Here is a 115,343-nt window from a genome sequence, read left to right as displayed (position 1 = left end):
CAGTGCCGATGTATGGAGCCATCAGGAGCTTTTCATGCTGGATTCAAAGGGATACCCAACAGAGGTTGCCGGTGTACCACCTGATTATTTCTCAGAGACCGGACAGTTGTGGGGCAACCCACTGTATAACTGGTCAAAGCATACCGCTACCGGTTATGAATGGTGGATTGAGCGAATCAAATACCAGCTCACTCTGACAGATTTCTTAAGGATTGACCATTTCAGAGGATTTGACCGGTACTGGGCTGTACCTTATGGCGAAGAAACCGCCATCAACGGAGAATGGAAGCCCGCTCCCGGTATCAACTTCTTCACACAGTTACAGGCAAATCTTGGCTATGACCTTCCGATCATCGCAGAGGATCTGGGTGAGATTGACGATTCTGTTATCGAATTGCGTGACAAATTCAATCTGCCGGGCATGAAGATCTTACAGTTTGCATTTGAAAATCCGGAAGAAAATGATTTCCTTCCGCATAATTATACAAGAAACTGCGTATGCTACACAGGAACACATGACAACGACACAACACTTGGCTGGTATCAGAAAGCATACGAAGCATCCAAGGACAAGCTTCGCCGCTATTTCAGCACAGATGCCAGTGATATCTGCTGGGTTATGATCCGTGCATGTTTCTCATCTGTCGCAAATATGGCTGTTGTTCCTATGCAGGATGTTCTGAAATTAGATTCATGGGCTCGTCTGAATACTCCGGGTGTAGGAGAAGGCAACTGGGCTTGGCGCTTTGAGGATAAAGACATGGATACTAAATTAGAAGAACGTCTATTTGAGACAGCAAAACTCTACGGCAGATAGAACAGGAGGATATATTTGAGAACCATTATTACTGTACTGTTTGCAGTACTTGGAATCATATTTTGTTTTCCATATCATCTGTATCTGAAGCAGCTTGCAAAAAAGGATCAGGACAAAGCTTACATCAAGGCTCAGAAGCTGGTAAAAGGATTTTTCGGAGCAGTTATGTTCTTAACCGGATGTAAACGAACAGTTATCGGCAAGGAAAACATTCCTGCCGACCAACCAGTCATGTTCGTTGGTAATCATCGAAGCTATTTTGATATTTTATCCTGTCACAATGCAATCGATATGCCGCTTGGCTTCATGTCCAAGGACAATATCAAGGATATACCTCTGCTTTACAAATACATGGATGATATCGGATGCACCTATCTGGATCGTACCGATCTGAAAAAGGGTCTGGAAACGATTTTACAGACTGCTGATATCATCAAATCCGGTCACTCCATGATGATCTTCCCGGAGGGAACAAGAAATAAAGGCGACGAACTGCTGCCATTTAAAGACGGTGCATTCAAGATCGCTCAGAAAGCCGGATGTCTGATCATTCCGGTTGCTATCTGCGGAACAGACAAATGTATGGAAGCAAATAAACATAATTTCCTTCACAGCAGCAAGGTTGTGATCGAATTCTTAGAGCCGGTTGATATCCGTGGATTGAAGCCGAAGGAACGTAAAGAGGTTCTGGATGCAATCCCAGGTAAGATTCAGGCAGCCCGGTTAAAAAATCTGCCTATGATTGAAAAATAATATAATTGCAAATTGTATATATATTTGATTACTTTGACTTGCCAATACAGGGACATTTGAGTCCGCCGGTCCTTAGATGGCGCAGAGGCGGCATCTTAGTACCGCTGCAGGACGAAACGAGCGGAAGCGTTCCCTGATTGGTAAGGTCAAAAGTAATCATAATATATACAATTTGCAATCACAGACAAATAATGAAATATAAGGAGGAACTTATTATGCCTTGGTGGGGATGGATGTTAATCGTCATCGCAATATTAGTTGTAATCTTAGTAGTACTTTACATAGTAGGAAACCGCCTGCAGAAGAAGCAGAGCGCACAGAAAGAAGCTATGCTTCAGGCCGCACAGCCTGTCACGATGCTGGTCATCGATAAAAAGATGCTGCCTATGAAAGATGCAAATCTTCCGAAACAGGTATTGGAATCAACTCCAAAGCGTTACCAGAAAGCCAAGCTTCCTATCGTTAAAGCCAAGATTGGCCCACAGATCATCAATCTGATCTGCGACGATGGAATCTTTGATGTTATGCCTGTCCGTGGCGAAGTTAAAGCTATGGTCAGCGGTATCTACATCACAAGCGTTAAGAATGTTCGTGGTAAGAAAGCACCGGAGCCTGCAAAGAAATCATTCAGCCAGAAGCTTCGTGCAAAACAGAAGAAATACGAGCAGACTTATGAGCAGGAAACTGCCAGCATGAAACTCAGCAAAGAAGAAAAAGCCGCAAGAAAAGCAAAGGCAAAGGAAGAAAAAGAAAGGGCAAAGAAGATCCAGTAATCATGATAAATACTCGTGTCGACCTCAGAAAATTAGTTATTACCTGTCTGGTTCCGGTTACCGCATTACTGATACATAATATTGTCTATCTTGCAGGCACCCGGATCTGTGATCTTACAGGCAGTCAGACTGATTCTGTCGGCAGTATCACATCATGTATTTCATATATTCTTTGTATCTGTATTTTCGGATATTTTTATCTGTCCGATCATTCAAAAACAAAGCACGCAGGAAAGAAAAATCCTTTCCTGCGTGCTTTTGTTATCTTTATTTTACTGCTGATCCTTGGTATCAGTCTTCAGCTCTTAACAACCTGTATTCTTCGTCTGATCGACACTTATAGGCCGGAGCTCCTAACCTCATACCATGAACGGGTACAGCGGTCATTTTCCATCAACAATGGAATCATCCGTATCTGTACAGTCACACTTCTCGCACCGATCGCAGAAGAATTCGCCTTCCGGGGAGTGGCACTGAAGCTGTCTGTCTCTGCATTTCACACGAAGCATGCCGCCCTCTGTGCGATCCTGTTCACAGCATTCTGTTTCGGCTGTTATCATGGAAATGTCGTTCAGTTCTGCTACAGCGTTCCGGCCGGAATCATTCTGGGCTGTCTTGCCGTATGGTCAGGCTCCCTGATCCCAGGCATGATCCTTCATATGATCTTAAACGCTTCTTCCTATGTGATCGGAAGTATAGCAATCTCCGCCTCTATACTGTGGGAAATCATCGGAATCACCTGTATCCTGATTATGATTTGTATGAAATTAATAAGGCGGTCTATCTGACGGACTAGCTTTATATTGACATTAGCGAAGATTCCGTAATGAAATGCACATTGTCAGTAAATACGGGTGCCTGTTTGAGTCCGAAGGACGAGTTGGCACAGGAGTATTTACGAATCAGACATGTGCATTGAATAGGAATCGCAGCAAGTCAATATAAAGCTAGTCCGCCAGATAGACCGCCTTATTTATTCTACGCTACAAAATATCGTGACAAATGATATACCAGAACCTTCTCATCCGGGTCTTCTTCATAACCGGATAATTTGATCATCTTCTTTAAAACGAACAGGTTGCAGTCACGGATTGCTTTCTGATATTCAAATGTCGGATAATAGATCAGAAGTTCAATATCTCTCGGCTGTCTCCGCACCGATGCGATGATATTATCCAGCACCTTTTTGAAGGTCGCGCCGGAAAATGGATTGAAGAAATAGAAATAATTGTCTTCATCTCCGATCTCATATGCCTCCGCTTCCACATTCAGGAACTGCATCCGTTCCTCCTGATCAAGGAATTTGCTCTGATAGCTTGCGGCATTTGTCAGAAGTCTGTCATAGACCCTGGCATTGTTCTCGATTCCAACCGTCCGGCAGTAATGTCTGGAATTACAGTAAAAAAGCACTCTGCCAAGTCCGCAACCAAAATCCACAAGCGTATCTTCCGGCTCCATGCTGATCTCGTCGAACATCGTCACCAGATCATTATAATATGTAACCTCATAATTATTATCTTCTTCGTTCACCGGAAGACATACATCCATATCTCCAAATGCTGTCTCCGCGATCGTTTCAATCCCCAGAAAGCTGTCGAAGGATTTCTCACTACCCATATATATTTATACCCCTTCGTAGTCCGCAGTCACATTCAGACTGCAATCCGTAATATAATCATTGTTAAAGTCAATACAGTAACGAATATCAATCCGGATTCCCTTCTCTGACTGCTCCATATGATATTCCTCCGTACAGATATTCATACAGATCGGTCCAACCGGAGTTGCATAATGCACCGAGCTGTTCTTCTCCCGGTCAAATAACATAACCGTGTTCACGCTGCCACGTTTCGTAAGCTGTAATGCATGCTCATCGAACCGCAGAAGATTCTTCACCGGTTCTTCCACATCTTCAATAAATTCGTCATATTTGATATAGCGGTTTCCGTTTTTCTCAGAGTATGTTCCCCGCGTCTCAAGCTCCAGAACCTCCGGTTCATCATCCGCTCCGGCAACACTCTGCACACCCGTTACTTTTATCTTTATATCTCTCGTCGTCATAAATTATCTTTCAAATGCCATCTCAATTAAGGTATTTACAAGGGTCTTGATATCATATCCCTCTGCATCCCACAGCATCGGATACATACTGATCGATGTAAATCCCGGCAATGTGTTTACTTCATTAAATATTACACGATTGGTGTCTTTCTCAAGGAAGAAATCCACACGGGCAAGTCCAAAGCCGTCAATCGCATTAAAGATACGGATTGCTTCTGCACGGATCTCGTCCTCAGCTTCTTCCGGTATATCTGCCCCGATGATCGTCTTGGAATCTGCATTGTTGTATTTTGCATCAAAATCATAGAAATCTGCATTTGCGGCAGCAAGGATCTCTCCAACACCGGATGCCTTTGTATGATTGCCATATCCAAGTACACCACATTCCAACTCTCTGCCAACGATCGTTTCCTCGACAAGGATCTTGGAATCATGGTTGAGTGCCTCATGCAGACCAGCTTCTAACTCGGCTCTGTCATGTGCCTTTGTAACACCCTTTGATGAACCTGCGGATGATGGTTTTACAAATACCGGATAGTTTAACTCGCTCTCTACCCGATCCATCGCAACATCCAGATCATCAAAATCATCTTCTACTACAGGAACAAATTTTGCCTGTGTTACATTGATATGATCAGCAATGATCTTTGTATGGAATTTGTCCATTGCAGCAGCCGATGCAAATACGCCGCAGCCCACATATGGAATGTCCGCCATCTCAAACAATCCCTGAATCGTACCGTCTTCTCCATATAAACCATGCAAAACAGGGAAAATAACATCTACAGGCTCCGCATAGATTCTGTCGCCATCTTTTATGATAATCTCTTTTGCAGAATCCGGTGAAATCACTGCACGAACCTGACTGTCGTACCAGCTTCCGTCAGCAATACTCTCAATGCTGTCAGCCTTCAGCCATTTGCCATCCTTTGTGATTCCGATCAGTGTCATATCATATTTGTCCGTATCCACCGCTTTGGCAACTGTCTGAACTGAAATGCATGAAACTTCATGTTCCGATGATCTTCCTCCAAAAATAACTACCAGTTTTTTCTTAGTCATATTCCCTTGAGCTCCTTTGAAATATATAATCAAAATATCTCATATCATACCACAACCACCTATATAATTCAAGGATTCCGGGGATTTAGGGGTAGATGGAAAAGTCAGTCATAATCTTTTCAACGTCACACACAAAGTTTCATAATACCCGGCCGGATAAGCAACGCCATTCAAGGTTGCTGCCGGAAGGTTCAGATACTCAAAAGCTGACCATGCAGTAACCGGGATGCCGTATTCTTCTGCGCTTTCCTCTGCACAGGCATCGATATATTCTTTGCTCAGTATCAGATTCTTTCGCACAATGCTTTTCTCCTGATCGTTATAGTCTGCGCCAAGCTTCTCGGCTATACCGTAAAGTACCGCCTGCTCAACATATGAAGTAAATTCATCCAATTGCTTGTCCGATAAATTCTCATTTCCTTCATATCTTATTCGAATCCGGATAACATCTGATGTTTTATTCTGAGCACTTATCTTGCTCTCCACAAGCTCCGTTTTTGTTTTGCCGGACTCTATATTATAATCGTTTTCTCCGTCGGTCTTCTTCTCACTTGTATCTCTTGCTATATCATCATACACCGCTTCCAACTCCTGTAACTGCTTCTGTGTTTCGTATGCATTTAATGTTGTGCCATCCAGAATACGAAATGCGGTCTGTATATTATTTGACAGTTCTGTATCCTGTCCATCCAAAGTATCCTGACCATTTACCATCTGGTTCGATCTGCCATTCTTACCATCTGTCTGTGAAGTTTTGTCACCGGTTATTCCGGCATAATTTTCCTCGGTACTATCATAGGCTATATCTTCATCTCCCTCCGCATACTCAACCAGATTCATCACCTGCTCAACGCTGTTTTTCGCGCTGTATAATCTTTTCAGTGCTCCCATTTCCACATATAATGTTCCACAAAATAAACCGATCAGGATTCCGGCAACTGCCGCTCTCACTGCTCTACCCATTTCCATAACCTCCATTTTTCTTCATCAAAATCTAACACTTTAAACCATATCTACTCCCCCAGTGTCGCCAGACACTCTCCTTTGTAATGCGCTGCAATATACTTCCGGATGCTTCCGGACGCTTCGCCCTGATACAACGAATCTGTGCAGACCACCTCTACATAATTCGTTACAAATTCTTTTATCAGCTCCGGATACATCTGCCGCAGGGTTTCTTCGGAATCCACCACAATATATTCCACATGGCTCAGGTCAAGACTCCGGTCATGCGCTTGATCATATTCAGCCCGTGCTCGCTGCAGGCTCCCCGCAACGACCGGATACTCTCGTTCCTCCGATTCGGCTGCCGACTCCGCTCCCTCCAGACTGTCCGTGACAAATGTATACTTGTAGCCACCATCTGTTTCAGAGATCATCACCACCCGGAGATAATCTACCGCCTCAATGGATCTGTCCATGCACCCGGACAATATGCTGACAAGTAATATCCCACCGATCACTTCTGCAGCCATCTTTGCAAGCTTCCCCGGATTTGTCCGTTTTCTCCCAACAAATGCCGGTACAAGAACCGACAACGGAATATCAACGGCGGCAATGTAGATCATAAATGCCCGACCGGCATCCCGTTCTCCAAGGAACCGGCTCATCCATAGAAACAGCAGAAACAAAACAACCACACAGCCGCTTCTTATCCACAGGCTTCTTTTCTCTTCCATATCTTCTGCCGAATACTCATTTTTCTTCTGTGTCTTATCCTCAAATGTATCGTTTTTTTCTTCCATCACTTTTTTATCCATTGCATTATCAGAATCACGTCCATGTAACTCTGTACTCTTATCATTCCCGGCTGCTCTCATCCCGCCGCTCTTTCTCCATACACAGATGATCTTCCAGATTTCATCCACAAACTGACAAACAAACACAATGTGGATTGCCAGCAGCAAGAGCCCGAAGATGACAAGCAGATAACAGGCGAGTAAACCGAGTCTCGCATTTGCACCTCCGGGGAACATCATCGCACCCACAACATTTAGTATTCCCTTTGAAGTCATTGTTTTACCTTGCAAGCCAAGCAACGATATCACGAAACAGGAAGCAACAATGGCTAACACAACCGGAACAGATACTGTCCACACCAGCATCCCTCGTCTTCGTTTCTCTACTCTCAGATAAAGATACATGACAAATTCCAGCATACATAACCCTACCATCATCAGATATCCTTTTATCAAAATCTGACATATTGTGTTACATACAGATGCCTGCATCTGAAATTCTGCATATTCTTTTAGTCGGGAAAAATCAGCATTCCAGAATCCACAAATGACAAACAGCACCAATGCGATCCCGATTCCGATCACACTTGCTTCCGCAAATCCGATATAACCACGCAGTCCCTTTCCTGCCATATAGAAAAGTGTCAGTAATACCGGAACAACCAGAACCACTCCTGCATAATCCGGCAGCATCAGGATCCGGCTCCCCTGTACAAAGAAATAAAGCAGAAAAAGAACCCGAATTGCATATCTGATCACATAAATAGATGCAATAGCCATTTTTTTCTTATTATTCCATACTTTTGCACCCGTTATCTCTGTCTTTTCTTTAGCGGGATCTGACAATTTCACTACACCAGAAAGCGCAAGATGTAGTAGCACCACATAAACCAGAGCAAGTATTAGCATCAAAAAAAGTGATAAAACACCGTTGTTTTTGGAAAAATCCGTCATAATCTGTACCATGTTCCAGAAAGTAATCGGGAAAATCAGGCAAGTTCCCGTTATAAAAAGCTGCCGAAACGTCACATTTCTATAATCCATATATTGATTCACACCCATTCATCATTACTTTTTGCGAAGCCTCCTGCGTTCTCTATGGTTCGCCCATGCCGGTCGAAAGATAATTTTTTTGATTGGCTTACGAATGACAAAATCTTCCATTCCATCCTCTGCATAGCCACAAGTTACGACCGGTGCCATGTACGGAACACCAAAGCTGTTCAGACCGGCAAGATGATAGATCAATAAAAGCATCACCAGAAGGAAGCCATACAGTCCAAAAAAAGCAGCCGCCAGTATAGTTAGAAATTTTAAAAGACGGAACACCGACGCAAAAGCTTCATTTGGAATTGCAAAAGAAGCAATCGCTGTCAGCGCAACTACGATCACCACGATGGTACTGACAATCCCTGCTTCCACCGCAGCCTGTCCAACGATCAGACCACCAACAACGCCGATCGTATTTCCCAGCTGACTCGGCAGACGGATTCCTGCCTCCCGCAGCAATTCAAACAACAACTCCATGATCAAAACCTCTAACACGATTGGAAAAGACAACTGATTTCTTGCAACTGCAATCGCATAGAGAAGTTTATCCGGTATCACCTCCCGGTGATAACAGGTAACAGCTATATAGAAGCCCGGCAGCCCCACCGCGATAAATGCCGCTATATAACGAATGATTCTGGCAAAAGTTGCAACCGGCCAACGGTTATAATAATCATCGGCAGTCTGGAATAATGTATTGATCGTCGCCGGCGCAATCAGAACCTCCGGTGAATTATCAAATACAATTACAACCCTGCCATCTGCCAGTGCCGCCGCCGCTTTATCCGGTCTGGTGGTTGACTGGAACACCGGAAACGGCCGGTACCATTTCTTCTCCATCAGATGTTCCGCCATGCCACTGTCAAATATGGCATCTATCTCATATTCATTCATCCGTTCTTTCACCTGTTCAACCAGCTTTTTCTCTGCAATGTCCTCAATATACATGATTCCATACTCGGTTCTGGAACGAACACCGATCGTATTCTGGATCAATTTTAATCTTGTATCTTTGATTCTCCGCCGAATAAGGGCTGTCGATGTACGGATACTTTCATTAAAACTATCCCGCGGACCACGCATTCCACCCTCGGTAGAACTTTCTTCCACTCCACGTACCGGCAGCTTCTTGGAAGACACAACAAACGCCTGATCTGCATCCGATACAAATACCGCTGTGTCTCCTTTTAATATCGAAAACATCACATTTTTGAAGTCATTTTCTGCCTTTATATCCGCCGATTGTGTCTCAAATGAATCCATTGCCTCCCACAGGGAACTGCCATGCTCATGCCGCCACTCCCAGGTCACCGGCTTAATGATCGTATCCTCGATCAGACCATTGTCACATAACCCATCAATGTACACTACATAGATTGCTCCTACCGAAGCGGATGTCTCATCTGCTGATCCGGTGGTATCTTCTGCATACACATCCATTCCGGTTCTTCTTACTGTAAACCGACGTTCCACGATGTCTCCCCAATCAGCAAACAGCGACTTTACCCGGCTGATATTTGCATCTATGTCTTTATCGATCCGGCTGTCTGCACTATAAATTCCGCCTTCCGCATCTCTGTCTTTCCCCAAACGTTCCACCTCCCGTTGCTCCTATGTACATTTATATTTTTTACGACTCTGACCGACTTACCCTAACCTTATTCCTCCATGATCTAACTATTACTTGTTTTATCTTCTTACTATTTCCAGTATTACCAGCAACTCTCTGAACTATACATAAAATGTTACATTGAATCATGATATAATGATGAAAAATCGCTTGCTTGCAAGAGGCGATTTTTCAAATGCATTGAACGAGTACAATATAATGATCATTACGATGGGATGCGCTTGCACAAATCCCCAAAAGCTTCTATAGTAATTACATAAAATCATAGAATTGCTCACATATGATGAACCCGGCAATATTCAAATAGCTTCAGTTGCATCAGTACCATATAGAATTTTAAGAAGAAATATAGAAATAATATGACTTCATAAATCGCACAGAAAGGAATGAAAAAAGATGATAAAATCAGATAATATATCCGACTACAAAAAACATACAACAGATCCAATTTATAAATCAGACAACAGAAATACTACGACAAACTCAGACACCAGATTAGAAAATAGAAAATTACGTCTCGCCATCCTCGGCGCAGGCGGTATCGCCCGCAAGATGGCAGAGACCGTCAACCGGATGGAAAAAGTGGAGCTCTATGCTGTAGCAAGCAGAACGGAAGAAAAAGCCAGACAATTTGCAGATACTTACCATGCATCCAGGTGGTATGGCTCTTATGAAGAAATGGTTGCCGATGACGGGATCGATCTTGTCTACATTGCAACTCCGCATTCCCACCATAAAGAGCATACGATGCTGTGTCTGAATCACAACCGGGCTGTTCTGTGCGAGAAAGCATTTGCCGTAAATACAAAAGAAGCCGAAGATATGATCCGGCTTGCAAAAGAAAAGAATATATTACTGGCGGAAGCGATGTGGGTTCGCTATATGCCAATGTCATTTACTTTAAAAGAAATTATAGATTCCGACGTTATCGGAAAAATAACAGGGCTGACCGCAAATCTTGGTTATTCCCTGATGCAGGTAGAACGTCTGATTCGCCCGGAGCTTGCCGGAGGTGCTCTCTTAGATCTTGCACCATATACCTTAAACTTTGCGACCTGGGTGCTTGGCGACAACGTATCTGCGATCCATACAACGATGACTCCACACGAAACAGGCGTAGACAAAACAGAATTTATCAACCTGATATACCCGGACGGTGCGATCGCTGGTCTGTTCACAACTATGGAATCAGCCACCGACCGCCGCGGCGTGATCTACGGAACAAAAGGTTACATCGAGGTTGACAATATCAATAATTACGAGGCATTCCGTATATATGAAAATGACCGCCGACTGGTTCAGACGATCAACTGTCCTGCCCAGATCAGCGGCTATGAATATGAAGTGCTCGCCTGTAAGCGGGCACTTGAAAAAGGTCTGACTGAATGTCCGGAAATGCCACATGAACACACTTTATATATCATGCGGCTATTTGACGAGATACGAAAGAGCTGGTAACAGCATACAAAAATCCCACTATAACAGATGATATGCACCTCTTTCACTGATTGTCCAATAAAAAGGGGACATCTATCATCTGTCACAGTGGGATCTCTTTAAATATTCATTTATCTAAGCAGCATATTGCCTGATAATAGCTGAACCAACGGATAATACTTTGCTGCAGTAAATCCTGACAGGTACAGCAGCAATGGCAAAAGCGCAACGGCTGCCGCACAGAATATCGCACCATTTGTGCTCCTGATCAGCTTTCCAACTAGAACATAGAGTACAGTCAGTACCAGAATCGTGATCAACCGAATTCCAGATACCAGCAGGAAATATCCGGTAATACTGGTTGATATGCCAACCTGTTCCAGACACGGAAGAGACTGTGTCAGATATTTTCCTCCTGCCAGCCCAATTTCTCTTTTCACCCACATAAGTTCAGGCAGATAAACGATCATGTATACAACAAGAATAATAAGCAGCATCCGAAATGCCTTGATCACATGAAGTTTCCTGTAATTCTCTGTAATATCAATAATGCCATTGATCTTATATCTGTAATCCTCCAGATACAGAAATGCAGTTGTAAGCATCAGTACAACGATTACCTTCGCTGCATTCATCACGTCATCCTTATAGTCTTTGCTTCCGGCAAGGATATTCCAGCCTCTGGCATAGACAAATCCTATCCGTTCCAGTACAGCAGGATCGGCTTCCGAAACCTGTGACGTGATTCCACATTGCTGCTTAATATAATCCACATATTCCAGACAGCGAAAGAAACTCTCCTCATTTGCAAGCTGCTTATTCATCTCATCCCATTTATCATTATACTCTTTTTCAGTTATCTTCCCTGCAGCGTAGTCCCGGTCAACCCGATCTTCTTCTTCGTGAAGTTTTTCGTACCGTTCTTCCTCTGAGGCTATATAATCCAGCTTTCCCTGTGTAACCACACCTTCAATCTGACTGATATAATATTGGTATGCATATTCATTTGCACTCCACCGTACAGATTTGTTCTGATAAATGTACACCTGAAATCCAACCAACAGAAAAATAACAAATATCATCTTATATCCCAACCATAACTTATAGCCTTCCAGTCTCCATACTGAGGAAAATATCCTGCGGGATTTCGTACCTTTTTTTCGTAATCGTATACGACTCTCCCGATAATCACTGCTTCCCTCCAGATAGATTACCGACGATATGATAAGAAATCCTGCCAACAACACTGCACAGATAATACAGTCCAGATAGATTGCAGGCTCTGCATGAGATATCAGATTATAATTCTCATATTGAAAAAATCTGGTTGTATCCAGCATTGAAAAAATAGAGAATCGATATAAAAATGTCAGATTCAGTTTCTCTCCCAATACGGAAAACAGCAATTCTACAAACATGGCAACCGCCGACCATACACACAACATAACTTCATTTGAAGAAACAACTGCAAATGTAAATAATGCTACAAGGATCACTGCAAAGATCAGAATCTTTACCAAACAGACAAGAACAACAAATGTACTGATCCTGCAGGAAAAGCCATATCCAATATAATCCATCAGGCTCTGTACCGGTGCTGACAGATCTACAGCTCCAAACTTCCATTCGGCAATCAAAATATTACTTAAGAATACTCCCGCCACAAATAATGCCATATAGACAAATGCTGCCGCATACTTAGACAACAATAAACGACTGTCTCCATTCCACGTTGTCTTATACAGATTTGCCAGACCATTCTTCTTATCCCGCAGCACCAGTTCCAGCACCAGAACAACCAGCAGGAAAAATATCAGAACATAACTTCCGGTAAAATTCAATGCCTTACAGATTCCATATCCGCCAACAAAGGATGCTTCTGTTCCCACAAGTCTTTCAAAATCCCTCTTTGTCCGTTCCAGATTACTGATCGAGAACTTTGTCTGAAATATGGAAATCGACTGATTCATCTCTGCATCTTCTATAACCTTCTGCAGATATTCGTCATACGTTGTGCTTGCCATATATTCATCAAACAACTGTTTATATGTCTCTGATTCCGGATCTCCCATATACATATCCATAATGGAATCCGGATCTGTCCGAAGCCTTGCATACTGTGTACTATCCACCTCATCAGTAGCAAAGGCTACGATCAACAGGCCCACATTCATAACTAAAAACAACAAAAAACATAATATTAATTTCCGGTTATATAAAATAGCCCGTATTTCATTTATAAAAAATCGAAAAAATCCACCTCTTCGTCCGGAATGACTGATGGTAGCAGCTTTTTCCATTTGTTTTGATCTACTCATATCGTCCTCCATTTCCACAGGCAGCCACTTTCTCTATCCGGAAATGACCAACCTGCAAAAAGCTACTCTCCAAATATACTTAAATATACATCTTCCAGATCCGGATTCTCTTTATCCGTGATTCTTCCGGTCAGGATCTCTGGTGCTGCCATCTCGATCAACACACCTTTTTTCAGCAGCATGATCTGACTTGCTATATCCTCAATATCCTGAACAACATGAGTAGCAATCAAAATAATCTTCCCTGCAGAATTATCATGAATCAGATTCCGTACATGGATCCTCTCCTTCGGATCCAGTCCTGCTGTTGGCTCATCAAAAATAATGATCTTTGAATCCCCAAGAAATGCCTGCGCGATCAGCAGTCTCTGCTTCATACCGCCGGAATATGTTCCGACCTTTCGATCCAGTACATCAAGAAGATTTACCTTTGATGCGTATTTCTCGATCTCATCATTCAGTACTTTTTTCTCTACTCCTTTCAACAATCCCATATATGCAAGGAACATCCGTCCGGTATAAAACGGATAGATCGCCTGCTGCTGTGGCATATAACCGATCAGCCGCTGATATTCCCGTTTCAGGGTATGAATATCTGTTCCATCCAGATAAATTTCTCCTGCTGTCGGTTTGATATTTCTTGTAATCAACTTCATCAAGGTACTTTTTCCTGCACCATTGGGCCCCAACAATCCATAAATTTCCTCTGAGAATGTCATGGAAAAATCATCAAGCGCCGTTGTATTCTTATATTCTTTCGAGATATGCTCCAGTTTTAATTCCATATCCTCATCCCCTTTATCACTCTTCCGGCCATTTCACCCAGTCAAATGCTTCCACAGTATTCTGATCTGCATTCTCCAGTTTTGTAAAATATGTATCCCGGAATTCTGTCCATCCTGTCACCGTCTGTTCACTCTGATCCGATGTGATTACATCTCCTGGCTTCATACCAGTATAATCATGTCCATCTATATATATCTTGTCACTTGATTCATCCAAGCCATAAATATCGGATATATAAGTTCCTTCTTCTGTAAAACAGGTATTTGCCAGATAAACAGTTCCTGTATCACATTGATAAAAAAACTTATTGTAATCTGTATTAATTGCATACAAGTATCGATCCATACAATAAATATCTCCATCTACAATCCGAAAAATTTCTTTCTGATTCTGCAAGTCTGCATCACACGAATATATCACAGTCCATTCTACACCATTATCCAATTCCTTCGTTTCTATATAAATGCCACTTGCAGTACTGATTATATTAAAGGATTTCCCATATTCTGTATTTAAATTATCTGCAACAATTTCATCTTTATGGGTTTCTATATTATATGTAAGCAGTATAGTGTGCCTGTTTCTCTGGCTATCTTTATAACCATATGTCAGATAAATTTTTTCTTTGTTTTTATTATTTAATATATGAAGTGTTGAATTGTCATGTTCTGCATCTCCTTCATAACTTAACAATACTCGTAACCGCCTCCATCTCAGATCATATGAATACAACGTGCAATCAAGCTGATATTGATTCAATTTAAATCCATCATGATATTTCCATGTAGTAAAATATAATATTCCATCTATCATTTCCATATCAAAAACAGCGCCTTCATCTGCCGAATACAGAATACTCACTTTGCTTCCATCCTTTTCTACTTCACGAATCTGTACAGCCCCTTTATATACGGCATCATCCTCATCATTAATTGTTACCTCAGAATCAAATTCACTTATATATAGTTTATCTTCATAATAAAGCATACTAGATCCCAGTCCAAATATATACGCATTACAGTTTTCTGTATTATGCTTGCAATTAGCTTTATTGCAAACCACTACCGATTTTCCCGTCTTTGAATCCAAAAAATAAAGAACATTTCTTTTTATATAATACATACCATCATCCGCAAAAGCTCTTAATGAAGAATATTCCACTTCATCTGGATATTTTTTTATTTTTCGTGAGACAATATATCCCAACCCTAAAATCAAACCGACACATAAAACAATGCAAATAATACGCACTACTTTCTTCATTTTCTTACATCTCCTTTTTTCTTTTTTGTTTTATAAAATGCCAGATAACATTTCCTACACATATAATAAAACCTATCGATTCAAGCACTACTTTCACTACCTCTGCACCTACATTTATTCCATAGGCTACTCCAACGCCCGTGTTAGGTGATGTCCGTATTATTATATAATTGTATCCCCTATACAGTATCCTACATTCCGTAAACAACAGATATCCCACCACGATTCCGATCAATATCCAGATCACAGCAAGCGCCCATTCTTTCGTTCGCTTTCTCATTCCGAGATCTTCATATTCCTGAATAATGTCTGAGGCTTCTCCTAGTTCTGCGATTGCTTCCTCTATGGTTTCTCCTTCTGCCAGTTTATCATCTAATGATCGTCCCAGATCCTTTACCATCTGTATCCGTTCCTTTAATGGTGCATGCAGATGCATGAATATCTTCATAAGATATTTCTTCTTTTTCATTTCTTTTGTTCCCCTTTTTATTTATAGCTCATTATCTTTTTTCTTTGCTTTTCTTCGTCTTTTATAATGATAGATCACATTTCCCATGCAAATACAAAAACCTATGCTTTCCACAATCACTTTGCCCCACGTTCCCCCTGCCTTTGGTCTAAAATCAATCCACTCATATCCTGTCGGTGCTATATACTGATTGATCTCATGATATCCGGTATATAATGTATATCCGTCAATCACCAACAGAACACCAAGACAGATTCCAACCAGGATCCAGAGCATCATCCATACATACTCCTTTGTCTGCTGCCGCATACCGATATCGTTATACTCTTCTGTCAGTGCGGAAGCTTCACCAAGCTCCTCAAACACTTCATCGATCGTCATGCCCGAGTCCAATTTATCATCTATAGATCGTCTTATCTCTTTTACAAACTGCATCCGCTGTCCAAATGGTGCATGCAGTAAAATAAATATTTTAATCAGATATATGTTTTTTCTCAAAGCCTCGTACCATTCCTTCTATCTGCGCCCAGCAACTCCACTGTTCTTCCAATAGAAGCTTCCCTTCTTCTGTAATCTTATAGAATTTCTTTGGTTTTCCATTCTCGGATGCCATCACCCATTCACTAACGATCGCACCATCTTCTTCTAATCTGTGCAGGATCGGATACAGTGTTCCTTCTTTGATATCCATTCCGGCAACACATCGTGCATTAAAACGATTGACAATGTTATAACCATAATCCTTTTCATCTGCTATGATCTGCAGGATAAGCATGGGAAGTATGCCTTTTTTAAACTGATTTATACTTTGATTTGCCATAATTTCTCTTCCTATTATTTTATACCTAGTAATACCAAGTATATGGCATACATATGTATTTGTCAATTTATTTTACACGCTTGATGTATTCAGAACACCTCTACTATAACAGATTGTTCCTGAAAAAACTGCAAAATGAACCGAGTGGTCAAAAACAGGGAGTGAACGGTAAATTTCTTACTGTCCACTCCCTGTTTTTGACCACTCAGTCTTATATAGTATCCTGTTTCTGTTTGATATTCTGAATCACGATCTGCTCCTGATCGTAAATATGCTGATGCATAACTGCTTTTGCTTTCTCTACATCTCCATGCAATATCGCCTCCGTGATCTCATCATGCTCACGGAGCAGTTTGCCATGATATCCGGTATCCCGCACATATTCCACACGGTATCGGTACACCTGTTCTCCGTAGTTCTTGGTAAGACTCACAAGTCTTGGATTGTTGCTTAATTCACAGATTGTTTCATGAAAGGCAACATCTGTATCTACGATATCCGACACACGACCGGAACGGACTGCCTCACGGAAATTCTCACAGGCTTCTCTTAATCTGAGCCTGCCTTCTTCATCAATCCGCTTGCAGGCAAGTTCGACTGCCAGTTCTTCCAGACTCAGGCGGATCTCCAATGCATCCCGGAGATCCTTCTCCGTGATACGGGCAACCTCTGCACCTTTCCTTGGAACCATCACGACTAAGCCCTCTAATTCCAGCATCCGGATTGCTTCACGCACCGGAGTCCGGCTGACACCCAGACGTTTTGCAAGTGCCACTTCTAACAACCGTTCGCCCGGTTCAAATTCTCCATGTACGATGGCATCCCGCAACGCTTCAAATACAACCTCCCGAAGCGGAAGATACTCATCCATATTTAACTTCAACTCCATAAGTTACCCCATTTCTCTCTATTTCTTCTGCAGAACAACTCCCTCTGTCCTGGCTGATCTTACACATTATATGGCTGTGTGACAAATACCTGCTTTGCCAGCTTCCGGCTGCGGATCGCATCTGCCGCTTTCTCCGCTTTTTCCTTCTCTGTAAATATACCAAATACAGTCGGACCGCTTCCACTCATAAGTGAATTCATCGCACCACATTCTTTCATGCAGGCTTTGATCTCCGCAATAACCGGATACCGAACTTGTGTTACTGTCTCTAACACATTCTCCATACGTTCCGTGATGCCCTGAAGACTATGTTCTTCCAGTGCTATCACCATACCGTCTATATCCGGGTGTTCTTTTAATTCATTTGCATGCAGGTTCTCGTATACCATCTTGGTCGATACGGCGATCGGCGGTTTTGCAAGCAGGATATAGCAGTCCGGCATCGGTGCAAGTGCTGTCAGCTTCTCACCGATTCCTTCTGATAATGCAGTTCCCTTCATGATACAGTACGGAACATCTGCGCCAAGCTTCACTCCATATTCCATCAGCTTGTGTTTCGGAATCTGAAGATCAAAGATCTTATTCATTCCGATCAGCGCTGCTGCCGCATCAGCACTTCCGCCAGCCATTCCGGCTGCAACCGGAAGCTCTTTCTGAAGAAATACCCGGATTCCACGCGTGATCTGATATTCCTGTTTCAACATCCGACATGCTTTATATACCAGATTATCTTCATTTACCGGAAGCTCGTCCGCATTTGTGCTGAGAACGATCACATCCTCATCCACTGTCTCAAATGTCAATGTGTCATGTAACTTTACTGTCTGCATGATCATCTTTACTTCATGATAACCGTCCGGTCTTCTTCTGAGCACGTCCAGTCCCAGATTTACTTTACCATATGCCTGTAATTCTATCTTCATATTTCTTATTTTTTCCTCACTGAATATCCGAATTTTCCCAGTTTCTTTCCAAGTTTAAAGTATTCTCCATGGGAATATGCCACCAGTCCAAGCTGGTTAAGCTCGAATTTGCCATTTTCATTCATGTATGCTTCATCCACCTGTACGCCGGTTACCTCTGCCAGGAACATATGATGACTTCCAAGCGGGATCACTTCTTTTACCTTACATTCGATATTGACCGGACTCTCCGCGATACCCGGTGTGGCAACTGTAAGTCCCGGACAGGTATGAAGTCCTGTTGCTTTGAATTTGTCAATATCGCGCCCACTCTTTACGCCGCAATAATCGGTCGCAAATGTCAGCTTCTCAGTCACCAGATTGATCACAAATTCTCCACTGGCTTTTATAATATCATAAGAATAGCGTTCCGGTCTAACAGATATTGAAACCATCGCCGGAGAACTGCAAACTGTTCCCGCCCATGCGATCGTAATAATATTCGGTTGTCCGCCTTCTCGCTTACATGTTACCATAACTGCCGGTACCGGGTACAGCATATTCCCCGGTTTCCATAATTGTCTTCCCATCTATAACCTCCTGGTGTTCGACTTTTATTTTCTCAATTCTTATATTTTATACTATTTTCATGGCTTCTGTATACTATCTGGTTGAAAATTTCTGATTAATTCTTCTTTCCGGCTCCGGCTCATCTGCTTGATGTGCCACTCTCTACTCATTGCTTCCTCCGGCGTCTCTGATTCCTCATAATAAACAAGGACAACAGGGCGCCGGCTTCTGGTATACTTGGCGCCCCCTCGTCCTTCATTATGTGCTTTCATCCGCTTTTCCAGATTATTCGTCCATCCGGTGTAATACGTTCCGTCCTTACATCGGACTATGTAAGTATAGTTGTGTTTTTCTTCTGTCGTACTCATTGTGTTCTTACCCACATGTTTTCTTTTTTTATCCAAAGCCGTTATCGACAAGCCAGCGCCTTTCCCATGTTCCATGGCAAGTGTCCTGCCATGGCACTTTCCTGCAGCCTCGCAAATGTCCTGTCATCAGCTTTCTATGTATCCGGGTATGCCGCCGGAGTTTCTCCGGTGGCATACCCCTGAACTCATTTTTGAATCCATTATAATAAAGCAGACAGATCCCAGTACTTCATCAGTAAGTCTCGCATCTTCATGCGCTCTCATATCCGGCTATGCTTCATATTCCGGCATCTTCCTCTCATTATTCCGTCTGCGCGTTTACTATAATTATACTCATAAACTGTCATTTTGCTACTAAAAAATGAAAGATACATCATTATTATGACGCAAAACCTGTCTGTAGGTTTTTGAATCAAAATGGAAAATACATTACATATTATTTCGCAAGTCGTTTGCACTCTATTTCAACGCAGCGGTGCTAAGTTTCTCGCCTGTGGCGACTCACTAAGAACCGGCGTTGAAAAAGGCTTGCTACATAATAGTAATGCTATTTCCCATTTTTGCTTTATATATCAATACATAAACAGGTTTTGCTTCATCTTAATAATGTATCTTTTATCTTTCATTTTTGTTCCAAAGACTTACCGGCAGGTCGACTATTTACGCACGCTTCTTTGCTGCTTTTTCTTCTGCGAGTACTTTCTGGAATTCCCGCATATCCGTTGCGATCTCTTTGCTTAACAGAAGCAGGCAGATCAGGTTCGGAATCGCCATCAGTGCATTTGCAATATCCGAGAAGTTCCATGCCAGATCCAGTGAAGTCGTCGCACCGATGTATACTACAAGGGAGAATACGATACGATAGATCATGTTGTATTTGTGGGAATGGAACAGGTATTCAAAGGCTTTCTCTCCATGATACTCCCATCCAAGGATGGTCGAGAATGCAAATAATGCAATACCGATCGTTACAAGCCATGCTCCCGCCTTACCCAGAACTGTCTCAAATGCTTTGATCGTCAGTGCCGATCCTGTATAGGCTTCTTCATAATAATATGTACCATCTTCATCAAAAATATAAGCATTGCAGCCAGAGGTCCATGCACCTGTAATCGCACCATTCTCATAAACTGCTTCCAGACTATCCGGCTGATGCTGAAGTTTTGCAAATGCTTCACTATCGGAAGCGTCTGCATATGGTGTCAGAACGATATCCTCTGCTCCACCGGACAAAGTCAATGTTCCATCTTGGTATGTAACGGTATATTCTGTCGTCACCATCTTACCCTTTTCTTCATGTGTCAGAGCCAGTGTATCTTCGGCTTCAGAAGTGATCACATATGAACCTTCCGTCGTTGTCGATGTTTTACCGATCACACCGGAGCTTGCGATTACCAGACCGGTGATCGTACATACAACAATCGTATCCCAGAAGGTTCCTGTCATGTTGATATATCCCTGACGAACCGGGTTATCTGTTGTAGCTGCTGCTGCGGTGATCGCTGCTGATCCCATACCTGCTTCATTTGAGAAACAACCACGGGCAACACCGAACCGCATTGCATTTGTCATAGATGCAACTACGGTACCAAGCACACCGCCGGATACGGATTTCATGGAAAATGCCATTGTGAAGATCTCACGCAGGCCTTCCGGCACATTCGATATATTTCCGATAATTACTATAAGTCCTGCAAGCACATAGAATATTGCCATAAATGGAACAACGATCGCGGAGATCTTTGATATGGATTTGATACCACCGATAATGATCATTAAGGCAAGGATCGTAAGGATCACACCGATGATGATCGGATTGATGTGAAAGGTCTCATTCATGGAAGATGCGATCGAGTTCGCCTGTGTCATATTTCCGATACCAAAGGATGCAACAACCGCAAAGAATGCAAACAGCCAACCGAGCACACTTCCGAATCTTTTGTGTTTCAATGCTTTCTTCATCGTATACATCGGTCCACCTGAGATCTCTCCTTTGGCATTTACCTCACGGTATTTGATCGCCAGCATACATTCTGAGAATTTCGATGTGATTCCGAACAACGCCGAGATCCACATCCAGACCAGAGCACCCGGACCACCGGATACCATTGCTGTCGCCACACCTACGATATTTCCGGTTCCGATCGTTGCAGCAAGCGCTGTCGTCAGTGCCGAGAATGGGGATACATCACCGGTTCCTCTGTTCTTTGTTCTTGCTTCTTTACTAAGTGTGCTCTTGATCGCATATCCGAGATTCCTCCACGGCAGGAATCGCGTCCGTATCGTCAGAAAGATACCGGTTCCTACGAGAAGCACCAGCATCACCGGTCCCCACACAAACGAATCAACTGCACTTACAATCTGATTGAGTTTTTCCATACCCATCGCCTCCATATTCATTCCTATTTCTTGTTGTGTAATTGGCAACTTCATTAACGAGAAAAAGGTGCAGGGAAGTTGCTATCTCCAGTACTTCCTTGCACCTTTTAATATGCTATCTATAATACAGACGCTTTCCGAAAAAAGCAAGTATAAATTTGCTTTTTTCGGCATCGGTCAATGCCCTGTATTATTTATGCGTTTTTCTTTACACCAAGTGTTACCTTTTCGCCGTTGATGTTCCATTCCTTGGAATAGCCATCTACACTTCCGGTTACCAGTGCATCTGCCATAACGTCAGACTTGATGCTGTCAGCATTTGCATTCATAAGTCCGGTTGCCTTGTCGCTTCCCTCTGCATAGACTGTGATCTTGTCCATTACTTCGAAGCCAGCTTCCTTTCTCATGGTCTGGATCTTGGATACGATCTCTCTGACAAATCCCTCCTCTAAGAGTTCTTCTGTCAGATTTGTGTCGATAACAACTGTTACCGCACCGTCTGCCTCTGTAACGTAGCCTTCGGTCTGTGCGATATCAATCAGCAGATCTTCCTCTGCCAGAGATACCTCTGTGCCGTTTACGTCAAATGTCAGAGCACCCTTTTCCTTCAGCTCTGCCATAGCTGCATTTCCGTCAACAGATGACAGATATGCCTTGATTCCGCCTAACTGCTTGCCGTACTTTGGTCCTACGGTACGAAGCTGTGGCTTGAATGTGTAAGAACTGAAGCTTGCGATATCCTCTGTAAATACTACGTTCTTGATGTTCAGCTCGTCTTTGACGATCGCTGTCTCATCCTCTGTCAGCTCTTTTGCTGCCTTTACATACATGGTTCCGATCGGCTGTCTGTTCTTGATATTTGCAGTATTTCTGGCTGCACGTCCAAGAACAACGATCTTTAAGATCTCATCCATAGCTGCCTCAAGGTCTGTGTCGATCATCTTCTCCTCTACCTTCGGGAACTCGCACAGATGAACAGATAATGGAGCATCCTTATCAATGCTTCTTACCAGATTCTGGTAAATATCCTCTGCCATAAACGGAATCATCGGAGCTGCTGTCATGGAGATTGTAACAAGGGCTGTATACAATGTCATGTAGGCATTTACCTTATCCTGCTCCATACCCTTTGCCCAGTATCTCTCACGTCCACGACGAACATACCAGTTAGAAAGGTCATCTACGAACTCCTCTAATACTCTGGTTGTCTCAGGGATCTTGTATGCTGCAAGGTTCTCATCAACAGCCTTTACGGTTGAGTTCAGCTTTGATAATAACCATTTATCCATCAGTGACAGCTTCTCGTAATCCAGCTCATGCTCAAGTGGATTAAAGTTGTCGATATTTGCATATAATACATAGAATGCGTAAGTGTTCCATAAGGTTCCGAGGAACTTTCTCTGGCACTCGATAACCGCATCTTCATGGAAACGGTTTGGAAGCCATGGAGCGGAGTTGCTGTAGAAATACCACCGGATCGCATCTGCACCGTATTTGTTCAGTGCATCCATCGGATCTACGGCATTTCCCTTGGACTTACTCATCTTCTGTCCATCCTTATCCTGTACATGTCCGAGGACAATTACATTCTTGAACGGAGCCTTGTCAAATAACAGGGTTGAGATCGCCATCAGAGAATAGAACCATCCTCTTGTCTGGTCAACTGCCTCGCTGATGAAGTCAGCAGGGAAATGCTTCTCGAAGATGTCTGCATTCTCAAACGGATAATGCCACTGTGCAAATGGCATGGAACCTGAATCGAACCAGCAGTCTATAACTTCAGATACTCTGTGCATCTGCTTACCGCACTCCGGACATTTAATCGTTACAGCGTCGATGAACGGACGGTGCAGCTCGATCTCATCCGGGCAGTTGTCGCTCATGCTCTTTAATTCTTCGATCGAACCGATCGCATGACGGCATCCGCATTCACATTCCCAGATATTTAACGGAGTTCCCCAATAACGGTTACGGGAAAGTCCCCAATCCTGTACATTCTTTAACCAGTCACCGAAACGTCCCTTACCAATGCTCTCAGGAATCCAGTTTACGGTGTCGTTATTCTTAACCAGTTTATCTCTGACTGCTGTCATCTTGATAAACCAGGTATCTCTTGCGTAGTAGATCAGCGGAGTATCACATCTCCAGCAGTGTGGATATTCATGCTCGAACTTTGGTGCGTCGAACAGAAGTCCTTCTTTGTCAAGGTCAACCAATACCTTTGGATCTGCATCCTTTACGAAGATTCCTGCATAAGGGGTTTCCTCTGTCAGATCACCCTTGCCATCTACGAACTGTACAAACGGAAGATCGTACTTTCTTCCTACATTTGCATCGTCCTCACCAAATGCAGGTGCGATATGAACGATACCTGTACCATCTGTCATAGTTACATATGAATCACATGTAATGTAGTGACCCTTCTTATGCTGCTTCTCGCATACAGGCTTTACGCACTCATATAATGGTTCGTACTCTTTGTATTCCAGATCTTTTCCTTTGTATGTCTCCAGAACTTCATATGCAGGTACAGCAGGTGCATCTTCTGTAGCCTCCTTTGCAAGAGAGCCGAGCACCTTGTCTGCCAGTGCTTCTGCCAGATAATAGGTATATCCGTCTGCTGCCTTTACTTTGACATAAGTCTCATCCGGATTTACACAGAGGGCTACGTTTGATGGAAGTGTCCAAGGTGTAGTTGTCCATGCAAGGAAATATGCATCTTCGCCGATAACCTTGAATCTTACAACTGCGGAACGTTCCTTTACAGTCTTATAACCCTGTGCTACTTCGTGGCTTGACAGTGGAGTTCCGCAACGTGGACAATATGGCACGATCTTGAAGCCTTTGTATAAAAGTCCCTGATCCCAGATCTTCTTCAGTGCCCACCACTCGGACTCGATGAAATCATTGTGGTATGTTACATATGGATCATCCATATCTGCCCAGAATCCTACCTTGCCGGAGAATTCTTCCCACATACCTTTGTATTTCCATACGGATTCTTTACATTTCTGAATAAATGGCTCCAGACCGTATTCCTCGATCTGCTCTTTGCCATCGATTCCTAAAAGTTTCTCAACTTCCAACTCTACAGGAAGGCCGTGTGTATCCCATCCTGCCTTTCTTACTACGTTATGGCCCTTCATTGTCTGATATCTTGGAATCATATCCTTGATAACTCGTGTAAGCACATGGCCGATATGTGGCTTACCGTTTGCTGTTGGAGGTCCATCATAAAATGTGTAAGTCGGAAGATCCTTTGTTTCTTCCACACTCTTCTCAAATACCTGATTTTCTTTCCAGAAATCCAGAACCTTCTGTTCTCTGTCTACGAAATTCAATTTGGTCGATACTTTTTCGTACATGTTGTTCTTCCTTTCTTTTTATTCAATGTATGCAAAATATTATTAGACAAACTTTTCTATAAAGTAAAAAAAGCCGCCGCCGCAAAAAGGACGAAGGCTTAAAGTTCTCGTTATACCACCTATTACTTGCATACTAACATATGTGCTTCCCGTAACGAGGGAATGACGTCAGAGCCTACTGGCTGTCGTTTTCGGTCTGAAGCTTAAGAGTGATCTTCCATCATCTTCTACTCACACCGGTCTTGCACCATCTCCGGCTCGCTCTGCCTTTCAAACATGATCTACTGTCTCTGTCATCGCTTTTTCTTCTTATTTTTATCAACCTTGAGTATAGCAACCATGAGCATTCTTGTCAAATTATTTTTTACAAAATACCTCTTGACATATTATACTATGTGTCATATAGTATAGTGCATAAGGAGGTATACATATGGATATTCAATTAAAACGCGGTATGCTGGATGTCTGTGTACTGGCTGCGATCAAGGATGAAGATTCTTATGGATATCAGATCATCAAGGATATGAAACCCTTTGTAACGATATCGGAATCTACATTGTATCCGATCCTGCGAAGACTGGAAACCGGCGCATTCCTCACCGTTCGCTCCGTAGAACACAACGGACGACTTCGGAAATACTATCATATTACCGATGCAGGCAAAGCACGAATCGAGGAATTTAAAGAAGAATGGAAAGAACTTGAATCTATATATCGTTTTATTATCAGAGAGGAGAATGACAATGACTAAACAGGAATATTTGTCAGCGATCCGGGGAAAGATCCGGAAAATGCCGGCAGACGATATTGATAAATTTATGGATTATTATAGTGAAATGATCGATGACCGTATGGAAGATGGTCTGTCGGAGGAAGATGCGGTTGCCGATATGGATGCCCCGGACGATGTCGTTGATCAGATTCTGGCAGATATGCCACTGACGAAACTTGTAAAAGAAAAGATCAAACCATCCCACCGGTTAAAAGCATGGGAGATCATTTTGCTGATTCTTGGTTCTCCTATATGGGCTCCACTGTTACTGACCGCGATCGTTCTGATCATCACCATGGCGGTTGTCATACTGGCACTTCTTCTGTCCTTCTATGCGATCGTACTCTCGATGGCTGTTGCAGGTATCGGCGGACTGCTGGGCGTCATTCCGTTTTTCATTACACAGAATGTTCCGGCTGCCCTTTTCATGCTTGGAGCTGCATTTGCCGGAATCGGACTTGCGATCCTGTTCATCGTAGCCGTGAAGCCTGTTACGATCGGCATTTTCAAGCTGTACAAGGCATCCATCAATGGAATTAAGAGAATGTTTGTAAAGGAGAGATAATTATGAGTAAATCCAAAAAAGCTGTTATTGTTGCTTCTATATTTATAGTGGTCGGCGTCATTATCGCTTTCTTAAGTATTGCAATTAACGGATTTCATTTTCCAAATGGTTCTGTCGACCTGCTCGGTATGAAAGCCTTGCCGGACTATGTAAAGAAAACAGTTCAGATCAAAGATGATTTCAACGCCATTGACATCGCAGGCGAAGCATCTACCGACGTCATGATCAAAAACTCCGACAACGGAACGAATTACATCGAATATTATGATACAGATGGTCTGACCAACCATGCAGAGGTTGTTGACGGCGTGCTCACCTTCCGCTGCGAAGACAAACGTACCCACCATCCGACAATCTCACTCGGATTTGGTCAGGATACTACTACCGTTGTTTATCTGGCAGATAAAGAATACGAATCTATCCAGGTAACCACAGCAAGTGGAGATATCGACTATCTGTATTCTCACAAGACTGATAGCAAGCCAGTGTTTAACTCTTCATATACCAGTCTTAAGACAAACAGCGGTGACATCCATATCGCAGATATCGAAGCTAATACCCTCACAGTCAAAACTACATCGGGTGATATCTCTATCAGCAATGGTTCATTTACAACTAAGCTAGAGCTTCATGCCTCAAGCGGTGATATCCAGTTGAACCGCATAACAACAGATCAGGCAGAATTCTATACCACAAGCGGCTATGTATCAGCCAGTGACATTACTGCTAATACCAGTCTTTCCAGTAATACGACGAGTGGCGATATTGATATGTCCATCACGGCCGCTGATACGATCAGCATTTCTGCTACGAGCGGCGACATTGATCTGGCTCTTGCTTCTGACCGAAACTACAGTTTCTTAGCAGATACACAAAATGGCGATGTTGATATTCCACATGGCGCAAATTATTCCGAATATGAATGTGGCGTCAGCACAACCAGCGGCGATATTAGCATCAGACAGAAGTAATATTAGTGAATATTATTTTAAAAAAAAGTCTATAAAAACGAAAAAGGGATTGCCCTGTTAAAACAGATCTACCGCTGTCTCTGTAGATGACATTACGAGGATTTCGTTGAGAGATGCACATTGTCAGTAAATACGAGTGCTTGTTTGAGCCGAAGGCGAGTTAGCACCGGAGTATTTACGAATAAGACATGTGCATCGAACAGAAACCGCAGTTAGTCATTTCAGAGACAGCAGTAAATCTGATTAACAGGGCAATCCCTTTTTATTATTTCTCCGCAGTTTTGCTTCCCAGAATCCATATCAGGATGAAGAAGAAAATCATGCTTTCGCTCATCAAGCCGTTTGTGAATCCAAGACGGAATGCTGTATCCGGAAGTATTGATTTTATAACATAGAGAATGCAGTAGAATACAAGTACATTTCCTGCTGCCATCCATCTTGGCAATGTGGTTTTGCCACACACGACCACATAAAACCAGTATAAGAATACCGGAAGCATAACGACTTCGCTTACTATGATAACCCATGACAGGTGATCAAATAAGGCTCCGCATGCCGGAAGTGCAGCATCGGCATATCCATGTCCCATCATCCATGTATACAAATACAGGATCATAATATAGAACAAGTGAAGACACATCCATGGAGTCAGACCAAATGCATTCAGATAATGATAAATTTTCTCTCCTTTAACGTAAAATGGCATTGGTTAGTGTTTGCTAACCAATGCCATTCTAGCATATTATCTTATCCTCGTCAAAATGCCGTGAACATACTCAACACGGACACCAGACATATGATAATCCCCAGCCATTTGAGAAACAGTTCTGTTTTCCGGTTCACTTTGTTTGATCCCGGATCGTATACCTTGCGCTGCTCTCTGGAATAGTACAACGGATATTCGCTGCCAACCGGATGCTTCTTCCGGCTCAATTCCTGCGCCAATTGATAGTTATGCACACTGCCATCATAAGGATCGGTATACTGGATCGTAAGGATCGCCTTTCCCGGTGTCAGCGTCTTAGCTCCCGGCACTTCTCCGACTACCTTCCCCGGAATCATCATATCCATGTAATCATTTTCTTTTACCTGTTTCTTCTTCATGCCACTTCCTGTAAAAAGGAGAATGATGCCGGATGCAAATGCAACCAACCGCTGCACAAGCATCCACCCGATCGTTCCTGTCATATCCGGTATGACATTTCTCTCCATCAGCTCCTGCGCCATGAAAAATGCTCCAAACAAAATAAACCCGGCTCCAAGTCCCATTATGATATAGATATATTTTTCCATCTCATCCATAGCTGACAGCTTCGGATGGTTTTCCTTTAACAACTGATCCACCGTTGATCCCGAAGCAATATTATCCAACAGCCGCTTTAATTCCCTGCGTCGTTTTTTCAACCGGATAAATGTGTATATCCCCATGATCAACATGCCAATTCCCACTAGAATAATGAACATGATTTTTAACATTTGCATCATTTGTAGCTCTCCCCTTGTCGTCCTGTCTGGCAGGACATTTTCTTTATTATAATAAATATGGGCTTTTTTCTCCATTATATCTTCACTATTTTTTCACTAATTTTCACTATTTTTCATTATACACTTTCATTAGACGATTCTGTATAATTGTTACCTTGTACCAGCACATATATAAACTTACAAACTGCACATTTTTAATTTTGAAAAAAATTAAAAATGTTTCATCTTGGAGTCTGCTCCATGAATTGACTTTCCTGTGGCAAAACAGTATGCTGATTATAGGAAAATTCGGTTGAATCAGGAGGTGCTGTTCCATGGCAGAAGTCATTGCAAAAGCAACAGATGTAGAAGTGATATACGGTGATAAGCCTGCACTTGATAAGATAAATATGTCCGTGAAAAAGGGCGACATTTATGCTCTGATCGGTAAAAACGGCGCAGGAAAAACGACACTTCTCCGCCTGTTTACCGGACAGAATGCCCCTGATTATGGCAACATCGAACTTTTTGGAAAGAAGGGAACACATGGACTAAATGAAGCCCGGAAAAGAACCGGTGCTATCATCGAAACTCCGGCATTTTATCCATTTTTCTCTGCGGAACGCAATCTGGAATATTATCGTATCCAGCGTGGGATCGACGATCCATCCATTGTTGAAACAGTTCTGAAAGAAACGGGACTCTACGAAGCTAAGGATAAAAAGTTTAAAAATTTCTCTCTCGGCATGAAGCAGCGTCTGGGAATCGCCCTGTCGCTCATGCACGATCCGGAATTTCTGATCTTAGATGAACCGATCAATGGTCTGGATCCTGCCGGCATCGTTGAGATGCGAAAGCTGATGCTGCGACTAAACAAAGAGAACGGACTCACAATCATCATTTCCTCCCATATTCTATCCGAGCTTGCAAATATGGCAACCTGCTACGGATTCATCGATCATGGTCAGATCTTACAGGAAATGTCTGCTGAGGAACTAGAAGCAAAAGAAAAAAGCTATGTAAAGGTGCGTACCAGTAATGGTGAAAAAGCTGCTGAATATCTTTCAAAAGAGCTCCAACTCGACGCATCCTACAATGCAGATGATGATACCATTTATATTTATTTTGAAAATAACGCGGTTTACCCGACTGAGAAGATCAGCCGTTTCTTATTTGAAAAGGGATACGATCTGTACTCACTGGAGATTGTGAAAACTACACTGGAAGATTTCTTTATTGAACTGTTAGGAGGGACAACGATTGAATAATTTCCTCAAAAGTGAATGTTACAAAGTAAGCCATCGGGCTTATCCATATACCCTTCTCATTATCGGAGTGGTCATTGCCATTTTGATCAACGTATCTGTCTGGTATGCCATCCATGTCATCCGGATCCCATTTACGATCGAAGGTGCAGATATTATGAATGCCGGTCTGTATATGATGGCAACGATCGTCTGGTACTGCATTATTTTCACCACCGATATCGGTTTCTCCGGTGAATGGAGGAATAATACGATGAAGAATATCGTGTCATTCGGAACCAGCCGAAACACAATTTTCTTTGGCAAATGTATCGTGAATACACTATTGCTGCTTATCGGAATCGTTGTGGTATCTGCAGCCTATCTGCTGACGAATTACATCTGTTTCCGTCATGATGGAAGTCTGACCGCTTCGGCATATCAGAATTATTTTCTGCGTTTTGTGATCATGCTTCCTATGATCATCGCCGGACAGACAATGGCATCCTCCCTGTGCATGTTCTTCTCCACAGACCTTCTGTGGTGCGGTATCTATGCTGTAGTCGTTGCCCTGCTGCCAAATGGCATCATGCTTTTCTATGCCATTTTCCCGGAAGTAGAAGCACTCCGTATCATCTACACCAATCTTCCTACCGTCTGCCTGACCGCTGTTGCATGGCAGACACTAACCACCGGCCTGATTGTTCACGCTATGGAGATCGCCGCCGTACTTCTGATCCTGCCAACTGTTATTTCCCTGTTGGTGTTCCAGAGGAAAGAGATAAAATAAAAACAGACACACACCCTACCCTGCGGCACGACATGCATCTGTTCTTATACTTTATATGGATTGTTCTGATTATTCCCCTTCGATCAATGATACAGGATCGACAGGTTTGCCATCTTTGGTAATTGCGAAATACAGATTTGTTCCTTCTTTTGAATAATAACGGCTTGGTTCTGCTACAGTGCCAATGGTGCAGCCGGCATCTACCACCTGACCAACAGAAACATTGATATCCTTAAGCTGTCCATACATGACTTCATAGCCATTTCCAAGGGATGCCTTTACTACATTTCCAAATTCCGGTGTGCTTGTGATCTCTGTGATCTTGCATTTGTAAGCGGCTGAAACTTTGTCATTTTCTGCTGCTTCCAATACGATTCCGGCATTGCATTTGTACTGGTTTAATGTCTCGTAGAATACTGTGGTGTCCATGCTGAATGGAATGATCACATTTCCGTTTAGTGGCCACATAAGAGCTGTACTGCCGTCATAGTTCAGTTCGATCTGTTCTTCCACCTTGGCAGCATTTGCTCCGGTTTCTACTTCTGAACTTTTCTCTGTTGTTGCTTCTGCCTTGTCCTCTGCTTTGGCGGTACCGCCAAGTGTTTCCTTTACTATTTCTGTTGTTCCGAGATTGCTTCTGTCTGCGGTTTCTTCTACTGCCTCCGAGCTGACAGCATTTTCATCATCTGACTGGGTTTTCACATTATATAGAGCTACAAGTCCTACAAGTGCCACCATTCCGGCGATCAGGGCAATGTAGAAAATATTTCTCTTAATAACATTCAAAAATTTCTTCATGTTTATCACCTCATGGATATTGTTGCCTGAACTTCCGGATTATATACACAGGCAAATATTTTCCATAAGCTTTTTATTTATCTTATGCATTTTGTCATATCCTGCCACCAGCGAAATGAAATGATTTTTGAAATAACCACCTTTCCTTTGCAATTCCATCTGTATTCCTTATTATATTGGTAATTATCCTTATATGTTTTCGCAGATATTTAATATGCCGCCCCATCTGCGATCGAAGTTTCCGGGTAATAATATGTGATGATCTCTCGATATGTACTGCCCTGATCGGCTTTCCATCCGGCTCCGTACATCGACATTCCAAGGGATGAGCCTTTACCGATCGAGATGATCCGATATCCCTCCTCGACCTGATCGATATGAAAATTTGTCGTTCCAAGTGACAGGGTCTGTGCAAATGTCTCTCCCGTCACGACCGTACCGAATACATTTACCTTTCGGACAAATCCTGATTTCGTCGCCTCAAGCACAGTCAGCGCACCCGCATCCACAACCTGTTCCTCACTCTGTGCTGAACCAGTCGTCGCAGATTCGTTTTTTTCAACATCCACGTCGGTCTGCCCCAGATTCTCTGATCCGTCAAACGCTTCTCCCTCTCCATTCATGCCAAATTCTTTCTTTATACGAAGCGCACTGTAAATCTTTGTCGATGAAAAATCCGGCGACTGGATATCCTGACTGCTGTCAACGGATACCAGATATGGAATCGCAGTACCATATAATTCCTCTGCACTAACAGTTACCCCTATGCTGACTGCATGACTGACCGGAATAATAAGTCTGCCATCATAAACGATAACCTGTCCCATCGTATCCTTCACAGCCTGATATACCATTTCCATATTCTGCTTATATTCTTTCCCCCATTTTTGCTTTAATTCATCTTTCTCTATCCGGATCTCTTTCAAGTCTCCTTCATTGATGATCTTGCCTCCGCCATTTGCAGTGTCCGCCTGATCGTTCATTTCATAATAGATCGCAGTCCGGGTCAGAACTGCCATCGTCTTTGCCATCTCCACATTCCATGACGGGTCATATATCCCGGCAAGGACATACAAAATATATTCTTCACAGTCGATCAGCCTGTAATTGCCATTTTGCAGGATACACACATCCCGGCTGCTACTAAGTGCCGCGATCCGGGCATCCGACACATCCCGATAACGCACAAAAAGCCTGGTTCCCACATATGGAATTGCAAATGCTAACAAAACCATGGTGAACCAGGCTAGAATCCTGTTATTTTTCTTCATACCATCACATCCTGTCCTGTCATCATTCCGGAAAAATCCGATTCGCTTCATACGATTTTCCTGTATTATTTATTCTATGATGCACAGGTGCAAAATATGATTGATTCATTATACAAACAGACCATCCGGCTGTTTGCCGATATTACTGTTTATCTCATATACATAATCACTATGCTTTCTTGCCAAGAGCTTTCTTTCTCGCAAGATATTTCTTCTTGATATACTTTCCTGCTGTGGATAAGTCACCTGACTTCCAGCCGGAGGTTTTCTTTGTTGATGGCTTAAGCAAAGATGCCGACTCGTTCTTATTACTGAGGCTCCAACAGAAATAACTGATGTTATATTTGTTAAGCAGCTTCATCCATTTGTCTGCGGATGCCTTGTTAATGGCTCCGTCGCCACTGGCCGGTGATAAACCAAACTCAGATACAATGATCGGAAGCTTCTTCTTTCTTGCATAAGCAACCTTTGCCGGAAGATATTCATTGTGCGCCCACTCACTTGCGTAGAAATGCAGGGAGTACATGATATTCTTATATCCCTTGATTGGGCTGTCTGCAACTTCATTTGACGTTCCATCCGTTCCAAGCTGTGACCAGGTTGGTGTTCCCACGATAATAACTGCTTTCTTGTCGTATTTGCGGATCGTTTTGATAATGTCTGTCGCATAGGATTTGATCTCTTTCCAGCTACAGCCATTTGGCTCATTGCAGATCTCATAAATAACATTTTTATTGTTCTTATATTTCTTTGCCATCGTGGTAAAGAATTTCTTCGCCTGTGACTTGTTCTTATTCGGGTTTCCGTCACTTAAGATATGCCAGTCGATGATCGCATACATACCAAGATCAGTCGCATACCCGACACCTTTATCCACCAGTTTCCGAAGCTTTGCCTGACTGCCGCCACTGCAATAGCCATTGTATTCTTCGGTATACATTGCCAGTCGGATCGCATTCACGCCCCAGTCATCACGAAGCGTCTTGAATGCTTTCTTATTCACATATGGCGATCCGACATCCCAGTTGATTCCATGTGTGCTGATACCGCGAAGCTGGAATTTATTTCCCTTACTGTCGACCAGGTCTGCTCCCTTTACAGACAGTCTTCCATGCTTTGCAACCGGTGTTGTAGCTGCCGCTTCCGCCGTTCCATTTCCACCAAATACACAGATTGTAAACAGCATAACAACTGCCATGATCCATGCAATCAGACGTTTTCCCTTTCTCATACGCTCTCCTCCTGTTTTTGCATTTTTCCTGTATTTATAGTATCCTACTTTTCCTTTTCTGCCAAGAACCCATGGATCATTTTTTACCGGATTTTATCATTATTTTTACCTTGTTTTTCTTGACAAATAGGTGCGCCCATACTATTATGAGAGCGTATTCAAGATTAACTATGTAATCGCTTTTAAGCGGACGTATGGATTAAGGTTTTAATCGTATTTCTCTCATAAATGATGCACGTTTTCATTGGGTACAAGCAAGAAATATATAAGGAGGTACCCACATGAACAACGGTACAGTAAAATGGTTTAACGCAGAAAAAGGTTATGGATTTATCTCAAACAATGATGGAAGCGGAGATGTATTCGTTCATTTCTCAGCTATCCAGGGTGAAGGATATAAGACACTTGTTGAAGGTCAGCAGGTTACATTCGACACAGAGGAAGATCCTAAGGGTGGTTCAAGAACAAGAGCTACTAACGTTGTAATCGTTAAATAATTTCCTACTTTGAATAAAAGAGACTGAGGCTCTATATCAATTTATTCCGCAGAACACTTTCGTTCGAACAGGTCTGCTTCATAAATTATATAGAGCCTCAGTCTTTTATTAAGTTTTTCTTTTATTATTTCTCTAAGATATCGATATCTAACATTTACAGATCAAGGCTATTTTCATTTTGATATTTTAGAGACATTGTGCCCTTCTTTTTTTAACAGAAAACACAGGGATTGCCCCTGTACAGACCATAAGCCCCATTATAATATGACATCAGCGAAGGTTCCGTCGTGAAATGCATATTGCCAGTAAATACGAGCGCTTGTCTGAGCCAACGTTTAGTTGGCGAGTTAGCGCAGGAGTATTTACGAATCAGGCATATGCATTGAACAGAAACCGCAGCGAGTCATTTATAATGGGGCTTATGGTCTGTGCAGGGGCAATCCCTGTGTTTTATATTTAAATTAAACTTTTATTATTTCTCTAAAATATCATAGATCAGATCCATGATCTTGTCGCCTGCTTCTGCGGACATCTTCTGAGCCTCATCATATGAGCTGCCCTTGATTCCATAGTAGAACTTGATCTTTGGCTCTGTACCGGATGGTCTTACTGCAAGCCATGCATCATTCTCTAATTCATAGTAGAGAACATTTGAATTCGGCATACCGGTCTTAACAGTTTCGCCAGTCTCAAGGTTCTTGATCGTCTCCAGACGGTAGTCACGGACAACCTTTGTCTTATATCCGGCGATCTCTGCCGGTGTATTGTCACGAAGTACATTCATGATGTGTCCGATCTTCTTGGAACCTTCTACACCCTTCAGAGTTACAGTCTTGATATCATCTACATAGTAGCCGTATTTCTCATACATATCCATCATAACATCCCATAAAGTCTTACCCTGTCCTTTATAGAATGCAGCAGCTTCGCAAAGTGCCATTGTTGCTACGATGGCATCCTTATCTCTTGCATGTGTTCCGATCAGACAGCCGTAGCTCTCTTCGAAACCAAAGAGGTAAGTTCCCTTTCCTTCCTGCTCGAAACGTAAGATCTCACGTCCAATGTTCTTGAAACCTGTGAAGCACTCGATCAGGTCTGTATCGTAATATTTTGCGATCGCATCAACCATATTTGTTGTAACGATCGTCTTAATGATCGCACCGTCCTCTGGCAGTTTGCCATCGCGTGCTTTCATCTGACTTACTTCATATTCACACAGAAGGCTTCCTGACATGTTACCGGTAAATACCTTATATTCGCCTGTCTTGGAATCCTTTGCATATACACCAAGTCTGTCTGCATCCGGATCAGTTGCAAGAACGAGGTCTGCATCTACTTTCTTTGCAAGATCAAGAGCAAGGGCAAATGCTTCCTTTGCTTCCGGATTTGGGTAATCAACTGTTGGGAAGTTACCATCTGGAAGTTCCTGTTCCGGAACAACATATACATTTTCAAATCCAAGATCAGAAAGAATTCTTCTTGCAGGAATATTTCCGGTACCATGAAGTGGGGTATATACGATCTTCAGATCCTTACCATATTTATCAATAGCATCCTGATGAAGAACCAGCTTCTTCAGTTCGCCCATATATGCATCATCAACTTCTGCACCGATCGTTACCAAAAGTCCTGCTTTGATCGCATCGATCATTTCCATTGTCTTGGTATCTGCAAAATCTGTAATGGCCTTAACCTCTGCCATGATTCCCGTATCATGTGGAGGTGTGATCTGCGCACCGTCTTCCCAGTATACTTTATAACCATTGTATTCCGGTGGATTGTGGCTGGCTGTTACATTAATACCTGCTACACAGTCCAGATAGCGAACTGCAAATGACAGCTCCGGTGTTGGACGTAAAGACTCGAATCTGTATGCCTTGATTCCATTTGCTGCAAGACATAATGCTGCTTCCATGGAAAACTCCGGTGACATTCTTCTGGAATCATATGCAATAGCAACACCCTTATCCTGTTTGCCCTGCTTGATGATATAATTTGCAAGACCCTGTGTTGCTTTACGGACAACGTACTTGTTCATTCTATTTGTTCCGGCACCGATAATACCACGAAGTCCGGCAGTACCAAATACCAGATCACAGTAGAATCTTTCTTCTATCTCTTTTGGATCATCCTTGATTGAAAGAAGTTCATCCTTAGTCTCCTGACCAAATAATGGATTGTTGACCCACTGCTCATATACTTCCATATAATTGCGTTCGCTCATTTTAATATTTCCTCCTGTGCGTTCCTTTAAAACATTACACTTAATATATTTCCTAAATCCCAAAGTTAGATTTTCTCACACATGACATTATACATTCAAATTCCTAACTTGTGAACCCATAATGATTGCAAAAATCACTCAAAAATTTTTGTTTTTCTTGTTCATCTGTTATAAGTTTACTGAGTTTTTCAAGATTTGCAGGGGAAATCCAGCATTTTCTGGAGTTCATATAGCGATTGCTGACCTTCCAGAACTTCTCCGGATAACTATATAATATGTAGATATATCGATAATCTTCTATGGTAAGCGGCAGGATACGATCGTATTCTTCTATGATCTTCACCGCCATATTGAAGTTATAATTATTCTTTTCCATGACCTTCCGTATAAACTGATATAAGTCGATCAACTGATATCCGACATGAAACCGGTCAAAATTCACAGTCGCCAGATACCCACCGCAAAACAACACACTGTGGTAATTATATGCTCCATGGCAATATCCGATATGCCCGGCAATATTTGTCCGGTCGCAGGCATCCATCATCGCCTGACAGTCGATTGCCTGTCTGTAAAATGCGTCATATGCTTCTATATATAAGAGTTCAAAATCATTCTTCGTCGGACGCTTTGAGATAAAGCTCCGGATTTTTTTCATTTCCTGCGTTTTTCGTCTGAAGTTGCCCGGCTCACGGTACGCATACGTTCTCCCCTCTTTTGCATACAGCTCACGCCCCCGGATATGAAATACCGCAAGATTTGCAGCCGCCTGATTCAGATCGCAGATACTTCCGGAATTACATTCCCGTCCCTCAAAATATTCCCGCATCACATATGGATTCCCGTAGCGGTCGCAGGTGATCAGCTCTCCTTCCCGGTTCGGCACGCAGCAGTCAATATGGTGAAATCCTGTCTCATACAGATTTTCCTTAAATTCCCGTTCCTGCTCCAGCCGCTCCTCGCTGCCGTCAAATGGAGATATCTGCCTGATTCCCCGATCCGTTTTCAGGATCATAGATCCCCGGCCTCTGACGGCACCCAGTATTTCCATGTCATATGCTTCGTAGACTTCACTCATTTTCTCAGACAAAAAATCCCCTCCTTGAATTGTCTTCATACTTTGTATGAATCGGAAATCCCGATAAGTAATTGTATGAGGGAACCTTCAAATTCATTCTTAATTTCTGTCCAGAAAATTTGCGCACTTTCTATAATCCACGTATTATATTCAAATAGTCTTGTCTGCCATCCACTACCGCATATACAATAACCGTTTTCTTCTCTTCATTAATTTTATAAAAAAACAGATTCTTTTTTAGTATAAGGACTTTATATCCTTGTCGTTTAAGAACAAGGTATCTTGGATCTGTTCCAATATATGGATCATTTCCAAGTTCAAGAATTTTTTTCTCTATATAATCAAGTTGTTCCAAAGCTACTTCATTGCCAAAATTCTGAGCTATATATAAAATTATTTTTCTGATTCCTGCATCCGCAGTATCAGTTCGTATTACCTCATATTCCATACTTAGCCCTCCTGAAGCATTCTACGCAAATCATCAAATGTTTCAGTTATCGGTGCAACACGATTATTTTTTATATCATCCTCTGCCTCAGCTAATATTTCAAGTAACTCTATACGAGCTTTCATATTTTTATATTCTTCATATGAGAGGGCTACCGTATCACCTCTGCCATTTACTGTAATAATTACCGCTTCTTTATTTTCCTTACATTGTTTTGAAATATCATTATAATGGTTTCTTAAATCAGCCGATGGTCTGATTGATTCCTTTAATGTTAACATAAAAACCACCTCCGTTTATATTATATGCAAATTATATCATAATATGTCTATTTGTCCAATGTGTTTTACTGCCTGCAGGATTTCTTCGTTTCTTCGTTTTCCGAAATCGAACAAACCCATACGAATATACAGCAATGATAAATCCGTAGATCAATAAGAGCGGAATGCTCAATGATCTCTTTCCATTTATTACTTCAACAACATGGGTAACCGGACAGATGATCAGCACTCCCCATAAGACCAGTGATAACGCTTTCGATATCCAGCGAACACCTCCATGCCAGACCGGATCTCCCGGAAATACAACATCGCCTGTAAATTCTGATATGTCCTCCACCAATTCTTCCACAACTGCAAAACGCACGCCTTTTTCTTCTTCCTGATATACATAGTTCAGATAAGCATCCATTTGCGTCTCTGACATATCCAAATTCTCCTCAGCAAAAAGCATCTGGCATAAATGAAGGGAACCATTCAGGTTATTATCTTGCTTACTATCTTGTTCACTTATCTCTTGACGAAATACGATTTCCAGTATAGTGTTATCAGACAAGCATCCCCTGCTTATCGCAAAGATATTTGTCGGCTACGAGGCAGAACTCTGTGAAATGACAAAAACAGGAATGATGCTTTACTCTACCTCATTCCTGTTCTGTGGATTTAATATATTTGGTTCGGGCTTCTTCACTGGTCTTAACAATGGTGTTATCTCAGCTTGTAACCCTTATTATCACTGTGACCTTCCTGGTAAAAAACAAGAGCAAATACGGATATTAATCCGCTGTCCACTCCTTTAACGCTGCGGACAGTCTGCGGTCAATATCTTTTCTGGTTGCCTCACATTCCTTTGGATAATCTTTTGCAGCCTTAAAGACAAATTTCAATACAAATTTGAGTCCAACCGGAAGTGCGATCCGAAGCAAAGTTTCCGGCAATACAAAGTGAGTACCATGTTCATAAACAAGAGCATCGTATTCACATGTATGTGGATGTTCCTTCAAACGCTGATCCATACGGCGGACATATTTGCCAGCCTCCCAGAAGCTGTCATCATCCGCACCGATCAGGAATAAGCGGCCTTTTATATTCTCAACCTTTACCATTTCTTCCTCTGTATGCGGTCTTGCCTTTTCCGAATCTATAAACAAGCAGGTCGACCGTGTGATATCACCGGAGCCTTTTGTTTCTTCCTCAATCTTCTGCCAATACACCGGATGTTCATAGACAAATGGCATATAAGGCAGCGGCTTTCCCTGCCATGAAAGTGTGGATGCATTCGGTATCGGCCATTCCTTACAGCCATCCTTTTCTCCCTGTTCAAATCCCTGCCATACAAAATCACTGGCAGTAAGCCCAATCGTCATCGTAATATCCGGGAAATAAGATGCTGCAACGATCGCATCCATTCCGGCCGTGCTCATCCCCATAATACCGATTTTCCGGTTTCCATGATCCTGTAACCACTTTATTGCGGTCTGAATTCTTTCCAGCGGATTGTTGACATGACTGTAATTTTTTCTGCCCGGAGATACACACATAACATTTACACCCTGTCTGTGAAGCCATTTTGCTCCACATTTCGCCATATAATCATTCGGATCATCCCCAAATAATCCGATCACGGCACAATCCGCCCCTTTGGGATTTTCGTAATACGTTCCATAAAATCCATCTTTTTCGTTTTCAAAAAATTGTTTTTTCATGTTATTCTCCTGTCTCTAACACAAGTTAGTATATTCTAACATCCATGGACAGTATACTCTAAATGACTGCCAGATTCCACACTTTCTTACATTTTCTTATCATATTCATCTGCAATACAATATCGGCAGATCAGATCCGTAAGCTCATCGATGACTTTTTCTTTATCATAGTCATTTTCATAGAAGGTCACCTCATGCACAACGGACTCCAATGCACATTGAAGGATCAGGGATGTGGTCTTTAGATCAGAGATTCTGAGCATTTTTTTATTTGTCTCAAGCAGTGAGAAAAATGTCCGAAATGCACCCGCGCGCGCCCTTGCTTCCAGTTCGTGCAAGTCATCATACTGCAGGGACAAGGCGGATATCTCCTTCTGGAATGCTGTCATGTATTCATGATTATGTAGGATCAGAGCAACGTATTTTCTGACAAATTCTCGCGGAGATGTGAACCCGGACACATCCATGATCGTGATCTCCTGCAAAGATTCATTATAAAGATCCGTGATCAATTCCTCATATAACGACTTCTTATCAACAAAATAACTGTAAAATGTCCCGATCGACACATTTGCTTTCTTTGCGATTTCATTGCTGCTGGTGTTATGAAACCCTTTTGTCGAGAACAGCTCGACCGCCGCTTTCTTCAGTGCTTCTTTTTTCTCAATACTTCTTTTCTGTTTTGGGATACGAATTTCTTCCGGCATGTGTTACTCCTTTATGTAAAAAACAATTCCGTTCATATAGTTTTACTGTTTCCAGTATAAGCATATAAAAAAATAAAGTCAATAAAACATGAGTATATACTCACATTTCTATTGACAGCAAAATCCCGGCGTGATATTCTACAGCCATACATAATATGAGTTATAACTCATATTTTATTAATATAATATTATGTGTTTGCAGAGATATTATTTTTTAGAATACATTAAACGAACGATATGTGAAGTAAAAAACAGCAAACTTTCAGATTATGGAAAATCATGCTGACTTTTCAAACATATTGAAAGGAAATTTTGGAGGTAAAACATGATAAAGATTGAGAACTGGTCAACAGAAGATATAGAAAAATACAGCAGACTGATCGGGGAAGCATTTGCCGCATCTCCCGGAATCGCAGAAACGATTCCACATGATGACCTCGTCAAATCTTTCGAGATCATTACTGAATTCTATTACCGGATGGGTACGTTATATACAACCTCCGAAAAATATGAAGGCTTCCTCGCATACTGGGATAAGAATACCAGACAGCCCCTCGGACCTGCTCTGCATATGATCCGGAGAATGCTGCGCGAGATACCATTTAAATCATTATTAAATATCGCAACCGGATCAAACGAGCAATATAAGAAATTATACCGCAAAGAAAAAGATTATATCGCCGTCTCGATGGTAGTCGTCTTACAGGCTTACCAGGGACAGGGCTTCATGAAGAAGGTTCTGGAGCCGCCATTTGCAGAAGCCGCCAAACGTGGCTGCCCCTGCATTCTTGACACCGACAACATCCAAAAGGTTGTCAAATACGAACATTGCGGCATGACGAAAACTGCCGAGAAGAAGATAGCACATGATATCACGCTGTATACCATGGCATATCTCCCTACATCCGCATAAATCCGGACATCATACAACCGCCTGCCGCACCGGCTTCCATCACCTGCGGCAGGCGTTCTTCATTGATACCACCGATCGCATATACCGGGACCGGACAATTCGCACAGATCTCACGAACGAATTCCAGTCCTCTGCCCTTCAGCCCTTTCTTACATTCTGTCTCAAATATCGTTCCAAGCACGATCTGTGTCGCTCCGCTCTTAACTGCAAGCTCGACATCCTCCATGCTGTGACAGGACACACTGATCTCTTTAAAATTCGTTGTCAGTGCATCACGCCAGACATCTGACAAATCCTGCAACACAGGAATCGACAAATGAATATTCTCACAGCCAAGCCGTGCTGCAATCTCCATTCTGGAATGCAGAAAGACAGGTACGCCTGCCGTTCTGTATATTTCTAAAACCTTCGCTGCAAGCTTCTCATATTCTATATCCGGCAAGTCTTTTTCCCGCAGGATCAATGCATGCGGATGCACCTGAGCGACCTTTTGAAGCTGTTCCAGAAAATCTCCGTTTACCAGCGCGCGATTGGTGATCACAATCGCGTGCTCATAACATTTACACATAGATATAATCGTTTAAGACCGGCTGCAAGCCGCCCTTCTCCATATCCTGATACATGGATGTAAAGGAACGATCATCGTTGATCTCGAACTGCTCATCTCCTACATCCGCATCTTCCTTACCTTCGTATTTCTCCTCATGATCACCGATTCCGGTCGATACTCCGGCAGAAACCTTTGTTGCACAGATCTTTGCGATTCCGTTTCGGAATGTTGCGCTTTCACGGCTCGATACCGTGATTCCGACAAACGGCAGGAACATCCGATATGCACAGAGCACCTGACAGAGCTCCTTCTCACCTACATCCCTTGGATTGATCTTCTCATTATTCACGATCGGACGCAGGCGCGGACAACTCAATGATAATTCTGCATGTGGATATTTGCGGTTGATATAATAGACATGAAGTGCCGTTGCCAGTGCATCCTTTCTGAAATCATCCAGTCCCAGAAGTGCTGAAAATCCGGCTCCACGCATGCCGCCCATCAGCGCACGCTCCTGCGCATCAAAACGATATGGCCAGACGCGCTTGTGTCCCATCAGATGTAAGGTCTCGTATTTGTCCGTGTTGTATGTCTCCTGAAAAACAGTCACATAATCAACACCACATTCATGCAGATATTTGTATTCATCCACATTTACCGGGTAGATCTCGATTCCAATATTCTTAAAATATTTTCTTGCAATCTTCACCGCTTCCCCGATATATGTAACATCCGAATATACCCGGCTCTCGCCTGTCAGGATCAGAATTTCTTCCATGCCGGTATGCGCAATAACCTGCATCTCATGCTCGATCTCCTCCATCGTCAACTTCTTCCGGCGGATGTTGTTATAACAGTTGAAGCCACAGTAAATACAGTAGTTCTGGCAATAGTTTGCAATATAAAGCGGTGTGAAGATATAGACCGTATTTCCAAAATGATTCTTCGTGATCTCCTCTGCTTTCCTTGCCATCTGTTCCAGATATGGTGCTGCTACCGGTGACAGCAATGCCTTAAAGTCCTCGATCGTACAGCTCTCATGTGACAGCGCACGTTCTACATCTGCCGCAGTATAGGAATCATAGTCATATGCATCCATAGCCGCAAGTACTTTGTCCTTGATATCCGAATCGATCACCTGCATGCCTTCCATATATTCCATATGATTTGTCCGGAACGATGCATCCTGTTCCAAACGATGCTTGCGCGCTAGCGCTTCCTGTGGAAGCTTGTCACTGTCAACAAAATATACTTGATTTTCTTCGTTCATTTCCGACTGCCTCCTAACGCAAGAAACCTGTCAAAGGATCGGAAGCACTTCCGCCTCTTGCAAGGACACGACCCATTCCGGTCAGGTATGCTTTTCTTCCTGCTTCGATCGCAAGTTTAAATGCTGCTGCCATCTCCGGTACATCACCTGCTGTTGCAATGGCTGTATTTGCCATGATCGCAGCCGCACCCATTTCCATCGCTTCACATGCCTGAGATGGTTTTCCGATGCCGGCATCCACGATGATCGGCAGGTCGATCTCATCGATCAATACCTGGATCATAGTCTTTGTTGCAAGCCCCTTATTACTTCCAATCGGTGCTGCAAGCGGCATAACAGCAGCCGCACCTGCATTCTGAAGATCCCTTGCTACATTTAAATCCGGATTCATATATGGCAGTACCACGAAGCCTTCCTTTGCAAGGATCTCGGTTGCTTTCACAGTCTCATAATTATCCGGGAAGAGGTATTTTGCATCACGCATGATCTCTACCTTTACAAAATTGCCGCAGCCCATTGCCCGGCTAAGTCTTGCGATGCGGACAGCCTCTTCGGCATTTCTTGCACCGGAAGTATTCGGAAGCAGGGTAACTCCTTCCGGAATATAGTCCAGAATATTCTCACTTTCCTGTGTATTTGCACGTCGTAATGCAAGGGTGATGATCTCTGCCCCTCCCTGTTCGACTGCTGCCTTGATCAGATTCAGGTTGTATTTGCCTGATCCTAAAATGAAACGGCTCTTGAATTCCTTGCCGTCTAAGATGAATTTATCTTCCATGTTGTCTCCTTTTAATTTTCCATAATCAGCTGTAATACTTTGTTTGCTTCATGAGCTGCGCAGGCAGCTACCCGCGGAGCGATGAGTCCTATACCGTCGCCGACATCAGTGCTCTGATCTCCGCACACATACAGGCGGCGCATCATCTGGCGCGTTTTTATCGCATTCGTATCTGCATACCCTGCCATGCCATTTCCTGATACAACAGTTGCATCCGGACACTGCATCAGTAGTTCACGCACCAGCATTGCCTTCTGATCCGGTTTGTCAAATGCTTCACACACGATCGGATATCCACCGAATAATTCCTTTACATTGTCCGGGGTTACTTTCGTCTGCACTGTCTCATACGTCAGATATGGATTGATCTGATACAGGGTTTCGAGCAGGGCTTCCGTCTTCGGCTTCCCGAGCTGGGATATAAAGTACATCTGACGATTGAGATTCGTCACATCCACCACATCGAAATCCACCAGAAGCAAATGTCCGACGCCACTTCTCGCAAGCATGACTGCAATATTTGACCCCAGTCCACCGATACCTGCAACAGCCACCTTCGCCGCACGTAACTTTACCTGCATCTCTTTCGGAAATCTTGCATCAAATGCACGATCCAGTTCTTCCTGTGAGATCAGCTCCTGCATTTTCTTCTGCATCTCTGTCATGTCTCAACCTCCGCCAACAAATCGTAATACTTCGATCACATCTTCATCCTGAATGATCGTATTGCCAAGTTCATCTTTTGGAATAATGTCGAGATTCCGTTCTACAACGACACGTTCCGGCTCAAATCCGGCTTCCTTCAAATATTCCAGAAGATTCTTACCGGCAATCTCTTTTTCTTCACCATTGATTTTTACCATGTATGTTCTCCTATCTTTCATAATTACACATTTTCTGCACTACAGGACATATGCCCTGTAACACAAAAAGGCACCGGATCATACAACCATAACGTATGATCCGGCGCCTGTTATCTTCCTTGTGAAAAGTGGTGCCCCCAGTTCACAAATATTCATATGAAATCATTTTACCTTATGCAGGGTGTTTGTGCAAGGACTTATTCATTTCACTATTGCAAACCGGAGTTTATTAAAGACGATTACCACTCATCTACTTCTATAAGTTTTTCCTGCAATGTCTCCTCAAGATCTGTAAAACCTGCAATACTTTCCAGGCAAGTTCAAAAGTCAGATTAACCTGAACGGTAACACCCATTCGATATATAGCATTGCTGTCTGCTAGATCAAAATCTGCTTTGCCTTGCCATTTGTAAATTGTATAACCGGTCCTGAAATTATAACTGTGATGATCGTACATGCTCCAAACTTTCCTCCCAAAAGCACGCCTGTCACGACCATTAAAATATCTAATATCATACGAACGATCTTAACCTGCCAGTTATTTTTCTCTGCCAATGCAAAGGTTACTGCTTCATAAGAACCTCTGCCAAGAGATGCAGATGCATACAAACCTGTTCCAACTGCAAATAAGATCACCCCTGCCAGCATAATGAAGAAATTTATCCACATATATTTGCTGTATATATGGCATTTTGCAAACAAATCCACACACCCACTGTACACAACCTGATACAAAAATGTTCCTATATGAATCTGCGACCTGTCATAAATAGCCGCAAATAAGATCATCACAACAGCTACAACAAACGAAGCCATTCCGATACTTATATGAAATGTTTCTGAAATACCCTGCCACAAAACTGCAAGTGTTGCACCTCCAAATCCCGCATACAAGGCAAGTGTGATTCCATAAGCTGCAATAACAGAACCTACTATAATTATCACTATTTTTTTCAACCAATTCTTTGATGACATCATGTTCTTCCTCCATCTTCTGTAATTACATAAATAAAAAAGACTATAGAGCATACTGTTATGTTCAGAAACAGCAAAATCTATAGTCTTCTTTAACGCCGAGACAATCATTTATATTGTTCTATATATACTGCATTGTATTGTTTTTGTCAATCTTACAAAGCTGAAGGATTAGACTTTTCATTCACCTGTCCTGAATTCCGCTCATCCATATTGCACAGACACGGAACAAATTCAAAACAGTTTTCCCTCTTACCGATACCACATTCATAGTTTAACCTAATTTTTCTACCTTGTTTCTCTGTATTCTCTTCAAAAATACATATCCCACTAAGCATGAGACAAATTCCGTAATTGGGAACGCCCACCAGATCAACGAAACACCCATCTGACCATTTCTTACAAAGAAAGAAAAAATAGCTGCCAATGGCAATATGATCACAAGCTGTCTGAGAAGTGATATGACAAGCGACTCAAGACCGCCATTCAATGCCTGATAGATTCCCTGATATGCCACATTGATTCCGGCAAATATAAAACTGATCGAGATAATTCTCATTGCACCGATAAAATACGCTCTTGACTGACCTGCATTGAACAGCGAAGCAAAGGCATTTGGAAAAATCTCTGTGATGAGAACGCCCAGGATCATCAATGCTATGGTATAAATAAGACCATAGCGGATTCCATCTTTGATCCTTTTTTTGCTTCCCATACCATATGCAAAAGCTATGATCGGCGTGATCGCATCTCTCAGGCCAAATGCAAGAAACAATACAAACTGCTGCACCTTATAAAACAATCCATATGCCGTCTGGGCGGAAGGATTGAACTTTAAAATAAGATTCATCGCATAAACCATAATTGACATAAGTGCCTGTGCAATGATAGCAGGAAGACCAATGGAATATATCTCTTTCATAGTTCTGGCACTTGGCTTCATATGTTTTATTCCATGTTCAAATTCCTTATTTAACTTCAGATGAAATACCAGAAGCAAACCGGCAGATACGATCTGTCCTATGACGGTAGCATATGCGGCTCCCGCTACTCCCATTTCCGGAACAGGTCCGATACCATAGATCATGATCGGGTCAAGAATAATATTTATAACAGCTCCCGTAACCTGACCAATCGTTGAATAAAGGGAACGTCCTGTTGCCTGTAATAATTTTTCAAATAATGAAAAGAAGATAATGCCAAAGGACAACACACAGCAGATCCGCAAGTATGTTGTTCCCATCGAGATAACTTCCGGATCAACGGTCTGTGATGAGATGTAGGCTTTCACTCCAAAGATACCAAATAACAGACATACCACATAAATAATTCCACCAAGAAATAAGCTGTTGCCTGCAACTCTTGCTGCTTTTTTCACATCTCTCTGTCCAAGTGTCATGGCAAGAAGTGCATTTGTTCCTACACCTGTTCCAATTCCTACAGCCACCATAAGCATCTGAACCGGAAATACCAGTGTGAGTGCATTTAATGCCGCTTCACTCCCCACCTTCATATTTCCTACAAATGCACTGTCCACGATATTATAGACCGCCTGTAATGCCATCGATAAGATCATCGGTATTCCCATCTGAACCATCAGCTTATTTACCGGCATCTCCCTCATCTTATTACTTTCCGCCATCTTAATTTAATCCTCCTTTTTCACACAAAAAAAGTGTGCACTTATCTTATAAGTTGGACTTACGCTGATAAGCTACACACTTTCTAATAGCAATATATAATTAAAAAACGAGCAGCAAAACTGGATTTACGCATGTTTGCTACTCGTTCAAGACGTTATTATATTTCTCATTTTCGAAAAAGTCAAACGAAAAATTGGGATAGCTTTAATCCGACAAACTCTGCCCGACTTTCTTGGTTTGCTGTGTGGCTGCTCCTTTGATACATAACTTCCAGCCAGATGAGTGCGGTTAAAATATGCCATATGAAACCAACTCCTTATCTGCTCTTATCCCGGACAAATAATGATCCGGCGTTTTTTGTTACACTCATAGCATACATTGAAATATCGCGCGAAAAAAGTACGCACTTTTTTATTACATAGTCACCTTTTTGTAACCATTTGTTCCGTTAAAAAAGATCCAGCATATTATCCAGATAGACAGCCTCCCGGACGTGCAGTTGATATTCCGGTTTTGTCATATAATAAAGCAGAAATTCCAAGATCAATGCACTGCCAAGGCTTCGCCCTTCGATCTTAAAATGAGAAAATCCCCTCGGCAGATACGTTCCTTTTATATCATTGATTCCGATAAATCCCGGATTTGTCATTGCCTTTGAAAAACGGTAACCGCCCATGACATCTGAAGCCGTACACTCATGCTCCGGGCAATCCTCTCCAAGATTCTTGCGACTGACCGTTTCATAACATTTGCGTCTGTCCTTACACCCAAAGGAACAACATTCATTACACAGGAATTCCACTTTATCCCTCTGCGACTGTGTCAGTGTTTCCCATTTGTCCCATGCCTTATTCAATCGGAAATCCGGCACAACATAACGGAAATCTTCCCGATCTGTCTCCTTTACCAACTCCTCAAAATCTGTCAGAACCTTTGTAGTCGATGATACAAAATAAAAACCCGGATACTGCTTTTTTAGGTAATCCAACAACAGCTCCGAGTGGACGATCACCCCATTTTCTGCCTTTCCGTTTTTCTCAAATAATCTGCAAAGCTCGTTACATCTCTTATCTGCCAGATGCTCCTCGCAAAGCAGCGAGTTACTGAAGGTCAGCCGGGCTGAGATTCCATACTCGTCCATCAATTCCCGGACATCCTCCGGATCACAATCACCATATCCAACACGTCCGCCACCCCACAGGCAGTCCGCCGGAGCACCATAGATCGAACCGATCTCGCACCAGTCATAGAAATATTCTCTGTGCTCACGGAACAATGGCAGGAAGATACGATACAGCTCATAGAATTCGAACAGTCCCGGCAAATGATAATATGCTGTTTTATCTGTATGAATACATGCGTTTTTCGGTGCTTTACTAAATGTAATTGTAAATGGCTTCTGCATATATTACCTCATTTTATACTTTTTTATACATTTTCCTTTATTTTATACTTTTTTACAAGATAATTTCTATAAAGTAAGAACACCGATAGTTCCCGGCTCTCGAACGTGATCATTATATAAGAAAAATCAACCCGGCAAACATGATCACCCCGATTACATTTGCTTTTGCCGGAAGTTTTGTTGGCAGAATCACGATTGCAAGCGGCAGCAGATTAAAAATACATGCCCACGCCGGAAGTGAAGTTTTTCCTGTCACAACAGCAATAAAAAATGCTGCCGCAAATACCAACATTCCCAGATATCCCAGATACATCGTATAACAGGTTGTCTTAAAGAAATCCCATACCGCATGCAAGGCTTCTTCTGTCAGGTTTAATTTTACAAAAAACCATTCAACCAGACAGCAGAACAGATGATGCAATGCAAGATTGATAAACATGACAAGTGTTGCTATCAGCATGATCAGATAATATGTTTCTGAATACTGCCGCATCCAGTCACAAAGAGCTATGTATCCGAATATCTCAAGCGTCATTGCACACACGCCCAACAACATCGCAACCGACAGATTCTTCAGTGGCATTCCATGAAAGGCTACCTTGGATTTTTCATAATCCTTAAAATTTGTCAGATCGACTTTTCCATTTGGAGCATATGTCAGAAATCCATCTGAAATCCCACACAATATATGCCCGATCAATGCCATCACCATAAATATTTTCCACTGTAACATAATATCTATTCTCCTTTATAAAAAAATATGCCAATGCAGTTAGCCTCTGCTAACTATATTAGCATATTCTTCATCAACCATGCAAATGCTTTCGCCGTCCGGAGCACCATATTAAATTATAAACGTTTCCAGATCATCCGGGATCAGAAGATTCCCACTGAAATATTTTCTTCCTTCTTCATAATACAATTCTTTTCGATGTGAAAGATTCCGATCCTCTGTATGATACAGCAGCAGATTTTTCACATGCAATTCTTCTGCAAACTCACAGGCATTTTTCACTGTTGAATGATGCTTCTCGTATGGATGGAATATATCCGCCTGACCATCCAGACAAAATGCTTCGTGCAACAACCATGTACTGTTCTCTGCATACTTCTTTTCACATGGATTGTATGGTTCATCTCCGCAGCAGGTTAATCTCTCTCCATCTCCCAGTTCCATGCAGAAACCGAACTGTTTCGCTTTTGTGGATTGGATATCAAAAAATGTAACCCGTTTATTCAAAATTTCAACAGACTCTCCATTTTTAACTGCTATCAGATGCAGCCGTTTACCGATAAAATCTGTCTCTTTCTTTGGCAGAAGTTTTCTGGCCAGATCAAGCAGCAGATCAATGACTTCATCATGTGCATATATCACAGCTTCGCCTTCATATTCGCCCTGCTTCATATGCTGGCATATCATACGGATCATCCATATGATACCCGTAATGTGATCGATATGTTTATGTGTCACAAAGATAGTTCTAACCTCTTTCCAGTCAATTCCGGCATGCTTTAACTGATGCAGAATGGCACTTCCACCGCCACCATCCACCATAAAATATTCCTCATTTTCCTGCAACACAAAACAGGTGTTATAACATTCCGTAACAAGTGCATTTCCTGTTCCAAGCATCGTAATATTCATAAAGTATCACCTTCTTCTGATCGTTCCTTTTGTTCTTTCCATCACCCATGCAAATGCCTTCGCCGTCCGGATTCCCGGTTCTTTAAAATGATTTCCCGAATTCCATTCCAGCATACTGTCAATCTCCTGCTCCTGCAGCCATCCATACAATTCCCGGATACAATCGCCTACCGCAGCCATAACCTGATTCTTCGTTCTTTCTTCCCGATCACCAAGACTCAGATAAACAGCAGGGCTTGCAATCCCATATTCTTTCACATACGAAAGAAATCCCGGAAACCAAACCGACGGGGATGCTGCCGCTATCCCGGCAAACCTGTCCGTCTGGCAGGATGCCCAAAGTGCAAACAGCCCCGCAAGGGAATATCCACCAAGATAATAAGTCTTACTTTCATCCTTACACAATTCCAATATCTGTGCCAGTAACGTCGACGCACCCTCGCCAAAATCTTCATTTCCAAATACAGCAGGTGCTCTCCACGGAGACAGATCCTGATTCCAGCTATCTACTTTAACTGCGACCATCTGAAATTCCAGAGAAGTCCTCTTCTTTATCTCTGAAACCTCATTTTCTATATCATGCACATCATGATCTCCCACTGGCTGAATCAATACAATATTTGCTTCCGGATCACCATATTTATATACAACCATTTTTGCTCTCCAAATTTAAGTATATTATTATAATATCTGAAACACCACCACTCCGCAAACACATAATATACTTCCCTTTCTCCTGAAATACCGGACAAAATAACGCTATCTGATCAAGGCACTTCGATTATATTGCTGACTCTGATATACGTTCCATTTATATATGCCTCAAGCCAGATCGATGTATCCGGATATGTATATTCTGCCGGCAGCTGCAATTCACCTCCTGCTGCTCTATCCAAAAGAAGCGAACCATCCCGCTCAATATGCCAGCCCAGATTATCATATCCTTCGACTTCATCTCTTGTGATCACGCCATTTTCATAAGTCAGTGTAAATGCTTCAACAACCGGTGTTTCTGCAATTAACTGATATCTGTGCGAAAAATACCGGATACTTCCAAATCTTCCGTTTTTCTTTTTATACACAACCGTTGCATCGCAGTCTCTGAAATTAATACCGGCTTCCCTGCCAACGATCGAGCCGGTTTCAGGGCCGGGTGTTCCAACCATACCTGATACATTTACATTTATCCAGTCTTCAGAACCATAAATTTCTCCGCCTGCAATTCCTACATACGTTCCTCCAGACACATATGCCTTTTCAAAAGTGATATTCTTCATCTGCAAGGAATAAGAATATCCTACAAATCCGCAATGTCCACCGTATTTTGTATCTATATGCATATTTTTTATTATATGATTTTGTCCATCTATAAGCCCCACAAATGTAGTGTGCTCAAGATATCTATCTGGTCTGTACCATCCGCCCATCGGAACCCATTCCAGACCGTCAAGATCTATATCCGCCTCAAGGTAGAGTTCCACGGAATCATTATACCCTTTGACTGCATTGACATAATACACAACTCCAGCCAGTTGTTCCTTTGTTTCTACATGAAACACGGGAGCATTTTCTAATGCCCAGTCCGTGTCCGCAATCTCCATGATCGAGCCGGTATCCCCATAATTTTCCCAGTCTGTTTTTGTCGGATCATAGTCCTCATTAACACTGTCCTCTGAGTCTGCATATGAATATTCTTCATAAGTACTGTCTTCCAGATCTGCATCTGTATAATTCTCATATATTGATCTTGGAATAAATATGCCGAAAAGCACTCCGAATATAATTATAAATATTTTCCACATAGTAATTTCCCCTTCCCAATTATATAAACCCTATCTTTTTGTTACTGCCGTATCAAGGACATATTTTTCTTTTATCTGCTTTAACATCTCCATATGCGGCATCTGCAAATGCTTCCTTGTCTGTTTCCGGTTACGTCAGCGTCCCAACCTCGATCAGATTTCCATCCAGATCATAGAAACGAACCACCTTCTGTCCCCAACTGTGAACCATAAGTGGATTTACATATTCAATCGATGGATATAACCGCTCCAGCTTTTCAACAAAAGCTTCGATATCCCGCTCCTCAAAATATAGCTCGGCGGAATTATTGTGGGATATCACATCTCTTTTTAGAAAATCTTTCCATATCCTCTCATCCTGCAATACAAGTCCTTCCGTCAGGATCAGATTTCCGTCATTATCTAATATTGGTTCGAGTCCAAACAGATCATGGTAAAATTGCTTTGACCGTTCAATATCTTTCACAACAATTAACACATTCCTCAGTCTCATTCCACACCTCCATATTTTTATCTGTTTTAAATGATTTCCGGTCTTTCACATAAAAAGTCACATTTACCTTCGGACTCAAACAGGCACTTGTATTTACCGGCACTATGCATCTCATTACGAAATCTTTGGTAATGTCAATATATAATTAACTGGATGCAGTTATAACTCCACCTTTATTTTTTCTATTTTCTAATATATGACTCTGCCATAGACAGCAGCGTTTCTCTGTTGTTCAACTCAGGACTGCCAAGCACCTGATTCAGAAGCTCCTGCAGGATATCGCCGATCTCTTTTCCCGGCTTTACGCCAAGTGCGATCAAATCCTTTCCATTGATGGCAAGCTGTTTAATCGTCAGACAATCTTTCGCATCCGTGATCTCCTGATACAATTTCTCCAGATGCTCGATGCTGCCTCTCCGTTCTTCTAACTTATAATCACTCTGCGCCGCCATATCCGCCCGGCGGATCTTGATATAATAAGGGAAGAAATCTGCTCCCATCCTGCTGAGTGCTTTTCGGAAGGTTGTCTTTTTCAACATCTCCCCTAAACCATAATCATGCCACAGTACCATCTTGCATACCAGATCTGTCGTTTCATTGTCAAACCGCAGTCTGCGAAGCACCTTACGGGCAATCTCTGCCCCCTTCTCATTATGTCCATAGAAATGGTCGATACCATTTTCATCCATGGTATGACATTCCGGCTTTCCCACATCATGAAGCAGCGCAGCCCATCTGCATACTGTAGTTGGCTCGATAACCTTAACTGCTTCCATTGAATGAACGCCTACATTGTATTTATGGTATGGATTATTCTGCGGCTGTTCCATCATTCGGTCAAATTCCGGCAGGATATATGCTGTTATGCCTGTCACATATGCTTCCATCAATTTCTCCGGATGCGCAGAAGTCAGCAATTTGTCAAGCTCCACGCGGATACGTTCGGCACTGATATCCTGTAAGAACTGTGCCCGCAGGATCATCGCCTTTCTGGTATCCCTCTCGATCGTGAAATCAAGCTGGCCTGCAAACCGGATCGCCCGAAGGATTCTCAGAGCATCTTCATCAAATCGTGCCAGCGGATCACCGACCGCCTTGATGACCTTATTGTCCAGATCATCCATTCCACCAAACAGATCGATCACACCTGCTGAAGGACTGTATGCCATAGCGTTGATCGTAAAATCCCTACGCTTCAAGTCTTCTTCTAAATTCGCAGTAAATTCCACAGAATCCGGTCTTCTGTGATCGGAATATTCTCCATCCACCCGGTAGGTGGTTACTTCATATGCCTCTTTACCAAACATAACCGTAACCGTCCCATGCTTAATTCCGGTATCGATCGTCCGTCTGAATAACGCCTTTACCTGTTCCGGTCTTGCTGCTGTCGTAATATCCCAGTCTCCCGGTTCTCTGCCAAGAATACTGTCTCTTACGCATCCACCAACAATATAGGCTTCATACCCGGCAGCTTCCAGTGTCTCTATTACCTTTTTCGCATTCTCCGGCATCCTGATCTCCATATCACAACCTCCTCCTTGGGTATTTCTATGCCTTTCTGTACACAATACCATTACTTTATTTTTTTAATAGGGTATCTCTCATCTTCTCTTCTATTATACCCTATGATCTATCCTTCACTTGGGTATCACTTCTGTTTTCTAGCTGTCATACCCACGCGCCTACCCTTCGGCGGAGTATTAACAAGATTTTTCATCCAATATACCCTTAAGTGCCACCATCTATGCCATATTTCATGATTGCGCCACCATCTATGCCATATATTTCATGATATCAATTGAAAACAGCATATTCCATTCCAAATATATATTACATTAAAATAGGTGATAACAATCTATTAATATGTTTGTTATCACCTATTGCAAGTATCATAAATTCCGCAAAATCAAATACACTACTTATCTATCATCTGCTAATAGCCGATGTTCCTCTTAGTATGCCTTGCCAAAGTATACCATAGTCTTTGCTGGCTTACCGCAATGTACACAGACATCGGACAAATGCTCCTGCTCAAACGGCATACATCTGGTTGTTGCACCGGTCTCATCCTTGATTGCTTCCTCACAGGCTCTGTCGCCACACCACATAGCTTTGATGAATCCCTGCTTTCTTGTCAGAATGTCAGTGAATTCTTCCCAGTTATGAGCCTCATGTGTATTGGCATCTCTGTGAGCAGTTGCCTTTGCAAGCATGTCTGCCTGCATCTTCTCAAGAATTTCTCCAACTGCTTCTGTAATATTATCTAATGACACAACTGTCTTTTCTCTGTTATCACGACGTACGATAACTGCCTGACCAGCTTCGATATCCTTTGGTCCGATCTCGATACGAACCGGAATGCCGCGCATCTCCTGCTCAGAGAATTTCCAGCCTGGGTTCTTATTAGAATCATCCAGCTTAACTGTGAACTTCTCAGAAAGAGCTGCCTTGATCTCCTGTGCCTTTTCAAGAACGCCTTCCTTCTTCTGGTTAATCGGAATGATCATAACCTGTGTAGGAGCGATTCTTGGTGGAAGCACCAGGCCGCTGTCATCACCGTGAACCATGATGATCGCGCCGATAATTCTGGTTGACATACCCCATGAAGTCTGGTGTACATACTGTAATTTATTATTTGCGTCTGTATACTGAACGCCAAATGCCTTGGCAAATCCATCTCCGAAATTATGGCTTGTACCGGACTGAAGTGCCTTACCATCATGCATCAGAGCTTCGATCGTATAAGTAGCCTCTGCACCTGCAAACTTCTCTTTATCTGTCTTACGTCCCTTGATCATAGGAATAGCCAGAACCTGCTCACAGAAATCAGCATAGACATTTAACATCTGGATGGTTCTTTCCTCTGCTTCTTCTGCTGTAGCATGTGCCGTATGACCTTCCTGCCATAAGAATTCCATCGAACGAAGGAAAGGTCTGGTTGTCTTTTCCCAACGAACAACTGAACACCACTGGTTATAAACCTTTGGAAGATCTCTATATGAATGAATGATATTCGAATACAGATCACAGAACAGAGTCTCTGATGTAGGTCTTACACATAAACGCTCCGGAAGTGGATCCAAGCCACCCTGTGTTACCCATGCAACTTCAGGTGCAAATCCTTCTACGTGATCCTTCTCCTTCTGAAGAAGACTTTCAGGAATGAACAATGGCATATATACATTTTCTACGCCTATTTCCTTGAATCTTCTGTCGAGTTCCTTCTGTATATTTTCCCAGATGGCATAACCGGCCGGTCGTAAAATCATGCATCCTCTTACACTTGAATAATCTGTAAGCTCTGCTTTCTTTACAACATCTGTGTACCACTGGGCAAAATCTTCGTCCATGGAAGTAATAGCCTCTACTAATTTCTTTTCATTAGCCATCTCAATTTTCTCCTTTATATACTTATAAAATAATTCTATCGTGCAGCCTTTTAAATATGTCTGACATCTATACCTGTCCTTTAAAAAGTTACATACCTTCTGTCATTATATAGATATAACCTGATATTTTCAAGGGATTTTTGCCGGTTCTGCCAGAATGTAAAACATTTTTTCTTGCAATTTGCACTGTTTCTGTATATATTATCCATGATGAAAAGCACTAAACATAGGAATGAAAAATCATTTGTCTGCAACGAATGATCTTTCCATATTCCAAACAAATAATGAGGGTAAAATAATGAATAAACAGGAGTCAAATACATCTTTCCATTTGAAAGACAAATCAACAAAAACCGGAAAACTTCCGGTCTCTGAACAATATCTGGAAGATAAGGAAATCCAGGATCAGACAGAACAATTAAAAAATCAGACAGATATATCAACAGAAGGTCTGACCGAGACAGCCATTCTTCGTTTAAAAGCGGAGCAAACTTTTGCAAATAAGTCAAATGGTATCTCCGGTGCCACGCACAGCATCAGCACCTCCTACCACGAGGCAGTTCGGGAACAACAGGCATCTCTGACAAGGCATCGCAAGAACCGCCATACCTTTGCAATCGTCCGGAAAACCATAACACTTGTTGTAATCTTTGCGATCCTGGTTGCCGGTATCTACTTCCTGTCCACACATCTCCGGAATCTGAAGCCACACGATGACAAATCCATGCAGGAGCTTCTCTGTGAATCAAAATGGACAATAGAAGATCTTGGCAGTTTCACATTCACAGAAGACAACAAAGTGATCAAAAAGAAAGGCTCCACCGAAACTGGAACCTATGAAGTAACAGATGACGACATTTTGATCATGCATTTCAAAAAAGAAGATCTGAGTTATCTGTTGGAAACCAGTTCAGATGGAACCGTAAAATGGGTACACAGCTATAATGGCTTTGAAGAAGTCATTATTCCGAATACCATTCCAATTACAAAATAATATTAAAATTCATCCAGCTCGATGATCTCAAAGGCTTTGCCCTCCGGCTCATTCTTAAAGATCATATGCTCACCCGTCACCGGATGCTCGAATTCCAGTCTGGATGCATGCAGACCGATCTGCTTATAAGATTTCTTTGTTTTCTGGAACTTTGGATTATACTTTGTATCGCCCCAGATTCCAGCTTTTTTACCAGCCATCTGTACACGGATCTGATGGGTTCTGCCTGTGATAAGATTGATCAGAACATAACTTAAGATTCCATCATCTGTCTCCATGACATCTAACACTTCATAATCCAGCTCCGCTAATTTGGCTCCCGGCGTATCTTTATCCACAATTCTTGTGACATTTGTCTTGTTATCGTGAATCAGATAATTCGTAATCGTTCCGGCATCATTCGGAAGTTCTCCGGTTAAGATTGCCTGATAATATTTGACCATCTCGCCATCTTCACTCTGCTTTGACAGCTTCGAAGCAGCCTCCTTGTTCTTGGCAAATAACATAATGCCGCCAACCGGACGATCCAGTCTATGGATCGGAGCCAGATATGGTTCCTCTGTCCGATGCTCTTTCTCAAAAATGCGAAGCTTCAACATACTGACCATATTTTCAGAATTCTTCTTGTCCGGCTGGGATGGCAACCCATACGGCTTCACCGCAACCAATATATCATTATCTTCATATAATACTTCTATCTTCATCTGTTATCTCCTTATCAGAACCTATCAAAATCCAAAGCTCTGATGCACACTCTCCCATCTGTGCAGGTTCTGTCCCCACACTTTTTCACTACATTCTGAATCGGTATCCAACGCCCCATACAGTTTCGATGTACTGTGGCTTAGATGTATCAAATTCGATCTTCTCACGGATCTTCTTGATATGAACCGTAACGGTTGCGATATCTCCGATACTCTCCATATTCCAGATCTTGTTAAACAGTTCATCCTTTGAAAATACCTTATTCGGATTGCTTGCAAGGAAAGTCAGAAGATCAAATTCCTTATTTGTAAATACCTTCTCTTCTCCATCCACATAGACACGACGATCGGTCTTGTCAATCTTTAATCCACGGATCTCAATGACATCATTCTGCAATGCGGTTGAACCAATCAGACGCTCATATCTGGAAATATGTGCCTTTACTCTGGCAACCAACTCACTTGGACTGAATGGCTTTGTTACATAATCATCAACACCAAGTCCAAGTCCACGGATCTTATCAATATCATTCTTCTTTGCTGTAACCATGATGATCGGAATATCCTTCTTCTCACGAATCTGACGACAGATTTCAAATCCATCCAGATCCGGAAGCATCAGATCAAGCAGGATCAGGCTGTAATCATTCTCTAATGCCTTATCCAGACCCTTTGCTCCATTTGTCTCTATCTCAACCTCAAAATCATTCAACTCCAGATAATCCCGCTCCAGCTCTGCTATGCTAAGTTCATCTTCAATTATCAGTATTCTGCTCATCTTTATTTTCCTCCTTGATGTATTTCTTCAATGTGAAATAGATCGTTGTACCTTCACCTTTCTTACTGGTCGCCCAGATCTTTCCACCATGTTCTTCCACGATCTTCTTGCAGATAGCAAGCCCCAGTCCGCTTCCACCTCTGGAACGTCTTGCACTGTCTGCACGATACGTTCGGTCAAATATATGCGGCAGGCTCTCTTTGTCGATCCCCCGTCCATCATCATTGATCGATACCTTGATCATTTTCTCACTTTCTTCTATAGAAATGTCAATATGACCTTCCTCTTTATCTGTATACTTGATCGCATTTGTCACAATATTGTTAATAACACGCTTCAACTGATCCGGATCAACAACAACCTTTACATCTTCCGCACAATAATTGTTATAGTTCAGTGTCATATTATGTGATAACAGATCTGCCCGAACCTCTTCCATACAGTCATTAAAATAGTCTTTTACCGATACTCTGTGGAATTCATACGGAATCGCATTGTTCGTGATATTGGTATATAGCGACAATTCGTTGATCAGCGCATCCAATTCATTTGCCTTATTATAGATCATCTTCAGATAACGATCCTGCTTCTCCGGTGTGTCTGCCACACCATCCATCAGACCCTCAACGTATCCTTTGATCGTTGTAATCGGAGTTTTCAGATCATGAGAAATGTTACTGATCAGCTCCCTGTTTTCTTCCTCATACTGCATCTTAAGCTCAACCGATTCATTCAGGCGCTCTCTCATGTCGTTAAATGACCGGCATAATTCTCCAATCTCATCTTTTCTTCCATCACTGACCTCTACCGGCTCTCCCAGATTCCCGGTACCAATCTCCTCTGCTGCCTCCTTCAGACGAACCAGCGGACGGATGAACTGTACATATACCAGTGTCGACAAAGCAGTTGTCAGAACCAGCATGATCAAGAACATCATAAGGATAAATCCAACCAGCGCACTCTTAAACTGGCTGACGTAATTACCATAATATGTAACCAGGAAAATACTGATCGATTTGCCATTGATCTGATAATCGATCTCATTACACAGATATGCCTGTGGAGATGTCAGCATATATTCATAAGTTTTGCCATATTTTCCAAATGCATATGAACCCTGATCGCCCATTTCCCCGGAACCGGACTCTGATGAACTGTTTTCTACTTCCTCCTGCTTGATTCCCTTCTCACCATTTATATAGATTGCACGTTTGGTAAGTAAAGACGCTTCCAGTTTTTCTACTTCATCTTTTATACCGGAATATGTAAATTCACCATCAATATAGACAAGCACCGATGTCCTGTAATTTCCGGCTTTCTGGTTCAGACTGTCCAGATATTTCTTATCATAGAATTTGCCCGGATCTGTCTGCAGATCCTCCTGCACATCCGACATGATGATCGACAGATTCCGATATGTTTCCTTAATCGGATCGCTGATCGAATATAATGACTGTATACTGTAACCGTCACCAAACATTTCTGACAAATAACTTCGTCCAATCACGATCGTACCTACCAACATGATCAGCACGATAAAGATCCAGACGGAAACCAACGCCCATTTAACTTTTTTTATGATCTTCATATGTTTTCCTTTATAATTGTTTTTCCTCGCATTGCTCCAGATTGCTCTCGCATTGCTCATCTCGTAATCCTTCGGATTGCTCTCGCATCGCTCATCTCGTAATCCTTCGGATTACTCTCGCATCGCTCATCTCGTAATCCTTCGGATTACTCTCGCAATGCTCATCTCGTAATCCTTCGGATTACTCTCGCAATGCTCATCTCGTAATCTTTCAGATTACTCGATGTCCGTGCTTCGCACTATCAGATCATAAAAATAAATCAGGTCTTGTGCAAGCACAACCTGGTTTATTTTTATGATCTGGCATTGCTCGGCATACGCTCATTATATCACGGATTCAATTTCTCTTATATGAAGTTTTTATAAAGAAAGACTAGCAGATGGATGAAGCTGGCATATGTTCTTATTTATTCTTCTTACCAAATAATCGTTTTTTCTTTTTTCCTCCGGCTTCTGCTGCCGCGATCTCCCGTCTGGTCTGCTGCATTTCCCGAATCACGGTATCCAGTCTCTGATACCGTTCCTCTGCCCGCTCATCCTGTTCCTTCATAATAACGTCCATCTGCTTTGCGATCTGCTCTGTTGCTTCCGCAGTTACTGCCTGACTGATCGGCTTGATATTCTCCTTTATCGAATTTCCCACAATCTTCGTCATCATCGACTGGAACTGTACCAGCTTAAAATCAACAATCCGCTCCTGATCCTCACCCGGCTCCTCCGTGATCTGGGTAACTGTATTGACCAGTTCCGAGGTGAAATCTGTTTCAACCTCCTTCGATGCCGTTTCAACCGGAACTCCATTTTCCAGAATATCATACATTTTCTGCACCAGTTCATGGATCGCCTTTAACTGGATCCCACGATCCTTCAGCTCCTTTATCTTCTTCAAAATTCTGATATCCTGCTCATCATAGTACCGATGTCCCATATCATTTCGCTTGATCCTCATATCCAGTTCTTCTTCCCAGTAGCGAAGCACATGTGGTTCAACATCCACCATTTTTGCCGCCTCTTTTATCAGATATTTATTTCCCATTTGAATAGCACCCTCCTGATATTTTTTGTGAACCTCCCAGAAGGCCTGTCCACTTCACAAAATAATTCTACATTTATCTTCCCCTCTCTACAATTCTTATCGTGAGCATTCTTTTTACAGCTTTCTACATAAAAAAACATCCCGGTCAGAACGTTATCCGGATTCCTTTTCAGCTTCCGGGCAACATCTCCAACCGGGATGTAATATCATATATTTGCAGGCTAATTATTGATCTTTACGATCTTATAAACCCCATCCGATGTCATGCGAAAATAAATATTCTTACTTGCTGAACCGATCAGCCATGCATCACCATCCCTGCTCTTCCGCAGGTTATCGATCGCATCAGTTCCTACTGCCTCCAACAGCTTATCTGTGAAGATCTGATCAGCCGGGATCGCCATCAGCTCATCTATATTTGCAATGGACTCTCCGCTTCCAAGTTCCTGCGGATAGTTCAGGATCTCAGACAAGCCATTGACATCCTTATTCTGGAACACCGTTATGATCTGTTGTGCAAATGCTTTACTTTCCGCCTCTGCATTCTCGATCACATCTTCTCTCTCATCATAATGATCCTCAAATGAAAGCAATGGAAGGATACTGTCTACAACTGAATCCTCTGCTGTTACATAGATGTACAGACAATAATGAATATTCGTATCACTCCAGAAAACAACTCTGCCTGGATTCAGCTTATAATACGTTGCATTGTATCCCTGAACCCCTGATACCAGCATATCTCCGGTACCGGTATTCGTTACCCCTGCCAGATCAAAATCACTGTATACCGCAGATGCAAGGAACTGACAATCAATTCCGTTATAAACAAATTTTATACAGGCGATCTCTTTATTTTTGATCTCGTATGAAACATCCTTAACCATATTTGAAGAAGCAACATCAATGAGCATGCCAAGCCGCTTAAAATCCTCCGGACCACTGACCGGGCCGTCAGTTACAACCTCTGTTGTCTCTTCTTTTGGCTGACTGTCGGCTTTTCCACAAGCAGTACAGACCGCAAGTAATCCTGTTAAAATGCACAGACTATAAATCCATTTTCTGAACTTCTGCACGTTATTTCCTCCTAATGGCAGCCATTCTGCTTGCACTTATACTGCATATTTGGATCGGTTGGATCCCATGTGTGCCAGGATGGCAGCTTATATGCAGTTGGCTTTGGAAATGGATCACTGCCCTTTTTATTTATGATTGTAACCTTTGTTCCGACCTCACAATTATCATATAACCATTTTGCATCTCCGGCGGTCAGTCGGACACATCCGTGAGAGCAGGTTGTCCCCAGCTTGTTATATGCATATACACTGAGTGCGTTATTATTATTTACATCATTATAATATACGGAATGGAACAGATATCCTTCATAGATACCGGTACACCACTGTCCCCAGCAAGGTCCCATCAGTTCATGCCATCTGTAGTGACTCTGTGTATGGAAGGTTCCAAGCGGTGTGCTCTGACCTGTAGAACAGATAAAGGAACGGACCGGAATGATATAACCCTTATCTCCATCCTTCGCATATACCGTAACAACATTTGAATACTTATTTACAATGATCTCATAAGAATCCTGCTTGCCAATAACATCATCCACTTCTACCGCACGTTTTCCGTTTGAGCAGAAATAGAACTTATAACCATCCACATATGCCCATTTCTTGCGGTACATCACACCATCCGTACCGAAATAATAATAGGCATCCTTGATCTTCTTATAACCTGTCTGCGGATGTCCGTTATTATCGCAATAGTATGTATTTCCATCTATAGTGACAAGCCCTGTCGCATTTGCAAGTTTTCCATCTGTCCGGAAAATATAGATCTTACCGCTGATCGTATGTGGACCTGTATATGCAGTTCCGGTCCTGTCAAAATAATATGTATTCTTGTCAACGGTCTTCCATGCTTCCTTCACAGCCGCACCATCAGATTTAAAATAATAATACTTGCCATTGATCTGTTTCAGTCCGGTTGCCGCATATCCAGTATCCTCCATATAATAAAGCTTTCCATTATATGTTATGAACTGATTTCTGTAGAGCACACCATTCTTATTGAAATAACAGGTATGTCCATCGACAGTTGCAAGTCCGGTTGTTGCCTTTCCGTTACTGCCAAAATAAAACTTCTTGCCATTGATCGTGCGCCATTCATTCTGGATCATTCTTCCATATTTTGTAAAATAATAATACGTTCCCTTTACCTTTTTCAGACCGGAGAATGTATATCCCTTATATCCAACAAAATAAATATTTCCATTTACTGTAAAGAACTTGCTTTTCTGAAGTACGCCATTCTTATTAAAGAAATAACGATGTCCGTCAATCGTACAGAAACCTGTCTTTGCCTTTCCATCATAGCCAAAGTAGAACTTTTTGCCGTTGATCGTTTTCCAGGTCTTAACTGCCATTCTGCCTTTTTTGCTGAAGTAATAATAAGTTCCCTTTACCTTCTTCAGGCCGGAAAACGTATGTCCCTTATATCCAACAAAAAAAGTCTTACCATTTACCTTGAAAAATTTGCTCTTCTGCAGCTCACCCTTATCATTAAAATAATACCGGTTGCCATTAATCGTACAGAAGCCCGTTTTTGCCTGTCCGTTATAGCCAAAGAAGAATTTCTTACCATTGACTACTTTCCAGACCTTCTTCTGCATTCTGCCATGCTTATCAAAGAAATATCTGGCATCACCGATCTTCTTTTTACCGGTAACTGCCCGACCATTTTTCTTACTGAAATAATAGGTCTTTCCGGAAAGAACCTTCCAGCCCTTTACTGCCTTTCCATTCTCGTAATACTTCCGGCCGCCTTTTACATTTACCCAGCCGTTTTTCACTGCTGCCAGTTCAGCACCGGCTGTTGTCTGTAATTCTGCATCCGTAGCCTCTGCCGATTTTCCAGATGTATAAGCCTCTTCCGCTCTGGATGGTATTGATATGGCTCCTGCCATACATACGGCAAATGCCATCACCACCAGTAAACCTCTAAGTATCTTTTTCATTGTTCTCTCCTCATCTAAGATATTCTTGAATATTTTCGATTCACCTGCTGTCTCCGTATTCCGATCACAAGTCCGATCTCCATTAATGTACATATGATGGCAGAACCACCTGCACTGATAAATGGCAGCGATACACCTGTATTCGGAAAGAAATTCACAGCCACGCAGACATTGACTATAATCTGGAAAATGATATGTAAGATCACCCCGATCACAACCACACTTGCATATATATTTCTGGACTCTTTCACAACAATAACCATCTGATACAAAAGATATCCAAACATCAAAAACATAATAATAACACCGATCAGTCCAAGCTCCTCACAGATGATAGCAAAGATCATATCATTCTGTGCTTCCGGAATGTTGCTCAGCTTCTGTGTACCATTTCCAAGTCCCTTGCCAAGCAGTCCGCCGCTTCCGATCGCATACAGAGACTGTAATGGCTGATAGCCAAGCGTACCTGCATACCGTTCCGGATCCAGCCATCCGAAGAATCTCCGGATCTGATATGGGTATTTGTCCATCTCACTGTCAAGCGGCATATTCGCCTTTAACCACATGATAAAGATAACAATCACTACAATACCAGCCGCTGCAATGATCAGATGCGTTTTTGGATGTTTTCCAACAATAAATGTCAGAATAAATACCATGAGCATAAGGATCAGGCAACTGCTCAGGTTGGATGATATCTTCAATATCAGTCCCGCCTGAAGTGCAACTAACAGCCATAAGATCAAGGTATATCTGAATTTATCAAATTCCTTCCAGAAACGGTTCACATACCAGCCCATAAAAACGATCATACATACCTTTGTTGCATCCGCAACCTGAAGCTGCATAAATCCCAGATTCAGCCATCTGGTCGCACCACCGGAATTAATACCAAGTGGTGTCTTTAACATAACGATCAAAACCAGAGATATAACATACGCCAGGATTCCACATTTCTTGATCAGCTTATACGGAACCCAGTTAAGGAATGCAGCAATAATAACTCCAAGTGCCATTACCTTCAACTGCTTCTTAAAGTAATATGCCGAATCGTAATTCGTGACTCTGCTGATCGACGATGTATAACTGGACGCACTGAAGATCATAATAAGTCCAAATGCCATAAGGAACACAACTGCAACTATGATCTTGATCTCTACTCCTGGGGTATAGGTATATCCTTTTTTCTCTGTCTGTCCGTTCTGTTCCACTTTTCCCCGAACACTCATATCCTGTCCGTTTGAAACCATGGTTACCCCTTTCTCACTTTAACGAATTTTTTATTTAATAGTAAATGTAAATTTCTCAACCAGCTTATCGGAATCATCATATACATATAAGGTTGCATCTCCCTTGATCGCAGATGACGGATCAATGCTCATCCATGTTGTATAACGATCCTTTACCTCTCCAAATGTAATGTCATTGCTCTTTGTACCATCTGAATATATTACATACCCTTTCAGACTCATAGATGCATCATTTTCATTCAGATACATAGTATGTACATAGATCGTCTTGCTGGAATCCGCAGATGTCTTCTTATTTTTGTAATCATCCAGTTTATCATTTACAAATGATTCTACTGTCCATCCGATCAGCTTTGTATAATCATCTTCTGCCGAACCATAATCTGCATAACGAAGATCACAGAGATAACTCATCGTTGTCTCATCACTGCGATCCTTATGATCCTTTACATAAGCTGCTTTTGCCTTGTTGATCTTATCCGTTACATCTTTCTTTGTAACCTGCTCGTATTTCTCAACAGCACCCTTGTAATCCTTGCTCTTGTAAAGAGAGCTTCCCCATTTTGTATAAGCACTGTCAATCTTCTTTGTGCAGTCTTTATACTTGGAATCCACCTCACCGTAAGTCTTGATCGCATCCTCAAACTTCTCATCTGCCAGATATGCCTCTGCCTGCTTGATCAGACACTCATTTGCCTTATCGGAATAATCGGAATATTCTGATTTCAGGAACAGCTCTTTTGCTGCCGCATACTCTTTAGCTTCCATTTTGTCAGATGCATTATTGTAGTAACATTCCTTGATCTTATCTGCGGCATCCTTATAATCTCCGGCTGTCTCGTATGCCTTGACTGCCTCGTCATATTTCTTCTGCTCTGCAAGTGTCTCACCATTCATGTAAGAACACTCTTTTACTTTTTCTGCCGCTCCGGTATAATCTCCTGCCTTTGTATAATACTCAGCAGCTTCTGTATATTTCTTCTCACCGTAGAGCTTCTCTGCCTGATTGAAATAACACTCTTTTGCCTTATCTGCTGCATCCTTATATTCATCTGCAACTGTTTCCAATGCAATTACTTTCTCATAAGATGCCGCTGCATCAATATAATTGCCTTCTTCTGCAAGACTTGCTGCATACTCATAATATACGCCGCCATTTACCTTCGTCTCTGCATCCTTCATCCAGCCGGCTTTCTTATACAGTTCAACTGCATCATCGATCCGTCCATCCGTATAAGCCTCTTCTGCCTTGTTATAATTCAGATACTTTGGAACAACATAAGCAGCTCCACCGCCAAGAGCAAGAACAACTACGATCAGAATAATGATCAGTGCTACTTTTCCACCCTTGCCTTTTTTCTCTTTTGGCTGCTTTGGTGTCTTTGGTTCTTTTGAAGCCTTTGGAGCTTTCGGCTGTTTCGGAGCCTTTTCCTTTTTTGACTTTTTATCTTTCTTTTTCTCATCCTTTTCATTTACAGGCATACCACCCATAGCACCTGGCTGGCCAGGGATTGGTCTTGGCTGAAATGGCGGGATTCCATTCTGTGGTGCTGCACCCGGCTGACCCTGCATTGGTCTTGGCTGGAATGGCGGAACCATCCCATTTGGTTCCGGCATCGGACGGCCGTTTGGTCCCGGCATTGGGCGGCCGTTTGAACCCGGCATCGGCATTCCGTTCGGATTCGGCATTGGCATTCCCTGATTCTTCAGCATATCGGCTGACAGAACCGTTGTACCTTCTTCATCCTCATTTTCTTCAACCTTCTTATCCAGATCAACTGCCTTTAATACAGTCGTCCCTTCTTCTTCCATTTCATCTGTATCAACAACAGCAGCATTTGCCTCTTTGCTGATGTCCGGCAATTCCTTTCCTATATCCTCATTTTTTGATACATCTGCTGCCTGGGAAGCTACATCCTCCATTCTGACACTGTTACCGTTGTCAGCTGCCATATCCTCAACTTTTTTCCCGCAAACAGGACAAACCTTCATATCCGGTCCAAGTTCGCAGCCACAATTATCACAATACATGACAGTTCCTCCTTATTTAATCTTAAAGAAAAATTCTTCATTTGAAAGCTGTATCGTACTATTATCCGGGATCACAACCTCAATATTGCTGTAAAGCATCTCCCCATTCAGGTATGTGTGATTGGTTGAATTATTATCCCTTAAATAATAAACACCATTTATATTTGTAATATAAGCATGTCTTCTGCTGACAGATTTATTGTCTGTAATCTTGAAATCAACACCCTGGTCTGCCTTACCCATACAGAATACCTGCTTATTAATATAAATCTTCTCTCCGGTTCTTTTTCTGACAAGAATTGGACGCTTCAGACCATCACTTAATGATTTCGACAATACTGTTGTCTCATCCTCGCTGTCATCCGGCTTTCTGGTTTGTCTGTCCTCGGACAGTCTGCCAATCTCTTCGTTTCTTCTTCGAACCTCCATCGCCAGTTTTCTGGCTTCTTCATTGTTCTTTCTGGCTTCATATTCTGCACGCATTCTGGCTTCCTCTGCGCGCATCTCTTCTTCCCGTGCCAGCCGAACTTCTTCTGCCAGTCTTTCTGCTTCTGCCGAAGCTCTCCGGAATTCTTCTTCCGCCTGACTTGCCTGTTCCTCTGCCAGTAATCTGGCTGTATTTATCTCTTTTTTAGAATTCTCATCCTCCGCTTCCCGCATCTTACATGCATATAAAACTGCGGTCTGTGATTTGTTATTATATTCTTTTTCTGCGGCCTGTTTGTCAATCTCTGCCTGTATTCTGGCAGCTTCAGCGAGCATCCGCATCTCCTCTGCAGATCTGGCAACATTTGCCTGCTGTTTTGCATACTCTGCCAGCCGTTTTGCCTCACTCTCGGCGTGGAGCCTTGCAATCTCGGCATTTCTGGCAGCTTCCTCGGCACGAAGAATATTAATCTCCATCTTCGCATGATTTGCTGCAATCTCTTTGGTCTTTGATGATGTTTTCTCCGTATTTACCAGCAACTGGCTCTGCGCCCGTAACTCCCGGATAAACAAATTGAACTGGATCGCATTGAATTCCTTGTGTCCATTCAGATACTCTATGATCTGATTTGCACATTCGATCGCCGGTGTATGTGCATAGACAAGCACTGACAGAAAACTTCTGATAAACTCTTCTACACCTGTCATATCTGATGGATTATCAAATGGGAGAAATATCAACTGTACACTGAAATCATTCAATCTTACATACATATATTTCAGGTCAAATACGATCTTTCCCAATTTCAGACCGTTATGTACCATAGACACCATCTGTCTGCTGATACTGTACAAATACTCTACCAGTTCATCCCGGAATATCGGCTTCCCGATCAACTGTTCCATCGTCAGATCACCTTCAATACAGTATTCCAGTATTCTTTCACCTTTTACAAATGTTTCTTTACAGGTATTTGTATTTCCCGCAAAAGGCACATTATATATCTTTATCTCTTCCTGGTTCAGTGTCATTGATTCATCTAATTTGTAACGAACTCTCTGTTCCCTGCTCTTTTGCGTCATAAAGCCCTCCTCCACAAAGGAATCTTTCATTTATATGTCTCCTGAACGCCCCTTTTCTGTTACTCAAAAATAGTTTCAGAAAATGGGACAAACTCCCAGAGTTATTATAACAAACCACTTTGTAAAAGTAAATGCACAACAAAAAAGAGACTGGAAACATTCCAATCTCTTTTCAAGAGGCGCGAGCCGGATTTGAACCGGCGATGACGGTGTTGCAGACCGGGGCCTTACCACTTGGCTATCGCGCCATTTATTAAGTTTTAAAGCTTTCGCTTTAAGCTCCCCGAGTAGGGCTCGAACCTACAACCCCTCGGTTAACAGCCGAGTGCTCTACCATTGAGCTATCGAGGAATATCCTTCGTCAAAATCCATCCAGCAGGGCTCCTGCAATGCCATCTCCCTACGAATTCTATCATTCAGATAAAATACGCAGAAGGAGGGATTTGAACCCTCGCGCCGCGCGAACGGCCTACACCCTTAGCAGGGGCGCCTCTTCAGCCACTTGAGTACTTCTGCAAAATGCCTAAATGAAATGTTCCCACCAGGGATATTAAATTTTGACGCTAGTACATGATAACAAAGGATATATTGTTTGTCAAGTTTTTTTTACTCAATATTCATATATAAATGCCATGTATAGGATGCCTTATATGTGTTCCTGCCAACCTGAACCTCTGGAATAACATACATTGCTGTATATTTTCCCTCAATACAATTATTATATTCATAGGAATTTGTTCCGGCACCAACCGTTGCAACCTCATACCATTCCGGCTTTTCTGCCTTGATATCATTACATGCATATACATGATATTTTGTTACATTCTTTACACTTTCCCAGTTGATCTCTACAGAATTTCTTCCGGTACGCTTCATACTGATCTTTGCCTGTGGGATCACAGTCTGCATATCTGTCCATTTACCAAAATACTTCTTGCCATTGATCTTGACATAGGCTCTGACACGAACCTTGAAGCCTTTATTTTCAACGGAAGGAATGTTGATACTGAGCTTTGTTTTTGTAGAATAATACAAATTCAATCTTCTTCCTTCCAGTGAATATACTTCCATCTGATATCCGGTTGGATCATACTTATCACCAGCCGCTTTTGTCCATCCAATTGTTACAGTATTGCTTTCTGTTGGCTGCCACAATAAATTGTTATACCGGAATGCCGCTACTCTCTTTGGTCTTTTTGGTGATGAATAGAAATCATATGCTTCGATATTTCCACCCTTTGCCATAAAGCCGGAGCTGGAACGCTTTACAGGTACAACACGGACATTATTAACAGATCCGGTTCTGACACGGATCGATACCGCATTTTTCTTTACAACCGCTTTTTTCTTATCATTTACATATACAATATAACGGTTTGCACCTCTCACCTTATCCCACTTAAATCTGATATAATGAGGAGTCGCCTTGATCTGCTTGATCGTAGATTTTGCTGTCTTAGATGGCGAAGTTACTACTTCTAATCTCTTTCCTGCAGGTCCGATCTTATATTTTCCATTTTCTTTTTTATAAACAGCCTTTACAACTACATAATATGTTCTGCTTGACGTAAGGTTACTAATTTTTTTCTTTGTATTTTTACTTCCTACAACATCACATGTTTTATTTGTCAGGCGCTTATATTTTCCGTTTCCTGTTGAAATAAATACATCATAACCATATGCATTCTTCAGACGCTTCCAGCTTACCGTTACAGATTCCTCATCCGATCTGGTCTGCGTTACACCTGTCACCTCACTGGCTGCTGATACATGCAAAACACCATTTGCAAAAAAGCATACTGCTATCATTACAAATATAAATGTTTTTATCATTGATAAATTTCTGTTTTTCATGCCAATCATTTCCTTTTTGTTAAAATTATATTACAAAAATATCAAATTTTTGCTACATAGTCAATATTTATTTCATTTCCGTCATTTACATGTTTACCGGAAGTTATTAATATACCAGCTTTACATGTGTGTACCAGGTCTTATCTGCGGTATACTGCTTTCCCTTTATCTTTACGGTTGGAATAACATAAAGTCCCAATGACTTTCCTGGTGTTAGAGGTTTTGTCACGAAGCTGGTTTTGTTTCTCTTAACGGTTCCAAGCTTGCGATACGTTCGATTCTCGATTGGATCAAATGGATTTTCACATAAATAGATCGTATATTTTACTGCTTTGTCGACCTTCTTCCATTTCAGTCGTACATTATATCGTCCTGCCATGGTAGCCGAGGTAATCTTTGCACCCGGTATGATGGTTTTAAGGTCTGACCACTCTCCATAACACTTCTTATTATTGATCGTAATATATCCGGCAACCTTACATTTGAAACCTTTGTTTTTCACATCTTTCCGACTAAAAGTCAGATATGGATTTGTGCTTGCATAGGTTTTAAGCTTTTTCTTTCCATCTGCGGAATAAATAACGATCTTATAACCCTCTGCATACACTTCATCTTTCGGATTTTTGTCCCACTTGATATTTATACGGTCATCTTTCAGTCTCCACTGTATATAATCTTTTTTAAAGGATGCCAGATTTTTTACTTTTTTTGGTGTTGTTTTTATATTATAAACTCTGCGAGCCCAACTCTCCAGTGCTTCGCCTTCTTCTGTCGTCCTTCCTGCAACAAGCAACAGGGTTCTTTTTGTTCCGGCTTTTGCTTTTATGGTAACTGAAGTTTTTCCAACTACTGTTTTTAGAAGGTTTCCATTTTCATCCAGAACCTTATAATATTCCGCTCCCTCTGAAGCATCCCACTCAATCGTATAAGAATTCGTAGTTGCCTTTGTCTGTCTGATATTATTTACATATGCCGGCTTTGGTTGCCATACCCCATATGTCTCCGCTTTCATATCTTCTGTTTCTGCCTGGCTCACCAGATGTGTTGATCCGGCAATCACCAATGCCATGATCAATAATGCATACCTGACGATTTTGTTTCCCATTATTTTCCTCTTCATCATATCGCATTCCCTCTTTCTTCAATATATTTGTAAATTCCGCCATTTTTATGATCTTTATTATATATCATTCTGATCTTGAATCCTAGTCCCTGATTATAAGATTGAAATTATAAAAAACACTGGAAAAAAACATCAAACTTATGATTTCTCCAGTGTTTTTTCAACTAAATACTTTTATGATTATTAAAGTAATATTTTTAATAATACTTGCTCATATATGTATATGTGTACCAAGTTGCATCTGCCTTATACGACTTCTTACCAATCTTTACAGTCGGAATAACATAGAATCCTGCATATTTACCTGTCTTTAACTTTTTAACAGTATATGCTGTTGTTTTCTTTCCTACTTTTGCAACTTTATACCATTTCTGATTTTTCTTACTTACATTTTCATTTTTACATGCATAGATTGTATAGCTGGTTGCATTCTTTACTTTGGTCCATGACACACGCATAGATGTCTTACTTCTCTGTTCAAGTTTAATCTTTGCCTGAGGAATAACAGTCTTTTTACCAGTTGATTTTCCATAGCATTTTTTATTATTTACTACAACATATCCTGTTGCTTCAACTTTAAATCCTTTATTCTTAACTGCTTTAAGGTTAAATTCCTTATAACTGTCATATTTTCCTACATTATAAGTTTTTAACAACTTCTTACCATCAACTGAATAGATACGAATTCTATATCCATCAGGTAAATATTCTCTATTTGAATTATCATCCCAATAAACTTTAACTGTATTACTATCTGTTGTCTTCCATATAAGATATCCCTTATCAGCATTTGCAAGATTTTCAGCTTTTCCCGGTGCAGCCTTTGCAGAAATCATAGCTCTGGCATTTTCATACAGTGCTTTATATCCAGTAGATATAGTTCTTATCGGATAAACATAATAACTTTTTTCAGATCCTGCAGGTGCTTTTACTGTTATGCTATTTTTTTTTGCTGTTCCTAATAACGTCTGATTACTAATACTTGATGATGTGCCAGTATATACCTGATAACTGGTCGCACCATAAACTTTATCCCATTGTAATGTTACGGAACTTGCTGTTGCTTTTGTCTGTTTTAAATTCGTTACATCTGAAGGCGCCGTTGTAACCTGAACAATAGCTGCCTGAGATTCATTTGTCTGCCAAATATTATAATTTGGATGATATACCGGAACAACTTTTATCTGATAAGTAGTTCCACTGCTTAAATTATTAAGTGTATAAGAACCATCATATGTATCAGGATATTTGCTTGTACTACTATCCACTCTTGTCCATGATGCTCCATTTGTTGATGAATAATAGATATAATATCCATATGCTCCATCTGTTCCAACAAATTCAATTTTAACACTATCATTATCAGCACTTGTCTGTCTGATATTAGATACATTTGTCGCTGCCATAGATGTAATGCTCATCGCAAACAGCATAATACTTGTAATTGCCAGTAAAATTAGTGATTTACTGAATACTCTCTTCTTTTCCATAGAACTCTCCTTTTTTCTTGTTTAAAACCTTTTGCATCAACTGATTCAGCCCAAGAATCAGCCTATAATAATAATTTACGATATATTTGATCTCGTGTCAATTTGGTGTGATTAGTGAATACTGCCAATTTTATTTATGCAGTTTGTACACGTTTACACAGATTTTAAATACACCTTGCATGTACTTTATATAAGTGTACGCATTCAAAGCATTTCATTTTTATACAGTATTTTTTTCTAAATGATTTATTTGTCGTACGAGACCAACTGATTGATTGCATCCTCTCCTTCCTGATAGAATACCTTGATTGAATCGCCCTGCTGAATGAAGATCAGACTTTCATTTTCTGCAAAATCCTGTTTATAGACATTTCCATTTTCATCTGTAATATAGACATAGGTACTGTCTTCCAGATTAATGTATTTGATATCTTTGACAGTGATCTGCTTGTTTGGAAGATCATCGGACAGATCTTTGCCTGTCTTTAGTCCATTCTGTGCCAGCAGTTTATTATAAGATGCCAGTGTTTCTCTCTGTGTATTTCCGGTTGCTACGATGTTGTATTTCTCGACGTCAACCAGTGCATACATTTTGACAAGACCACCGTTATCTTTTAATACCATGATATAAGTAGGAATACCTCCAATATTTATTAATGAAGGGAAAGATGCTTTATATCCAAGGTGCTGTACCTGTCCTTCTGCGGATGCCATTGCCGAATGTTCTTCTGCACCTGCAATCGAATAATATTTACTTTCTCCGGTACGAAGATTGATCATAACAAAACCGATATTGGATTCATCTCCATTTACGGAAGTTACACCTGTGTATACCCACACATCTCCGTTCATTACCTTATAACCATAATCATCTGTTGTCGTTTTACATCCCTTGTTTCCAAATACGCTGTTCCAGTAGCCACCGGATAATTTTCCGTACCAGTCATATTTTCTGCATGCAAGATCTCCGTCATAGACACGGTCTACCCATTTTGGTACATCACCGACTTCATAATATTCAGTATCACCGGTACATGGATTACAGATTACTACGCCCTTTACATCCTTTGCACCGAACAAACCTGCATTTGATGTAAGTAACGGACAGATATAATATGGATTTCCGTTATCATCCAATTCCAGATAAAAGCCTTCAAACATAGCCGTCGGATATGCCATTTGCACATGACGATAAAGATTCTGATTAAAATATGCAGAAGGTGAATAGATCATTGGTTTTTCAAGCTTTACATATTTTGCTTCATTCTTTACCGGATCGACGAGTACATATCCCGGTATACCACTCTTTTTATTATTCATATATTTGATGAATCCGGCATATTCCAGAGCTGCTACCTTCATCGGACTTCCATTATAATCGATCGTACTGTAGTCACTGCTTACTTCGTACTGGCTGACCACATCAGATAAAGAACCGATTGCACGTTCACCAATAATAACTGCCGTATCTGTATCCATCAGTGCTATATCATTGATCTCTTTGCTCTCAACAATATCCGTCTCAAAATTTCCATCTTCAATCTGGATCAGGCCGGCATATTTGGAAGCTGCAAATAATTTAGATGATCCGATCCATCCAACAAGTGCTGCTAGGATCATGATTCCGATCACAATACCAAATATCTTCGTCAGTTTTGGTGATACAGGCATATCATCCATCTGTTCTGCCTTTAAATTCAATGTACAAATAAAAAGTGCAACAACTGTTACGATCATCCATATCCAGAATTCAACACTATGAAAATTGATTGTCGGCGTTAATACATAATATAATACTGCTTCTATTACGATGATTACTGCCAGCATGATAAAATTCCATTTACCAAATTTTTTGCCGGATTGGTCTGCATCATAATAACTTTCTTTTTTCTTTTTGTTCTTACCCATATCCATCACTCTCCTTTTTTACGGAAAAAATGCGCCAGGAACATCCCAGCGCATCTCTCTTAAACATTTACTATTTAAATGGCTTTGAACATCACAATGCTATTGTAACCTGATGCACATAATTATGTATAGCTGTGAATATCCCTATTATAATTCTTTAATATATCAATTTTGATATAATAGAACGAAAACAGCTTTATTCTATATTATTCCTGCTGTTTCAGATAATCTGCAACCGCTGTTTCATACAGATTATTTCCTTTGCTGTCAATTACTACAATAACAGGCAGATTTTCAACTGTCATCTTACGGATGGCTTCTGTTCCCAGATCATCATATGCAACGACCTCTGATTTCTTGATACATTTGGAAAGGAGTGCACCTGCACCGCCTACCGCAGCAAAATATACTGCCTTATTTTCTACGATGGCATCAATAACTGTCTGACTTCTCTTTCCTTTTCCGATCATTCCATTCAAACCTTTTGAAAGAATGAGTGGTGTGTATTTGTCCATACGACTGCTGGTTGTTGGTCCTGCCGATCCGATGACCTGACCTTTTCTTGCAGGTGTTGGTCCCAGGTAATAGATTACATTTCCTTCCAACTGAATTGGAAGCTTTGATTCATCATTTTCATTCTCGATCAATGTATCATACATTCTCTTATGTGCAGCATCTCTGGCACTGTAGATCACACCTGATATATATACATAATCTCCTGCATGAAGGTCTTCAACCTGTTTTTTATCAAATGGTGCTGTAATATGCTTATCCATTTTTCTCATCTCTCTCTTTTTATTCTTCTATAAAATAAATTCTGTAATTCATATCTGCCATATATTGACCTTAATGACAGCTTTTGAGATTCATTACAGAATCCTCGTTACATGTCTGTTGACATGACAGCACATATTTACTGCAAGTGGCATACCTGCGATATGTGTTGCATAAGTCTCGATATTAACTGCAAGTGCTGTTGTCTTACCGCCCAGACCACCCGGTCCGATTCCTGTATGATTAACGGCATCCAGAATTTCATTTTCAATTCTTGCAATATGCTCATATGGTGAATGTTCTCCGGCTTTTCTGGTAAGAGCTTTCTTTGCAAGCTTTGCAGCCATTTCAAAATCTCCGCCCAGACCTACACCTACAAACATCGGAGGACATGCATTTGGACCTGCATCCTTGACTGCCTGAAGAACGGCTGCTTTTACGCCTTCTTCTCCATCGGCAGGCTTTAACATGAACACACGGCTCATATTCTCGCTTCCGAATCCCTTTGGTGCAATCGTAATCTCTATATTTTCGCCCGGTACAATATCATAATGTATGATTGCCGGTGTATTGTCCTTTGTATTTTCACGGATCAGCGGATCTCTTACAACAGATTTACGAAGATATCCTTCTGTATATCCCTGTCTGACTCCTTCGTTCACTGCATCAGTCAGATTCATGCCTTCTACATGAACATCTTGTCCGACATTAATGAAAAATACCGCCATTCCTGTATCCTGACAGATCGGTATCTGATCCTCTGCTGCTATATCCAAATTCTCACATAACTGCGAAAGAATCTGTCTTCCAAGTACACTGTCCTCTTCTTCTGCAGCATTTCTGACTGCCTGTTCCATATCCTCTGACAGCTTCAGATTTGCCTCAATACACATTTCTTTTACAGTCTGAATAATCTCATCTGTATTAATTGTACGCATTTTCTTATCCTCTTTTTTTAGTTATCCAGAAAATCATCATCATTCTTTTTGTAATATGGATCTTTTCTTCGTTTCATATATCTGTATATATGAGCCATCAGTGTCAGAAATGCCAGTGCAATGACTAGTACGATCATTATATACAGGATATCCATAATATAACTGGAAAGACCTGCCGTATTATTGGATGATTCCAAAAATTTACTTAATCTGTCATTTTTGGTAATAATATTCTGTGCTTCCGTTGTTGCCTCTGTTGTTGCTGTTTTAAATACAATGCCGTTGATAGCATTATACAACCCCAAATATATTTTAGCTGGCATATCCCACCTCCAATTTTTAGTAACTTTTTACCTTCTTTATGAATACCGGCTGATCTTATTCAGCCGGTACCTTTTATATTACTCTTCTGATGACTGTTCTTCTGCTGCTTCTGTATCTTCCGTTTTTTCCGGACCTTCTCCTTTTAGATCCTCATCGTCAAATTCTTCTTTTTGTACTTCTGTCATAGATGCTACCTTGACATTATTATCATAGTTCAGGTTGATAATCTTTACACCGGAGGTTACTCGTCCAAGTGTGGATATTCCATCACAGCTTGTACGAATAATGATTCCTTCTGTGGTAATGATCATAACATCATTTTCATCGGTAACGATCTTCGCTCCTACAAGATCACCTGTTTTTTCAGTGATCTTATAACATTTAACACCTTTACCTCCACGGTTCTGTACGCTAAATTCTGAAATCAGTGTCCGCTTACCCATACCATTTTCGGTAACAAGCAGGATCTTTTCTCCCTGTGAACTCATCTGCATGGAAATTACGATATCATCTTTTCCAAGATGGATACCCTTTACACCCATGGAAGTTCTTCCGGTCTGTCTGACGTCTTTTTCATTAAAACGAATCGACATACCATTCTTTGTAATCAGGAAGATATCATCATCTCCATTTGTTGCTTTCACTTCGATCAGTTCATCATTATCACGCAGAACAATAGCTGTAAGTCCTGTCTTTCTCACATTCTGATATTCTAAGATATCTGTTTTCTTTACCATACCATTTCTGGTTGCCATGAACAGATATTTACCATCCTCGTAGCTCTTTAACGGAATGACTGCTGTGATCTTCTCACCTGCCTGAAGCTGAAGAAGGTTTACGATTGCAACACCTCTGGCTGTTCTTCCTGCTTCCGGTATCTCATATCCCTTCAGACGGTATACTCTACCGGTATTTGTAAAGAACATCAGATAATTATGTGTCGTTGTTACGATCAGATTCTCAATATAATCTTCATCGATCGTCTGCATACCACGGATACCCTTACCACCACGATTCTGTGCCTTGAAGAGATCTTCCGGCATACGCTTGATATAACCGAGCTTTGTCATGGCTATAACGATATTTTCTCTCTCGATCAGTTCTTCGTCTGTTACTTCGTCAACATCTCTGCCGAGTGCGGTTCTTCTCTCATCACCATATTTCTGAGAAATAACAAGAAGCTCATCTTTGATAACCCCAAGTAATTTCTTCTCATCTGCAAGAATTGCTTTCAGATAACTGATCTTATCCATCAGTTCTTTATATTCTGCCTCTAACTTCTCACGTTCCAGACCTGTCAGAGCACGAAGTCTCATATCTACGATTGCCTGTGCCTGAACCTCTGTCAGTCCGAATCGTTCGATCAATGCATTCTTCGCATCCTGTACACTCTTGGAACTACGGATGATGTTGATAACTTCATCGATATTATCGAGTGCGATCAACAATCCCTGTAAGATATGTGCTCGTTCTTCTGCCTTATTCAGATCATACTTTGTACGTCTGGTTACGACATCCTCCTGATGCTTCAGATAATATCCGAGCATCTGGCTGATATTTAAGATCTTTGGAACACCATCTACAAGTGCCAGCATATTAACACCAAATGTATCCTGAAGCTGTGTATGCTTATATAACTGGTTCAGAAGTACATTTGCATTTGTATCTTTCTTTAATTCGATGACAACACGGATACCTTCTCTGGATGATTCATCTCTTACATCCGTGATTCCCTCTACACGTTTGGTCTTTACAAGCTCTACGATCTTCTGGATCAGTAAAGCTTTATTTACCATATATGGAAGCTCCGTTACTACAATCTTATGCTTACCATTTGGCATTGCCTCGATATCTGTAACGGCACGAACCTTGATCTTACCACGACCGGTTCTGTATGCTTCTTCGATTCCACGACGACCAAGGATCTCTGCTCCCATAGGAAAATCAGGTCCTTTTATGATCTGCATGATCTCGTCAATAGAGGTTTCTCTGTCCTCTTCTATACGATTATCAATGATTTTTACGGTTGCACCGATTACTTCCTTCAAATTATGTGGTGGAATATTGGTAGCCATACCAACTGCGATACCCGTTGTACCATTTACTAATAGGTTAGGAAAACGTGATGGAAGTACCGTTGGCTCTTTTTCTGTCTCATCAAAGTTTGGTACAAAATCAACTGTATCTTTATTGATATCAGCTAACATTTCCATACTGATCTTTGATAATCTTGCCTCTGTGTATCGCATCGCAGCAGCGCCATCACCATCTTCTGAACCGAAGTTACCATGACCATCTACCAATGGATATCTTGTATTCCAGTCCTGAGCCAGTTTTACGAGAGCATCATAAATGGAACTGTCTCCATGTGGATGATATTTGCCCATGGTATCACCGACGATACGGGCACATTTACGATGTGGCTTATCCGGACCGTTGTTCAGTTCTATCATTGAGTGAAGGATTCTTCGCTGAACAGGCTTCAAACCATCTCTTACATCAGGAAGTGCTCGTGCTGCAATAACACTCATGGCATAATCTATATAAGACCGCTCCATGGTCTTTTTGAGTCCGACTTCACTTATTTTGTCAAAAATCTTATCGTCATCCATGTTCTTCTCCCTTTCGTTTAAATGTCAAGATTCTTAACGAACTTGGCATTTGTCTCTATGAACTGTCTTCTAGGTTCAACTTTATCTCCCATCAGTACATTGAAGGTCATATCAATCTCTGATTCATCATCATCATCAATCGCAACTTTTAATAAAATTCTCTTTTCCGGATCCATGGTTGTCTCCCATAACTGTTCTGCATCCATTTCACCAAGACCTTTGTATCGCTGGATCTTATTTGACTGATCTCGTCCAACTTCATTCAAGATACTGTTCAGTTCATCATCACTGTAGGCATACCAGATTTTTTTATTCTTCTCCAACTTATAAAGTGGTGGCTGTGCCAAATATACATGTCCTTTTCGAATCAGATCCGGCATGAACCGATAGAAAAATGTCAGAAGCAGGGTTGCGATATGAGCACCATCTACATCGGCATCTGTCATAATAATGATCTTATTATATCTGAGCTTATCAATATCAAAATTCTCATGAATACCTGTACCAAATGCTGTGATCATTGCTTTGATCTCGGCATTCTCAAGGATTCTGTCGATTCTTGCTTTTTCTACGTTTAATATCTTACCACGGAGTGGAAGGATAGCCTGTGTTGCACGGGATCTTGCTTTCTTTGCAGAACCACCGGCGGAATCTCCCTCTACGATGTAGATCTCACAATTCTTCGGATCTTTATCGGAACAATCTGCAAGCTTTCCAGGAAGTGCCATATTATCTGCAAGATTTGCTTTTCTTGCTACATCTCTGGCTCTTCTTGCTGCAATTCTCGCACGCTGAGCCATTACAGATTTATTTATAATTATTTTTGCTATATTCGGATTCTGCTCTAAGAAATAAGTAAGCTGTTCACTTACGATACTTTCTACAACAGGTCTTACTTCTGAATTTCCAAGCTTCTGCTTTGTCTGACCTTCAAATTGAGGTTCACCGATCTTTACAGATACGATCGCAGACATACCTTCCCTCAGATCTTCACCGGACAGATTATCCTCTTTTTCTTTTAACAGATTATTCTTTCTTGCGTAGTCATTGAAAATCTTGGTAATGGCTGCCTTAAAACCTGTTAAATGTGTACCACCTTCCGGTGTATTAATATTATTTACATAACTGTGTATCATTTCGTTATAGGAATCATTATGCTGCATAGCAACTTCTACATATACACCATCCTTGAGTCCCTCACAGTAGATTACCTTGTCATAGAGTGCTTCTCTGTGTCTGTTCATGTATTCAACAAACTCTTTGATACCGCCCTCATAATGGAAATGTCTCTCCTTTGGAGGATCTACACGAAAATCTGTTAATGTAATCTTCAGACCCTTTGTAAGGAATGCTGTCTCACGAAGTCTTGTCCGTAATGTATCATAATCATAGATCCAATCATCAAATATCGTCTTATCCGGAAGAAATGTTACCTTTGTTCCTGATTTATCTTCTGGTGCATCGGCAATGATCTGCAATGCACTGTCTACATTACCACGCTTATAAGTCTGCTTATATATATGACCATCTCTTGTAACTTCGACCTCTAACCATTCAGAAAGAGCATTTACAACAGAAGCACCTACACCATGAAGACCACCGGATACCTTATATCCTCCACCGCCAAACTTACCACCGGCATGAAGAACGGTAAATACTACTTCCAGTGCTGATTTTCCCGTCTTCTCCTGAATACCTACAGGTATACCACGTCCATTATCAACAACCGTTATGGAATTATCAGAGTTAATAAAAACTTCTATGTGATTACAATAACCAGCCAGAGCTTCATCTACAGAATTATCAACAATCTCATAAACAAGATGATGCAATCCTCTTGTAGACGTACTTCCTATGTACATTCCCGGTCTTTTTCTGACAGCTTCAAGTCCTTCCAGAACCTGTATCTGTTCAGCATCATAATTATTTGACATTTTTTTCCTCCTTAATATTCCATAACAAACAAAACTTATATCTTCGTAACGGTTCCGTTTGTAACATGATACACATTATTGATCACTACTTGTTCTTTTATAAAATCATCATAACCTGTACAGGTTATAATTGTTTGTATATCTTTGATCTCCTCTAACAACGCTTCTCTTCTGCTGCTGTCAAGCTCTGACATAACATCATCCAGGAGAAGTATCGGATTATCATTTATAATATTCTTTACCAACTTTATCTCTGCGATTTTCAAAGAAAGAGCGACTGTTCTCTGCTGTCCCTGTGATCCAAATCTTCTTGCATCGATTCCGTTTATCATAAACATGATGTCATCTCTGTGAGGTCCTGTCTGGGTGCTCATATAATTCAGATCTACATGAACCTTATCTGACAACACCTGTTGAAATTCATCTTCACCAACATTCTTATCATAGATGATCTCCAGCTTTTCTTTTCCGGAAGTCAGCTTCAAATGGATCTCTCCGATCAGATCATTTAACATCGTTATAAAATTCTGTCTTTCTTTTATAACCTTTCTTCCGTAATCCACAAGCTGCATGTTCCATACATCTAAAGTATCCATCAGACTTTTATTATAAGCAATCTGCTTTAACAGATTATTTCTCTGATTCAATATCTTGGAATAGGAAGACAGATTCTGATAATACAATCTGCTTAACTGACACAACTCCAGATCCAGAAATCTTCTTCTCTCAGAAGGACCGTTTTTTATGATAGATAAATCCTCCGGCGAAAAAAATATCACATTTAATAAACCAAAAAGTTCAGTTGTACGTCTGATAGGCAGTCCATCTATAGCAACTCCTTTATTCTTGCTTTTACGCAAATGCATATCAATCCGATGACTTATATCACTTTTTTTGATGCAAAGACGTATATGTGACTCTTCTTCACCTATTTTTATGATTTCCCGATCCTTACTTCCACGGTGGGACTTAGTTGTAGCTGCCATATAAATAGATTCCAGTATATTTGTTTTTCCCTGTGCATTATCGCCATATAAAATATTGGTATTCTTATCAAACATAATGAATAACTCATCATAATTTCTATAGTTGTTAATATTCAGTGATTCAACATACATACTATCTACCAGCCACATGTGTAGAATTATTTCTGGATACTAATCTTATCTCCATCAAATTCTACTTCATCTCCATCATACAGTTTTTTTCCTCTTCTGGTCTCAATCTCACCATTTACGATAACAAGACCCTGAGATATAACCTCTTTTGCTTCTACTCCTGACTCTACAAAACCGGCTGCCTTTAATGCCTGACCTAGTTTTATAAATTCATCTCTCAGCTTGATTATTTCCATTTTTTCTTATCTCCAATCCTGGATTATCTGCTTCCGATACCCATTGGAAGGATCAGATAAATATAATTCTCTTCTTCATCCTTGATTACACAAGGTGATTTTGTATTATTCATGTATATAGTAATATCATCATCGTCAATTGCACGGATCGCATCCATTAAGAATTTTGGATTGAATCCAATGATGATATTGCTTCCCTCTTTATGAATCTCTATCTCTTCATTCATTGAACCGATCAGAGAATCTATCTTCAGATATAACATGTTATCTTCTATCGTGAGCTTGATTGGTTTCTTATCTGATTCTTTGATTAGAAGAGATGAACGATCCAGACAGTCAAGAAATTCTCTCTTGTTGATAGTGAACTTGATCTGATAATCAACATTTAACATATTATCAATTCTAAAGAATTCACCTTCTACCAGACGAGATACAACCTTTGTTCTGTCAAATTCAAATAATATATTATTATCTGCAAAGTAGATATTTACATCATCATCTACTCCACCATTTACAATCTTACTAATATAACTGAGTGCCTTACCAGGAACGATAACCTTCACATCCTGACTCTCATCCTTTAATTCTACATTACGGATAGCGATACGATGTCCGTCAATAGCTACAACACGAAGTCTGTTATTAGAAACCTCAAATAATTCACCTGTCATAACGTTATTGTATTCGCTGTCTGAAATTGAAAAGATCGTCTGGTTGATAATCTCTCTTAATGTAAACTGTGAAATTGTAATATATTTGGATTTTTCAACAACCGGAAGACTGGAGAAATCCTCTCCTGATTTTCCTGCAATGGTAAATAATGATTTCTCACATTTGATAGTTGTCTTGAAATCTTCATTTGTTTCCATATGTATCTCACTATCCGGAAGCTTTCTTACGATGTCCGATAAAAGCTTTGCTTCGATTGCAACCTTTCCTTCTTCGATAACAGTTCCTTCAACATAAGATTCTATTCCAATTTCCATATCATTTGCTGTGAGTTTTATATTTCCATTTTCAGCTTCAATGAAAATACATGAGAGAATTGGATGTGTGGTTTTTGTAGATACAGCTTTTGATACATTACTAATTCCCTGCATCAATTTTCCCTTCATACACGAAATCTTCATTTTGTTTATAAACTCCTTTCCCGGTTGTCTGTAGATATATATTTAATAATAAAAGTAGTAATAACAGTAGTAGTAGGTGTGGATTTGTTGAAACTTCAAAATATCCTTATAAATTCTTATGAAATCAATTATGTGTCTATGTTAATTTTCCTGATATTCAATGTTATTGTAAGTGGACTTATAAACATTTGAAAATCGTCTGAATTGATTGAATTGTCAGATACTAACATTTCATAACAATAGTACAGACATTCATCCACATATAAATAACATTAGCTGTGAGGACTGAGTTTCTTGATAATGACATCAATCGTCTCTGCATATTCAGGATCACTTTCAATCCTCTTATCTACTTTGTTGATATTACTTAAAACAGTCGAATGGTCTTTACCGCCAAATACATCTCCGATGCTCTTTAATCCCTTTGTTGTAAATTTACGACATAGATACATGGATATCTGTCTTGCATTGGCTACATCCTGACTACGTTTTGAAGATTTGATATCATCAACACTGATATTTAAGTGTTCGGAAACGGTATTAATGATAAGATCAGGTGTGATCGTAACGTTGGTTTCCTTGGATATCATATCTTTTAATATATTCTTTGCAAGATCCTCTGTGATCGTAACATTTCCAAGTTCGGCATATACACTGATCTTGTTTAATGCTCCTTCCAGTTCTCTTACATTATAGGTAACGTTATTTGCAATATATTCCAGAATGTTGTCACTGATATTCTTGTATCCGTTCATCTCAACTTTATTTTTGAGAATTGCCATTCTGGTTTCATAATCAGGAGCATGAATATCGATCGGCACTCCCCATTCAAATCTGGAACGGAAACGCTCTTCCAGAGTTTTAATTTCTTTAGGAGGCTTATCCGATGACAGAATGATCTGCTTTCCTTCATCGTGAAGTGCATTGAAGGTATCAAAGAATTCCTGCTGGGTACTCTCTTTACCGATAAGATATTGAATATCATCGATCAGTAATACATCAACGGTTCTGTACTTTTCCCGGAACTCGTCGGTTTTGTTTTTCTTGATCGCTTCTACGATTTCATTTGTAAATTTATTGGAAGGTACATAGAGAACCTTCATATTCTTATTATGCTGTAAAATATAATGTGCGATCGACTGCATCAGATGTGTTTTGCCAAGACCTGCTCCACCATATAAAAACAGTGGGTTGAATTTGTCCAGTCCCGGTGAATCTGCGACAGCAAGACATGTTGCATGAGCGAGCTTGTTGCTCTCACCTACAACGAATGTATCAAATGTATATTTGGGATAGAGATTGCTCTTGGTGATCGCTTCGTTGTATTCTTCTTTGGTAACCTCTTCTTTGGAGGTTTTGTTCAGATTACTTTCTACGTCAATTACAATCTCGATAGAATCGTCATCCAGCACTTCTTTTATAGAAGTAACCAGGAACATATCGTACATTTTTTTATTAATAAAATCGATGGCTCTTGAACCCATACTATCATCAACTGCAAAATACAGTTTTTTTCCTTCGACAGAATATAACTTCAAAGGTTTGATCCATGTTTTAACAACAATAGGGGATAATCCATGTTCTGTCTCGAGAAGAGAGAGTATCTCGTCCCATTTTGATAAAATTAATTCTTCCATTCTTCCGAAAATCCTTTCCGTCCAGTCGTTGTGTCTATGGAGTTATAGGCATAGAACCACGTATTTATATCTTATAACAAAATGACCATTTTTTCAAGTTTTATTACCCTCTGACAGACATATGAGAAAAATTTTTTATATAATAGGAAGAAACTCATTTTGATATATGTTAAAAAACTGTTTTGAAAAAGAAGGTGTATAAGTTACATAATAATTATGAAAAAGTATTGTTATGTTAAGTAAAAAAAATGTTACCTTATAAATTGTGAACATCAAAAAATAAGATAAAATATGGATTTATGGAAGAAAGAAAACAATGAATCAAGATGTTATCCACAAGTTATTCACAATTTGTGGATAACATTATGTAAATTGATTATGGTAAAGTTCATATCAATGGATAAATGTGGAGAAAAAGAAAAACCACTAGATTTTGTATTTGAAAATTATATAGACACCAATTTTTGAAAAATATAAAATCACATTTTTCTAACTAAGTGTTTTATGATATGAAAACCCTTGATTTTAAAGGAAAAATTCAAAAAAAACTTGACTGTATGGGGTTATTTATTTATAATATGCAAGGACTTTGTAGGTATCTGTATGTGTTCGTTTGGGTCTGTTATAAACAGAGGAAACGAATGGATGTGGATAAATCATGGTCATAATAAATAAAGGAGGTGTGTAGATATGAAGATGACTTTCCAGCCTAAAAAGAGACAGAGATCAAAGGTTCATGGTTTCAGAAAGAGAATGAGCACTGCTAATGGCAGAAAGGTATTGGCCGCTAGACGAGCTAAGGGTAGAAAGAAATTATCAGCATAGGTCACAAGGTTGTGGCCTTTTTTAGTTTTTCTAATTTTCAATCAATGATTTGGTGGTTATGTTATGAGTAATTTTATTACGTTAAAAAACAGCAGAGAGTTTGGCAGTGTTTATAACACAAAGGATTCGGTAGCCAATAAATATTTAGTTATGTATCTGAGAGCCAACAGCTTGGAATACAATAGACTTGGAATCTCTGTTAGTAAAAAAGTTGGTAACAGTGTGGTAAGACACAGGGTAACCAGATTGATTAGAGAAGCTTATCGATTAAACAAAGACTGTATTTGCAGTGGTTATGACATTGTGTTCGTTGCCAGAGTAACAGCGAAGGACAAGGGGTATCATGAGATAGAAAGTGCTATGATGCATCTGTTCAGGCTGAAGAAGCTGACGATAGTCAGAGATGGTGAAAATTAAAAATGAAAAGAATGTTAATTGGTTTAATCAGATTTTATCAGAGGTATTTGTCCATGTTAAAAGGACATCCTACCTGCAAGTATTTTCCAACCTGTTCACAATATGCGATCGAAGCTTTGGAAAAGTATGGAGTGATAAAAGGTGGCCTCCTGGCTGTATGGAGAATACTTAGATGTAATCCTTTTTCTAAAGGAGGATATGATCCCGTTCCATAAAGGAGGACAAGATGTTTCTAACAGTAGAAGACGGTCTGATCTTAGGACCGATATGTTGGTTATTCGGTAAGATTTTCGATCTGATGTATAAATTGATCGAGATTATCAGTAACAGCATGGGAATAGGATATGTTAATCTTAGTATCTGCGTTATCTTATTTACGTTTTTCATAAGAGCTTGTTTGTTTCCATTGAATTTCAAGCAGCAGAAATCTTCTAAGATTATGAGTTTTATCCAGCCGGAGATTAATAAGGCAACAAAGAAGTATAACAATAAAACAGATCAGGAATCCCTGATGAAGAAGCAGCAGGAGACACAGAAAATCCAGAAGAAGTATGGTGTAAGTCTTACATCCGGATGTCTGCCAACTCTGATCCAGCTTCCTGTATTCTATGGTTTGTACCGTGTTATCCAGAATATCCCTGCTTATGTAGGAGATATGAAGGGCAAGTATGATGCAATCGTAACAAGTATGCAGGGTGTAGCTATCGATAAGATCGATGCTTCCAAGTTACAGGCAATGGGACTTGATTCCAGTGCAAATTACTATGATATTATCAATGCAGTTGTAACAGATAAGGAAGGTCAGGTTTCTACAGCAGTTACTGCTGCAAAGCAGATGATGACGGCTGCATCAAATGGAGATCTTACAAATAATAAGGTAATTGATGTATTAGATAAGATATCCACACATGACTGGTCACAGTTACAGGATATTTTTGGATTTACAAGTGGAAAAGAAGCAGATTATATTCAGAACTTTGAGAATATGAACAGATTTTTATTTAATCTGAATATTGCAGATGCTCCCGGACTGAAGCTTTCAGCAGCACTGATTGTTCCAATCCTGTCAGCAATATTGCAGTTTGTATCTTCAAAGATCAGCATGAGTGCTTCTAACACAAATTCAAATGATCCTACAGCAGCACAGGCAAACAGTATGATGAATATGATGACTTACGGTATGCCGCTTATGTCATTATTTATCTGTATTAATTTGCCAATCGCTATTGGTCTTTACTGGATCATAGGTTCTGTTATCACGATTATTACACAGCTTATTATCAACAATTATTATAAGAAGTGTGATAAAGAAGCAGTTCTTGAGAAATGTAGAGTAAAAGCAGCTAAGAAGCAGGCAAAGAAAGAAGCAAAGCATCCCGGTAAGAAGTCATTTTATGAGAAAATGATGGACGCTCAGAATGGTAATGTAAGTTCAGATAGCACCCAGTCTGAAAGTATTAACAAAATGGCATCTTCAAGACTGAAAAGTTATACGAATCCGACAGTTGATGAAGTGAAACAGTCAGAAAACAATGTTCATTACAAATCTGGAAGCATTGGTTCCAAAGCAAATATCATGCTTCAGTATCAGAATAAGAGTAATGATAAGGGAGGAAATAAATAATGGAGTTTGTAGAATTTAAAGGTAAAACTTTAGATGAGGCACTTATGCAGGCAAGCGTTGAGCTTGGATGTGCCAGTACAGACCTGGAATATAATGTAGTCAGTGAGGGAAGCACAGGTTTTCTTGGACTGATCGGTTCAAAGCCATTTGTCATCAGTGCCAGAAAGAAGAAAACATTTGTGGATGATGTAAGAGAATATCTTGAAACATTATTCAAGGCTATGGATATTCAGGCTGACATCAAGATCGAGTTTAACGAGACAGACAATCTTCTTGATATCGATGTAGAAGGACCGGAGATGGGTATTCTGATCGGTAAGAGAGGTCAGACATTAGATGCACTTCAGTATCTTATTAGTCTCGCAGTAAACAAGAAGAGCGACTCTTATATCAGAGTAAAGCTTGATACAGAGAATTACAGAGCAAGAAGAAAAGAAACTCTTGAAAATCTTGCCAAGAACATTGCATTCAAGGTAAAGAGAACAAAGCGTTCATTTGCACTTGAACCAATGAATCCTTATGAGAGAAGAATTATCCACGCTACTTTACAGAATGATAAGTATGTATCTACAAGAAGCGAGGGTGAAGAACCATATCGTAAGGTTATTGTATATTTAAAGAAATACGACAGAAATAACAAATAATAAAGTATTTTGCTAACAGATACTTGTTTAAAAACAGAAAAACATATGTAAATATGAATTTCTGAAAAATATGATTTCCGGAAAATGAAGAATCAGGGTAACGGCTCTGATGAATCGGCTTCCGGAAATTTTTTTTAGGGATAGAAAAAAAGTATGTATAGGTGTATTATCTAAAAGTATGTTAGTATAAATAAAATGATATGATAATATATGTTATTTGTTATGTCAGTGAATGATATATAGAATATTGATCAGATAGAAACAGGAGAAATCATATGCTTGTGAATGATACGATCGCAGCGATCGCAACCGGTATGGGAAATGCCGGGGTTGGTATTATAAGGATCAGTGGTAAGAATGCAGTTGAAGTCGCTTCAAAGGTGTTCAGGCCGGCAAATGAAGAGAAAAAAATAGAAAGCATGAAAAGCTACACAGCAGCATTTGGACAGGTATATGATGGCGATAAAGAGTTGGACGAGGGTATTCTGCTTCTGATGCGTGCTCCACATACTTATACTTGTGAAGATGTATGTGAGTTACAATGTCATGGCGGAATGGTTGTATTAAGGAATGTACTTGCTGCAGTAATTAAAAATGGTGCAAGACTCGCAGAACCGGGAGAATTTACCAAGCGGGCATTCTTAAATGGAAGGATCGATCTGTCACAGGCAGAATCCGTCATGGATCTGATCAGTGCCAAGAATGATTTTGCGGTGAAATCTTCTCTTATGCAGCTTCGTGGTGATCTGAAGAATCAGATCATAGATATGAGAGAACAGATTTTATATAATGTAGCGTTTATAGAATCAGCACTTGATGATCCGGAACATTACAGTCTGGATGGTTACCCACAGAAACTACAGACAATTGTGGATAAGTTGGGTGATAATGTGGATAAATTACTGCAAACTTTTGATAATGGAAGGATCTTAAAAGAGGGAATCAAGACGGTTATCGTAGGTAAGCCAAATGCAGGAAAATCCTCACTTCTCAACATGTTTCTGGGAGAAAACAGAGCAATCGTTACGGATATTGCAGGAACGACAAGAGATACCTTAGAGGAAGTTGTCAACATAAATGGTATTATACTGAACATTGTGGATACAGCAGGTATCCGGGATACCGAAGATATTGTGGAAAAGATGGGTGTGGATAAGGCACTGGAATTTGCATCACAGGCAGATCTGATCTTATATGTGATCGATGGATCTGTACCGTTAGATGACAACGATAAGCAGATAATATCAGAGATTAAGGGCAAAAATGTTATTGCCATTATGAATAAAAATGACTTACAAACAGTTGTGGATAAAATGTGGATAACATGCGAGCTTGGTTGTGATATTGTAGAGTTATCTGCTTCTACAGGAGATGGAAAAGAAAAATTATATAATCTGTTAAATGACAAATTTTTTTCCGGCGAATTGGAGTATAATGACCAGTTGTACATTACAAATGCGAGACATAAAGAAGAACTGATGAAGACTAGAGAAAGCCTTTTAAAGGTAAGAGAAAGCATTGATATGGGTATGGAGGAGGATTTCTTCTCAATCGACCTGATGGATGCTTATGAACATCTGGGGCTTATTATAGGAGAAACGAACAGAGATGATCTTGCAGATAAGATATTTGAAGAATTCTGCATGGGTAAATAGGAGGATGGATAAATGCCAGTGGTTGAAGAAAATTATGATGTGGTAGTTGTGGGTGCCGGTCATGCAGGCTGTGAAGCTGCACTTGCTTCTGCCCGTCTTGGACTTGAAACAATTCTGTTTACAGTGAGTATGGACAGTGTTGCCATGATGCCCTGCAATCCAAATGTAGGCGGAAGCTCAAAAGGACACCTGGTAAGAGAACTGGATGCACTTGGTGGAGAGATGGGTAAAAATATTGATAAGACTTATATTCAGTCCAAAATGTTAAATGCATCAAAAGGACCTGCTGTTCATTCTCTTCGTGCGCAGGCAGATAAGTCAAATTATTCCCGTACAATGAAACATACATTAGAGAATACCGATCATCTGGTATTACGTCAGGCTGAGGTAACAGAGCTGATGGTAACAGATGGCGTTGTTAAGGGTGTTAAGACATTTTCCGGTGCAACCTATTATGCAAAGGCAGTTGTTCTCTGTACAGGTACTTATCTGAAAGCAAGATGTATCTATGGAGATGTCGTAAATCATACAGGACCAAATGGACTTATGGCAGCCAATCATTTGTCTGATTCCATGAAAGAAGCCGGAATCGGTATCCGCCGGTTTAAGACAGGTACACCTGCAAGACTGGATAAGAGGACAATCGATTTCTCTCAGATGGAGGAACAAAAGGGTGATGAGCATATCGTTCCATTTTCCTTTACAAATACAGAAGAAGATATCAAGCGGGATCAGGTATCCTGCTGGCTTTGTTATACAAATGAGGAGACACATGAGATAATTCGTGAGAATATCAACCGTTCTCCATTGTTTTCCGGTGTGATTGAGGGCACAGGACCAAGATACTGTCCTTCGATCGAAGACAAGGTTATGAAGTTTCCGGATAAGACGAGACATCAGATTTTTATAGAGCCGGAGGGTGAATTTACAAATGAGATGTATATGGGCGGAATGTCCAGTTCTCTTCCGGAGGATGTTCAGTATAAGATGATACGGAGCATGAAAGGACTTGAGAATGTCAAGATCGTAAGAAATGCTTATGCGATCGAGTATGATTGTATCAGTGCGATCAATTTGAAACATTCACTGGAATTTAAGGATGTGGAAGGTTTATTTGGCGCAGGTCAGTTAAATGGAAGCTCCGGTTATGAGGAAGCAGCAGCGCAGGGTCTTATGGCAGGTATCAATGCAGCCAGAAAGGTACTTGGAAAGGAGCCTGTTGTATTGGATCGTTCACAGGCTTATATCGGTGTATTGATCGATGATTTGGTTACAAAGGAGACAAAAGAACCATACCGTATGATGACTTCCAGAGCAGAATATCGTCTGCTGTTAAGACAGGATAATGCGGATCTTCGACTGACCGATATCGGTCATGAAATCGGTCTGATCGACGATGAGAGATATGAGAAATTCTGTCAGAAACGTACAATGATCGAAGAAGAAACAAAGCGTTTAAATGAAACCATGGTTGGCGGAAACAGTAAGATTCAGGAATTCTTACGTTCTATGGAGACAACGGAGTTAAAGACAGCAGTAAGTCTTGCAGAGTTGATCCGCAGACCGGAACTTTCTTATGAGAAGATTGTACCGATTGATCCGGACAGACATCCGTTGCCTGCGGATGTGATCGAACAGATTGATATATCGATCAAGTATGAAGGATATATCAAGAGACAGACAGAACAGGTACATCAGTTTAAAAAGCTGGAAAAGAGGATGATCCCGGCTGATCTGAATTATGATGATGTATCGAATCTTCGAAAAGAAGCCAGACAGAAGTTAAAGGATATCAAGCCGGAAAATATCGGTCAGGCATCCAGAATCTCCGGTGTATCACCGGCAGATATATCTGTGTTGCTGGTTTATCTGAAGATGAAGCAGCATGACGTAGAATCAGAAAATAAATAAAAAAGCAGATATGAAGATAATATAAAATTATCTGTAGGTAAGTGTTATTTTTGAAAGCATATAATTTGAGATGTAATATATATGTTCAGAAATATATAGAAAGGATACCATAAATATGGATCGACTATATGAAGTAGTAAAGAAGATAGATATTGAATTAAATGATCATCAGTTAGAGCAGTTTCAGAGATACTATGAGCTTTTGGTAGAGTGGAATAAGGTTATGAATCTGACAGCTATCACAGAGAAGGAAGATGTCATTATAAAGCATTTTACAGATAGTCTTCTGCTTGCAAAATATAAAAAGCTGGATGAATCTTTATCAGTCATAGATGTAGGGACCGGAGCAGGATTTCCCGGAATACCGCTTAAAATCGCTTTTCCGGGTTTAAAGGTAACATTAATGGATTCCCTGAATAAGCGTGTAAAGTTCTTAAATGAGGTTATCCGGACACTTGAGATGGACGATATAGAAGCTATTCACAGCAGAGCTGAGGATGGTGGAAGAAATGTACAGTATCGTGAGAAGTATGATCTTGCGGTATCAAGAGCGGTTGCAAATTTATCCTCTTTATCAGAGTTTTGTATGCCATTTGTTAAGACAGGTGGATATTTTATTCCATATAAGGCATCCGGACTGGATGAAGAGATACATGCAGGAAAAAAGGCGATTCGTATCCTTGGAGGACAGGTGGAGAATATCTTCCATACAACGATACCTGATACGGATATGGAGCGTTGCTTTGTATTTGTAAAGAAGATGGCAGCAACACCGGAGGAGTATCCAAGAAAAGCAGGAACAGCGACAAAGAAGCCTCTTGGATTGAAAGAAAAATAAAAAAGTATAGTAGAAATGAAAAATATATAATATCAATGAAAGACATTATATAAAAATGGAGCAGGTATTTGTAAACCTGCTCCATTTTTATTAGGAAAATATACAGAAAAATGATCTGTTCGTTTTATTATCAAATGTTAGAATATTATCTTGTAGCACGAGTGTGCCGTTTTTCTTTACGTCTCTCTCGAATTTCTGTCTGTTTTTGTTTGATAGCTTCAACACCGTTTTTATCTATTGGTTTAATTGTTTTAACAACATAGTATTTTCCGTTATCAAGTGGTTTAAATTTTATCTTTCCACTGAAATAACCATGGTGCCAGCATTTCCCTGCACAGATGTAAGAAGACGGACTGTTTGAAAACCATTCAAGCCTCTTATTGATCTTCTTGTTACATTTGTAGCATCTTATACAGGCAATATCTTTATCGTCCATTGCTTCCTGCTTGCTTGAAAATTCTCTTGTAATGTATTCATACTGATTATTATGTATGGCTACAATTTCCTCTTCCTTTTTTGTAGGATGAATATACAGATCGAAGCTGTATAAATCTTTTAAATTTCTTGGATGCATCTCTTTTAAAACAAGAGCGGTATATCTGGCATCGTTTACAGCAGAATGAAAAGGTTCATCTTCCGGTATATTAAAATCTGCAACTGCTTTTTCCAGTTTACTGACGGTAGAACCGGTTGGGTCGACCATGTTTGCATATATCTGCTGAAGATTTAAAAATTTCAAAGGACGAGGAAGCTTGTCCATATAGTAGAAAGCCATATTTGTCTGTAATTCGGTAAGGTCCATGGGACCCCAGGTACAGAAGATATAATCTTTACCGCACCATTCCAGAAATTCCGTACAGACTTCTTTAAATCCTCTTCCTTTTGCCAGATCCGTTTCATCATAATTTAAAATGGTTCTGATTTTTGAATGTAATTTTTTATAGATCCGGGGTTTTATCAAACTGGAGTATTCATCAATGATGCGATAGTTCTTATCTACTTTAACCGCACCGATTTCGATTATTTCAAACGGCATTCGGGGATGTTCTCCGATATGACCGGAATAACTTTGATTCCACTCAAGATCCATTACGATATAGTTCATGTGTATTGATCCTTTGATTTGTTATATGAAAATAACTGTCGTATACTTTCAAATTAATTTATATGCGCTAAAATGCACCTGGCGGGATTCGAACCCACGGCCTTCCGCTTAGGAGGCGGACGCTCTATCCTGCTGAGCTACAAATGCAGAAGGGGAAAATATATTATAAACCCAACATTACTATGATACCCAAGAATGTAAGAAATGTCAATTTCTTAAAAAATAACATTTCCCTGGAGCCAGATTTCGCCTTTGAACCGGCGACCTGGAGCAGGTGTACCGAGCAGATCTTTTTCATTGATCGCTATAGCCATCAGCATTTCATTTGTTTCCACATTCAGAAGGTATACAGGTTCCTTTGTATAATCGTTTTCGCACAGGCTGCAGTCCAGAATATTTCCTATGATAGAATAATGTTCTGTTTCAATGCCATATGGCATGAAATTCGTTTCTACGATAGAAAGGATATCTTCGTAATGTGCACGGCGACTTACCTGTGTATAGATATCCATATCATCTAATGTAAGGCTTTCCATGGCGGAACGGTCTCCTTGTCTGGCAGCTTCGATCAGTTTGTTTCGATTAACAGAGGAACATTTATGTTCTCTGTTTGCAGGTGGAATCTGTTCAATATCAAGAATAACTTTGCCGCTTGTTGACAGTCCGGACATATAAGCCTTAGTGATCAGATGGTTGGAATAGTTCATCCATTTTGTATTTGCATAATCAGAAATATTTGTCAGAAAGAAGATAAGTGTCATGCCCAGATTATAGTCTTCACAGACACCGGCATAGGATTCTTTATCACCATGTTTTTCTATATAGATCCGTTCCTGATTCATAATGAAAGAACTGCGGACATAGGGAAAATAGTATTCAAATGAAATGGTATTATCGATGTCCATTTCTCCGACAAGAGAGATACCGAAGTGTTTTCCAAAGTCCTTATTTAATTGAACCAGACGGGTGTCTGCATCAACAGTTACAATGTTTTTTGTTGTTGGGTTGGCAATGATCTCCTTTGTGATTGGAGTTAACTGCCGTCTGTTTTTAATGTCGGAAAATCCAATGGAACGTAAATAACTGTGCACACAGACACCTCCTTTCTGATTCTTAAATTATTTTACTATGGTCAAAAAAGTATATTTAATTAATAAATATGGAATTAAGCTTCAATCTTATCTTTTCCACCCATGTATGGACGGAGTGCTTCCGGAATTCTTACAGAGCCGTCTGCCTGAAGATTATTCTCAAGGAAAGCAATCAGCATTCTAGGTGGAGCAACAACTGTGTTGTTTAAGGTATGTGCAAGATACTTCTTACCGTCTTCACCCTTTACACGGATCTGAAGTCTTCTTGCCTGAGCATCACCCAGATTTGAGCAGCTTCCTACTTCAAAGTATTTCTTCTGACGTGGAGACCATGCTTCTACATCCAGTGATTTAACCTTCAGATCTGCGAGATCACCGGAGCAGCATTCCAGTGTACGTACAGGAATATCAAGTGAACGGAAGAGATCAACGGTGTTCTGCCATAATTTATCAAACCACATTTTGCTTTCTTCCGGTTTGCAGACAACGATCATTTCTTGTTTCTCAAACTGATGAATACGGTATACACCACGTTCCTCAATACCATGAGCACCTTTTTCTTTTCTGAAACAAGGCGAATAGCTTGTAAGTGTCTTTGGAAGTTCTTCTTCCGGAATGATCTGATCGATGAATTTACCGATCATGGAATGTTCAGATGTACCGATCAGGTAAAGGTCTTCGCCTTCAATCTTATACATCATGGCATCCATTTCTGCAAAGCTCATAACACCAGTAACGACGTTACTTCGGATCATGAAAGGAGGAACACAATAGGTAAATCCTCTGTCAATCATGAAATCTCTTGCGTAAGAGATAACAGCAGAATGAAGTCTTGCGATATCACCCATCAGATAGTAGAAACCATTTCCTGCTACACGTCTTGCTGAATCAAGATCCAGTCCATGAAGATGTTCCATGATCTCTGAGTGATATGGAATCTCAAAATCAGGAACAACCGGCTCACCAAAACGTTCAATTTCTACGTTTTCGGAATCATCTTTACCTATAGGAACAGATGGATCAATGATATTTGGAATTACCATCATGATCTCTTTTACTTTTGCCTGAAGTTCAGTTTCTTTTTCCTGTAATTCAGATAAGCGTTCTGCCTGTTCTGTTACCTGTTTTTTTACTTCTTCAGCTTCTTCTTTTTTGCCCTGTGCCATTAATGCACCGATTTGTTTGGAGAGCTTATTACGATTTGCTCTCAGATCGTCAGCCTCCTGCTGAGTTGCTCTTGCCTGGGCATCAAGGTCAATTACTTCATCAACAAGTGGAAGTTTGCTGTCCTGAAATTTGTTTTTAATGTTCTGTTTTACTACATCTGGATTCTCTCTTAAAAATTTAATGTCTATCATTTTTTGATATTCCTCCTGGTTCATATGGAATAAGGTTGTTTATACTTATTCTCACATGCTTTTATATTTTTTGACTATAGTCAATTATAATTATTTTTAATTATATTCAATTGTATTTAATTGTTTTAAATCATATTTAATTATATTTAATTGTTTTTTATTATGATTTATTATTCTTCTTCCATAATATCAGCAATCTCTTCATCAAGCGTTTTTGCACGTTCAATGGCTTCTTTTTCTTCATCAGAAAGAGCTACATAGGATTCACCTTTGATCAATTCTTTTGCATAAGCAAAGCATCCCTCTCTGGAATGCATACAATTTAAAACTACACCATTGTTACGACTGTCTAGAAATGCAACTGCGAAGCTTAGACTTCCGCCCATTCCCTCAAATGCATCATATTTGACCAGTCCGATTTTGCTGATACATGCTGCAAGTGTTTCCTGGATCTCTTTGTGTTCTTTTGTAAGCCGCTTGGAATTGTTCTTCACAGCATCCATTTCAGCAAATCGATCCAATATAATTTCTTCCATATCACCTGCCGTTTTACCACTTAAAAGGCGTTTGATATCTTTATTTCTTTTCTTTATATTCGCCATAAGATAGAATACAAGTCCAAATAAAACGATGACGAGTACAAGAAGTATGATTAAAATAATGGCAGGGTCAATACCAATCTTATCTAGTAAAGAACTGTTCATTCTGATATTTCCTTTCCAATTATTCTCTGTGAATAGAATATAACATCTCTGTTATTCTTTCCAATTCTTCCTGAGAATAATAATTTATTTCAATTTTTCCTTTATCATTGTTTTTTGATTTGATTTCAATCTTTGCACCCAAAATATTTTTCAGACGGCTTTCAATATCATTGTAAAAGATAGAAAGATCTTTTGTATCTACATTATTCTGTTTTGATTTTTTTGGTGCACTAAGTAGTTTCTTGACATAGATTTCTGTATCACGAACACTTAATTTATTATCAAATATAAAGTTTGCAGCTTCTGTCTGTAGAGCAGCATCCTCAATCGGAATTAACGCTCTGGCGTGTCCGGTTGTCAGCTTGTCTTCAATGATCATTTGACGAACTTCATCACATAATTTCAGAAGTCGAAGAGAGTTTGCAATCGTTGAACGATTCTTTGAAACCTTTTCAGCTACTTCTTCCTGTGTAAGACTATATTCGTTGATAAGACTTTCATATGCCATTGCTTCTTCAATCGGATTCAGGTCCTCACGCTGAATATTCTCTATGAGAGAGATCTCCATAATTTCACGGTCTGTGTATTCTCGGATTACAACAGGTATTTCCTTTATTCCGGCCATCCTGGCAGCACGCCATCTTCTTTCACCGGCAATAATCTCATAGAATTTTCCTTTTTTTGTTACAATAAGAGGTTCTAACACTCCGTATTGTTTGATAGAATCAGCCAGTTCCTGTAAAGCATCTTCATCAAATTGCTTTCTTGGCTGTGATTGGTTTGGTTCAATCTGTGTTATTTTAATTTTCTGTTCTACTTCTTTTACAACTTCCTTCACAACTTCTTTTGTGACAGTTTTTGTTGTCCCACTGGAAGCAGATTTTGATTTACTCTTTGGTGGATCATTTGTAGGAATTAACTGATCCAGACCTCTGCCTAAGCCTTTTTTTACAGGCATTTTATTTCCTCCTGTGAGTCATTTGATTTCTTTCTATTTGTAATAATCATTTGCTATGACTTCATCAGCCAGCATCATATAATGTTCAGCTCCGGCAGATCGTGGATCATATGCAATGATTGGCATTCCATAGCTTGGGGATTCAGCCAGACGAACATTTCTTGGAATAATAGTGTTGTAAATATGCTGATTCAGATTTTGTTTTACATTATCTACAACCTGCATTGACAGATTGGTACGGGAATCGTACATGGTAAATACAATTCCTTCAATCGTAAGTAGTCTGTTTAATTGTTTCCGTATCAGATTAACGGTATAAATTAACTGGGATAATCCATCTAATGCAAAAAACTCACATTGAATTGGAACTAATACAGTATTGGCTGCTGTTAAGGCATTTACTGTTAACATTCCAAGAGCAGGAGGGCAGTCGATGATAATATAATCAAATTTACGTCTTACATTCTTGATATGGTTTTTAAGAATATACTGTGGATCTTCCACTGTAACAAATTCTACTTCTGCACCTGCAAGCTCTCTGCTGGCTGGGAGAAGATTCAGTCCTTTGATATCAGGGTAAACGTCGATAAGCATACATTCGCCTAAATTGCAGTCACCGTTTAACATATCATAAACACTGTACTCAAGGGAATTCTTATCAACTCCAAGTCCACTGGTCATATTCCCCTGTGGATCCATGTCAATTGCTAAGACTTTCTTTCCTTTTTTTGCAAGACATGCCGCAAGATTGATTGCAGTTGTAGTTTTTCCTACGCCACCCTTCTGGTTGGCTATTGCGATAATTCTTCCCACTTGATATTCTCCTTTTTGTGTTTCACGTGAAACATTCTATATTTCCAATAATTGTTTTCTCTACATATGTGAACATATATATTATATAATAATAAAATAAAGTGATTATTTGCTAAAGAAGATATGTAGCTGTTTCCTATATTCTTTTATTCATATAATAATATATATGATTTTCATAATATGTAATTTTATTGTATTATGCCAACAGATTAAATGTTTGTTTATTGATTCCGTGTTCCATTATATCACTATAATAGGATTAATGAAATGAAAATATCTCTATATATTACAAATCCCGTTACACTAATTATTGAATAATCAGTAGAACGGGAATTTTGTAATAGTCTAATAAAAAAGGAAAGATGTGACTTAACATAATATAGCGGCTCCGGAAAGAGCAATTTAAAAAAAGGGGGGGATTAAATTTTGCTATATCATGTGTAGTCACATCAATCTTATCGAAACGTAGACTGCGTCTTCGATGTTCTTATTATAACACCATTGTGTAGAAATATCTACTATTATTTTGTAAAATGTTGAAAAAATTTATATAGAGTGTTTCACGTGAAACATTCTATAACACCATCATCTGCTCTAAAAACTTGGAAACTTCCACCCATGCCTTTTTAGACTCGGGCATAAGAGTCATACCCATTTGAAATACATGGAACATATTCTCGTAGATCGATAGGCGCACTTTTACACCTTGTGACTTGGCTTTTTCAGCAACCAGAATAGAATCGGATAAAAGCATCTCATTTGATCCAACTTGAATCAGCATTGGAGGAAAACCGGTGAAATCTCCAAACAATGGTGAAATATATGGATCTGTCAGATCGTGATTTCCGGGATATACACTGTTATAGATCAGACTTTCATTTGTATTGCCAAAGAGAGGATCAATCTCAAAGTTTTCTGTATAGGATGATCCGCTTGCAGTCAGATCTGTCCATGGTGACATAGCTACGATTCCAGCAGGAAGAATACGGTCACGATCTGTGAGATAATGGCAGAGAGCCATAGCCAGTCCGCCACCTGCAGAATCACCAGCCAGAATAATATGGTTTTCCGAGTATCCATGATTTAGCAGCCAATCGTATGCATATAAAGCATCATTTAATGCTGCAGGATATGGATTTTCAGGAGCAACCCGATAGTCAATGGATAAGACGGATGCACCTTTTCCAAGTTCTGAATATAGTCCGGCAAACATACGATACTGCGTTTTAAAAGCTCCAACATAACCACCACCATGAAATTGCAGGACAACATATGGATTATGAGAATTTTTCCACTTTAACAGCTCCATTTTGAAGTTTTTGGTTTCAATCAATTCACTGGTGAAGTGATCGGGATATTTGTATGTTTTATCAATGTCGCTTTTGGAACGATTGTTATTCCTGATCTGCGTAAGAAGATTATTGCTGTTAAAATCAGCGACCAGTTCACATACAAGCTTTGCCTGTTTGCTCATTCCTGAAGTATCAGGAGGGGTAGAAGAACCAGAGGTTAATTTATCTAAAAGTGCCATTTAATAAAATCTCTCTTTCTAAATTTAGTTAATAGTAAGCAGTGCACAACGAAAAATAATTGCTGGCACTGCTTTTACTATAAGATAATTTGTAATTAAAAAAAATTATATTTGTAGATTATTATCTGTGATGTCATTTATAAAATAATATCTATGCCTGAAATATAATTCTTAATTCTATACATGAAATCTACGTTTTAGTTCTGTTGTTGCAGGTCGATCTCCGAAGACCAGTGTACCACCGAGCAACAGAGCACTCATAATATCTGCAATGATCATAAAGAAATCATGTTTAAAGAACTTTCCGGTAAGCATAAGTATTGTCAGAATCACACAGATAATAATGATATATATCTGTAATAAAATATAGGATTGCCAGTTTGATGTATTAATAATCATCAATACAAGAATTGCAATGTCGAGCATTGCAATAACACAAGGTATTGCAAAGTCGATTGACCATCCGGTATATCCAAGAATATAATCAATCAATATAAGAACCGGCATGATAAAAATTGCCTGTACCAGCATTTTCTTTCGATGACTCTTATTGTGCCTAAATGAATAGATCAGTGAGAAACAGGCATACGCAAGTCCGATTCCACAAAGAGCTGACCATTTGACCTTTGAATATGTCAGGTAGTTGATCAGGATCAGAATTCCTTCTACAACAATACTGCAAAAAATTGTCAGTTTGATAACAAATCGCATACGACGCATTGCAGGCGTGATGTCCGGATACATAACAGATTTTGACTTTTCACCAGTTTCTTGACTATGGTCAAGAAAGTCTTTTTCGCTTTCCGGATCTTTCACCGGATCATATTCCAGAACTCCGTTACATAAAGGGCATGAAAGGGAGTGGTCCAGAACATCTATGTTACAACGTCTACATTTACTCATAATACACCCCGTTACTTTCTATCGATACATGAATTCCATCCCGAACCATCTGGCGGAAGAATTCTTTCTGTATAAATGTTTCACGAATGGCAGAACTGAAGGTGAAGACCAATGTATCTTTATAACTGATGACACTTCCTTTGATGAACTGTCCTTTGGACATCGACAGAACAACATGGAAGCGGTCAATATATTCCTTATACATATCATCAACGGATACAACTCCAAGGTTGGTGATCGTTGATGTATTTGCTTTTAACGAAGCTTTATAGATACGGCGCATGGCGATGCTCTTAAAGACACGCGGAACAGCACGTATGATAAAATTCACTTCATTGGAAACGTTATAGGATAACAGCTTCTCCAGATTTTCTTTATTGATCTGTTCCTTCAGACTATCTGCGATGATGTGCAGAACATCTTCAAATGTATAAGTATCCTTCTCCGGCTTGAAGTAAGCAGAGACAACGGCAAAGAAGTTCTTCGTTGTATTGGAATTAAAATATGGGCGAAGATTTACAGGAACAACGGTGCTGATCGGACGCTTGGAAGGCTGCCCTTTCAGGTATTCTTTGTAGATTGCCCATGTAAATGTTCCAAGCAGATACTGGTTGATGGTTACACCATATTTTGCTGCCGCCTGTTTGATCTCGGAAACCGGGATATAGCCGTGCAGGATAGCAAAATGATTAAAAGGCAGCTTTTCACCTTTTAAGATAACTGCTTTTTCCGTTTTATAGGAACGTTTGGCAGGTCTTATATAGTTCTTCTTGTAGCTGTCCTCGATATCCAACGAGGAATCTGCATTTAAGGTATTACCTGCTTTTTCAGCAAGTTCCGGGTATTTGTACCGGAGGTACTGATAAGTCAGTTCCTTCAGGAAAATAAGAGCACCATTTCCATCTGTTAAGACATGAAAGACTTCCAGATTGATCCGTTTCTGATAGTAGGTAACACGGAACAGATATTCATTATTTGTATAGGGATTGATATACAGACAAGGATATGTGTCTTCCGGTATTACCCTTGGAGCAGGCCGATTATTTGCTTCAAAGTAATACCAGAAAATACCATTTTTTAGTTTGTGATTAAACACATCAAAAAATGGAAGAATCTTGTCCAATGCCTTTTGCAGAAGTTCTGCATCGATGTCTTCTGTCAATGTAACGGAAATGCGGTAAACATTACTTACATTTTCACTTACAATGACAGGAAACAGATTGGCTGTATTATCGAGTTTATCCCATTTAATTGTCTTATTTAATCGTTTAGACATGAAAGATCACCTGATTTACATAGCTTCCGGTGCATTGATTCCAAGGAGCTCTAATGCATCGTGTAGTGTTTTCTTTGTAAGGTATGTGAGCATGACACGGGCATTCTTTACATTTTCCTCCGGCACGTTGATACGTGTAGAGTTGTAGAATTTGTTAAATGCCTGAGCAACATCTACAGCAAATCTTGCAACAACAGATGGTTCGTATTTCTCTGCTGCATCCGATACAACCTTAGGGAAACGGTTGATTTCTTTTAAGAGATTCATAGCGTCCGGTTCAGAGATCGTGCTATAATCAACCGGCTTTGCAGGATCAAAATTCTCAGCAAGTCTTACAACGCTGGAGCATCTTGCATGGGTGTACTGAACATAAGGACCGGTCTCACCGTCAAAGTTCAATACTTTGTCCCAGCTAAAGGATACATCTTTGATACGCTGGTTATAAAGGTCATTGAACAGAACAGAGCCAACACCGACGATCTTGGCAACTTCTTCTTTATCAGGAAGGTTTGGACTCTTTTCTGAGATGATTTCAAAACTCTTTTTAATTGCATCATGCAGGATGTCTTCTGCGTAGATGATATTTCCGCTTCTGGTTGAAAGCTTTGCGCCCTCTAAGCTTACCAGTCCATACGGAATGTGAACCAGAGAATCCTTCGCCCAGTCATTTCCGAGAAGCTCTACTACTTTGAACACCTGTGCAAAATGCAGCTTCTGTTCCTGTCCGGTTACATATAAGCATTTTGTGAAATGATAGGTATTCTTACGATAGAAGATAGCAGCCAGATCACGGGTTGCATAGATGGAGCTTCCATCTTTCTTTGTAACGATACATGGAGCCATATCATAGTCGGACAGATCTACGATCATAGCACCCTCGCTTTCCTTTAACAGGTTCGCGTTTGTCAACTGGTCAACAACGTCCTGGCATTTGTCACGATAGAAGCTTTCACCGAGATAATAATCAAAATCCATACCCAGAAGATCATAGGTACGTTTGTATTCTACAAGACTGATGTCCTTGAACCACTGCCAGATTGAAAGTGCTTCTTCATCACCATGTTCCATCTTGCTGAACCATGCTCTTGCTTCATCTACAAGCTCCGGATTCTTGTCTGCTTCTTCATGGAACTTCACATAGAGACGCATAAGCTCGGCAACGCCATCTTTCTCAACTGCTTCCTTTGTGCCCCAGTTCTTATATGCAACGATCAGCTTACCAAACTGTGTACCCCAGTCACCTAAGTGGTTGATACGGATTACTTTATAGCCGAGTTTGGAATAGATCTTATAGAGGGAATTACCTATGATAGTAGTTCTGAGGTGTCCAACGTGGAAGTTCTTTGCTACGTTTGGCGAGGAGTAATCGATACAGATAACCTTGTCTGCACCTTCGTCTGAACCACCAAAGTTGTCTTTTAATGCAGCTTCGATCATAGTCTGGACAAAGATATCTTTCTTTACGAAGAAGTTTAGATATGCACCCTGAACATCAATCTTATCGAGAAAATCAACATCACCGATAGCTTCTTTGATATCGGCTGCAATCAGATTTGGTGCTTTATGCATAGTCTTTGCAAGTCTGAAGCAAGGAAATGCATAATCACCAAGCTCCTGCTTTGGTGGTATCTCAATAAAGGTTGCTATTTCTTCAGCAGTCATGCCTTCTACATGATCTGCAATCAGATTTACGATTTTTTCTTTCATAATTAAGGTTGTCCTTTCAAATTCTTTCTTATATATTAAGGAAATGTCCTTATTTTTCTTTCATTTCATAATTAAGGGGGAGAACCCATAATCTACATTATTTCAATTGGGATAGAAAAACGGATATCTGTTCCACTAATGATATCACCATCTATCTTAAGTTGTCCATTTAACAGATAAATAAGCTCCTGAATGCGGTGAAGTCCACTGTTCCATGGAGAGGTGTGACTGTAATTCTTATCAATGCCGATGCCGTTATCGTTGATATGTACCGATATCTGATCGCTAAGAATCTGAATATTGATATCAATACGATTTGCATTTGCATGCTTATATACATTGTCCAGACATTCACACAGTATACGGATCAGACTGATTGTGATAATTTCCGGAATCTCGATCGAAGCGTCCGGACAGTCAATGTCAGATTCAATGACACATTCCGGGTGAGTGTCTTTATATCGGAAAATGGTATCCCTTAACAAGGTTTCAATCGGTACAGACGTATCGATGCCCCCGGTAAGTCCTGAAAGGATAGCATTCAGAGAATCTTTCATGGAAATTGTCCTTTCAATCAGTTCATCAAGGGTGACTGTTGCCCGGTTGATATCGGATTTGATCAACCATGACAGGGAATCCAGAGTATGTCTGGTTCGATCTAGCTGATCCAGAATATCGGTATGTAGGGTCTGTACCAATTTGTCCTGATCGTATTTCTTCAGACGCAAGATATTGAATCCATGATTGATAACCGGAAGATTTTCTTCGGTAGATTCATCATCTTCAAGTGCAGTTGATTCTTTTGTGAATTCATCTGCCAGTTCGTCCAAGAAAGTATCCAGTTTTCTGGTCGCTGTATGAAGGAGAGTGATCCTGCTTTTCAGCTCGTCAGCATCAGCCTGTAAGCTACGGATATTTGCCGTAAGTTCAGCATCAGAAGCGTTTAGTTCTTTTAATTCCTGTTCAATCTGTGCTGCTTTTTCCTCCTGCGTTGTAGTCGTTGTAGAAAATGGAGAAAAAACATTATGTCCGGCACTGTTTTTAAAGGAATAGACCTCCAGTGTTTTCATAAGCTCATCAATTTTGATCTTCAATTCAAACTGCTCTGTTTTTAAAGACTGGATCTGTTCCAGCTTCGCTACATACAATCCGTTGAAGTAGTCCAGCATTTCCTGATTGGAATCCCGCACTGTTTTCAGATTTTCCGTTGTTGAAATATCCATGATATTCTCCATTCTCCTCTATAACCGATAAGAGGTTTTGTTGTTTTTATTGTACCTTATTCGTCAAGGTCATTATCAAATGTTTCCTGCAGCTGTCGTCGGCGTTCTTCATATTGTTTTCTTCTTGCTGCCTGAATCGCACGCTGACGTTTTCTTGCCTTCTTTATATGGATCAGATAGATCACAAATAATATGGCAAGAAGAAGCAGAGCTGCAAAAATGATCCATAACGGACGGATTAATAGTTTCTTTTTTGTTATTGGAGCTGCAACTGTAGTATCAGCTGCATTCTCCGTGTTTTTTGATGACAGCTGTTTACCATCCGGATTATAGCCGGTTACGGTAAGATCTGTTGTTCCGATCATATTTCCTCCATAGGAGAGGATCAGATGCCCCACGGTATAAGTATCTCCATCTTTTACAGGTTCTTTGTTATATTCGATACTGTAAGTTAATTTCTTAATATCATCATTTTTATTGAAATTCAGTTTATAGTCCTTATCAATCTGCAATGTAATATCAGAAGCGGAATCAGCCTTGTAATAGGAGTTCAGATAATCAAGCGTCTGTGATGTCTGGGTGCTGTCAAAGGTATAGTCGGCCAGAGGGGTCTGGAGACTATAATTCCGGAAGCAATACTCATAGATGGCTTTGCTGTCAGTGTAGGTATTTGCCGCACCGTTGCAGTTCATCAGAACACATATCAGTTCTGTATCACCTTTTTTACTCCAGGTAACAAGGGTATTTAATGCATCGTTTGTGTAGCCGGTCTTACCGCCTTCACAGTATTCATAGTAATATTTGCTGTCAGGATTTGTCATCTTGCAGTGTTGCCAGAGCTGACGTTCTTCCTCACAGATATTTGTCGGTCCGATGACGTGATTTCTGGTACCGGTCACTTTACGAAATTCATCGTAGCCAAGACAGGCTTTGGTTATTAACGCCATGTCATAACAGGTCGTATAGTGATTCTCATCCGGCAGGCCGTTTGCATTTACAAAATGAGTGCCAAGGCAGCCAAGCTTGACTGCACGTTCATTCATCATCTTAGCAAAATCTTCGATGCTTCCACCGGAGACAAATTCTCCGATGCCCCATGCAACTTCATTTGCGGATTCCAGCATCATACCATAGAGGGCATCCTCCATAGAGATTTGTTCACCTTCATCCAGACCGATATGGCTGCTTCCTCGATCAATACCGAAGACGGCATCGTGTGACATTGTTACAGTATCGGTCAGCTTTGTATTTTCAATGGCAAGTAAGAAGGTCATAATCTTCGTGATACTTGCCGGGTACTGTTTATCAAAAGCGTTTTTTTGATATAGAATATTCCCAGTATTTGCATCCAGTACGATGGCATAGTTGGATGCAAGCTCCGGTGCTTTGCCCGGTTCGTCAGGGTACTCGGTTGTAACTAAGTATTCAGTTGTTCCATCCTCATCTGTGCTGTTATCTGATCCTTCATCTGTAGAATTATCAGATGCCGTGTTCGTAACTGTACTGTCCGGAAGTAACAAATGGTCTGTTCCGGCGGCAGAGGATGATGTGCTGTCTATATAGAAAACGCTCATGGTAAATAACAGAACAGTGGACAGGATAACGACAGGAATTGCATGTCTTGTCCTGTTTTTCTTCGGGTTCTTTCTTATCTTCATGAACGGTTATTCTCCAATGCTATTTCTTTGTTCGATATGCAACCAGCCGGTTGATCGGAGTACCAAGAGCAGAAAACTTTGCTTCGTATTCTGTCATGATATTTCCTTCGTTGTATTCGGAATGGTGCAGATCATATGTGTAGTTTTCAAGTGTCCATCCTGCTTCCGGAACCTGCTCTAAGGAGAAGTCAAATAATGGGCGGTTATCTGTCTTGAACATAACGCGTCCGTCCGGCGCAAGAATATGATCGTAGTGTTCGAAAAAGTGAGTTGAAGTCAGACGTCTCTTGGCATGGCGATCTTTTGGCCATGGATCAGAGAAGTTCAGGTAGATATTTGCTACTTCATTCTCTGCAAAGACATTCTCGATATATTCGGCATCCATTCTTATAAAATAAAGATTGGTCATGCCTTCTTCCTGTTCACGTTTCTCGATGGCGCGCACCAGAACGCTGGAATATTTCTCGATACCGAGATAGTTGATATCCGGATTCTGTCTGGCAAGCTCCATAATAAATTGTCCTTTTCCCATACCGATCTCGATGTGGATAGGATTTGTATTTCCAAAAAATTCGCTCCATTTGCCTTTCATGCTTTCTTCGTCATGCACGACATATTTGTTGTCGGCAATTGTCTCTCTGGAGCCTTTTACGTTTCTAAGTCTCACGAGGGTGTTCCTCCAAAAAATCTTAATTCGCAATGCCCACTATGTGGTCAATTCGCAATGCCCACTATGTGGTCAATTCGCAATGCCCACCTCGCCTGACGGCTCGTTGTAGTGCTTCGCACTATAGAATTACATATATATAGAACTCGCTGTAAGCAAGCTTCCGCTCGTTCTCTATATATATAATTCTGCATTGCTCATTGTTCCATTATATCAATATTAGGGTTTTAAAGTAAATAGCAGGGCGGCTTTTTTTATGTTTTTTCGTGGGTTTTAATAAGGAAATCTGCGAAATAAAGGAACTTATTTCAGTTTCTTCATATAATGTGTTATAGAGGACTTTTTTACCGGAAGGTTGGAGGGCGTTGTTGGATGAAAAAAGTAATTCGGTTTGGAGGGGTGAACGATGCGGAATCAGAAATTTCAGAAAAAAGTGACAGCCCGTAGTTATTGTAATAAAGGATTTAACCGGTGGTGTGTCTGCCTGTATAAGGGGTATGAGGAAGTAAAAAAGATTTTAAATCAGGATTGTTGTAATAGAGAAAAGAAACCGCACTGCTACAATAGAAGAAGATAAAAATCAATAGGGAAAAAGTACAAAAATCCGCATAAAATCTATGCAAATAACCGATATTAAAAAAAGTTAAAATTTTTTGAAAAAAATGCTTGCATTTGGATAAACTATGTTATATAATCAATTTCGTTGTCGGCGAGATAACAAAATAAAAACGACTTCGGGCCGCTAGCTCATTTGGTAGAGCACCTGACTCTTAATCAGGGTGTGCGGGGTTCGAGCCCCCGGCGGCCCACTACAAAAGTCCTAATTTGGCAGATATTTGAAGCTGCTGGGTTGGGGCTTTTTTTCGGTATAAGAATATATATTTTTGATTCAGGTAGTTCTCTTTTTTTCAGGAATAATAACCGTTACAGAATAGATTCCATTTTCGTAATTGATCAGGCAAAATTCGCCGCAGGCTTCAGCAGATTTTTTTACATTCTTCAAACCATATCCATGAATAAAGTCCAGATTTTCTATATCTTCCGGTGGTTTTTCTCCGATAGGAAAATGGTAGGTATTTGTAATATAGATCGTAAAGGTATGCTCGATCGTCTGAATATTGATATTGATCTCGCCACTCTGTTCTTCCAGACAGGCATTTAATGCATTATCTAACAGGTTTCCAAGAATAATAGTCATATGATAATCGTCACATGGAACAAGGTCATTGTCGATTTTTAGTTTGGTTGTGAGTTTGATGTTGTGGCGGGCAGTCCGAAGCATCAGATTGCTTATAAAAGCGTCGATGACCAGATTCCCTGTATTTACAGTACAATATCTGGCTTCCAGATCGGACATGGTTTCTCTGGCATATGGAATGATACGATCATAGTGTTCTTCATTTACACAGGTCTCAATATAGAATAAATGCTTCTTGATATCATGCATGAATCCACGAATGTTTTTATAGGCATCTCCAAGCTGCTGGTATTTCTGTCGCTGATAGTTTACCTGCTCGGTAAGCTGTCCTGCTTCCTGGGCAAGTGATTCAGCTTTTAAGACGCTCTGAAGAAGAATGTAGTTTACGATATTAATAATAAGCAGAAAGATAACAAGGATCAGGTAAGTGTTTGGGTTGGTTTTATTCAAACTGAAAAAGGTAGGAAGTAATACAAGTGTGCAGGAAAGTAATGGGATGATCAATAGTAAAATGCTATATTTTTTAGATTTGATTCCAGCCTTTTGCTTTCGAATGACATGAAGAATTATAATGATAAGCAGAATTAATAAATCACTAACAAGAGAAATAGACGTGAATACGATCTCAGGTAAGGAGTCAAATTGTATGGTTATATCTGTAAAATGTGAAATAATATAATATGCCATTTCTTCGCAGATGGAAATTATTATAGAATAACTTAAAATGACAGAAATTCTATAAATAATTCCGGAAGTAAAAAATAAAGAGAGACATAAATTTATAATATTTGTAAGCATTGTCCTTGTAGCAGAAGCCCAATATGAAACATTTCCTACCAGTGAATATGAAATTATCCAGAAGATAGAGTCAGCTATTATAAAGGCAAATAAAATATAATATGGATTGTAATCTCTTTTTTTCTTTTCAAACATAGTTTGAAAAAAGATATATAATAATGAATTATCAAATATAAAACTAAGCACGCTTATTAGAACTATCATGTTTGATTTCCTCTTCTTTCTATTTTAAAACGTGAATAATACGGTTGGCATAAAGTTGCTGTAAAGTTGTTACTTTTCTTCTGCTTATAGGAATCAAAGTCCCATTAGCTATTACAATATTTGAAGGCTGAATTGTTTGAATATGCCGTATATTTACCAGATATCCACGGTAAGGAGAACAAAAATCATGATCAGATAAGCGATTTTCCCAATCCTGAATCGTTCCTTCTCCTGTTAATATGGCATCAATTAAATGGTATTCCAGATATCGTTTTTCTCCTTTAACAGCCTGAATATATAAGATATTGTTTACAGGGATCAAATGTTCTTTTCCATGTGAGTCAATTACAATTTTAGTTATATGAGAATGTTTATATCGATGGATGATATCGGAAAGTAGTTTTTCTATTTTTGTATAACTAACAGGTTTTGTAAGGAACTGAAAAGGCTGTACATCAAAACTTTCCTGCATGTATTGTGGATAGGATGTTACAAAGACAATGAAAACATCATCATATAATTCATCACGTAGATATCGGGCGACCATCATACCATTAATTTCAGGCAATTCGATATCAAGCAGTAAAATGTGAAATGGCTGCTCCTTTTGTGCCTGCAGAAGGGCTGCCCCAGAACGGAAGGATTCGATTTCAAATTCAATATTATAAGATGCCATATAATGTTTAATGTGTTTTTCCAAATGAATAATGTCTGTTTGTGTGTCATCACAGATGCCGATTCGTAATATCATAAATTCCTCCTGTTTTTCCAGATGCCAATATATACACTTATTACACCCTCGACCATACACAGCATAATAATTCCGCAATAGGTGATCTGGTGATGTAGATATAGAAAACCTGTTAAGATTGTTAAAATGAAACAGGTTATCAGGCATCGGTGAAATAATTTCTTTTTCTGATGTTCAGATAAACGCTTGTTTTTTGTATCTACTGGTGCAACCGGAAGTATCATACACCAGGTGAGCAGATATAGGATAAATATCCAGACAGGCTTTATATGTTTAAGAATAAGCGAACAAGAAAAAATAGTTATAAGATAAATCCCATAGGATAGTATGGTACAGCCAAGTCTGGTATTTGCATGAAATCCACCTGCGAAGTGGCGGAGAGGAATGGTGACCAGAAGATAGCAGAGCGTTAGGTCGAGGCGGTGTACGAGTAAACCGATAATAAGAACAACTATATCATATAGTAGGGCTTCAATCAGATAATCAAACAGATAAGCATAGATTGCCTGTTGTTCTTTTGATATCTGTCCATCTTCGGTTAAGGTATCTGCCAGATATGTTCCGAGTTGTTTCATGTGTATTGTCCCCCTTTTTATAGATAAAGCCAGTATAACATGATTTTAAAAAAAGTGCATTTTTTTGGAGTGAACGGTCGAAATTAGGGAGTAAATGGTATAACTACTACCGTTCACTCCTTAATTTCGACCACTCACTCCTAAATCAACACAATTTGCAAATAATATGCTAGAATATAACTACGGTTTGGGTTTTAGCCGTGATAAACAAAGGCTAAATAATAAGAAAGGGGGAGATGCTTATGAAGAAGGCAATAGCCAGACTGATCTGTAAGTTTGGAACACAGCTTTGTGCTGTAGCTATGGTCATTGCACCACTGGTATCTGATGTATGTAAGAATAAGTATTATCAGGCAGAAGAACCAGAAGGATTAGATGCATTTGCAGATAGTCAGAGATCTAAATTGAGGGGATAAAAGCAGAAAGCGATTCTTCAAATAATGAAGCACGTTATATTTTCCATGTTATTTATAATAAGAAAAATCGACTGTAAATGGAAAATATGACGTGCTTTTGTTAAATAAAAATATTGAGCGCAGAGAGGTGGATATCATGATAAAAATAGAACATTTGACAAAAAAGTATGGAGAAGGAGATTCCTGTTGTCTGGCGCTTAATGACGTTAGTGCAGATATTCAGGAAAATACATTTACAGTTATTACAGGCAAAAGTGGAAGTGGAAAAACAACATTATTAAATATGATCGGATTGATTGATAAGCCGGATTCCGGAAGTATATTGGTTGAAGACAGGAATATATTGGCCTATGGTAAAAAAGACTGTCTACGATATCGTCGGGAAATGATTGGAATGGTATTCCAGTTTTTTCAGTTAATACCGGTTCTTACATGTCGGGATAATATTATGATCGCAAATGAATGTGTAAAGAAATGTAAGAAGGATTATTTTGATACATTGACAGAACAATTAGATATAAAAGATCTTTTAAATAAATATCCGGATCAGTTATCAGGTGGACAGCAACAACGGATTGCGATCGCGAGGGCGTTGATCAATCAGCCTAGGATCATACTGGCAGACGAACCAACCGGTAATCTGGATTCGGAGAACAGCAGACGTGTCATTGATCTGTTGAAACAGACAACAAATGAATATGGCATGACTTTGCTCATGGTGACGCATGATGCTGATATTGCAAAGCAGGCAAATCACTGTATTCATCTTGTTGACGGAAGAATCCAGCAGAATTAAGGAGGAGAAACAATATGAAGTGCCGATTGATATTTCACAATATCCTGCACAACAGGAAAAAAGCGGTTCGGGCAATTATAAGTATTTGTTTTTCTGTTATGCTTATCTTTTCCTCGATCAATGCATATATATCATTTCAGGATATGCGGCTGCAAAATGCGTATCAGACAAATGGAGAATACAATATTACTTTACATAATGTAACATATAAGGTTCGTGACTGGATATTGGAGCAGTATAAGGATCAGGCAACACTTGGTGTAGAAAAAATAGTTGCAAATGTAAATAATGAATTATGTATCGTGGATAGTGATGCAGCTTCGATCACTATGAATCATTACCAATTAGAAAAGGGTAGTTTTCCCAAAAAAGAAAATGAGATTGCTATATCGGCAACAGCCAAATACAAAAATGTTTATATTGCAAAACAATTTGATCTGGGAGACACAGTTACCTTCAAGGATCAGACCTATATGATCAGTGGAA

The 115,343-nt window shown here is 40.4% G+C and carries 108 protein-coding genes and 5 tRNA genes (2 of these 113 cut by a window edge); 26 read left to right on the top strand and 87 right to left on the bottom strand.

Translation table 11 applies throughout. The features are described from left to right. The 4 genes from malQ to OCV60_RS01920 form a co-directional block, all read left to right on the top strand. A protein-coding gene (gene malQ, locus OCV60_RS01935) for a 4-alpha-glucanotransferase (protein ID WP_021944207.1) crosses the window boundary here: on the top strand, nucleotides 1–817 show its 3' portion. The gene continues 713 nt to the left of window position 1, outside the view; 817 of the gene's 1,530 nt are visible here — the last part of the coding sequence; its start codon lies beyond the left edge, outside the window; its stop codon occupies nucleotides 815–817. 15 nt (nucleotides 818–832) lie between these two features. After that, nucleotides 833–1,570, top strand: coding sequence for a lysophospholipid acyltransferase family protein (locus tag OCV60_RS01930; RefSeq protein ID WP_021944206.1), 738 nt, complete (start codon nucleotides 833–835; stop codon nucleotides 1,568–1,570). A 215-nt stretch (nucleotides 1,571–1,785) separates the two neighbouring features. Continuing rightward, the gene (locus tag OCV60_RS01925; RefSeq protein ID WP_021944205.1) at nucleotides 1,786–2,343 is read left to right on the top strand and encodes a hypothetical protein; all 558 of its coding nucleotides are present in this window, start codon (nucleotides 1,786–1,788) and stop codon (nucleotides 2,341–2,343) included. A 2-nt stretch (nucleotides 2,344–2,345) separates the two neighbouring features. After that, nucleotides 2,346–3,131, top strand: coding sequence for a CPBP family intramembrane glutamic endopeptidase (locus tag OCV60_RS01920; RefSeq protein ID WP_021944204.1), 786 nt, complete (start codon nucleotides 2,346–2,348; stop codon nucleotides 3,129–3,131). Between the two features lie 190 nt (nucleotides 3,132–3,321). On the opposite strand, the gene OCV60_RS01915 is transcribed toward OCV60_RS01920, so the two are convergent. From OCV60_RS01915 to OCV60_RS01890, 6 genes are all read right to left on the bottom strand, one after another. Beyond that, on the bottom strand, nucleotides 3,322–3,960 hold the full coding sequence (locus OCV60_RS01915) for a class I SAM-dependent methyltransferase (RefSeq protein WP_021944203.1): 639 nt from the start codon (nucleotides 3,958–3,960) through the stop codon (nucleotides 3,322–3,324). Between the two features lie 6 nt (nucleotides 3,961–3,966). Further along, entirely contained in the window at nucleotides 3,967–4,404 is a 438-nt protein-coding gene (locus tag OCV60_RS01910) for a YwiB family protein (RefSeq protein ID WP_021944202.1), read from the bottom strand. A gap of 3 nt (nucleotides 4,405–4,407) precedes the next feature. Beyond that, nucleotides 4,408–5,466 carry a D-alanine--D-alanine ligase family protein gene (locus OCV60_RS01905; RefSeq protein ID WP_021944201.1) on the bottom strand — a complete coding sequence of 353 codons (1,059 nt, stop codon included), beginning with the start codon at nucleotides 5,464–5,466 and terminating at the stop codon, nucleotides 4,408–4,410. 108 nt (nucleotides 5,467–5,574) lie between these two features. Continuing rightward, the gene (locus OCV60_RS01900) at nucleotides 5,575–6,429 is read right to left on the bottom strand and encodes a hypothetical protein (protein ID WP_021944200.1); all 855 of its coding nucleotides are present in this window, start codon (nucleotides 6,427–6,429) and stop codon (nucleotides 5,575–5,577) included. Nucleotides 6,430–6,479: 50 nt separating this feature from the next. Further along, entirely contained in the window at nucleotides 6,480–8,249 is a 1,770-nt protein-coding gene (locus OCV60_RS01895; protein ID WP_262529156.1) for a hypothetical protein, read from the bottom strand. Between the two features lie 24 nt (nucleotides 8,250–8,273). Then, nucleotides 8,274–9,845: a spore germination protein gene (locus OCV60_RS01890; RefSeq protein WP_330659665.1), complete on the bottom strand. Its 1,572-nt coding sequence runs from the start codon at nucleotides 9,843–9,845 to the stop codon at nucleotides 8,274–8,276. Between the two features lie 436 nt (nucleotides 9,846–10,281). Between OCV60_RS01890 and OCV60_RS01885 the strand changes: the two genes are divergently transcribed. After that, the gene (locus OCV60_RS01885; RefSeq protein WP_173789043.1) at nucleotides 10,282–11,343 is read left to right on the top strand and encodes a Gfo/Idh/MocA family protein; all 1,062 of its coding nucleotides are present in this window, start codon (nucleotides 10,282–10,284) and stop codon (nucleotides 11,341–11,343) included. 110 nt (nucleotides 11,344–11,453) lie between these two features. Here the strand turns inward: OCV60_RS01885 and OCV60_RS01880 are convergent, their stop codons facing one another. From OCV60_RS01880 to ileS, 12 genes are all read right to left on the bottom strand, one after another. Then, nucleotides 11,454–13,640 carry a hypothetical protein gene (locus tag OCV60_RS01880; protein WP_262529154.1) on the bottom strand — a complete coding sequence of 729 codons (2,187 nt, stop codon included), beginning with the start codon at nucleotides 13,638–13,640 and terminating at the stop codon, nucleotides 11,454–11,456. A 62-nt stretch (nucleotides 13,641–13,702) separates the two neighbouring features. After that, a complete protein-coding gene (locus tag OCV60_RS01875; RefSeq protein WP_021944196.1) occupies nucleotides 13,703–14,425 on the bottom strand; it encodes an ABC transporter ATP-binding protein in 723 nt (240 codons plus the stop codon). A 16-nt stretch (nucleotides 14,426–14,441) separates the two neighbouring features. After that, nucleotides 14,442–15,689: a hypothetical protein gene (locus tag OCV60_RS01870; RefSeq protein ID WP_118663140.1), complete on the bottom strand. Its 1,248-nt coding sequence runs from the start codon at nucleotides 15,687–15,689 to the stop codon at nucleotides 14,442–14,444. Nucleotides 15,690–15,693: 4 nt separating this feature from the next. Beyond that, a complete protein-coding gene (locus OCV60_RS01865) occupies nucleotides 15,694–16,158 on the bottom strand; it encodes a hypothetical protein (protein WP_118663139.1) in 465 nt (154 codons plus the stop codon). A 21-nt stretch (nucleotides 16,159–16,179) separates the two neighbouring features. Further along, nucleotides 16,180–16,656, bottom strand: a complete 477-nt coding sequence (locus OCV60_RS01860) for a hypothetical protein (RefSeq protein ID WP_117822406.1) — start codon at nucleotides 16,654–16,656, stop codon at nucleotides 16,180–16,182. Continuing rightward, nucleotides 16,631–16,978: a PadR family transcriptional regulator gene (locus tag OCV60_RS01855; protein WP_021944192.1), complete on the bottom strand. Its 348-nt coding sequence runs from the start codon at nucleotides 16,976–16,978 to the stop codon at nucleotides 16,631–16,633. Before OCV60_RS01855 ends, OCV60_RS01860 begins: the two co-directional genes overlap by 26 nt. Nucleotides 16,979–17,189: 211 nt before the next feature. Continuing rightward, entirely contained in the window at nucleotides 17,190–17,867 is a 678-nt protein-coding gene (locus OCV60_RS01850; RefSeq protein WP_118663138.1) for a GntR family transcriptional regulator, read from the bottom strand. A 59-nt stretch (nucleotides 17,868–17,926) separates the two neighbouring features. After that, nucleotides 17,927–18,790, bottom strand: a complete 864-nt coding sequence (gene ispE, locus OCV60_RS01845; protein WP_262529150.1) for a 4-(cytidine 5'-diphospho)-2-C-methyl-D-erythritol kinase — start codon at nucleotides 18,788–18,790, stop codon at nucleotides 17,927–17,929. A gap of 5 nt (nucleotides 18,791–18,795) precedes the next feature. Then, nucleotides 18,796–19,359 (bottom strand): flavin reductase family protein, encoded by a 564-nt coding sequence (locus OCV60_RS01840; protein ID WP_008402380.1) that lies wholly within the window; start codon nucleotides 19,357–19,359, stop codon nucleotides 18,796–18,798. Between the two features lie 57 nt (nucleotides 19,360–19,416). Then, nucleotides 19,417–19,707: a GIY-YIG nuclease family protein gene (locus OCV60_RS01835; protein WP_008402379.1), complete on the bottom strand. Its 291-nt coding sequence runs from the start codon at nucleotides 19,705–19,707 to the stop codon at nucleotides 19,417–19,419. A 660-nt stretch (nucleotides 19,708–20,367) separates the two neighbouring features. After that, nucleotides 20,368–22,086, bottom strand: a complete 1,719-nt coding sequence (locus OCV60_RS01830; RefSeq protein WP_262529149.1) for an alanine/glycine:cation symporter family protein — start codon at nucleotides 22,084–22,086, stop codon at nucleotides 20,368–20,370. Between the two features lie 194 nt (nucleotides 22,087–22,280). Further along, nucleotides 22,281–25,451 carry an isoleucine--tRNA ligase gene (ileS, locus tag OCV60_RS01825; protein ID WP_262529147.1) on the bottom strand — a complete coding sequence of 1,057 codons (3,171 nt, stop codon included), beginning with the start codon at nucleotides 25,449–25,451 and terminating at the stop codon, nucleotides 22,281–22,283. A gap of 430 nt (nucleotides 25,452–25,881) precedes the next feature. On the opposite strand from ileS, the gene OCV60_RS01820 reads away from it, so the two are divergent. The 3 genes from OCV60_RS01820 to OCV60_RS01810 are packed head-to-tail and all read left to right on the top strand — an operon-like array spanning nucleotide 25,882 to nucleotide 27,759. Next, complete coding sequence (locus tag OCV60_RS01820) at nucleotides 25,882–26,202, top strand: PadR family transcriptional regulator (RefSeq protein WP_021944187.1); 321 nt, start codon at nucleotides 25,882–25,884, stop codon at nucleotides 26,200–26,202. Next, nucleotides 26,195–26,788: a DUF1700 domain-containing protein gene (locus OCV60_RS01815; RefSeq protein ID WP_262529145.1), complete on the top strand. Its 594-nt coding sequence runs from the start codon at nucleotides 26,195–26,197 to the stop codon at nucleotides 26,786–26,788. Before OCV60_RS01820 ends, OCV60_RS01815 begins: the two co-directional genes overlap by 8 nt. 2 nt (nucleotides 26,789–26,790) lie before the next feature. Beyond that, complete coding sequence (locus tag OCV60_RS01810) at nucleotides 26,791–27,759, top strand: DUF4097 domain-containing protein (protein ID WP_262529143.1); 969 nt, start codon at nucleotides 26,791–26,793, stop codon at nucleotides 27,757–27,759. A gap of 265 nt (nucleotides 27,760–28,024) precedes the next feature. On the opposite strand, the gene OCV60_RS01805 is transcribed toward OCV60_RS01810, so the two are convergent. After that, a complete protein-coding gene (locus OCV60_RS01805; protein WP_262529142.1) occupies nucleotides 28,025–28,465 on the bottom strand; it encodes a DUF6796 family protein in 441 nt (146 codons plus the stop codon). A 50-nt stretch (nucleotides 28,466–28,515) separates the two neighbouring features. Then, complete coding sequence (locus OCV60_RS01800) at nucleotides 28,516–29,244, bottom strand: hypothetical protein (protein WP_262529141.1); 729 nt, start codon at nucleotides 29,242–29,244, stop codon at nucleotides 28,516–28,518. Nucleotides 29,245–29,558: 314 nt separating this feature from the next. Here OCV60_RS01800 and OCV60_RS01795 point away from each other — a divergent pair, with 314 nt between their 5' ends. Together OCV60_RS01795 and OCV60_RS01790 are read left to right on the top strand one after the other, a co-directional pair. After that, nucleotides 29,559–30,491: an ABC transporter ATP-binding protein gene (locus OCV60_RS01795; protein ID WP_117784533.1), complete on the top strand. Its 933-nt coding sequence runs from the start codon at nucleotides 29,559–29,561 to the stop codon at nucleotides 30,489–30,491. Beyond that, a complete protein-coding gene (locus OCV60_RS01790; RefSeq protein WP_117784534.1) occupies nucleotides 30,484–31,257 on the top strand; it encodes an ABC transporter permease subunit in 774 nt (257 codons plus the stop codon). Before OCV60_RS01795 ends, OCV60_RS01790 begins: the two co-directional genes overlap by 8 nt. A gap of 69 nt (nucleotides 31,258–31,326) precedes the next feature. Here OCV60_RS01790 and OCV60_RS01785 read toward each other — a convergent pair whose 3' ends face one another. From OCV60_RS01785 to OCV60_RS01775, 3 genes are all read right to left on the bottom strand, one after another. Then, a complete protein-coding gene (locus tag OCV60_RS01785) occupies nucleotides 31,327–32,055 on the bottom strand; it encodes a M23 family metallopeptidase (protein WP_173789052.1) in 729 nt (242 codons plus the stop codon). A 209-nt stretch (nucleotides 32,056–32,264) separates the two neighbouring features. Continuing rightward, complete coding sequence (locus tag OCV60_RS01780; RefSeq protein ID WP_262529140.1) at nucleotides 32,265–33,377, bottom strand: SpoIID/LytB domain-containing protein; 1,113 nt, start codon at nucleotides 33,375–33,377, stop codon at nucleotides 32,265–32,267. Nucleotides 33,378–33,495: 118 nt separating this feature from the next. Continuing rightward, nucleotides 33,496–34,557, bottom strand: a complete 1,062-nt coding sequence (locus OCV60_RS01775) for a glycoside hydrolase family 5 protein (protein ID WP_008402360.1) — start codon at nucleotides 34,555–34,557, stop codon at nucleotides 33,496–33,498. A 281-nt stretch (nucleotides 34,558–34,838) separates the two neighbouring features. Between OCV60_RS01775 and OCV60_RS01770 the strand changes: the two genes are divergently transcribed. Beyond that, nucleotides 34,839–35,054, top strand: coding sequence for a cold-shock protein (locus OCV60_RS01770; protein ID WP_008402359.1), 216 nt, complete (start codon nucleotides 34,839–34,841; stop codon nucleotides 35,052–35,054). A 472-nt stretch (nucleotides 35,055–35,526) separates the two neighbouring features. On the opposite strand, the gene OCV60_RS01765 is transcribed toward OCV60_RS01770, so the two are convergent. The 7 genes from OCV60_RS01765 to OCV60_RS01735 form a co-directional block, all read right to left on the bottom strand. Then, nucleotides 35,527–37,278, bottom strand: a complete 1,752-nt coding sequence (locus OCV60_RS01765; RefSeq protein WP_173789055.1) for a phospho-sugar mutase — start codon at nucleotides 37,276–37,278, stop codon at nucleotides 35,527–35,529. A gap of 103 nt (nucleotides 37,279–37,381) precedes the next feature. Next, nucleotides 37,382–38,368 carry a protein kinase family protein gene (locus tag OCV60_RS01760; protein ID WP_242996065.1) on the bottom strand — a complete coding sequence of 329 codons (987 nt, stop codon included), beginning with the start codon at nucleotides 38,366–38,368 and terminating at the stop codon, nucleotides 37,382–37,384. A gap of 118 nt (nucleotides 38,369–38,486) precedes the next feature. After that, complete coding sequence (locus OCV60_RS01755; protein WP_118482996.1) at nucleotides 38,487–38,804, bottom strand: type II toxin-antitoxin system RelE/ParE family toxin; 318 nt, start codon at nucleotides 38,802–38,804, stop codon at nucleotides 38,487–38,489. Between the two features lie 2 nt (nucleotides 38,805–38,806). Next, on the bottom strand, nucleotides 38,807–39,085 hold the full coding sequence (locus OCV60_RS01750) for a type II toxin-antitoxin system Phd/YefM family antitoxin (RefSeq protein WP_008399788.1): 279 nt from the start codon (nucleotides 39,083–39,085) through the stop codon (nucleotides 38,807–38,809). Between the two features lie 31 nt (nucleotides 39,086–39,116). Further along, nucleotides 39,117–39,509 carry a hypothetical protein gene (locus OCV60_RS01745; protein WP_262529136.1) on the bottom strand — a complete coding sequence of 131 codons (393 nt, stop codon included), beginning with the start codon at nucleotides 39,507–39,509 and terminating at the stop codon, nucleotides 39,117–39,119. A 349-nt stretch (nucleotides 39,510–39,858) separates the two neighbouring features. Continuing rightward, nucleotides 39,859–40,788: an acyl-CoA thioester hydrolase/BAAT C-terminal domain-containing protein gene (locus OCV60_RS01740; RefSeq protein ID WP_021944226.1), complete on the bottom strand. Its 930-nt coding sequence runs from the start codon at nucleotides 40,786–40,788 to the stop codon at nucleotides 39,859–39,861. An 86-nt stretch (nucleotides 40,789–40,874) separates the two neighbouring features. Continuing rightward, nucleotides 40,875–41,495 carry a TetR/AcrR family transcriptional regulator gene (locus tag OCV60_RS01735; protein ID WP_262529135.1) on the bottom strand — a complete coding sequence of 207 codons (621 nt, stop codon included), beginning with the start codon at nucleotides 41,493–41,495 and terminating at the stop codon, nucleotides 40,875–40,877. Nucleotides 41,496–41,820: 325 nt separating this feature from the next. Here OCV60_RS01735 and OCV60_RS01730 point away from each other — a divergent pair, with 325 nt between their 5' ends. Then, the gene (locus OCV60_RS01730) at nucleotides 41,821–42,408 is read left to right on the top strand and encodes a GNAT family N-acetyltransferase (RefSeq protein WP_262529134.1); all 588 of its coding nucleotides are present in this window, start codon (nucleotides 41,821–41,823) and stop codon (nucleotides 42,406–42,408) included. Here the strand turns inward: OCV60_RS01730 and OCV60_RS01725 are convergent. The 15 genes from OCV60_RS01725 to proS all read right to left on the bottom strand — a co-directional run bounded on the left by OCV60_RS01725 (nucleotide 42,395) and on the right by proS (nucleotide 57,221). Then, nucleotides 42,395–42,949 (bottom strand): thiamine phosphate synthase, encoded by a 555-nt coding sequence (locus tag OCV60_RS01725; RefSeq protein WP_262529133.1) that lies wholly within the window; start codon nucleotides 42,947–42,949, stop codon nucleotides 42,395–42,397. The two genes, OCV60_RS01730 and OCV60_RS01725, sit on opposite strands and share 14 nt — an antisense overlap. Before the next feature lie 19 nt (nucleotides 42,950–42,968). Further along, nucleotides 42,969–44,228 (bottom strand): 2-iminoacetate synthase ThiH, encoded by a 1,260-nt coding sequence (gene thiH / locus OCV60_RS01720; protein ID WP_262529132.1) that lies wholly within the window; start codon nucleotides 44,226–44,228, stop codon nucleotides 42,969–42,971. A gap of 13 nt (nucleotides 44,229–44,241) precedes the next feature. After that, nucleotides 44,242–45,006 (bottom strand): thiazole synthase, encoded by a 765-nt coding sequence (locus tag OCV60_RS01715; RefSeq protein ID WP_262529130.1) that lies wholly within the window; start codon nucleotides 45,004–45,006, stop codon nucleotides 44,242–44,244. Nucleotides 45,007–45,017: 11 nt separating this feature from the next. Then, nucleotides 45,018–45,671, bottom strand: a complete 654-nt coding sequence (thiF, locus tag OCV60_RS01710; RefSeq protein ID WP_117784549.1) for a sulfur carrier protein ThiS adenylyltransferase ThiF — start codon at nucleotides 45,669–45,671, stop codon at nucleotides 45,018–45,020. A gap of 3 nt (nucleotides 45,672–45,674) precedes the next feature. Further along, a complete protein-coding gene (gene thiS, locus OCV60_RS01705; protein WP_118482982.1) occupies nucleotides 45,675–45,869 on the bottom strand; it encodes a sulfur carrier protein ThiS in 195 nt (64 codons plus the stop codon). A 378-nt stretch (nucleotides 45,870–46,247) separates the two neighbouring features. Beyond that, nucleotides 46,248–46,844, bottom strand: coding sequence for a YczE/YyaS/YitT family protein (locus OCV60_RS01700; protein ID WP_117822547.1), 597 nt, complete (start codon nucleotides 46,842–46,844; stop codon nucleotides 46,248–46,250). 274 nt (nucleotides 46,845–47,118) lie between these two features. Next, nucleotides 47,119–48,486: an MATE family efflux transporter gene (locus OCV60_RS01695; protein WP_262529129.1), complete on the bottom strand. Its 1,368-nt coding sequence runs from the start codon at nucleotides 48,484–48,486 to the stop codon at nucleotides 47,119–47,121. A gap of 449 nt (nucleotides 48,487–48,935) precedes the next feature. Beyond that, nucleotides 48,936–49,892, bottom strand: a complete 957-nt coding sequence (locus OCV60_RS01690; RefSeq protein ID WP_262529128.1) for a hypothetical protein — start codon at nucleotides 49,890–49,892, stop codon at nucleotides 48,936–48,938. A 112-nt stretch (nucleotides 49,893–50,004) separates the two neighbouring features. Then, on the bottom strand, nucleotides 50,005–50,625 hold the full coding sequence (locus tag OCV60_RS01685; RefSeq protein ID WP_262529127.1) for a DUF6796 family protein: 621 nt from the start codon (nucleotides 50,623–50,625) through the stop codon (nucleotides 50,005–50,007). A gap of 111 nt (nucleotides 50,626–50,736) precedes the next feature. Beyond that, nucleotides 50,737–51,537 (bottom strand): MBL fold metallo-hydrolase, encoded by an 801-nt coding sequence (locus tag OCV60_RS01680; protein WP_118663117.1) that lies wholly within the window; start codon nucleotides 51,535–51,537, stop codon nucleotides 50,737–50,739. A gap of 6 nt (nucleotides 51,538–51,543) precedes the next feature. After that, complete coding sequence (locus OCV60_RS01675; protein WP_118663116.1) at nucleotides 51,544–52,191, bottom strand: alpha/beta hydrolase; 648 nt, start codon at nucleotides 52,189–52,191, stop codon at nucleotides 51,544–51,546. 113 nt (nucleotides 52,192–52,304) lie between these two features. Continuing rightward, complete coding sequence (locus OCV60_RS01670; protein WP_262529126.1) at nucleotides 52,305–53,339, bottom strand: M26 family metallopeptidase; 1,035 nt, start codon at nucleotides 53,337–53,339, stop codon at nucleotides 52,305–52,307. A gap of 130 nt (nucleotides 53,340–53,469) precedes the next feature. Beyond that, nucleotides 53,470–53,832, bottom strand: coding sequence for a VOC family protein (locus tag OCV60_RS01665; RefSeq protein WP_021944243.1), 363 nt, complete (start codon nucleotides 53,830–53,832; stop codon nucleotides 53,470–53,472). Between the two features lie 182 nt (nucleotides 53,833–54,014). After that, nucleotides 54,015–55,355, bottom strand: a complete 1,341-nt coding sequence (locus OCV60_RS01660; protein ID WP_262529125.1) for a CCA tRNA nucleotidyltransferase — start codon at nucleotides 55,353–55,355, stop codon at nucleotides 54,015–54,017. 429 nt (nucleotides 55,356–55,784) lie between these two features. Then, nucleotides 55,785–57,221, bottom strand: a complete 1,437-nt coding sequence (proS, locus tag OCV60_RS01655) for a proline--tRNA ligase (RefSeq protein WP_117784559.1) — start codon at nucleotides 57,219–57,221, stop codon at nucleotides 55,785–55,787. 298 nt (nucleotides 57,222–57,519) lie between these two features. Between proS and OCV60_RS01650 the strand changes: the two genes are divergently transcribed. Then, a complete protein-coding gene (locus tag OCV60_RS01650; protein WP_021944246.1) occupies nucleotides 57,520–58,215 on the top strand; it encodes a hypothetical protein in 696 nt (231 codons plus the stop codon). Nucleotides 58,216–58,217: 2 nt separating this feature from the next. Here the strand turns inward: OCV60_RS01650 and OCV60_RS01645 are convergent, their stop codons facing one another. The 25 genes from OCV60_RS01645 to dnaA all read right to left on the bottom strand — a co-directional run bounded on the left by OCV60_RS01645 (nucleotide 58,218) and on the right by dnaA (nucleotide 87,211). Next, entirely contained in the window at nucleotides 58,218–58,919 is a 702-nt protein-coding gene (locus OCV60_RS01645) for an RluA family pseudouridine synthase (protein WP_021944247.1), read from the bottom strand. Nucleotides 58,920–59,007: 88 nt separating this feature from the next. Continuing rightward, a complete protein-coding gene (locus tag OCV60_RS01640; RefSeq protein ID WP_008399752.1) occupies nucleotides 59,008–59,697 on the bottom strand; it encodes a response regulator transcription factor in 690 nt (229 codons plus the stop codon). Then, nucleotides 59,675–61,345: a sensor histidine kinase gene (locus tag OCV60_RS01635; RefSeq protein WP_262529123.1), complete on the bottom strand. Its 1,671-nt coding sequence runs from the start codon at nucleotides 61,343–61,345 to the stop codon at nucleotides 59,675–59,677. The genes OCV60_RS01640 and OCV60_RS01635 overlap by 23 nt, the downstream gene beginning before the upstream one ends. Before the next feature lie 343 nt (nucleotides 61,346–61,688). Beyond that, nucleotides 61,689–62,321 carry a helix-turn-helix domain-containing protein gene (locus OCV60_RS01630; RefSeq protein WP_021944249.1) on the bottom strand — a complete coding sequence of 211 codons (633 nt, stop codon included), beginning with the start codon at nucleotides 62,319–62,321 and terminating at the stop codon, nucleotides 61,689–61,691. A 221-nt stretch (nucleotides 62,322–62,542) separates the two neighbouring features. Beyond that, entirely contained in the window at nucleotides 62,543–63,397 is an 855-nt protein-coding gene (locus OCV60_RS01625; protein WP_262529122.1) for a hypothetical protein, read from the bottom strand. Nucleotides 63,398–63,408: 11 nt separating this feature from the next. Then, nucleotides 63,409–65,343, bottom strand: coding sequence for a L,D-transpeptidase family protein (locus OCV60_RS01620; RefSeq protein WP_262529120.1), 1,935 nt, complete (start codon nucleotides 65,341–65,343; stop codon nucleotides 63,409–63,411). 14 nt (nucleotides 65,344–65,357) lie between these two features. After that, nucleotides 65,358–66,593 (bottom strand): FtsW/RodA/SpoVE family cell cycle protein, encoded by a 1,236-nt coding sequence (locus OCV60_RS01615; protein ID WP_262529119.1) that lies wholly within the window; start codon nucleotides 66,591–66,593, stop codon nucleotides 65,358–65,360. A gap of 30 nt (nucleotides 66,594–66,623) precedes the next feature. Continuing rightward, complete coding sequence (locus tag OCV60_RS01610) at nucleotides 66,624–68,624, bottom strand: hypothetical protein (protein ID WP_262529118.1); 2,001 nt, start codon at nucleotides 68,622–68,624, stop codon at nucleotides 66,624–66,626. 12 nt (nucleotides 68,625–68,636) lie between these two features. Continuing rightward, nucleotides 68,637–70,163: an FHA domain-containing protein gene (locus OCV60_RS01605; RefSeq protein ID WP_021944254.1), complete on the bottom strand. Its 1,527-nt coding sequence runs from the start codon at nucleotides 70,161–70,163 to the stop codon at nucleotides 68,637–68,639. A 147-nt stretch (nucleotides 70,164–70,310) separates the two neighbouring features. Beyond that, a tRNA-Cys gene (locus tag OCV60_RS01600) sits at nucleotides 70,311–70,381 on the bottom strand. 31 nt (nucleotides 70,382–70,412) lie between these two features. After that, nucleotides 70,413–70,484, bottom strand: a tRNA-Asn gene (locus OCV60_RS01595). 77 nt (nucleotides 70,485–70,561) lie between these two features. After that, nucleotides 70,562–70,649 (bottom strand) — tRNA-Ser (locus tag OCV60_RS01590). A 90-nt stretch (nucleotides 70,650–70,739) separates the two neighbouring features. Next, entirely contained in the window at nucleotides 70,740–71,987 is a 1,248-nt protein-coding gene (locus OCV60_RS01585) for a fibronectin type III domain-containing protein (RefSeq protein WP_262529116.1), read from the bottom strand. Nucleotides 71,988–72,093: 106 nt separating this feature from the next. Further along, the gene (locus OCV60_RS01580) at nucleotides 72,094–73,092 is read right to left on the bottom strand and encodes a hypothetical protein (RefSeq protein ID WP_262529115.1); all 999 of its coding nucleotides are present in this window, start codon (nucleotides 73,090–73,092) and stop codon (nucleotides 72,094–72,096) included. A 215-nt stretch (nucleotides 73,093–73,307) separates the two neighbouring features. Continuing rightward, the gene (locus tag OCV60_RS01575) at nucleotides 73,308–74,600 is read right to left on the bottom strand and encodes a fibronectin type III domain-containing protein (protein WP_262529114.1); all 1,293 of its coding nucleotides are present in this window, start codon (nucleotides 74,598–74,600) and stop codon (nucleotides 73,308–73,310) included. A gap of 246 nt (nucleotides 74,601–74,846) precedes the next feature. After that, complete coding sequence (locus OCV60_RS01570) at nucleotides 74,847–76,508, bottom strand: hypothetical protein (RefSeq protein ID WP_262529112.1); 1,662 nt, start codon at nucleotides 76,506–76,508, stop codon at nucleotides 74,847–74,849. A 206-nt stretch (nucleotides 76,509–76,714) separates the two neighbouring features. Next, entirely contained in the window at nucleotides 76,715–77,284 is a 570-nt protein-coding gene (locus tag OCV60_RS01565; protein WP_262529111.1) for a Fe-S-containing hydro-lyase, read from the bottom strand. A 93-nt stretch (nucleotides 77,285–77,377) separates the two neighbouring features. Next, nucleotides 77,378–78,220 (bottom strand): fumarate hydratase, encoded by an 843-nt coding sequence (locus OCV60_RS01560; protein WP_117784567.1) that lies wholly within the window; start codon nucleotides 78,218–78,220, stop codon nucleotides 77,378–77,380. 17 nt (nucleotides 78,221–78,237) lie between these two features. Continuing rightward, nucleotides 78,238–78,543 carry a hypothetical protein gene (locus OCV60_RS01555; protein ID WP_021944260.1) on the bottom strand — a complete coding sequence of 102 codons (306 nt, stop codon included), beginning with the start codon at nucleotides 78,541–78,543 and terminating at the stop codon, nucleotides 78,238–78,240. 78 nt (nucleotides 78,544–78,621) lie between these two features. Further along, the gene (gene gyrA / locus OCV60_RS01550; RefSeq protein WP_262529110.1) at nucleotides 78,622–81,156 is read right to left on the bottom strand and encodes a DNA gyrase subunit A; all 2,535 of its coding nucleotides are present in this window, start codon (nucleotides 81,154–81,156) and stop codon (nucleotides 78,622–78,624) included. 17 nt (nucleotides 81,157–81,173) lie between these two features. Then, nucleotides 81,174–83,090, bottom strand: coding sequence for a DNA topoisomerase (ATP-hydrolyzing) subunit B (gene gyrB, locus OCV60_RS01545; RefSeq protein WP_117784569.1), 1,917 nt, complete (start codon nucleotides 83,088–83,090; stop codon nucleotides 81,174–81,176). A gap of 35 nt (nucleotides 83,091–83,125) precedes the next feature. Then, a complete protein-coding gene (recF, locus tag OCV60_RS01540; RefSeq protein WP_117808131.1) occupies nucleotides 83,126–84,208 on the bottom strand; it encodes a DNA replication/repair protein RecF in 1,083 nt (360 codons plus the stop codon). Nucleotides 84,209–84,234: 26 nt separating this feature from the next. Then, nucleotides 84,235–84,444 carry an RNA-binding S4 domain-containing protein gene (locus tag OCV60_RS01535; protein WP_008401671.1) on the bottom strand — a complete coding sequence of 70 codons (210 nt, stop codon included), beginning with the start codon at nucleotides 84,442–84,444 and terminating at the stop codon, nucleotides 84,235–84,237. A 23-nt stretch (nucleotides 84,445–84,467) separates the two neighbouring features. Next, complete coding sequence (gene dnaN / locus OCV60_RS01530; RefSeq protein ID WP_021944264.1) at nucleotides 84,468–85,574, bottom strand: DNA polymerase III subunit beta; 1,107 nt, start codon at nucleotides 85,572–85,574, stop codon at nucleotides 84,468–84,470. A gap of 272 nt (nucleotides 85,575–85,846) precedes the next feature. After that, nucleotides 85,847–87,211, bottom strand: a complete 1,365-nt coding sequence (gene dnaA / locus OCV60_RS01525; protein ID WP_021944265.1) for a chromosomal replication initiator protein DnaA — start codon at nucleotides 87,209–87,211, stop codon at nucleotides 85,847–85,849. 690 nt (nucleotides 87,212–87,901) lie between these two features. Here dnaA and rpmH point away from each other — a divergent pair. From rpmH to rsmG, 8 genes are all read left to right on the top strand, one after another. After that, entirely contained in the window at nucleotides 87,902–88,036 is a 135-nt protein-coding gene (rpmH, locus tag OCV60_RS01520; RefSeq protein WP_004852723.1) for a 50S ribosomal protein L34, read from the top strand. A 63-nt stretch (nucleotides 88,037–88,099) separates the two neighbouring features. After that, entirely contained in the window at nucleotides 88,100–88,453 is a 354-nt protein-coding gene (gene rnpA, locus OCV60_RS01515) for a ribonuclease P protein component (RefSeq protein ID WP_021944266.1), read from the top strand. A 2-nt stretch (nucleotides 88,454–88,455) separates the two neighbouring features. Beyond that, nucleotides 88,456–88,668 carry a membrane protein insertion efficiency factor YidD gene (yidD, locus tag OCV60_RS01510; RefSeq protein ID WP_084770674.1) on the top strand — a complete coding sequence of 71 codons (213 nt, stop codon included), beginning with the start codon at nucleotides 88,456–88,458 and terminating at the stop codon, nucleotides 88,666–88,668. Between the two features lie 11 nt (nucleotides 88,669–88,679). Then, nucleotides 88,680–90,077: a YidC/Oxa1 family membrane protein insertase gene (locus OCV60_RS01505; RefSeq protein WP_262529107.1), complete on the top strand. Its 1,398-nt coding sequence runs from the start codon at nucleotides 88,680–88,682 to the stop codon at nucleotides 90,075–90,077. Next, a complete protein-coding gene (jag, locus tag OCV60_RS01500) occupies nucleotides 90,077–90,721 on the top strand; it encodes an RNA-binding cell elongation regulator Jag/EloR (protein ID WP_118482950.1) in 645 nt (214 codons plus the stop codon). Before OCV60_RS01505 ends, jag begins: the two co-directional genes overlap by 1 nt. A gap of 275 nt (nucleotides 90,722–90,996) precedes the next feature. Then, nucleotides 90,997–92,376 carry a tRNA uridine-5-carboxymethylaminomethyl(34) synthesis GTPase MnmE gene (mnmE, locus tag OCV60_RS01495; RefSeq protein WP_262529106.1) on the top strand — a complete coding sequence of 460 codons (1,380 nt, stop codon included), beginning with the start codon at nucleotides 90,997–90,999 and terminating at the stop codon, nucleotides 92,374–92,376. A gap of 12 nt (nucleotides 92,377–92,388) precedes the next feature. Then, nucleotides 92,389–94,287, top strand: coding sequence for a tRNA uridine-5-carboxymethylaminomethyl(34) synthesis enzyme MnmG (mnmG, locus tag OCV60_RS01490; protein ID WP_262529105.1), 1,899 nt, complete (start codon nucleotides 92,389–92,391; stop codon nucleotides 94,285–94,287). Between the two features lie 115 nt (nucleotides 94,288–94,402). Next, nucleotides 94,403–95,125 (top strand): 16S rRNA (guanine(527)-N(7))-methyltransferase RsmG, encoded by a 723-nt coding sequence (gene rsmG / locus OCV60_RS01485; protein ID WP_262529104.1) that lies wholly within the window; start codon nucleotides 94,403–94,405, stop codon nucleotides 95,123–95,125. Between the two features lie 145 nt (nucleotides 95,126–95,270). Here rsmG and OCV60_RS01480 read toward each other — a convergent pair whose 3' ends face one another. From OCV60_RS01480 to trmB, 14 genes are all read right to left on the bottom strand, one after another. Continuing rightward, complete coding sequence (locus OCV60_RS01480) at nucleotides 95,271–96,230, bottom strand: 3'-5' exonuclease (RefSeq protein WP_021944272.1); 960 nt, start codon at nucleotides 96,228–96,230, stop codon at nucleotides 95,271–95,273. Nucleotides 96,231–96,303: 73 nt separating this feature from the next. Further along, nucleotides 96,304–96,377: transfer RNA gene (locus OCV60_RS01475), tRNA-Arg, on the bottom strand. A gap of 68 nt (nucleotides 96,378–96,445) precedes the next feature. Next, a complete protein-coding gene (locus OCV60_RS01470) occupies nucleotides 96,446–97,321 on the bottom strand; it encodes a DUF3881 family protein (protein ID WP_117784575.1) in 876 nt (291 codons plus the stop codon). Between the two features lie 74 nt (nucleotides 97,322–97,395). After that, on the bottom strand, nucleotides 97,396–98,679 hold the full coding sequence (gene serS, locus OCV60_RS01465) for a serine--tRNA ligase (protein WP_118675628.1): 1,284 nt from the start codon (nucleotides 98,677–98,679) through the stop codon (nucleotides 97,396–97,398). A 170-nt stretch (nucleotides 98,680–98,849) separates the two neighbouring features. After that, complete coding sequence (locus OCV60_RS01460; RefSeq protein ID WP_021944275.1) at nucleotides 98,850–99,383, bottom strand: DUF4446 family protein; 534 nt, start codon at nucleotides 99,381–99,383, stop codon at nucleotides 98,850–98,852. Nucleotides 99,384–99,402: 19 nt separating this feature from the next. After that, nucleotides 99,403–100,341 carry a ParB/RepB/Spo0J family partition protein gene (locus tag OCV60_RS01455; protein ID WP_262529103.1) on the bottom strand — a complete coding sequence of 313 codons (939 nt, stop codon included), beginning with the start codon at nucleotides 100,339–100,341 and terminating at the stop codon, nucleotides 99,403–99,405. Nucleotides 100,342–100,374: 33 nt separating this feature from the next. Then, on the bottom strand, nucleotides 100,375–101,154 hold the full coding sequence (locus tag OCV60_RS01450) for a ParA family protein (RefSeq protein ID WP_021944277.1): 780 nt from the start codon (nucleotides 101,152–101,154) through the stop codon (nucleotides 100,375–100,377). A gap of 574 nt (nucleotides 101,155–101,728) precedes the next feature. Beyond that, the gene (locus OCV60_RS01445; RefSeq protein ID WP_330659660.1) at nucleotides 101,729–102,685 is read right to left on the bottom strand and encodes an alpha/beta hydrolase; all 957 of its coding nucleotides are present in this window, start codon (nucleotides 102,683–102,685) and stop codon (nucleotides 101,729–101,731) included. Nucleotides 102,686–102,862: 177 nt separating this feature from the next. Beyond that, nucleotides 102,863–103,588 carry a DUF6320 domain-containing protein gene (locus OCV60_RS01440; RefSeq protein WP_262529102.1) on the bottom strand — a complete coding sequence of 242 codons (726 nt, stop codon included), beginning with the start codon at nucleotides 103,586–103,588 and terminating at the stop codon, nucleotides 102,863–102,865. Next, entirely contained in the window at nucleotides 103,581–104,864 is a 1,284-nt protein-coding gene (locus OCV60_RS01435) for a hypothetical protein (RefSeq protein WP_262529101.1), read from the bottom strand. The genes OCV60_RS01440 and OCV60_RS01435 overlap by 8 nt, the downstream gene beginning before the upstream one ends. Before the next feature lie 15 nt (nucleotides 104,865–104,879). Continuing rightward, nucleotides 104,880–106,571, bottom strand: a complete 1,692-nt coding sequence (gene argS, locus OCV60_RS01430) for an arginine--tRNA ligase (protein ID WP_262529100.1) — start codon at nucleotides 106,569–106,571, stop codon at nucleotides 104,880–104,882. Nucleotides 106,572–106,663: 92 nt separating this feature from the next. Beyond that, nucleotides 106,664–107,794, bottom strand: a complete 1,131-nt coding sequence (locus OCV60_RS01425; protein WP_262529099.1) for a sensor histidine kinase — start codon at nucleotides 107,792–107,794, stop codon at nucleotides 106,664–106,666. Between the two features lie 56 nt (nucleotides 107,795–107,850). After that, on the bottom strand, nucleotides 107,851–109,452 hold the full coding sequence (locus tag OCV60_RS01420; RefSeq protein ID WP_173789070.1) for a D-alanyl-D-alanine carboxypeptidase family protein: 1,602 nt from the start codon (nucleotides 109,450–109,452) through the stop codon (nucleotides 107,851–107,853). 19 nt (nucleotides 109,453–109,471) lie between these two features. Then, on the bottom strand, nucleotides 109,472–110,119 hold the full coding sequence (gene trmB / locus OCV60_RS01415; protein WP_008401698.1) for a tRNA (guanosine(46)-N7)-methyltransferase TrmB: 648 nt from the start codon (nucleotides 110,117–110,119) through the stop codon (nucleotides 109,472–109,474). Nucleotides 110,120–110,525: 406 nt separating this feature from the next. Here trmB and OCV60_RS01410 point away from each other — a divergent pair, with 406 nt between their 5' ends. Together OCV60_RS01410 and OCV60_RS01405 are read left to right on the top strand one after the other, a co-directional pair. Continuing rightward, on the top strand, nucleotides 110,526–110,696 hold the full coding sequence (locus tag OCV60_RS01410) for a hypothetical protein (RefSeq protein WP_008401699.1): 171 nt from the start codon (nucleotides 110,526–110,528) through the stop codon (nucleotides 110,694–110,696). Nucleotides 110,697–110,855: 159 nt separating this feature from the next. After that, nucleotides 110,856–110,928, top strand: a tRNA-Lys gene (locus OCV60_RS01405). A gap of 80 nt (nucleotides 110,929–111,008) precedes the next feature. Here the strand turns inward: OCV60_RS01405 and OCV60_RS01400 are convergent. The 3 genes from OCV60_RS01400 to OCV60_RS01390 all read right to left on the bottom strand — a co-directional run bounded on the left by OCV60_RS01400 (nucleotide 111,009) and on the right by OCV60_RS01390 (nucleotide 113,645). Next, entirely contained in the window at nucleotides 111,009–111,767 is a 759-nt protein-coding gene (locus tag OCV60_RS01400; protein ID WP_262529097.1) for a sensor histidine kinase, read from the bottom strand. Between the two features lie 571 nt (nucleotides 111,768–112,338). After that, nucleotides 112,339–113,070, bottom strand: a complete 732-nt coding sequence (locus OCV60_RS01395) for a LytR/AlgR family response regulator transcription factor (protein WP_021944285.1) — start codon at nucleotides 113,068–113,070, stop codon at nucleotides 112,339–112,341. Continuing rightward, a complete protein-coding gene (locus OCV60_RS01390) occupies nucleotides 113,067–113,645 on the bottom strand; it encodes an accessory gene regulator B family protein (RefSeq protein ID WP_117822444.1) in 579 nt (192 codons plus the stop codon). Before OCV60_RS01390 ends, OCV60_RS01395 begins: the two co-directional genes overlap by 4 nt. 242 nt (nucleotides 113,646–113,887) lie before the next feature. Between OCV60_RS01390 and OCV60_RS01385 the strand changes: the two genes are divergently transcribed. From OCV60_RS01385 to OCV60_RS01375, 3 genes are all read left to right on the top strand, one after another. Continuing rightward, entirely contained in the window at nucleotides 113,888–114,061 is a 174-nt protein-coding gene (locus tag OCV60_RS01385; RefSeq protein WP_021944287.1) for a hypothetical protein, read from the top strand. Between the two features lie 136 nt (nucleotides 114,062–114,197). Continuing rightward, entirely contained in the window at nucleotides 114,198–114,857 is a 660-nt protein-coding gene (locus OCV60_RS01380; protein WP_179969994.1) for an ABC transporter ATP-binding protein, read from the top strand. Nucleotides 114,858–114,871: 14 nt separating this feature from the next. Next, nucleotides 114,872–115,343, top strand: the start of a protein-coding gene (locus tag OCV60_RS01375) for an FtsX-like permease family protein (protein ID WP_262529094.1). The gene runs 1,910 nt beyond the window's last position; the window shows 472 of its 2,382 coding nt (coding positions 1–472); its start codon is at nucleotides 114,872–114,874; its stop codon lies off the right edge, out of view.

The organism is Coprococcus ammoniilyticus (genome assembly GCF_025567345.1).
GTDB lineage: Bacteria > Bacillota > Clostridia > Lachnospirales > Lachnospiraceae > Coprococcus > Coprococcus ammoniilyticus.
The sequence above is the reverse complement of the archived record's forward strand: the minus strand, read 5'-3'. Positions and strand labels throughout refer to the sequence as shown.

Coding starts and splice junctions, on each gene's coding strand:
- OCV60_RS01455 (WP_262529103.1), bottom strand. CDS start 100,341: ATGCCTGTAAAAAAAGGCTTAGGCAGAGGTCTGGATCAGTTAATTCCT.
- OCV60_RS01695 (WP_262529129.1), bottom strand. CDS start 48,486: ATGGCGGAAAGTAATAAGATGAGGGAGATGCCGGTAAATAAGCTGATG.
- OCV60_RS01410 (WP_008401699.1), top strand. CDS start 110,526: ATGCGGAATCAGAAATTTCAGAAAAAAGTGACAGCCCGTAGTTATTGT.
- dnaA (WP_021944265.1), bottom strand. CDS start 87,211: ATGGAAGAATTAATTTTATCAAAATGGGACGAGATACTCTCTCTTCTC.
- OCV60_RS01880 (WP_262529154.1), bottom strand. CDS start 13,640: ATGAGTAGATCAAAACAAATGGAAAAAGCTGCTACCATCAGTCATTCC.
- OCV60_RS01630 (WP_021944249.1), bottom strand. CDS start 62,321: ATGGGAAATAAATATCTGATAAAAGAGGCGGCAAAAATGGTGGATGTT.
- OCV60_RS01425 (WP_262529099.1), bottom strand. CDS start 107,794: ATGGATATTTCAACAACGGAAAATCTGAAAACAGTGCGGGATTCCAAT.
- OCV60_RS01660 (WP_262529125.1), bottom strand. CDS start 55,355: ATGGAGATCAGGATGCCGGAGAATGCGAAAAAGGTAATAGAGACACTG.
- OCV60_RS01440 (WP_262529102.1), bottom strand. CDS start 103,588: ATGAGTAAATGTAGACGTTGTAACATAGATGTTCTGGACCACTCCCTT.
- mnmE (WP_262529106.1), top strand. CDS start 90,997: ATGCTTGTGAATGATACGATCGCAGCGATCGCAACCGGTATGGGAAAT.
- OCV60_RS01735 (WP_262529135.1), bottom strand. CDS start 41,495: ATGCCGGAAGAAATTCGTATCCCAAAACAGAAAAGAAGTATTGAGAAA.
- OCV60_RS01395 (WP_021944285.1), bottom strand. CDS start 113,070: ATGATATTACGAATCGGCATCTGTGATGACACACAAACAGACATTATT.
- OCV60_RS01605 (WP_021944254.1), bottom strand. CDS start 70,163: ATGAAAGATTCCTTTGTGGAGGAGGGCTTTATGACGCAAAAGAGCAGG.
- OCV60_RS01680 (WP_118663117.1), bottom strand. CDS start 51,537: ATGAATATTACGATGCTTGGAACAGGAAATGCACTTGTTACGGAATGT.
- OCV60_RS01850 (WP_118663138.1), bottom strand. CDS start 17,867: ATGGAGTTGAAGTTAAATATGGATGAGTATCTTCCGCTTCGGGAGGTT.
- OCV60_RS01920 (WP_021944204.1), top strand. CDS start 2,346: ATGATAAATACTCGTGTCGACCTCAGAAAATTAGTTATTACCTGTCTG.
- OCV60_RS01855 (WP_021944192.1), bottom strand. CDS start 16,978: ATGGCAAATCAAAGTATAAATCAGTTTAAAAAAGGCATACTTCCCATG.
- OCV60_RS01840 (WP_008402380.1), bottom strand. CDS start 19,359: ATGGGAAGACAATTATGGAAACCGGGGAATATGCTGTACCCGGTACCG.
- OCV60_RS01745 (WP_262529136.1), bottom strand. CDS start 39,509: ATGTCAGAGACGCAAATGGATGCTTATCTGAACTATGTATATCAGGAA.
- OCV60_RS01785 (WP_173789052.1), bottom strand. CDS start 32,055: ATGAAGAAATTTTTGAATGTTATTAAGAGAAATATTTTCTACATTGCC.
- OCV60_RS01445 (WP_330659660.1), bottom strand. CDS start 102,685: ATGGCACTTTTAGATAAATTAACCTCTGGTTCTTCTACCCCTCCTGAT.
- OCV60_RS01585 (WP_262529116.1), bottom strand. CDS start 71,987: ATGAAAAACAGAAATTTATCAATGATAAAAACATTTATATTTGTAATG.
- OCV60_RS01820 (WP_021944187.1), top strand. CDS start 25,882: ATGGATATTCAATTAAAACGCGGTATGCTGGATGTCTGTGTACTGGCT.
- rpmH (WP_004852723.1), top strand. CDS start 87,902: ATGAAGATGACTTTCCAGCCTAAAAAGAGACAGAGATCAAAGGTTCAT.
- OCV60_RS01875 (WP_021944196.1), bottom strand. CDS start 14,425: ATGGAATTAAAACTGGAGCATATCTCGAAAGAATATAAGAATACAACG.
- OCV60_RS01770 (WP_008402359.1), top strand. CDS start 34,839: ATGAACAACGGTACAGTAAAATGGTTTAACGCAGAAAAAGGTTATGGA.
- OCV60_RS01665 (WP_021944243.1), bottom strand. CDS start 53,832: ATGAGACTGAGGAATGTGTTAATTGTTGTGAAAGATATTGAACGGTCA.
- OCV60_RS01895 (WP_262529156.1), bottom strand. CDS start 8,249: ATGGATTATAGAAATGTGACGTTTCGGCAGCTTTTTATAACGGGAACT.
- OCV60_RS01765 (WP_173789055.1), bottom strand. CDS start 37,278: ATGAGCGAACGCAATTATATGGAAGTATATGAGCAGTGGGTCAACAAT.
- rnpA (WP_021944266.1), top strand. CDS start 88,100: ATGAGTAATTTTATTACGTTAAAAAACAGCAGAGAGTTTGGCAGTGTT.
- jag (WP_118482950.1), top strand. CDS start 90,077: ATGGAGTTTGTAGAATTTAAAGGTAAAACTTTAGATGAGGCACTTATG.
- OCV60_RS01620 (WP_262529120.1), bottom strand. CDS start 65,343: ATGAAAAAGATACTTAGAGGTTTACTGGTGGTGATGGCATTTGCCGTA.
- OCV60_RS01615 (WP_262529119.1), bottom strand. CDS start 66,593: ATGGTTTCAAACGGACAGGATATGAGTGTTCGGGGAAAAGTGGAACAG.
- OCV60_RS01610 (WP_262529118.1), bottom strand. CDS start 68,624: ATGTATTGTGATAATTGTGGCTGCGAACTTGGACCGGATATGAAGGTT.
- OCV60_RS01635 (WP_262529123.1), bottom strand. CDS start 61,345: ATGAGCAATGCGAGAGCAATCTGGAGCAATGCGAGGAAAAACAATTAT.
- mnmG (WP_262529105.1), top strand. CDS start 92,389: ATGCCAGTGGTTGAAGAAAATTATGATGTGGTAGTTGTGGGTGCCGGT.
- OCV60_RS01830 (WP_262529149.1), bottom strand. CDS start 22,086: ATGGAAAAACTCAATCAGATTGTAAGTGCAGTTGATTCGTTTGTGTGG.
- argS (WP_262529100.1), bottom strand. CDS start 106,571: ATGAAAGAAAAAATCGTAAATCTGATTGCAGATCATGTAGAAGGCATG.
- OCV60_RS01420 (WP_173789070.1), bottom strand. CDS start 109,452: ATGAAGATAAGAAAGAACCCGAAGAAAAACAGGACAAGACATGCAATT.
- OCV60_RS01460 (WP_021944275.1), bottom strand. CDS start 99,383: ATGAACAGTTCTTTACTAGATAAGATTGGTATTGACCCTGCCATTATT.
- OCV60_RS01800 (WP_262529141.1), bottom strand. CDS start 29,244: ATGATGCAAATGTTAAAAATCATGTTCATTATTCTAGTGGGAATTGGC.
- OCV60_RS01870 (WP_118663140.1), bottom strand. CDS start 15,689: ATGAAGAAAGTAGTGCGTATTATTTGCATTGTTTTATGTGTCGGTTTG.
- OCV60_RS01645 (WP_021944247.1), bottom strand. CDS start 58,919: ATGAAGATAGAAGTATTATATGAAGATAATGATATATTGGTTGCGGTG.
- ispE (WP_262529150.1), bottom strand. CDS start 18,790: ATGAAGATAGAATTACAGGCATATGGTAAAGTAAATCTGGGACTGGAC.
- rsmG (WP_262529104.1), top strand. CDS start 94,403: ATGGATCGACTATATGAAGTAGTAAAGAAGATAGATATTGAATTAAAT.
- OCV60_RS01380 (WP_179969994.1), top strand. CDS start 114,198: ATGATAAAAATAGAACATTTGACAAAAAAGTATGGAGAAGGAGATTCC.
- OCV60_RS01640 (WP_008399752.1), bottom strand. CDS start 59,697: ATGAGCAGAATACTGATAATTGAAGATGAACTTAGCATAGCAGAGCTG.
- OCV60_RS01865 (WP_118663139.1), bottom strand. CDS start 16,158: ATGAAAAAGAAGAAATATCTTATGAAGATATTCATGCATCTGCATGCA.
- OCV60_RS01910 (WP_021944202.1), bottom strand. CDS start 4,404: ATGACGACGAGAGATATAAAGATAAAAGTAACGGGTGTGCAGAGTGTT.
- OCV60_RS01385 (WP_021944287.1), top strand. CDS start 113,888: ATGAAGAAGGCAATAGCCAGACTGATCTGTAAGTTTGGAACACAGCTT.
- thiS (WP_118482982.1), bottom strand. CDS start 45,869: ATGGTAAAAATCAATGGTGAAGAAAAAGAGATTGCCGGTAAGAATCTT.
- yidD (WP_084770674.1), top strand. CDS start 88,456: ATGAAAAGAATGTTAATTGGTTTAATCAGATTTTATCAGAGGTATTTG.
- OCV60_RS01750 (WP_008399788.1), bottom strand. CDS start 39,085: ATGTTAACATTAAAGGAATCAATCAGACCATCGGCTGATTTAAGAAAC.
- gyrA (WP_262529110.1), bottom strand. CDS start 81,156: ATGGATGACGATAAGATTTTTGACAAAATAAGTGAAGTCGGACTCAAA.
- OCV60_RS01885 (WP_173789043.1), top strand. CDS start 10,282: ATGATAAAATCAGATAATATATCCGACTACAAAAAACATACAACAGAT.
- OCV60_RS01575 (WP_262529114.1), bottom strand. CDS start 74,600: ATGGAAAAGAAGAGAGTATTCAGTAAATCACTAATTTTACTGGCAATT.
- OCV60_RS01580 (WP_262529115.1), bottom strand. CDS start 73,092: ATGGGAAACAAAATCGTCAGGTATGCATTATTGATCATGGCATTGGTG.
- proS (WP_117784559.1), bottom strand. CDS start 57,221: ATGGCTAATGAAAAGAAATTAGTAGAGGCTATTACTTCCATGGACGAA.
- OCV60_RS01900 (WP_021944200.1), bottom strand. CDS start 6,429: ATGGGTAGAGCAGTGAGAGCGGCAGTTGCCGGAATCCTGATCGGTTTA.
- OCV60_RS01435 (WP_262529101.1), bottom strand. CDS start 104,864: ATGTCTAAACGATTAAATAAGACAATTAAATGGGATAAACTCGATAAT.
- OCV60_RS01925 (WP_021944205.1), top strand. CDS start 1,786: ATGCCTTGGTGGGGATGGATGTTAATCGTCATCGCAATATTAGTTGTA.
- OCV60_RS01650 (WP_021944246.1), top strand. CDS start 57,520: ATGAATAAACAGGAGTCAAATACATCTTTCCATTTGAAAGACAAATCA.
- thiH (WP_262529132.1), bottom strand. CDS start 44,228: ATGAACGAAGAAAATCAAGTATATTTTGTTGACAGTGACAAGCTTCCA.
- OCV60_RS01740 (WP_021944226.1), bottom strand. CDS start 40,788: ATGAAAAAACAATTTTTTGAAAACGAAAAAGATGGATTTTATGGAACG.
- OCV60_RS01915 (WP_021944203.1), bottom strand. CDS start 3,960: ATGGGTAGTGAGAAATCCTTCGACAGCTTTCTGGGGATTGAAACGATC.
- OCV60_RS01805 (WP_262529142.1), bottom strand. CDS start 28,465: ATGCCATTTTACGTTAAAGGAGAGAAAATTTATCATTATCTGAATGCA.
- OCV60_RS01560 (WP_117784567.1), bottom strand. CDS start 78,220: ATGCGTACAATTAATACAGATGAGATTATTCAGACTGTAAAAGAAATG.
- OCV60_RS01570 (WP_262529112.1), bottom strand. CDS start 76,508: ATGGGTAAGAACAAAAAGAAAAAAGAAAGTTATTATGATGCAGACCAA.
- OCV60_RS01690 (WP_262529128.1), bottom strand. CDS start 49,892: ATGCAGAAGCCATTTACAATTACATTTAGTAAAGCACCGAAAAACGCA.
- serS (WP_118675628.1), bottom strand. CDS start 98,679: ATGATAGACATTAAATTTTTAAGAGAGAATCCAGATGTAGTAAAACAG.
- OCV60_RS01795 (WP_117784533.1), top strand. CDS start 29,559: ATGGCAGAAGTCATTGCAAAAGCAACAGATGTAGAAGTGATATACGGT.
- OCV60_RS01905 (WP_021944201.1), bottom strand. CDS start 5,466: ATGACTAAGAAAAAACTGGTAGTTATTTTTGGAGGAAGATCATCGGAA.
- OCV60_RS01835 (WP_008402379.1), bottom strand. CDS start 19,707: ATGAGTACGACAGAAGAAAAACACAACTATACTTACATAGTCCGATGT.
- ileS (WP_262529147.1), bottom strand. CDS start 25,451: ATGTACGAAAAAGTATCGACCAAATTGAATTTCGTAGACAGAGAACAG.
- OCV60_RS01715 (WP_262529130.1), bottom strand. CDS start 45,006: ATGGAAGATAAATTCATCTTAGACGGCAAGGAATTCAAGAGCCGTTTC.
- OCV60_RS01505 (WP_262529107.1), top strand. CDS start 88,680: ATGTTTCTAACAGTAGAAGACGGTCTGATCTTAGGACCGATATGTTGG.
- OCV60_RS01535 (WP_008401671.1), bottom strand. CDS start 84,444: ATGGAAATAATCAAGCTGAGAGATGAATTTATAAAACTAGGTCAGGCA.
- OCV60_RS01555 (WP_021944260.1), bottom strand. CDS start 78,543: ATGCCAGCTAAAATATATTTGGGGTTGTATAATGCTATCAACGGCATT.
- OCV60_RS01675 (WP_118663116.1), bottom strand. CDS start 52,191: ATGGTTGTATATAAATATGGTGATCCGGAAGCAAATATTGTATTGATT.
- OCV60_RS01730 (WP_262529134.1), top strand. CDS start 41,821: ATGATAAAGATTGAGAACTGGTCAACAGAAGATATAGAAAAATACAGC.
- OCV60_RS01755 (WP_118482996.1), bottom strand. CDS start 38,804: ATGGAATATGAGGTAATACGAACTGATACTGCGGATGCAGGAATCAGA.
- OCV60_RS01775 (WP_008402360.1), bottom strand. CDS start 34,557: ATGAGAAAGGGAAAACGTCTGATTGCATGGATCATGGCAGTTGTTATG.
- OCV60_RS01810 (WP_262529143.1), top strand. CDS start 26,791: ATGAGTAAATCCAAAAAAGCTGTTATTGTTGCTTCTATATTTATAGTG.
- dnaN (WP_021944264.1), bottom strand. CDS start 85,574: ATGAAGATTTCGTGTATGAAGGGAAAATTGATGCAGGGAATTAGTAAT.
- OCV60_RS01670 (WP_262529126.1), bottom strand. CDS start 53,339: ATGTGGAAAATATTTATAATTATATTCGGAGTGCTTTTCGGCATATTT.
- OCV60_RS01565 (WP_262529111.1), bottom strand. CDS start 77,284: ATGGATAAGCATATTACAGCACCATTTGATAAAAAACAGGTTGAAGAC.
- OCV60_RS01390 (WP_117822444.1), bottom strand. CDS start 113,645: ATGAAACAACTCGGAACATATCTGGCAGATACCTTAACCGAAGATGGA.
- OCV60_RS01480 (WP_021944272.1), bottom strand. CDS start 96,230: ATGAACTATATCGTAATGGATCTTGAGTGGAATCAAAGTTATTCCGGT.
- OCV60_RS01815 (WP_262529145.1), top strand. CDS start 26,195: ATGACTAAACAGGAATATTTGTCAGCGATCCGGGGAAAGATCCGGAAA.
- gyrB (WP_117784569.1), bottom strand. CDS start 83,090: ATGTCAAATAATTATGATGCTGAACAGATACAGGTTCTGGAAGGACTT.
- OCV60_RS01685 (WP_262529127.1), bottom strand. CDS start 50,625: ATGTTACAGTGGAAAATATTTATGGTGATGGCATTGATCGGGCATATA.
- thiF (WP_117784549.1), bottom strand. CDS start 45,671: ATGACAGAGATGCAGAAGAAAATGCAGGAGCTGATCTCACAGGAAGAA.
- OCV60_RS01780 (WP_262529140.1), bottom strand. CDS start 33,377: ATGAAGCGAATCGGATTTTTCCGGAATGATGACAGGACAGGATGTGAT.
- recF (WP_117808131.1), bottom strand. CDS start 84,208: ATGTATGTTGAATCACTGAATATTAACAACTATAGAAATTATGATGAG.
- OCV60_RS01700 (WP_117822547.1), bottom strand. CDS start 46,844: ATGTCATCAAAGAATTGGTTGAAAAAAATAGTGATAATTATAGTAGGT.